The sequence below is a fragment of the Flavobacterium sp. UW10123 genome (genome assembly GCF_040538975.1).
GTDB lineage: Bacteria > Bacteroidota > Bacteroidia > Flavobacteriales > Flavobacteriaceae > Flavobacterium.
In genome coordinates this window covers 1-115,343 of sequence record NZ_JBEWQE010000017.1, presented here as the reverse complement: position 1 = coordinate 115,343, position 115,343 = coordinate 1, and the positions used below count along the sequence as shown (strand labels likewise).

93 protein-coding genes and 1 pseudogene are annotated in these 115,343 nt (G+C 34.2%); 50 read left to right on the top strand and 44 right to left on the bottom strand.

From position 1 onward, the window contains the following. Positions 1 to 279 precede the first annotated feature (279 nt). The 4 genes and pseudogenes from ABXT06_RS19010 to ABXT06_RS18995 all read right to left on the bottom strand — a co-directional run. Positions 280 to 666 (bottom strand): annotated as a pseudogene (locus tag ABXT06_RS19010) (TlpA family protein disulfide reductase); the annotation flags it as partial. 18 nt (positions 667 to 684) lie between these two features. Continuing rightward, the gene (locus ABXT06_RS19005; RefSeq protein WP_354592158.1) at positions 685 to 1,446 is read right to left on the bottom strand and encodes a DUF4369 domain-containing protein; all 762 of its coding nucleotides are present in this window, start codon (positions 1,444 to 1,446) and stop codon (positions 685 to 687) included. A 261-nt stretch (positions 1,447 to 1,707) separates the two neighbouring features. After that, entirely contained in the window at positions 1,708 to 2,148 is a 441-nt protein-coding gene (locus tag ABXT06_RS19000; RefSeq protein ID WP_095931645.1) for a KTSC domain-containing protein, read from the bottom strand. Positions 2,149 to 2,535: 387 nt separating this feature from the next. After that, entirely contained in the window at positions 2,536 to 2,781 is a 246-nt protein-coding gene (locus tag ABXT06_RS18995; protein ID WP_354592157.1) for a hypothetical protein, read from the bottom strand. Between the two features lie 85 nt (positions 2,782 to 2,866). Between ABXT06_RS18995 and ABXT06_RS18990 the strand changes: the two genes are divergently transcribed. The 9 genes from ABXT06_RS18990 (at position 2,867) to ABXT06_RS18950 (ending at position 11,220) form a co-directional block, all read left to right on the top strand. Beyond that, positions 2,867 to 3,409 carry a hypothetical protein gene (locus ABXT06_RS18990; protein ID WP_354592156.1) on the top strand — a complete coding sequence of 181 codons (543 nt, stop codon included), beginning with the start codon at positions 2,867 to 2,869 and terminating at the stop codon, positions 3,407 to 3,409. After that, positions 3,409 to 3,555, top strand: a complete 147-nt coding sequence (locus ABXT06_RS18985; RefSeq protein ID WP_354592155.1) for a hypothetical protein — start codon at positions 3,409 to 3,411, stop codon at positions 3,553 to 3,555. The genes ABXT06_RS18990 and ABXT06_RS18985 overlap by 1 nt, the downstream gene beginning before the upstream one ends. Positions 3,556 to 3,644: 89 nt before the next feature. Then, positions 3,645 to 3,878, top strand: a complete 234-nt coding sequence (locus ABXT06_RS18980; RefSeq protein WP_111289368.1) for a hypothetical protein — start codon at positions 3,645 to 3,647, stop codon at positions 3,876 to 3,878. Next, a complete protein-coding gene (locus tag ABXT06_RS18975; RefSeq protein WP_354592154.1) occupies positions 3,850 to 4,248 on the top strand; it encodes a YchJ family protein in 399 nt (132 codons plus the stop codon). The genes ABXT06_RS18980 and ABXT06_RS18975 overlap by 29 nt, the downstream gene beginning before the upstream one ends. 106 nt (positions 4,249 to 4,354) lie before the next feature. Beyond that, positions 4,355 to 5,473 (top strand): vWA domain-containing protein, encoded by a 1,119-nt coding sequence (locus tag ABXT06_RS18970; protein WP_263522824.1) that lies wholly within the window; start codon positions 4,355 to 4,357, stop codon positions 5,471 to 5,473. 229 nt (positions 5,474 to 5,702) lie between these two features. Then, positions 5,703 to 7,166 carry an AAA family ATPase gene (locus tag ABXT06_RS18965; RefSeq protein ID WP_354592153.1) on the top strand — a complete coding sequence of 488 codons (1,464 nt, stop codon included), beginning with the start codon at positions 5,703 to 5,705 and terminating at the stop codon, positions 7,164 to 7,166. A gap of 100 nt (positions 7,167 to 7,266) precedes the next feature. Next, the gene (locus ABXT06_RS18960) at positions 7,267 to 8,121 is read left to right on the top strand and encodes an EamA family transporter (protein ID WP_354592152.1); all 855 of its coding nucleotides are present in this window, start codon (positions 7,267 to 7,269) and stop codon (positions 8,119 to 8,121) included. A 457-nt stretch (positions 8,122 to 8,578) separates the two neighbouring features. After that, positions 8,579 to 9,865, top strand: coding sequence for a Glu/Leu/Phe/Val family dehydrogenase (locus tag ABXT06_RS18955; protein ID WP_354592151.1), 1,287 nt, complete (start codon positions 8,579 to 8,581; stop codon positions 9,863 to 9,865). Positions 9,866 to 9,996: 131 nt separating this feature from the next. Further along, complete coding sequence (locus tag ABXT06_RS18950) at positions 9,997 to 11,220, top strand: sterol desaturase family protein (RefSeq protein WP_354592150.1); 1,224 nt, start codon at positions 9,997 to 9,999, stop codon at positions 11,218 to 11,220. A 224-nt stretch (positions 11,221 to 11,444) separates the two neighbouring features. On the opposite strand, the gene susR is transcribed toward ABXT06_RS18950, so the two are convergent. After that, positions 11,445 to 13,043, bottom strand: a complete 1,599-nt coding sequence (gene susR, locus ABXT06_RS18945; protein ID WP_202004332.1) for a SusR family glycan utilization regulator — start codon at positions 13,041 to 13,043, stop codon at positions 11,445 to 11,447. 482 nt (positions 13,044 to 13,525) lie between these two features. Here susR and ABXT06_RS18940 point away from each other — a divergent pair, with 482 nt between their 5' ends. From ABXT06_RS18940 to ABXT06_RS18915, 6 genes are all read left to right on the top strand, one after another. Further along, positions 13,526 to 14,047, top strand: a complete 522-nt coding sequence (locus ABXT06_RS18940; protein ID WP_354592149.1) for a DUF5004 domain-containing protein — start codon at positions 13,526 to 13,528, stop codon at positions 14,045 to 14,047. An 8-nt stretch (positions 14,048 to 14,055) separates the two neighbouring features. Continuing rightward, entirely contained in the window at positions 14,056 to 15,138 is a 1,083-nt protein-coding gene (locus ABXT06_RS18935; RefSeq protein ID WP_354592148.1) for a hypothetical protein, read from the top strand. 28 nt (positions 15,139 to 15,166) lie between these two features. Beyond that, positions 15,167 to 18,184 carry a SusC/RagA family TonB-linked outer membrane protein gene (locus ABXT06_RS18930; protein WP_354592147.1) on the top strand — a complete coding sequence of 1,006 codons (3,018 nt, stop codon included), beginning with the start codon at positions 15,167 to 15,169 and terminating at the stop codon, positions 18,182 to 18,184. 28 nt (positions 18,185 to 18,212) lie between these two features. Continuing rightward, positions 18,213 to 19,724: a RagB/SusD family nutrient uptake outer membrane protein gene (locus tag ABXT06_RS18925; RefSeq protein ID WP_354592146.1), complete on the top strand. Its 1,512-nt coding sequence runs from the start codon at positions 18,213 to 18,215 to the stop codon at positions 19,722 to 19,724. A gap of 324 nt (positions 19,725 to 20,048) precedes the next feature. After that, on the top strand, positions 20,049 to 21,293 hold the full coding sequence (locus tag ABXT06_RS18920; protein ID WP_354592145.1) for a glycoside hydrolase family 99 protein: 1,245 nt from the start codon (positions 20,049 to 20,051) through the stop codon (positions 21,291 to 21,293). A 25-nt stretch (positions 21,294 to 21,318) separates the two neighbouring features. Beyond that, the gene (locus ABXT06_RS18915) at positions 21,319 to 23,337 is read left to right on the top strand and encodes a glycoside hydrolase family 97 protein (protein WP_354592144.1); all 2,019 of its coding nucleotides are present in this window, start codon (positions 21,319 to 21,321) and stop codon (positions 23,335 to 23,337) included. Between the two features lie 307 nt (positions 23,338 to 23,644). Here ABXT06_RS18915 and ABXT06_RS18910 read toward each other — a convergent pair whose 3' ends face one another. Next, on the bottom strand, positions 23,645 to 24,556 hold the full coding sequence (locus ABXT06_RS18910) for a hypothetical protein (protein WP_354592143.1): 912 nt from the start codon (positions 24,554 to 24,556) through the stop codon (positions 23,645 to 23,647). A gap of 174 nt (positions 24,557 to 24,730) precedes the next feature. On the opposite strand from ABXT06_RS18910, the gene ABXT06_RS18905 reads away from it, so the two are divergent. From ABXT06_RS18905 to ABXT06_RS18895, 3 genes are all read left to right on the top strand, one after another. Next, positions 24,731 to 25,207, top strand: a complete 477-nt coding sequence (locus tag ABXT06_RS18905) for a MarR family winged helix-turn-helix transcriptional regulator (protein WP_354592142.1) — start codon at positions 24,731 to 24,733, stop codon at positions 25,205 to 25,207. Positions 25,208 to 25,267: 60 nt separating this feature from the next. After that, positions 25,268 to 26,689, top strand: coding sequence for an MATE family efflux transporter (locus ABXT06_RS18900; RefSeq protein ID WP_354592141.1), 1,422 nt, complete (start codon positions 25,268 to 25,270; stop codon positions 26,687 to 26,689). 425 nt (positions 26,690 to 27,114) lie between these two features. Next, positions 27,115 to 28,281 carry a hypothetical protein gene (locus tag ABXT06_RS18895; RefSeq protein ID WP_354592140.1) on the top strand — a complete coding sequence of 389 codons (1,167 nt, stop codon included), beginning with the start codon at positions 27,115 to 27,117 and terminating at the stop codon, positions 28,279 to 28,281. Positions 28,282 to 28,347: 66 nt separating this feature from the next. On the opposite strand, the gene ABXT06_RS18890 is transcribed toward ABXT06_RS18895, so the two are convergent. Continuing rightward, positions 28,348 to 28,782 carry a DUF6526 family protein gene (locus tag ABXT06_RS18890; RefSeq protein ID WP_354592139.1) on the bottom strand — a complete coding sequence of 145 codons (435 nt, stop codon included), beginning with the start codon at positions 28,780 to 28,782 and terminating at the stop codon, positions 28,348 to 28,350. Positions 28,783 to 29,082: 300 nt separating this feature from the next. Further along, the gene (locus ABXT06_RS18885) at positions 29,083 to 29,568 is read right to left on the bottom strand and encodes a DNA-deoxyinosine glycosylase (protein ID WP_354592138.1); all 486 of its coding nucleotides are present in this window, start codon (positions 29,566 to 29,568) and stop codon (positions 29,083 to 29,085) included. Between the two features lie 170 nt (positions 29,569 to 29,738). Here ABXT06_RS18885 and ABXT06_RS18880 point away from each other — a divergent pair, with 170 nt between their 5' ends. Next, positions 29,739 to 30,764 carry a helix-turn-helix domain-containing protein gene (locus tag ABXT06_RS18880; protein ID WP_354592137.1) on the top strand — a complete coding sequence of 342 codons (1,026 nt, stop codon included), beginning with the start codon at positions 29,739 to 29,741 and terminating at the stop codon, positions 30,762 to 30,764. Between the two features lie 224 nt (positions 30,765 to 30,988). Further along, positions 30,989 to 31,939, top strand: coding sequence for a bifunctional helix-turn-helix transcriptional regulator/GNAT family N-acetyltransferase (locus ABXT06_RS18875; protein WP_354592136.1), 951 nt, complete (start codon positions 30,989 to 30,991; stop codon positions 31,937 to 31,939). A 141-nt stretch (positions 31,940 to 32,080) separates the two neighbouring features. Here ABXT06_RS18875 and ABXT06_RS18870 read toward each other — a convergent pair whose 3' ends face one another. The 20 genes from ABXT06_RS18870 to ABXT06_RS18775 all read right to left on the bottom strand — a co-directional run bounded on the left by ABXT06_RS18870 (position 32,081) and on the right by ABXT06_RS18775 (position 54,878). Beyond that, complete coding sequence (locus tag ABXT06_RS18870) at positions 32,081 to 33,280, bottom strand: NAD(P)/FAD-dependent oxidoreductase (RefSeq protein WP_354592135.1); 1,200 nt, start codon at positions 33,278 to 33,280, stop codon at positions 32,081 to 32,083. After that, positions 33,277 to 33,792: a low affinity iron permease family protein gene (locus ABXT06_RS18865; RefSeq protein ID WP_354592134.1), complete on the bottom strand. Its 516-nt coding sequence runs from the start codon at positions 33,790 to 33,792 to the stop codon at positions 33,277 to 33,279. The genes ABXT06_RS18870 and ABXT06_RS18865 overlap by 4 nt, the downstream gene beginning before the upstream one ends. After that, on the bottom strand, positions 33,792 to 36,614 hold the full coding sequence (locus ABXT06_RS18860) for an AsmA family protein (RefSeq protein ID WP_354592133.1): 2,823 nt from the start codon (positions 36,612 to 36,614) through the stop codon (positions 33,792 to 33,794). Before ABXT06_RS18860 ends, ABXT06_RS18865 begins: the two co-directional genes overlap by 1 nt. A gap of 168 nt (positions 36,615 to 36,782) precedes the next feature. Further along, entirely contained in the window at positions 36,783 to 37,610 is an 828-nt protein-coding gene (locus ABXT06_RS18855) for an MlaD family protein (protein ID WP_354592132.1), read from the bottom strand. A 177-nt stretch (positions 37,611 to 37,787) separates the two neighbouring features. Next, the gene (locus ABXT06_RS18850; protein ID WP_354592131.1) at positions 37,788 to 38,567 is read right to left on the bottom strand and encodes an ABC transporter ATP-binding protein; all 780 of its coding nucleotides are present in this window, start codon (positions 38,565 to 38,567) and stop codon (positions 37,788 to 37,790) included. A gap of 1 nt (position 38,568) precedes the next feature. Continuing rightward, positions 38,569 to 39,327, bottom strand: a complete 759-nt coding sequence (locus tag ABXT06_RS18845) for an MlaE family ABC transporter permease (RefSeq protein WP_306159480.1) — start codon at positions 39,325 to 39,327, stop codon at positions 38,569 to 38,571. Positions 39,328 to 39,591: 264 nt separating this feature from the next. Next, a complete protein-coding gene (locus tag ABXT06_RS18840) occupies positions 39,592 to 41,862 on the bottom strand; it encodes a glycosyltransferase (RefSeq protein WP_354592130.1) in 2,271 nt (756 codons plus the stop codon). Between the two features lie 362 nt (positions 41,863 to 42,224). Further along, complete coding sequence (locus ABXT06_RS18835; RefSeq protein ID WP_354592129.1) at positions 42,225 to 42,692, bottom strand: DUF1440 domain-containing protein; 468 nt, start codon at positions 42,690 to 42,692, stop codon at positions 42,225 to 42,227. A 27-nt stretch (positions 42,693 to 42,719) separates the two neighbouring features. Further along, on the bottom strand, positions 42,720 to 43,229 hold the full coding sequence (locus ABXT06_RS18830; protein ID WP_354592128.1) for a DinB family protein: 510 nt from the start codon (positions 43,227 to 43,229) through the stop codon (positions 42,720 to 42,722). A 181-nt stretch (positions 43,230 to 43,410) separates the two neighbouring features. Beyond that, positions 43,411 to 43,623, bottom strand: a complete 213-nt coding sequence (locus ABXT06_RS18825) for a hypothetical protein (RefSeq protein WP_354592127.1) — start codon at positions 43,621 to 43,623, stop codon at positions 43,411 to 43,413. Between the two features lie 13 nt (positions 43,624 to 43,636). Next, positions 43,637 to 44,017, bottom strand: coding sequence for a DoxX family protein (locus ABXT06_RS18820; RefSeq protein WP_354592126.1), 381 nt, complete (start codon positions 44,015 to 44,017; stop codon positions 43,637 to 43,639). Positions 44,018 to 44,352: 335 nt separating this feature from the next. Beyond that, positions 44,353 to 45,084 (bottom strand): GNAT family N-acetyltransferase, encoded by a 732-nt coding sequence (locus ABXT06_RS18815; protein ID WP_354592125.1) that lies wholly within the window; start codon positions 45,082 to 45,084, stop codon positions 44,353 to 44,355. Positions 45,085 to 45,154: 70 nt separating this feature from the next. After that, complete coding sequence (locus tag ABXT06_RS18810) at positions 45,155 to 45,760, bottom strand: Crp/Fnr family transcriptional regulator (protein WP_354592124.1); 606 nt, start codon at positions 45,758 to 45,760, stop codon at positions 45,155 to 45,157. 8 nt (positions 45,761 to 45,768) lie between these two features. Then, on the bottom strand, positions 45,769 to 46,596 hold the full coding sequence (locus ABXT06_RS18805; RefSeq protein ID WP_354592123.1) for a hypothetical protein: 828 nt from the start codon (positions 46,594 to 46,596) through the stop codon (positions 45,769 to 45,771). A 325-nt stretch (positions 46,597 to 46,921) separates the two neighbouring features. Beyond that, positions 46,922 to 48,340 (bottom strand): TolC family protein, encoded by a 1,419-nt coding sequence (locus tag ABXT06_RS18800; protein ID WP_354592122.1) that lies wholly within the window; start codon positions 48,338 to 48,340, stop codon positions 46,922 to 46,924. Between the two features lie 128 nt (positions 48,341 to 48,468). Further along, positions 48,469 to 51,633, bottom strand: a complete 3,165-nt coding sequence (locus tag ABXT06_RS18795; protein WP_354592121.1) for an efflux RND transporter permease subunit — start codon at positions 51,631 to 51,633, stop codon at positions 48,469 to 48,471. A 12-nt stretch (positions 51,634 to 51,645) separates the two neighbouring features. Next, positions 51,646 to 52,863, bottom strand: a complete 1,218-nt coding sequence (locus ABXT06_RS18790; RefSeq protein WP_354592120.1) for an efflux RND transporter periplasmic adaptor subunit — start codon at positions 52,861 to 52,863, stop codon at positions 51,646 to 51,648. Positions 52,864 to 53,110: 247 nt separating this feature from the next. Beyond that, a complete protein-coding gene (locus ABXT06_RS18785; RefSeq protein ID WP_354592119.1) occupies positions 53,111 to 53,704 on the bottom strand; it encodes a TetR/AcrR family transcriptional regulator in 594 nt (197 codons plus the stop codon). 657 nt (positions 53,705 to 54,361) lie between these two features. Next, positions 54,362 to 54,661, bottom strand: a complete 300-nt coding sequence (locus ABXT06_RS18780; protein WP_354592118.1) for a type II toxin-antitoxin system RelE/ParE family toxin — start codon at positions 54,659 to 54,661, stop codon at positions 54,362 to 54,364. After that, positions 54,651 to 54,878, bottom strand: coding sequence for a DUF2683 family protein (locus ABXT06_RS18775; RefSeq protein ID WP_354592117.1), 228 nt, complete (start codon positions 54,876 to 54,878; stop codon positions 54,651 to 54,653). The genes ABXT06_RS18780 and ABXT06_RS18775 overlap by 11 nt, the downstream gene beginning before the upstream one ends. 127 nt (positions 54,879 to 55,005) lie before the next feature. Between ABXT06_RS18775 and ABXT06_RS18770 the strand changes: the two genes are divergently transcribed. Beyond that, the gene (locus ABXT06_RS18770; protein WP_354592116.1) at positions 55,006 to 55,434 is read left to right on the top strand and encodes a cupin domain-containing protein; all 429 of its coding nucleotides are present in this window, start codon (positions 55,006 to 55,008) and stop codon (positions 55,432 to 55,434) included. Positions 55,435 to 55,504: 70 nt separating this feature from the next. Here ABXT06_RS18770 and ABXT06_RS18765 read toward each other — a convergent pair whose 3' ends face one another. Both ABXT06_RS18765 and ABXT06_RS18760 read right to left on the bottom strand, forming a co-directional pair. Continuing rightward, a complete protein-coding gene (locus ABXT06_RS18765; protein ID WP_354592115.1) occupies positions 55,505 to 55,840 on the bottom strand; it encodes a hypothetical protein in 336 nt (111 codons plus the stop codon). A gap of 234 nt (positions 55,841 to 56,074) precedes the next feature. Beyond that, complete coding sequence (locus tag ABXT06_RS18760) at positions 56,075 to 56,692, bottom strand: hypothetical protein (RefSeq protein ID WP_354592114.1); 618 nt, start codon at positions 56,690 to 56,692, stop codon at positions 56,075 to 56,077. A 324-nt stretch (positions 56,693 to 57,016) separates the two neighbouring features. Here ABXT06_RS18760 and ABXT06_RS18755 point away from each other — a divergent pair, with 324 nt between their 5' ends. Further along, complete coding sequence (locus ABXT06_RS18755; protein ID WP_354592113.1) at positions 57,017 to 57,565, top strand: type 1 glutamine amidotransferase domain-containing protein; 549 nt, start codon at positions 57,017 to 57,019, stop codon at positions 57,563 to 57,565. 673 nt (positions 57,566 to 58,238) lie between these two features. Beyond that, complete coding sequence (locus tag ABXT06_RS18750; RefSeq protein WP_119791785.1) at positions 58,239 to 58,472, top strand: hypothetical protein; 234 nt, start codon at positions 58,239 to 58,241, stop codon at positions 58,470 to 58,472. A gap of 57 nt (positions 58,473 to 58,529) precedes the next feature. Here the strand turns inward: ABXT06_RS18750 and ABXT06_RS18745 are convergent, their stop codons facing one another. The 6 genes from ABXT06_RS18745 to ABXT06_RS18720 all read right to left on the bottom strand — a co-directional run bounded on the left by ABXT06_RS18745 (position 58,530) and on the right by ABXT06_RS18720 (position 66,877). After that, positions 58,530 to 58,799, bottom strand: coding sequence for a hypothetical protein (locus ABXT06_RS18745; protein WP_354592112.1), 270 nt, complete (start codon positions 58,797 to 58,799; stop codon positions 58,530 to 58,532). 103 nt (positions 58,800 to 58,902) lie between these two features. Continuing rightward, positions 58,903 to 59,892: a hypothetical protein gene (locus ABXT06_RS18740; protein ID WP_354592111.1), complete on the bottom strand. Its 990-nt coding sequence runs from the start codon at positions 59,890 to 59,892 to the stop codon at positions 58,903 to 58,905. Further along, positions 59,892 to 60,914, bottom strand: coding sequence for a hypothetical protein (locus tag ABXT06_RS18735; RefSeq protein WP_354592110.1), 1,023 nt, complete (start codon positions 60,912 to 60,914; stop codon positions 59,892 to 59,894). Before ABXT06_RS18735 ends, ABXT06_RS18740 begins: the two co-directional genes overlap by 1 nt. Before the next feature lie 202 nt (positions 60,915 to 61,116). Continuing rightward, positions 61,117 to 62,205 (bottom strand): efflux RND transporter periplasmic adaptor subunit, encoded by a 1,089-nt coding sequence (locus ABXT06_RS18730; protein WP_354592109.1) that lies wholly within the window; start codon positions 62,203 to 62,205, stop codon positions 61,117 to 61,119. Continuing rightward, positions 62,195 to 65,479: an efflux RND transporter permease subunit gene (locus tag ABXT06_RS18725; RefSeq protein WP_354592108.1), complete on the bottom strand. Its 3,285-nt coding sequence runs from the start codon at positions 65,477 to 65,479 to the stop codon at positions 62,195 to 62,197. The genes ABXT06_RS18730 and ABXT06_RS18725 overlap by 11 nt, the downstream gene beginning before the upstream one ends. Before the next feature lie 12 nt (positions 65,480 to 65,491). After that, a complete protein-coding gene (locus ABXT06_RS18720; RefSeq protein WP_354592107.1) occupies positions 65,492 to 66,877 on the bottom strand; it encodes a TolC family protein in 1,386 nt (461 codons plus the stop codon). 175 nt (positions 66,878 to 67,052) lie between these two features. Here ABXT06_RS18720 and ABXT06_RS18715 point away from each other — a divergent pair, with 175 nt between their 5' ends. The 4 genes from ABXT06_RS18715 to ABXT06_RS18700 all read left to right on the top strand — a co-directional run bounded on the left by ABXT06_RS18715 (position 67,053) and on the right by ABXT06_RS18700 (position 69,918). Further along, the gene (locus ABXT06_RS18715) at positions 67,053 to 68,090 is read left to right on the top strand and encodes a sensor histidine kinase (protein ID WP_354592106.1); all 1,038 of its coding nucleotides are present in this window, start codon (positions 67,053 to 67,055) and stop codon (positions 68,088 to 68,090) included. Next, entirely contained in the window at positions 68,087 to 68,791 is a 705-nt protein-coding gene (locus ABXT06_RS18710; protein ID WP_354592105.1) for a LytR/AlgR family response regulator transcription factor, read from the top strand. The genes ABXT06_RS18715 and ABXT06_RS18710 overlap by 4 nt, the downstream gene beginning before the upstream one ends. A gap of 194 nt (positions 68,792 to 68,985) precedes the next feature. Then, positions 68,986 to 69,390, top strand: a complete 405-nt coding sequence (locus tag ABXT06_RS18705) for a hypothetical protein (protein ID WP_354592104.1) — start codon at positions 68,986 to 68,988, stop codon at positions 69,388 to 69,390. A 72-nt stretch (positions 69,391 to 69,462) separates the two neighbouring features. Next, a complete protein-coding gene (locus ABXT06_RS18700) occupies positions 69,463 to 69,918 on the top strand; it encodes a PepSY-like domain-containing protein (RefSeq protein WP_354592103.1) in 456 nt (151 codons plus the stop codon). A gap of 273 nt (positions 69,919 to 70,191) precedes the next feature. Here ABXT06_RS18700 and ABXT06_RS18695 read toward each other — a convergent pair whose 3' ends face one another. The 6 genes from ABXT06_RS18695 to ABXT06_RS18670 form a co-directional block, all read right to left on the bottom strand. Then, positions 70,192 to 70,956: an SDR family NAD(P)-dependent oxidoreductase gene (locus ABXT06_RS18695; RefSeq protein ID WP_354592102.1), complete on the bottom strand. Its 765-nt coding sequence runs from the start codon at positions 70,954 to 70,956 to the stop codon at positions 70,192 to 70,194. Between the two features lie 87 nt (positions 70,957 to 71,043). After that, on the bottom strand, positions 71,044 to 71,766 hold the full coding sequence (locus ABXT06_RS18690) for an SDR family oxidoreductase (protein ID WP_354592101.1): 723 nt from the start codon (positions 71,764 to 71,766) through the stop codon (positions 71,044 to 71,046). A gap of 236 nt (positions 71,767 to 72,002) precedes the next feature. Then, the gene (locus tag ABXT06_RS18685) at positions 72,003 to 72,926 is read right to left on the bottom strand and encodes a helix-turn-helix domain-containing protein (RefSeq protein WP_354592100.1); all 924 of its coding nucleotides are present in this window, start codon (positions 72,924 to 72,926) and stop codon (positions 72,003 to 72,005) included. A 191-nt stretch (positions 72,927 to 73,117) separates the two neighbouring features. Next, the gene (locus tag ABXT06_RS18680; protein ID WP_354592099.1) at positions 73,118 to 73,675 is read right to left on the bottom strand and encodes a 2'-5' RNA ligase family protein; all 558 of its coding nucleotides are present in this window, start codon (positions 73,673 to 73,675) and stop codon (positions 73,118 to 73,120) included. A gap of 23 nt (positions 73,676 to 73,698) precedes the next feature. After that, positions 73,699 to 74,013 (bottom strand): hypothetical protein, encoded by a 315-nt coding sequence (locus ABXT06_RS18675; RefSeq protein WP_354592098.1) that lies wholly within the window; start codon positions 74,011 to 74,013, stop codon positions 73,699 to 73,701. Between the two features lie 555 nt (positions 74,014 to 74,568). After that, entirely contained in the window at positions 74,569 to 75,600 is a 1,032-nt protein-coding gene (locus ABXT06_RS18670) for a helix-turn-helix domain-containing protein (RefSeq protein ID WP_354592097.1), read from the bottom strand. Positions 75,601 to 75,707: 107 nt separating this feature from the next. On the opposite strand from ABXT06_RS18670, the gene ABXT06_RS18665 reads away from it, so the two are divergent. The 3 genes from ABXT06_RS18665 (at position 75,708) to ABXT06_RS18655 (ending at position 80,879) form a co-directional block, all read left to right on the top strand. After that, on the top strand, positions 75,708 to 78,101 hold the full coding sequence (locus ABXT06_RS18665; protein WP_354592096.1) for a TonB-dependent receptor: 2,394 nt from the start codon (positions 75,708 to 75,710) through the stop codon (positions 78,099 to 78,101). Between the two features lie 26 nt (positions 78,102 to 78,127). Further along, positions 78,128 to 79,369 carry a DUF4374 domain-containing protein gene (locus tag ABXT06_RS18660; protein WP_354592095.1) on the top strand — a complete coding sequence of 414 codons (1,242 nt, stop codon included), beginning with the start codon at positions 78,128 to 78,130 and terminating at the stop codon, positions 79,367 to 79,369. A gap of 73 nt (positions 79,370 to 79,442) precedes the next feature. Next, a complete protein-coding gene (locus ABXT06_RS18655; protein ID WP_354592094.1) occupies positions 79,443 to 80,879 on the top strand; it encodes a PepSY-associated TM helix domain-containing protein in 1,437 nt (478 codons plus the stop codon). An 87-nt stretch (positions 80,880 to 80,966) separates the two neighbouring features. Here ABXT06_RS18655 and ABXT06_RS18650 read toward each other — a convergent pair whose 3' ends face one another. Further along, positions 80,967 to 81,905, bottom strand: a complete 939-nt coding sequence (locus tag ABXT06_RS18650; RefSeq protein ID WP_354592093.1) for an alpha/beta hydrolase — start codon at positions 81,903 to 81,905, stop codon at positions 80,967 to 80,969. A gap of 407 nt (positions 81,906 to 82,312) precedes the next feature. On the opposite strand from ABXT06_RS18650, the gene ABXT06_RS18645 reads away from it, so the two are divergent. The 8 genes from ABXT06_RS18645 (at position 82,313) to ABXT06_RS18610 (ending at position 92,158) form a co-directional block, all read left to right on the top strand. Then, positions 82,313 to 83,779: an MFS transporter gene (locus tag ABXT06_RS18645; protein ID WP_354592092.1), complete on the top strand. Its 1,467-nt coding sequence runs from the start codon at positions 82,313 to 82,315 to the stop codon at positions 83,777 to 83,779. 98 nt (positions 83,780 to 83,877) lie between these two features. Next, on the top strand, positions 83,878 to 84,717 hold the full coding sequence (gene kduI, locus ABXT06_RS18640) for a 5-dehydro-4-deoxy-D-glucuronate isomerase (protein ID WP_111367100.1): 840 nt from the start codon (positions 83,878 to 83,880) through the stop codon (positions 84,715 to 84,717). 1 nt (position 84,718) lies between these two features. After that, a complete protein-coding gene (locus tag ABXT06_RS18635) occupies positions 84,719 to 85,510 on the top strand; it encodes a gluconate 5-dehydrogenase (protein ID WP_202004517.1) in 792 nt (263 codons plus the stop codon). 24 nt (positions 85,511 to 85,534) lie between these two features. Then, positions 85,535 to 86,935 carry a glucuronate isomerase gene (gene uxaC / locus ABXT06_RS18630; protein ID WP_354592091.1) on the top strand — a complete coding sequence of 467 codons (1,401 nt, stop codon included), beginning with the start codon at positions 85,535 to 85,537 and terminating at the stop codon, positions 86,933 to 86,935. Positions 86,936 to 87,130: 195 nt separating this feature from the next. Further along, the gene (locus ABXT06_RS18625) at positions 87,131 to 88,150 is read left to right on the top strand and encodes a PfkB family carbohydrate kinase (protein WP_354592090.1); all 1,020 of its coding nucleotides are present in this window, start codon (positions 87,131 to 87,133) and stop codon (positions 88,148 to 88,150) included. A gap of 13 nt (positions 88,151 to 88,163) precedes the next feature. Further along, positions 88,164 to 88,832, top strand: a complete 669-nt coding sequence (locus tag ABXT06_RS18620; protein ID WP_354592089.1) for a bifunctional 4-hydroxy-2-oxoglutarate aldolase/2-dehydro-3-deoxy-phosphogluconate aldolase — start codon at positions 88,164 to 88,166, stop codon at positions 88,830 to 88,832. A 220-nt stretch (positions 88,833 to 89,052) separates the two neighbouring features. After that, positions 89,053 to 90,498 carry a tagaturonate reductase gene (locus ABXT06_RS18615; RefSeq protein ID WP_354592088.1) on the top strand — a complete coding sequence of 482 codons (1,446 nt, stop codon included), beginning with the start codon at positions 89,053 to 89,055 and terminating at the stop codon, positions 90,496 to 90,498. A gap of 37 nt (positions 90,499 to 90,535) precedes the next feature. Further along, positions 90,536 to 92,158, top strand: a complete 1,623-nt coding sequence (locus tag ABXT06_RS18610; protein WP_111377120.1) for a UxaA family hydrolase — start codon at positions 90,536 to 90,538, stop codon at positions 92,156 to 92,158. A gap of 358 nt (positions 92,159 to 92,516) precedes the next feature. On the opposite strand, the gene ABXT06_RS18605 is transcribed toward ABXT06_RS18610, so the two are convergent. Continuing rightward, positions 92,517 to 93,545 carry a LacI family DNA-binding transcriptional regulator gene (locus ABXT06_RS18605; protein WP_111367115.1) on the bottom strand — a complete coding sequence of 343 codons (1,029 nt, stop codon included), beginning with the start codon at positions 93,543 to 93,545 and terminating at the stop codon, positions 92,517 to 92,519. Positions 93,546 to 93,833: 288 nt separating this feature from the next. On the opposite strand from ABXT06_RS18605, the gene ABXT06_RS18600 reads away from it, so the two are divergent. The 12 genes from ABXT06_RS18600 to ABXT06_RS18545 form a co-directional block, all read left to right on the top strand. Further along, on the top strand, positions 93,834 to 95,273 hold the full coding sequence (locus ABXT06_RS18600; RefSeq protein ID WP_354592087.1) for a glycoside hydrolase family 28 protein: 1,440 nt from the start codon (positions 93,834 to 93,836) through the stop codon (positions 95,271 to 95,273). Positions 95,274 to 95,303: 30 nt separating this feature from the next. Continuing rightward, on the top strand, positions 95,304 to 98,432 hold the full coding sequence (locus ABXT06_RS18595) for a SusC/RagA family TonB-linked outer membrane protein (RefSeq protein WP_354592086.1): 3,129 nt from the start codon (positions 95,304 to 95,306) through the stop codon (positions 98,430 to 98,432). 13 nt (positions 98,433 to 98,445) lie between these two features. Then, positions 98,446 to 100,119 (top strand): RagB/SusD family nutrient uptake outer membrane protein, encoded by a 1,674-nt coding sequence (locus ABXT06_RS18590; protein ID WP_354592085.1) that lies wholly within the window; start codon positions 98,446 to 98,448, stop codon positions 100,117 to 100,119. Positions 100,120 to 100,219: 100 nt separating this feature from the next. Beyond that, entirely contained in the window at positions 100,220 to 101,158 is a 939-nt protein-coding gene (locus ABXT06_RS18585) for an alpha/beta hydrolase fold domain-containing protein (RefSeq protein ID WP_354592084.1), read from the top strand. A 12-nt stretch (positions 101,159 to 101,170) separates the two neighbouring features. Then, on the top strand, positions 101,171 to 102,136 hold the full coding sequence (locus ABXT06_RS18580) for a DUF4861 family protein (RefSeq protein ID WP_354592083.1): 966 nt from the start codon (positions 101,171 to 101,173) through the stop codon (positions 102,134 to 102,136). Between the two features lie 117 nt (positions 102,137 to 102,253). Further along, positions 102,254 to 103,453: a glycoside hydrolase family 88/105 protein gene (locus ABXT06_RS18575; RefSeq protein ID WP_354592082.1), complete on the top strand. Its 1,200-nt coding sequence runs from the start codon at positions 102,254 to 102,256 to the stop codon at positions 103,451 to 103,453. A gap of 22 nt (positions 103,454 to 103,475) precedes the next feature. Continuing rightward, the gene (locus tag ABXT06_RS18570; protein WP_354592081.1) at positions 103,476 to 104,699 is read left to right on the top strand and encodes a glycoside hydrolase family 88/105 protein; all 1,224 of its coding nucleotides are present in this window, start codon (positions 103,476 to 103,478) and stop codon (positions 104,697 to 104,699) included. Positions 104,700 to 104,861: 162 nt separating this feature from the next. Beyond that, entirely contained in the window at positions 104,862 to 106,451 is a 1,590-nt protein-coding gene (locus tag ABXT06_RS18565) for a glycoside hydrolase family 43 protein (protein WP_354592080.1), read from the top strand. A gap of 7 nt (positions 106,452 to 106,458) precedes the next feature. Next, positions 106,459 to 108,456, top strand: a complete 1,998-nt coding sequence (gene pelA / locus ABXT06_RS18560) for a pectate lyase (RefSeq protein WP_354592079.1) — start codon at positions 106,459 to 106,461, stop codon at positions 108,454 to 108,456. A 538-nt stretch (positions 108,457 to 108,994) separates the two neighbouring features. Further along, positions 108,995 to 110,350 carry a glycoside hydrolase family 28 protein gene (locus tag ABXT06_RS18555; RefSeq protein WP_354592078.1) on the top strand — a complete coding sequence of 452 codons (1,356 nt, stop codon included), beginning with the start codon at positions 108,995 to 108,997 and terminating at the stop codon, positions 110,348 to 110,350. Between the two features lie 190 nt (positions 110,351 to 110,540). Continuing rightward, positions 110,541 to 111,284: a rhamnogalacturonan acetylesterase gene (locus ABXT06_RS18550; protein ID WP_354592077.1), complete on the top strand. Its 744-nt coding sequence runs from the start codon at positions 110,541 to 110,543 to the stop codon at positions 111,282 to 111,284. A 495-nt stretch (positions 111,285 to 111,779) separates the two neighbouring features. Further along, positions 111,780 to 115,343, top strand: a 3,564-nt coding sequence (locus tag ABXT06_RS18545; RefSeq protein ID WP_354592076.1) for a beta strand repeat-containing protein, incomplete at its 3' end; no start/stop codon positions are given.

The window sequence follows — 115,343 nt, the reverse complement described above, 5'->3', positions numbered from 1 at the left end:
AGAATATTCTTAAGTGTTACCTGTTGTTTTTACTTTGGATTTTTTCTTCAATAAAGTTGTCAGGCATTACTTTTATTGATGTATTAGACGGAATATCGAGAATAGAATTTCTAATTTAATCTTGATTTGTAATTGTCTTTTTCTAATCGAAAAAGCAGGCAGTTTGAAAACTGTCATTGTAAATAATCTTTTTTAAGACGAGCTTCTGTTTTTAAGGCAATATATCATAAAACAAAAAAATCTCCACGAGGGAGATTTTTTATTATTTTAAATAGAAGATTATTTTGCTAGCAATTCTTGAATTTTAGCTTTCAATTCATTGCCTCTTAAATCTTGTGCTACTACTTTTCCAGATGCGTCAAGGATAAAAGTTGCAGGAATAGATTCAACATTGTATTGTCTTGCAATTGGCTCGTCCCAAAATTTTAAATTAGAAACATGAGTCCAAGTTAAGCCATCTTTTGCAATAGCTTCTTTCCATTTTGCTGCATCTTTATCCAAAGATACTCCAACAATATTTAATCCTTTTGAATGGAACTCTTTATATAGCGCCACAACATGAGGATTTTCTTGTCGGCAAGGTCCGCACCATGAAGCCCAGAAATCTACGATAGTTACTTTGCCTAAACTTTCTTTAAGCGAGACAACTTTTCCTTCTGGATTAGGAGCAGAAAAATCAGCTCTTCATTTAGCGCTGCCTACTGGTGCAGCTGTAGCTCCAACAGATGGCATTTTTGCTTGACCAAATCTAGTTTTGATTTCTTTACCAGGAGCAGTGTTTTTTAAAGACTCATCTAGACCATTGTAAAGACCTTCTAATTTTTTCATGTCAGCTGTTGGGTCATTCAATAAACTTTGAATAATTAAAGCTGTAATGAAAGATTTTGGGTGACCTTCAGCATAAGTCAAATATTTCTTTTTGCTTCCTTCTTGAACTTCTTTTTGAATTTCCATGTATTGTTTCATCAAGCCATTGATAGTCGCTGTATCTTGAGCTTGTTGAGCTTGTTTCATTTTATCGTTGTTCTTTTTCTGGAAATCAATTAAACTTTTTTGAGTTTTGTTCATATCTTCCATGAAAGCGAAGTACTCGTCGTTGTTGTAAGTTCCAGAGATTTTAGATTTGTGGATGCTATCTTTGTCAATAGCTACATTTATTTCTCCAGTTTCAAGGATGAATGGGATAGGACCGTTAGCACCTTGTAAAATTAATGTATGGAAAGCTGGTTCTGTAACTTTTCCTTTTATTTCAAATTTTCCGTTTTCAACTTTTACTGTATCAAGAGAAACTGGCATTCTCGTAGCAGGGTCTTGACCTTGTAAGATGATAGTTTTTCCATTTTCAATTCCTGTAGCTGTACCTGTAATAAGGTATTCTCCATCTTTAACTTTGCTGCAAGAAATGATAGCTGCAGAAGCTGTAAGTACAAAAAGTATTTTTTTCATTATAAAAAATTAATTAGTTAATTGATTTGTGTGACAAAAGTATCTAAAATTATAAAACATACAGAATTTTGTAACCTAAAATTTTGTTATAGTTTTTTTTGATTTAAAACACATAAAATCAGCGTGTTTACTAGCTTAATCTGATCAAAAACTCTTAATGTGGAACATATTTCAGAGATCCCTATTCAAATTTTTAAATTTTAGACATAAAAAAAGCACTCGTTTAACAGAGTGCTTTTTCGTAAAATATAATGCTATAAACTATTCTTGATTTGTTTTCTTTCTCCAAGTAAAAGAGTTTAAAATATGTCTTTTAGCAAATCTTGCAGGAGAATCAGCATTTACCATTTTCACGTAAGTTGCTTTAGGAACACTAATGTATTCGTAAACACTTCCGTTAGAAAAATCAATAATTAAACGACCTTCTACAAATTTATAATCTGTGATAGAACAAGTTGAAATTGTTTCTGTATACTCAGGTAAATTTAGTTTGATAGTATCAGGGTGAATACTTACTAAGAAGTGGTAAGCTTCGATAATCGTTTTACTTTTTTCTTCTGCTTCTTTTAAACCAGCTTCATTTCCCACAAATTTATCAGGATGAGATTCTTTCATCGCATTACGATAAATTGTCTTTAAATCTTTTAACTCTGCAGTTTTTTCTACGTTTAGTAACTTGCGGTATTCAACTATTTTTTTCATAAATAAAAGGTAACTACTTGTCTATTAGTTTGAAATCGTTTTGTTTTAGTTCAAATCGACAAATTTTTTGCAAAGGTACACTTTTTTTTAACTTTTCAGTTTTGATCGAAAAAATATTGAAAAAAGTTAACGGTATGTTTATTTAACCTTAAAAAGCGCAGGGATTTTTTTTAACCGCAAAGTGCACAAAAAATTACGCAAAGAACGCTAAGAATTTTTTTGAGATTTATTAAAATGAAAAGTTCGCAAAGCGATGTCTACACAAAGCTTTGCGAACTTAAATATTCTCAATTTGCAACACTCAGAAAAAAATAAACTTAGCGTTCTTTGAGTTAAAAAATAGCGTTCCAACAAAACATGAAACCTGAAACTTGAAACAAAATAAATCTATTCCGGCTTATGATTGGCCTTATCAAAGTTTCTAGATTTCTTAGGATATTGTTTGTAGCTCATGTCGCTAGGGTTTTCAATAACCGATTTTATGGTAATCCAATCGCCAACATTAAACTTCGCTTGAACCATTTTGTAGTCTAAAAGATATTCACCACAGAAATAATTATTGTTTTCATCTTTTTCGATAATACCTGTGAAAACTCCTTTTTGAGGCATTTTTTGTTCTGAATCTTTAGACATGATTTTTTGTTTTGAATTAAAGAGCAAAGATAAGCAATTTAGGTTTGCTTTAGGGAGTTCGCCGTAATCTGAGTATATTTGCAGCATGCAGAAAAATTTTAAGCCACATCCTAATTCTTTTAAAAATACTTTTTGTGCATTTAATGAAGTGCTTCCTGAAGCCATTAAAGGTTTAAAGAAACAATTTGAAAGTAAAGCAGGAAGTTCCTATTATTATACTGAAGAAGGAATGTATCGCGTTTCAAATCATTGGGGAAGGCTTGCAAATAGTAAATGGCGCTTAATTGCCCGCAATCCAGAAACCGAATCTAAAACAAAAATAGGTTTTGCAAAATGGACAGAATTTTATCCCGATAATGCCGAAGAAAAGCTCTACTATATAAAAGCTGATTTTGAAAACAATCTCGCTAATTATGAGCATAAGAATAATCCAGAATATGAAGGAAAGGCAATATTACGAACAAGTTCTGAAACAACGAAAAGGCTAAAGCAAATTAGAAATCTGCAGCAGCTAACCAATTGGGCCAAACATTTCGATTATGATGATATTGATGATTTAAGAAAAGAAATTATCAACGAATTAATTTTTACTGAGAAAACTTTAGAACAAATTAAAAGAGAAGTATAATGGGACGCAATAACGAAAAGAACATCAAAAAGCACAACGACAAATTGCACAAAGCCCTGGCAAAAGCAAAACAAGCTGAAATTTCCCGAAAAGAAAAATTAAAAGAAATCATTAAGAAATTCAACGAAAGCAAAAACAAAGAGTAAATAAATAGTTTCAAGTTTCAGGCTTCATGTTACAAGTTAATGCAACGAACTTGAAACCTGAAACTTGAAACAAAACAAACAGCAAACAAATGAATTCAAAATTTGAAACACTAAAAGCAAACGTACAGGAAATCATTGATTTGATTGCTGCGAAAAACGATAGAGAAGCAAACAACAAATTATTGGAAGTAAGCGAAACATTAGATGAAATGATTGATTTTGCTGAAGAAGACGAAGAAGTGCGAGAAATTACTCGTTATCAGGTTTTGTTAAATCAGCTTCATGTAAAAATTAATGGAGAAGAACCAGTTGATGGAGAATAAAAAATGTTTCTGTGATACAGGATTGCTTTTTGATGATTGCTGTGGATTATATTTGAATGGCAGCAAAAAGGCACCTTCAGCATTGGTCTTAATGCGTTCCAGATATTCAGCTTATGCAACTCATAATGCTGATTACCTAATGGAAACCACTGAAGTTTCAGAGAGAAAATATTATTCGAAACCTGAAATTTTAAGATGGGCAGTTTCTAATAAATGGCAGAAACTTGAAATATTAAGTTTTGCAGAAAACACAGTAGAATTCAAAGCTTACTTTCTAGATTCAAATAATCAACCACAAATACACTACGAATTTTCTACTTTTAAATTCGAAAATGGTGCTTGGTATTATTTGGACGGAAAGTTTGAATAATTATTATATCTAACACTGTTAGTCTCTGTTTTTGGTTAAATATTTTAACTAAAAATTAATAAACGATTCGTTTTTCATAATTCCAAAAAGATGTAATTTTAGATTTATGAAAAACGAATTTAAAAAAGGCTTTTATTTTAAGACTTACGAAGCTCCTTTTCAGTCTCCGTTTGACAAACTTTTTACGATTTTTAAAGAGTTGATCACCCATACTTCGGGTGATTTTGATGAAGCTATAAATTGGCTTCGGGAACTGGATAAAGAATATAAACTTACCGACGAGAATTATACCATTGACGATTTTATCGAAGACCTTAAGAAAAAAGGATATATAAAAGATGAAGTTAAAGGGGATGGAAGTTCTGGTTTTGGCATTACAGCAAAAACCGAAAGAGCAATCAGACAGCAAGCTCTAGATCAGATTTTTGGAAACTTGAAAAAATCAGGAAGCGGAAATCATAAAACAAAATATGCCGGAAGCGGCGATGAGCACACAGGAGAATTCCGTGAGTATAATTTTGGCGACAGTTTAGAGAGAATCTCGTTAACCGAAAGTCTTCGAAATGCTCAGGTAAATAACGGTGTCGAAAGTTTTATGCTGACCGAAAACGATTTGATCGTAGAAGATGCGCAGTACAAAGCGCAAATGAGTACTGTTTTAATGATCGATATCAGTCACAGTATGATTTTGTATGGCGAAGACCGAATTACACCAGCCAAAAAAGTTGCCATGGCTTTAGCTGAATTAATCACAACTCGATACCCAAAAGATACATTAGATATTTTGGTTTTTGGTAATGATGCTTGGACAATTCCAATTAAAGATTTGCCGTATTTGCAAGTGGGTCCGTATCATACTAATACCGTTGCTGGTCTGCAATTGGCAATGGATATTCTACGCAGAAAGCGTAATACCAACAAACAGATTTTTATGATTACCGATGGAAAACCAAGCTGCGTTCGCGAGCGAGACGGTTCTTATTATATGAATAGTAATGGTTTAGACGAATATATTGTCGATAAATGCTATACTCAAGCACAACAGGCAAGAAAACTCCATATTCCGATTACGACTTTCATGATTGCTAGAGATCCGTATTTGCAACGTTTCGTAAATCAGTTTACAGAAGCCAATCAAGGGAAAGCATTTTATACTGGAATTAAAGGTCTGGGTGAAATGATTTTTGAAGATTATGAAGCGAATAGGAAGAAGAGGATTAAATAGATAGGTACAAAGGTACAGAGTGACAAAGGTTTAAAGGTTTTTCTGTGGAGACGCACTGCAGTGCGTCTAATTAGGTTCAAAGGCTCAGAGTAGCAAAGGTGCAAAGGTTTCGTTAGCAATAATATAAAGGTTCCGTATATCGTAGAGACGCACTGCAGTGCGTCTACACACAGTAATGACACAATACATTGTCATAAAAAATAAATAACAAAATCTATATTTCAACACAATGGAAATAAATACTATAAAGACATTAGGTCAATTAAAAGCCGCTGGATATAAAAGTACAAGCATTAAAGACGAATTGCGAAATAATCTTCGTGAAAAAATCAAATCGGGAAAACCTGTTTTTGAAGGTGTTCACGGATTTGAAAATACTGTTATTCCTGAATTGGAAAGAGCAATTTTATCTCGCCATAATATCAATTTATTGGGACTTCGCGGACAGGCAAAAACGCGTTTGGCTCGCAAAATGGTCGAATTGTTAGATGAATATATTCCATTTGTGGAAGGTTCAGAAATTAATGACGATCCGTTAAATCCGATTTCTCGTTTTGCAAAGGATTTAATTGCAGAGAAAGGAGAGGAGACTCCAATTGCATGGCTGCACAGAAACGAACGTTTCTTCGAAAAATTAGCAACTCCAGACGTAACGGTTGCCGATTTAATTGGTGATGTTGATCCAATCAAAGCGGCAAATTTAAAATTATCATATGCAGACGACCGCGTAATACACTTCGGAATGATTCCGAGAGCGAATCGCTGTATTTTTGTAATTAACGAATTGCCAGATTTGCAAGCAAGAATTCAAGTAGCGTTGTTTAATATTTTGCAAGAAGGCGATATTCAGATTAGAGGATTCAAATTAAGAATGCCATTAGATATGCAGTTTGTTTTCACCGCAAATCCAGAAGATTATACGAATAGAGGAAGTATTGTAACGCCTTTAAAAGATAGAATTGGTTCGCAGATTTTAACACATTATCCAGAAAGTATCGAAATTGCAAGAGCGATTACAGAACAAGAATCTAAATTGGATCAGAACCAGACCGATGTTGTTTATGTACCGAGTTTGGCTAGAGATATTTTAGAGCAAATCAGTTTTGAAGCGCGTGAAAGCGAATATATCGATAATAAAAGTGGTGTAAGTGCCAGAATGAGCATTACAGCTTTCGAGAATTTAATCAGTACAGCAGAACGACGAGCTTTAATTTCTGGAGCAGATAAAACAACTTTACGTTTATCTGATTTCATCGGAATCATTCCTGCCATTACTGGAAAAGTAGAATTAGTTTACGAAGGAGAACAGGAGGGAGCTAATGTTGTTGCTGAAAGTCTGATTGGTTCTGCCATTCGAACATTATTTCCAGAATATTTCCCTAAAATTGAAAAATTAGAAAAACCAGACGAAAAAACGCCATATTCAGATATTGTTGAATGGTTTTTCGCAGAAAGCGGTTTCGAATTATTGGATGATGCTTCAGACAAAGAATACAAAAGTATTTTAGATGAAGTAACGCCATTAGATGACTTATTAAAAAAATACCAACCTCAATTGGCAAAGGAAGATGTTTATTTTATGAAAGAATTTATTCTTTGGGGATTGGTTGAATACAAAAAACTGAGTAAAGATCGTTTTGCAAAAGGAAATCAGTTTAGAGATATTTACGGAAGTTATATTAGTAAATTTTAAAAACATAATATTAAAATATAATCTGGTCTAGCTGGTTTTTTAAAACCGGCTGGACTTTTTTATTTTACAATAGCTACTTTTACAATCCAAAAATAAATTTATGTTATTCCTTATATTAAGTATTCTTTGCAGTGTTATTGTAGGTGTTATATTCAAAATTTCTAGAAAATATAATGCTAATCCATCACAAATTATTTCGTTCAATTACATCGCCGCGATTACGCTTTGTTACTTTACATTTGCGCCAGATCTAAATGCATTAGATCATAATGCGCCATTAGAAATTTATACTTCTGTTGGAATTTTACTCCCAATATTATTTCTGTTTTTAGCACTTTCTATAAAATATATGGGAATTGCAAAAACAGATGCTGCACAAAGATTGTCTTTATTTATTCCGATTTTGGCGGCTTGGCTGTTATTTAATGAAGGATTTAATACTTATAAAGTTATTGGAGTTTTAGTTGGTTTTGCGGCACTTTTATTCATCTTAAAAAAGCCATCAGACAACGCAGAAAACAAATGGATTTATCCAGCAACGGTTTTACTTGGTTTTGGAGTTGTCGATATTCTTTTTAAGAAAATAGCTTTATATACTGTCGTTCCTTATACAACGTCTTTATTTTTTGTTTTTCTAATTGCTTTTGCTGTTTCTGTTTTAATAGTGATCTATAAGTTATTTATAACAAAAGAAAATTTTACAATAAAAAGCATCCCGTTCGGAATATTGGTTGGAGTTTTTAATTTCTGCAATATTTTATTCTATTTAAAAGCCCATAAAGCATTTGCCGAAAATCCATCTACGGTTTTTGCTGGAATGAATATGGGAGTAATTATTTTAGGAACTCTTATTGGCGCTTTTTTCTTCAAAGAAAAACTATCCAAAATCAATATTTTAGGACTGTTTTTAGCTCTTATGGCAGTTGTTTTCATATTTTTATCGCAATTGCAGTAATTTTTTTTAGTTCATAATCCTTTAGTTTACAGTTGTTTTTGTAAGTAAATAGAAAATATTTAAAATTAACTCTACTAATTCTATAGAATTTGTAAATATATTTTTGTAGCTTTGCTTCAACAATGAAAAACTATAGCCGAAATATTAAGACGTCTTTTAAATGCAGCTTTGCGATGTGCTGTATGATGAATCACGTTTTGAAATGGCGTTAATAGAGAAAGTACTTGTTAGTTATTTTTTTTTTTTAGCCTTTCATTGCACCATGAAAGGCTTTTTTTTGAATCATTAAAAAATCAAGATATGAGAACCAACAGAAATATGAAAATTTTGATGCGTCGCTGCCTAATCAAGATTCCGTGTTGCATCAAATTTGAAGAATAAAAAAGAGAAATAATCTTCAAAAGAAAAGAAGATTAGTAAACATAAAAAGATAACCCAAACCTAAAAACTATATATTATGAGTTCAGAAATTATAAAACATAATCCGTTTCAATCTATGATTGATCGTTTTAATATCGCTGCAGACATTTTGAATTTAGATGATTCAATTAAGCAAAAACTACAGCGCCCTGAAAAACAAATTACCGTAAACTTCGCTATTACTTTAGATAACGGAAACGTTCAGAATTTTGAAGGATACCGCGTAATTCACAACACCGCTTTGGGACCTTCAAAAGGCGGAATTCGTTATGATACTGCTGTAAATTTGGATGAAGTAAAAGCACTTGCCGCCTGGATGACTTGGAAATCTGCTGTAACTGGAATTCCATTTGGTGGAGCAAAAGGCGGCATTATTTGCGATCCGAGAAACCACTCTAAAACAGAATTAGAAAAAATCACACGAGCTTACACCAAAGCTTTATCCGATATTTTCGGACCAGAAAAAGATGTTCCTGCTCCAGATATGGGAACTGGTCCAGATGAAATGGGTTGGTTAATGGATGAATTTTCGTTATTGCACGGAAGACCAATTCATGCAGTGGTAACAGGAAAACATCTTCATTCGGGAGGATCTTTAGGCAGAGTAGAAGCGACAGGAAGAGGAGTAAGCATTATTACGCTTTTGGCACTTCAAAAACTAAAAATCAGACCTGCAAGAGCTACGGCTGCAATTCAAGGATTTGGAAATGTTGGTTTACATTCTGCTTTATTCTTGCATGAAAAAGGAGTGAAAATTGTTGCGGTAAGTGATGTTTCAGAAGCATTTTACAATCCGAACGGAATTAATATTCCTGAACTGATTTTGTATTACAATCTGAATAACAAAACCATAAAAGGATATCCTAATTCGGTAGCAATTAAACATGAAGATTTATTGCTTTTAGATGTCGATGTGTTGATTCCTGCTGCAAAAGAAGATGTGATTACACAGAAAAATGCTGGAGATATTCAAGCCAGAATTATCGTTGAAGGTGCCAATGGACCAGTTGCTTCAGATGCGGATCAAATTTTACATGATAAAAATATATTAGTTGTTCCTGATATTTTAGCAAATGCGGGTGGAGTTACAGTTTCTTACTTCGAATGGCTTCAGAATTCGCTTTTGGAGTCTTGGAGAATTCACCAGATTAATACCCGTTTGGAGGATATTTTAGAGAAAGGTTTTGAGACTGTTTTTAGAGTTGCAGCAAAACACAATGTAACACCTCGAATTGCGGCTTATATTATTGCTTTGAAAAAAGTAGCCGAAACACAATCGGTTAAAGAAGTGGCTTTAGAAGCTCCTTTGTTTAAGCAGAATTAAATCAGGTTTACTTCGTAAAAGATCATTTTCGTTGATTGCGTTTTTTGTCTGCTAAAAACGCAATTGATGGAAGTGTCTTTTTCGTTTGAACTATTAATTATAATTTTTTAGAATCGAAAAGCATCACATAAATGAAAAATATCAATTTTCTAGCCTTTGCCATGCCGGCCTTTTTTCTTTTTTTATTTTTAGAATATAAGCTTGCTCAACGCAGAAAAAAGCCTGAAATTTTTAATTATGAAAGTTCCGTCTCCAATATCTCGATCGGAATTGCAGAGCGTTTGATAAACTTATTTATTGCCGCCAGTTTTTATCAGCTGTATTATCTGATTTATGATGATTATAGACTATTTGAGATTCCGAGTAATGCTTTAGTTTGGTTTGCACTGATTCTTGCTACAGATTTCGTTTGGTATTGGTACCATCGATTAGGGCATGAAGTTAATTTTTTCTGGGCAGCGCATATTGTACATCATCATAGCGAAGAATTTAATTTTACAGCCGCAGCCAGAATTACTACTTTTCAAGCTATAATTAGAACTGGATTTTGGTGTGTTCTGCCTTTAATTGGTTTTCATCCAAGTATGGTTATTACGATGCTAATTGTTCATGGTGCTTATTCTTTCTTTACGCACACACAGCTTATCGGTAAAATAAAATGGTTGGAGTATGTTTTTGTGACGCCTTCAGTTCATGGAGTTCATCATGCTTCTGACGAGAAATATCTAGATAAAAATTACGGAGATATGTTTACTTTTTGGGATCGTCTTTTTGGAACTTTCCAAACCGAAGAAGAAAAACCGAAATATGGATTAACGCATCCGCTGAAAAGCTACAGTTTTTTGTGGCAGCATTTTCATTATTACTTCGAAATCTACGAATTATGGAAGCGCTCCAGCGGATTTAAAGCCAGATGGAATGCTGTCTTCGGAAGTCCAGCTGATATGGATCAAGATATTCGCCCGATTCTAGAAAAGCGTTTTCTGCAAGATAAAGCAGCACCAAATCAGAGACTTCGATTTAAAAATTATCTTTATATCCAGTTAGGAATCTGCACACTCATTCTAACTGTTTTTACGTATTATTTTGATTATTTAGAATTGTATGATAAAGTGTTCGTACTTTCTTTAGTAATCATCACTTTAATCAATTGCGGAGCTTTATTGGAACAGCGCAAATGGATTTATTATCTCGAATATACCCGTTTAGCTATGATCTCGACTTATTTTCTATATGAAGAAGATTTAATCGCATTTTTCTTTGTTCCAATTGCTGTTATGATTTTTGCTGAGCAGTTATTTTCGCTAAGTAAGATTTATCAAAATACCATTTTGCAATTGGAAACAACACAATAAGATAGTCCCAGAGGGACGAAATATTTATAGAAAAGATATTTACAGATGTAGAGAAACCCCAGCGGGGTGACATATTTATATTTTATATGTCACCCCGCTGGGGCTTTTTATGGTCGTTTGAATTGCATTCTATAAATATGCCGCTCCTCTGGAGCAGTAATATTAGTTATCGTTTGCACGCAGCAAAAACCTTAGCATCTTAGAACCTTAGAATCTCAGAAACTTTAAATAGTCTTTATCTCCATAATCTTCTGTTCAAAAGTATCTTTAAAGTCGGATTTACTTTTAATTCTCGTTTTGTATGTATAGATTGTAGCTACAGAAAGTTCTAAGAATTCTGCCATTTGGTTGCTGTCTTGAATTCCTAATCTGTATAAAGCAAAAATTCGCAATTCGGTATTTAAAAGTTCGCCTTTTTTGACAATACATTTATGATCGTTTGGGAATAATTTATTGAAATCGGTTACGAAAGTTGGAAATAATTTCAAGAAGATTTCATCAAACTGATGAAACAGATTTTCGCGTTCTTCCTTTACATTATAGCGCTTTAAGCTTGCAATAACTTCATCTGTTTTTTTGGTGATAATTTTATGCAGCGTACTTTTCTGGATATGATCTATTTTATTAATGAAAGCTGAAGTTGCTTTGATAAAATAGGTAATATATTCTTCTTTAATAGCATTAGCTTCACTCAAGCTCACATTCATTTCCTGTAATTGCAAATACGAATCGGCCATGATTTTTCTCGCTTTATTTTTCTCTTTCAATTGTTTGAAAATGATGCCTAGAAAGACGAAAATAATAACCGTAAGAATTGTCAAAAGAATAATAATCTTCTCCAATTTATCATTCTTATCTTTTACATTATTCAGTTGCGCTTTTTCTATAATTGGAAGAATGGACGAAATCTCAATTTTTCGATGTCTTGCATTATAAAAAGTAGCATCATCCATTGCGATATTGATGTATTCGTTTGCTTTATCCAAATAGCCCATTTTAAAAAGTTCATTGGCTAAATTTCGAAGCGCAACGGTTTCTTTCGTAGCATTTTTAACATCGGCGATGGCAGCGAGAGCCAGATATTGAATGGCTTTTTTCGTATAACCTCTTTCTGAATAAATATAACCAAGGCTTGAAGTGGCGATTCCGTAATAATCTGGAGGTAAATTATAATTGTTAATCCAATAGCTGAAAGCAAATTCGGCGCCTCGCCAATCCTGCTGTTTTAGGCGTTTCAAACTTTCTGCGGCCCAATATTCATTGGTGTTTGTTCCAATTAATTCTAAAGCTTTCTTCAAGAAATGATTTCCCTGTTGTACATAATGAATATTAAAACGCTGATCACGGTTATAATCGGCTAAATCATAGTAAGCGCGAGCTTTGATGTTGTAATATTCAAACTTGTTTTTGAGATCTAGTTTGGTATCGTCAATAACATTTAGGGTATCAATGGCTTCTTTAAAAAGTCCAGAAGATAAAAGCACAAAACCTTCTTTTATTCGGCTTTTGGATAAATATTTTGGGTCTTTTAAAATTTTTGCCTTGATTTTGGATTGCTCTAAATAATAATAAGCCGAGTCGTATTTAAAAGATTTGTATTCATCAAATAATGCCATATAACAGTTATACAACTCTTCGTTATTCTGGTTAAGGGTAAACTTTGATACATTTTTCTTTAAAGACTCGATTTTTCGATATTTCTGTTTCAGATAAATCTCTTTTTTCAAGAGTACCTGATCTAATTCTTCTAAATAAGGATTTGTCTCTTTCGCAGTAAGAGAAAAACCTGCCAGGAAGAAAAGCAGCATCAATATTCTTTGCATGATTTTGTTTTGGTTTAGGGAAAAGTTGGTTGATAGATATAGTTAGTTAATTCGTTTTAAAATTAAGAATAAGTTTGAGATTAAGCTAAACCTGTTTTTCAAGAATCTTGTAAAATGTTTAATAACATAGCTTTAAAAGGTGATTTTCAGAGTGAAAATAAGCTGTAAATGTTAAAAACAGGTAATTTATTTGCAATTATACAATAAAAAGTAATTAAATATATGCATAGTGAAAAAAATATCCTTATTATTTTACATATTGTCATTTTTACCATTTGAAAATACCCGTTTTTTATCTAAACAGCATCTTGATTTTTTACTTATTAGTAAAATTTTAATAAATTGACTATCAGTTGTTTGTGTTTTTTATCGTTTGAATTTCATCTTGATTTTTCTCAGATTTTTTTTTTAAGATTTATTTAACGGGTAGTTTCGCTGTATCCTTTTGAAGGGGATAACAAACTAACAAAAACCAAAAATTTATGAAATGTAAAAGTCTTTATTGGCTAGCTTTTATGATGTGTTTTTTTGCAATCGGATGCGATAACACAGATGACGGAAGCTACGTAGAACCGATTACCCTTTATGAAAAAGTAAACGGGAATTGGGGATTAACAAATCTGAAAATGGTTGATGAAGTTGCGAAAGCAAATAAGATCGAACCAAACGAAGAAAATTTGAGTACTTACTTTAACTACGAAGATTTTAAAATCAAATTTAACGTAGATGAAAAGAACAATCCAACAAGTTATGAAGTAACTGGAGATGTCCCTCCGTTATTTGCTCCTAAAGGATATTGGGCATTGAGCTCAGATTTTCAGCAGACCAACGGTGTTGGAACAAAAATCTACTTGTACAGCGATGCGCAAAAAACGCAAAAAACTGATGAATTGAGATTGGTTGGGGTTCCAGGTAAAACTAAAGAGCTGCAGATTCAATTAACGCATGCTTCTGGAGGTGTAGATTTTGTGTCTTATGTGTTTAAATTATATGCTATTAATTAAAAAGTAATATGAAAAAGTTTATATATACAATTTTACTTGCCTTGTTGATGGCTCCTAATTTTATTCAGGCGCAAGAAGCCGCTGGAGCTGTAGGGCCAATATCATCATTTCCTGTTGTGTACAAATATGATGAACAAGTTACTTGGTACTTTGATATGTCGGCATCGACATTTGCTGAAACTGAAGATTTGTACATCTGGATCTGGTCTCCATCTGAACCAGATGCTGGACACTGGGAAAATTCTTCAGATTTTGCAAAATTGAAATATGAGGGAAATAAAATCTGGAGTTTTACTTTAACTCCAACAGTTTATTTTTCTAAAACTCCAGAACAAATTGCTGCAAGCGATGGATTTTGGTTTCGTTTAAAAAACAAAAACGGATCTAAACAAAGTGATGTTGCTAATGTGGCTTATACTGATTTTTCATCTTTCTATACTTCTGGTGAATTATTTAGATCATATCCATCAAAACCATTAATCGATAAACCGATAAGTATTTTATTTAATGCAAATCTTAATCCAGCATTTGCGGGTACTCCAAGTGTGCATATGCATGGTGGTTTGAATGATTGGGCTATTCAGCAAATGTATGAAGCCGCAAAACCAGATATTGCTGCAAAAACAAAATTAAAAGACTTAGGGAATGGATTTTATAAGATGGATTTTGTTCCTAAGCAGTACTTCAATGCTCCAGATGATTTCGTAATGGAAAAGATAAATTTCCTGATGGTAGCAGAGAATTGGACAGCAAATTCTGGCGATCAGGTTATTTACGCAGGAGAATTTGTTCCGCCACCACCGCCAAGTTTTGCTTTCTTTCCATCACAAATCAGCCAAAAGGATTTTCTTGGAATGTCAAGAAAAAATAATGAGGCAGGTGTAAACAAATTAATCTACACGATTACAGCTGGGCCAAAAACAATTTCAGGTGAGTTTACTGGAGGAACTGCAGAAATTAAAGGTTTTGTCAATTTAGTTTCGGAGCTAAACGGAGTTCCAAGTTTAAGTGAGATCCATGTTCTGGTAAAGGACAATAAAGACAAAACGATTTCGGATACGACGATTCCGCTTAAAACTTTAGATAAATAATCACTATTAAATTAAAACACCAATTCTAATGAATAGTAAAAATACAAAAAGCGTCCTGCATCAAATGTGGACTGCTAAAGGAGCGGTATTGATGATTTTTATGCTTTTTCTTTCTGCCAGCACTTTCGCGCAGACGAAAAAACAAATCTCAGGAACCGTTTATGACAATACGGGTACGGTATTGCCGGGAGCTTCTATCATTGAAGTAGGAACAAAAAACGGAACTACAACAGATTTTGATGGTAAATTTAGTCTTCAGGTAGCCGTAGGAGGTGCAATCGAAGTTTCGTTTATCGGATCGACAACACAAAAAGTTCAAATTACAGGAAGCACTTCTAATGTTGAGGTGCGCCTGCAAAACGATGGATATACTTTAGCAGAAGTTCAAGTAGTTTCTGTAGGTTACGGAAAAGTGAAAAAATCAGATTTAACTGGAGCAATTTCGACAGTTGGAGCAGATGATTTAGTAAAAGGAACTATTTCTTCTACAGAACAAGTATTGCAAGGAAAAGTTGCGGGATTGAATATTATTCGTCCTTCTGGGGATCCTGCAGCGGGTTCTACAATCCGTCTTCGTGGAGGAACTTCTTTAACAGCTAGCAACAGCCCATTAATTGTGGTAGATGGTATTGCAGGAGTAGATATCAATATAGTACAGCCTTCAGATATCAAATCGGTTGACGTTCTTAAAGATGCTTCGGCAACTGCAATTTACGGTTCTCGTGGAGCAAACGGGGTAATCATGATTACAACAAAATCTGGAACAAAAGGTGTTTCTGTTGTATACAGCGGATTAACAAGCGTTGGATATGTAAATGATAATTTAGATTTATTATCTGGAAATCAATGGAGAGGTTATGTGCGTCAGAACGGTATTGCCGATGCAGTAGATTACGGTGCAAATACAAACTGGCAAAAAGCAATCGAGCAGACAGCAATTTCTCAGTCTCATACTTTAAGCATCAATTCTGGAAAAGCAGACAGCGGTTTTAGAACTTCGCTTTCGTATTTAAACAATGAAGGAGTTATTAAAAAATCTGGTTTAGAGAGATTAAGCGGAAATGTTAGCGCTTACCAATTTTTGGGAGATAACAAAGAAGTAAAATTTGATATGGGATTATTTGCAAACATTGACAAATGGCACCCAATTGATTACAGAATTTTTGAAAGAGCTTACAATCTAAATCCAACAATTCCAGTTTACGATGCCAATGGAAATTTTAGTTTGGTAACAGGAAATATTTATGATAACCCAGTTGAGATTTTAACTAACAGAACTTTTGACAATGAAAGACACAGACTTTTGGGTTATTTTAAAACAGATGTAAAATTCTTGAATGATTTTACTGCTACAGCAAATATTTCGTTAGAGCACAATGCTGTAAAAGGAGGAACTTACAAACCATCTTATGCGGTTATGGAAGGACAGACTGAAGGCGGTTTTGCACAAAGAACGTATGCAGAATATACCAATGCTCAAGGTGAACTTTATGTAAATTACAGTAAAGTTATCGACAAACATAATATTAGCGCTTTAGCCGGTTATTCTTATCTTGAAAATATTTACGAAGGTTTCGGAGCGCAAAGAGGTGGATTTGTAACAGATGCTTTCAGCTACAATAATTTAGGAGCTGGTTACAATTATCGTTTAAGTGATGTGTATTCATATAAAGGAAAATCAAATTTGGTTTCTTTTTATGCTCGTGCGAACTATGGTTACGATGGTAAATATTTATTGACAGCAACTGTAAGACGTGATGGATCAAGCCGTTTTGGAGAAAACAATAAATGGGGAACTTTCCCATCTGCTTCTGCAGCTTGGAGAGTTTCTAACGAAGAATTTATGGAATCTTCAAAAGGATGGTTAGACAATTTAAAACTTAGAGTAGGTTGGGGGATTACAGGAAACCAAGATGGAATCGGTGAATACAAATCGCTTTCTATTTTAGGAGTTGGAAGTGATAGTTACTATGATCCAGTTACCAAAACTTGGAGTTTGGCTTATTCTCCAAAGCAAAATCCAAATCCTGATTTGAAATGGGAATCTACAGAACAAGTCAACATCGGTTTTGATTTCGGTCTTTTCAATAGAATTACAGGATCTTTTGAATGGTATTCTAAAACAACAAAAGATTTACTATATACTTACGAAGTGCCTCAGCCTCCATATTTAGTGGGAACAATGTTGGCAAACGTTGGTGAAATGTCAAACAAAGGAGTAGAGTTAACTTTGAATGCAGATATCATCAGAGGAGATAAATTCAATTGGAATGCAAATTTGACTCTTGGACATAACGTTCAGAAAATAGAAAAACTTTCTAACCCAACTTATAAAACAGATGTTATCTACAGCGGATCTCTTCACGGTTTAGCAGGGATGTCTGGACAATATTCTCAAATTATTGCCGAAGGATATCCTGTTGGAACTTTCTGGGGATTCAAAAACGCAGGCTTAGATTCTAACGGAAAAATCCAGTATTACAATGCAGCGGGACAAGTAGTAGATGAAAGCGCTTTGGTTGATGCTGACAAAACAGATTTAGGAAATATTCAGCCAGATTTGACTTTAGGTATCGGAATGAATTTTACTTATGGAAATTTTGATCTTGGACTTTCAGGTTACGGAATGTTTGGACAAAAAGCTTTAAATGCAACAAACATGATGTTAAACGATCCGAACAGATTGCCAGCTTTTAATGTGCCAGATTCTTTTTTAAGCAGCGGTATTACTTCTGCTCCAAAGTATTCTGATTACTGGATTGAAGATGCTTCTTTCTTTAGACTTCAGACCTTAACTTTTGGTTACACTTTGCCATTAAAATACAAAAAATCGAAAGTTAGAATGTATGTAATGGGAGAAAACTTATTTGTAATTACAGGTTACAAAGGTGTAGATCCGGAGATTGGTTTAAATGCTCAGGATGGCGTTGGTCAGACTGGCGTAATGGATCAAACTGGTTTGGCAGCTCCTGGAATTGATAAATACAACAATTATCCTCGTCCAACTACTATTTCTGTTGGATTAAATTTTACGCTGAATAACTAAGCGAATTGATAACCATAAAATATTAACAATGAAAATCAAAATAACAGCAGCAATACTTTTAAGCATGCTTTTTACGGTATCATGTACTGATTTGAACGAGCAGCTGTATGATCAGGTAGAAGATGGAAATTTCGGAAATACAACCAAAGAGGTTGATGCGCTGGTAGGTGGAGCATACTCTTCATTGAGAGGATTCAAAGATGATATCTCAAATAATTACCCAACCTCCGAATATGTTTTCTTTTTGAGTGAAGTCGTTTCTGACGAAGCTACAATTCCGACAAGAGGTACAAACTGGTACGATGGAGGACAATACCAAGATGCGCAAAAGCATACTTGGAAAGCAGACAATAGAATGATTCTTACTGCTTGGCGTTACAATTATACAGGAGTTGCTAAGATCAATGCAATTATTTATCAAATCGATAAATCATCACTTAGCGATAAAGCAAAAGAACCGATTTATGCTGAGTTGAAAGCACTTAGAGCATATTACTACTATAATCTTTTAGATTTATTTGGAAATGTGCCAATAGTAACCAATTTTGAAGACACATCTCTTCCAACCAATTCAACAAGAAAAGAAGTTTATGATTTTGTTGAAAAAGAATTGACAGACGCTCTTCCGTATTTAAATCCAAATGTGGTGTATTCTAAAATGACTAGAAATGTTGCGTATTCTATTTTGGCAAGACTGTATCTTAATTCAGAAGCGTTTATCGGTCAGCCTCGTTGGCAAGACTGTATCAATATGTGCCAAAAGGTTACAGGATACAGTTTAACACCAGATTTCTTTTCGAATTTTGTGACAGAAAACCAGACTTCTCCAGAAATTATTTTTGCTATTCCTTACGATTCAAAAGCAGGAACACTTGGAAATTATATGAGCTCAATGTCTTGTCACTACAATCAAAAATTAGCAATTTCTGCAATTCCAAATAACTATCCTTGGAGTGCAAACGGAATGTGCGCGCAGCCAGGAGTTTATTCTTCTTTTGCTGATACAGACAAAAGAAAGAAATGTATGCTAGAAGGCGATCAGATCAATCTTGCTACAGGTTCTGTAATCATGATGGACAACGGAGAACCGTTAACATATACAGAAAACTTGACAAGCTTAGAAGATGCAAAAGAAAATGAAGGTGTTCGTTTGCATAAATACGAAATGAAAGCAGGAGAGCAATGGGAACGTGACCACGATTTTGTGTTAATTCGTTATGCAGAAATCTTAATGATGCAAGCAGAATGTTACGTTCGTTTAGGTTCTCCAGATTTAGCTAGACCATTTGTACAGCAAGTAGCGTCTCGTGCAGGTGAAGAATTGCCAACAACAATTGACCTTAAATTTATTGATCAAGAGTTATTGAAAGAATTCACATTCGAAGGAAGAAGAAGAACAGACAACATTCGTTTTGGAACATTCTTCGAGCCATGGTGGTCAAAAGGCACAACGGAAAAATACAGAGCAATTTTCCCAATTCCGAGTACTGTTTTAACTACCAATAAAAATCTTAAACAAAATCCTGGGTATCCAAATTAGGTTACTAGAATGTCAGTCTTCCATGTTGGTTAGTCGTGGAAGGCTGACATGTTTTTAATTTTTTTAGTCGCAAATCCTAAAGATTATAAACTGAATTATAGGATTTAAAAAAGGATTTTGTTTCACGCAGATTCTACAGATTAAAGCAGATTTAGTTTTAAATCTTGAAAAAAAATAATCTGCGCGTATCTGCCTAAATCTTTTTAAATCTGCGTGAAATAAATTAATCAAGAATAAAATCCTTTTATTTCTTTTATCCCGATGGCTATCGGGAGTGGCAGAAAAAAAAAGTAATCATGAGTTCTAAATAAATATTATCTCAATATGAAAAGATATATCACATCGTTGGCTTTTGGTTTAATAAGTATTGTGATGGTTGCCGGTTGCAGCAGCGATGACAAAGGCTCAGACAAGCCAGTAGAACCAGAAATAACAAAACCTGTTGCGATTGAGAAAACCAACAGCACCAAGATTTATATGCATTATATGCCGTGGTTTGAAACCAACGAAAGCAGTGCCGATAAAAAATGGGGATATCATTGGACAATGGCAAACAAAAATCCGAACAACGTAGGAGCAAACGGCCGAAGAGAAATTGCATCGTACTATTATCCGCTGATTGGGCCTTATCACTCAGGCGATAAAAATGTGATTGAGAATCATTTATTATTGATGAAATATTCAGGAATTGACGGAATTCTAATCGATTGGTACGGCACTTACGACGTAAATGATTACGGAATGATTAAAGAAAATACAGATCAGCTTATTGAAATGCTGGATAAAGTAGGTTTAGAATATGCCATTGTATACGAAGATCGATTCTTGACAAATGTTGTGAATGCAGGAAAAGCAATTTCGGTAACAGGCGCAGCAAAAACAGATTTGGCTTATGTAGAAAAGAATTATTTTTCGGATGCTAATTATATTAAGATTAATGGTAAACCGCTGTTAATGAATTTTGGACCAATTGTTCTACAGACCCCCGCTGAATGGACAAATGTCTTTAATACTTTAACAGCAAAACCAACTTTCTTGACACTTTGGGATCACTCTTCGATGGCAGGAGAAAATGCTTCTGGAGAATATGCTTGGGTATACAAAGACAACAGTTATCTCACAAACTTTTATACCAACACAAAACCAAAATTGAGTGTTGCAATGGGAAGTGCTTATCCAGGTTTTAAAGATTTTTATGCCGCAGGCGGAGGTGGAGCAGCGATTGGATGGACGATCGAACATAACAACGGAGCGACACTTGACGAAACTTTGACTTTGGCAAAAAATGCAAATGTAAATTACTTGCAGCTGATTACGTGGAATGATTTCGGAGAAGGAACGATGATCGAACCAACAGTTGAATTCGGTTATTCTTTTATCGAAAAAATAAAAACTTTCTCTGGAGTAAAAAATACAGAAAGCGTATTTCCAGATATCAGCAAATTGTATGATTTACGCGTACAGAAAAAAGGAAATGTCGAGGCCCAGAAAAAACTCGATCTAGCTTTTAATTATTTTGTTTCTATGCAACCTGCTAAAGCAAAACAAGTGATGAGCGAAATTAAATAGAGCTGTAATTAATACAATTTAAATAATGAAAAACAGAAAATATAGATACTGCCTAATAGCTTTTGCATCAATGCTTGTTATGGCTTGCAGTACTAAAAAAACGTATAAAATCAGTTCTCCGGAAAAAGTCTCTGAATTAACTTTTGAATTGACTCCTTCAGGACAGCCTCAGTATAGTTTTTCTTCTAACGGAAAATCGGTTATTGAACCGTCACTTATGGGATTTGAATTTCAAGGTTTAGCTAAAATGACAGATGGATTTGAAGTCGTTTCGACAGAAGAAAAATCGGCAGATGAAACTTGGGAACAGCCTTGGGGCGAATTCAAAAAAGTTAGAGATCATCATAACGAACTGATTGTTCATTTAAAAGAAGCAAAAGGTGAGGAGCGTTTGGTGGATATCATTTTTAGAGTTTTTGATGATGGAGTTGGATTTCGCTATGAATTTCCAAAACAGCCTCATTTAGGAAAAGTGAAAATCTCTAACGAAGTGACGCAATTTACTTTTAAAGATAATAACGAAGTTTGGTGGATTCCAGTTCATCGCGAAAACAGCTATTACGAAAGTGAGTACCGCAAAACGTTGATGAGCAAAACAGATACGATTAATACACCCGCGACTTTTGAAACCAAAGACAAATTGTACGTAGCCATTCACGAAGCCAACCTAACAGATTTTGCTTCAATGACGCTTTTAAAAACTACAGACAAACAATATAAAAGCGATTTGGTGCCATGGGCAGATGGTGTAAAAGTATATGCAGAAACACCTTTTAAAACGCCTTGGAGAACTATTGTGGTTGGTAAAACTCCTGGAGATGTAGCAACTTCTACGATTATGCTGAATTTAAATGAACCTTCAAAAATTGAAGATTTATCTTGGATTACTCCATCAAAATATATTGGAATCTGGTGGGGAATGCACCTAGAGAAATACACTTGGGGACAAGGTCCAAAACATGGAGCAACAACCAAAAACACAAAAGAATATATTGATTTTGCTGCGAAAAATGGTTTTGACGGAGTTTTAGTTGAAGGATGGAATGAAGGCTGGGACGGCGATTGGACTGCTGACGGTTCTGCGTTTAGTTTTGTAAAAGCCTATCCAGATTTTAATTTGGAAGAAATTACGAAATACGCAGCCATTAAAAATGTTCGTTTAATCGGGCATCATGAAACGGCTGGAGCAACCAAAAACTACGAAAACCAGTTGGAAGATGCATTCAAGTTGTATCAGAAAATGGGAGTGAATTCGGTTAAAACGGGTTACGTAAACAAATATTTGGACAAAAAAGAATGGCACGACAGCCAGTACGGAGCACGTCATTACAGAAAAGTAATCGAAACTGCAGCCAAATATCATATCATGATTGACAACCACGAACCAATGAAAGGAACTGGTTTACAGCGTACATATCCAAACTTTATGTCTCAAGAAGGTGGACGGGGACAAGAATATAATGCATGGTCTGTAGATGGAGGAAATACGCCAGAGCATTTAACTACTTTGCCTTTTACAAGAATGCTTTCTGGTCCATTCGATTACACACCCGGAAACTTCAATTTTGATTACAAAACTCCATCTGGAGCAAAAGTGCAGACTACTTTGGCAAATCAATTGGCATTGTATGTTATTATTTTCAGTCCGTTGCAAATGGCATCTGACTTGCCTGAAAATTATGAAGGAAAGCCAGAATTTCAATTCGTGAAAGATGTGCCGTGCACTTGGTCTGATACTAAAGTTTTAGATTCTAAAATTGGAGAATACACTACAATTGCCCGCAAAGATTGGGATGAGAAAAATTGGTACTTAGGATCAATAACAAATAGAAATGCAAGAGATTTAAAAGTAGCCTTATCATTTTTAGACAAGGATAAAGAATACGAAGCAGAAATCTATGCAGACGGAGCTGGAGCAAATTATAAAACAAACCCATATCCGGTTACGATCTCTAAACAAAAAGTAAACAGCAAATCTGTTTTAGATATCAAATTGGCAGCTGGTGGAGGAACAGCAGTAAAATTCTCTCCAATCGAAAAATAAATATTAGTTAAGTTTTATTTTGAGTTAAGTTAAGTTTAAGTTTGGCAATAAACCCGATAGCTGGAGAGTTATCGGGTTTATTTTTTTGTTTCAAGTTTCAGGTTTCAAGTTGGAGTAACTTTGAGTGTAATTTTTACCGCAAAGTGCGCAAAGATTTACGCAAAGTTCACAAAGCTTTTTGATGAAATTTTAATCTCGCAAAGACGCAAAGTCGCAAAGTTTTATATATATACTTTGCGACTTTGCGAGATTATTTCGTTAAGCTAAAAAAAACTTAGAGCCTTAGCATCTCAGCACCTCAGAACCTTTATTTAGTTACTTTAACATGCTTTCCAAAAGTGTAAACCGCTGTAATTGTTGGTCCGTTATAACCCCATTTTAAGAAGCCATTTAAACGTTCTTGAACCGTATCTATTCTAAAATTCAAACCAGTATAACCTGCAGTAAGGCTAAAATTGTCTACAACATTATACAAAACCGATAAATTGTAACTTATGATTCGCCCATCGGTTTCATCAATTTTTACTGCAAGATAATTTACGTTAGCATATAAACCCCAGCGTTTTCCAAGAACAAATTCTCCCCAAATTCCAACATCTGGCAATGGAGCAGTAAAGTCAAAAGTATCATGATATTCAACACTTTGTGTATTCGCATTTAATTTTAGACCTAAGTCTGCAAAAAGAACATGCGCACCAATTAATAAACCAGCTTGATATTTAGGTTTCGATAAAATAGCGTAGCCATAAGCAATTCTAGCGATCTGAACATTAAAAGTACCACGAACACTTCCATTCAATGGATAAGTATGGTCTCCGAAATTTATATCTCTTTGCAGTGTTTTTGTTGCAGTTCTATCTAGCACAAAATACTCAAAACCTAATCTTGATCTTTTGGATATACGCCAATCAAATGTTCCTAAAAATGATACGGTCGATTTAGAAAATCCTAAATCACTTTCCAGATCAATTTCAGTTCCTATATTTCCGTTGTTGCCTTCAACTTTAACTTGGGTGTTATTTACAGGAAAAAAACCGCCAGCAGTTACTTTAAATTTTCTATTGTGCCAGGGCAGATCATCTACAGTATTATCTTGGAAATCGTCAGTTTCAGTTTTGAGAATTGTTAAGCCTTCGTCTTTACTGTTGTCTGCAACAGTTTGAGCGTTTAGCGGAATCCAAAGGAGCATCATTACCAAAAAAATAAATAATTGTTTCATCAGAGTAATTTTTAAGTTTTTATTAGGCAATATTTAACATTTAAAGTTAGTAAAAATAATCGTTCATTTTTCTTTTTATAGCTGAATTATTTTTTGAAATGAATTGTATATCAGTAAAATAAGAATTTGTTTGAAAAATAGTTGACATGTCACTCTTTTTTGTAATTTTGACACATGGAAAAAAAACATACCGATAAAGACAGTTTTTCAAATTTTTGGAAAGAAGAAATATCAGATAGTTTCTTCTTTCAGATCCATCGTATAAAACGAGCAATTTTTAGACGCACAAACGCGTTAATGACTGAAGCAGGAATCACATTACAATTAGAACAACTGCCACTGCTTATGATTTTGCATCATAAAAGTTTTTCGCAGAGAGAATTGTCAGACAAAACAATGCGTGATAAGTCGTCTATTTTAAGAAGCATTTCAGCACTAGAAAAAAAGAATTTGGTTGAGGTGGTGAAAGATAAAATGGACAAGCGAAAAAACATTGTAAGTCTTACAAATGAAGGGATCGCATTGGCTAAAAGCATTCGATCTCTAATGAAAAGAGCGGAAGAGGAGGTAATGTCTGTTTTTTCTCCAAAAGAAAGAATCGAGGCTTTGAATGCAGTAAGATCTTATGCAGATAAGCTAGAAACGCTTTAATTTTTTTTGAACTTTAAAAGTTGATATGTCAACTTATTTTTAAATTATTATTTTGAATAAATGAAAAAAAATGAATTGTTAGAAGGGCCAATCCTTTCTTCATTATTAAAATTAGCCATTCCTATTATGATTGCTAATTTATTACAAGCGGCATATCAGTTAGTTGACGCTTTTTGGGTTGGACGTTTGGGCGGCGATGCTGTTGCGGCGGTTTCAATAAGTACGCCTGTAATATTTTTAACTATAGCTTTAGGAACTGGATTGGCAATTGCCGGTTCTATTTTGATTGCGCAATATTTTGGAGCAGGAAACCAGAAAATGGTCAATCACGTGGCGGCGCAGACTTTGTCGATGGTAATTATTGTTTCTGTTTTCTTGTCGATTATCGGATATATTTTAAGTCCCTATTTTTTATATCTGCTAAAGGTAGAGCCAACGGTTTATGTTGATGCGTTAGGATTTATGCGTGTTGCATTTGTCGGTTTGGTTTTTAGTTTCGGATTTATGATTTTCCAATCGATTATGCGTGGTGTTGGACGTGTAACTTTACCTGTTTATATAGTTTTAGGTACTGTTATTTTAAATTTTGCATTAGACCCTTTATTCATTTATGGATGGAATTTTATTCCAGCATTAGGAGTAAAAGGTGCTGCTTTAGCAACTTTATCTACACAGCTTTTGGCGATTATTATCGGATTTGCAATTTTGTTTAGAGGAAAGCACGGAATACATCTTCGCATTGCCGATTTCAAACCTGATTATAAACATATTAAAAGAGCTTTCGAAATTGGTTTTCCGTCTTCAATCGAACAATCCATGCGTGCTTTGGGAATGATGGCGATTACATTTTTGATTGTTCGTTTCGGTACATTGACCGTTGCTTCTTATGGAGCGGGTTCCAATTTGATTCAGCTGATTTTAATTCCAGCTTTAGGTTTGTCCATGGCGATTGCCACTCTTGTTGGACAAAATATTGGTGCAGGAAATATTGATCGTGCCGCTCAAATATCAAAATTAGGAGCCTATCTAGGCTTCGGATTATTGACAGGTTTAGGAGTTATAGCTTTTATATTTGCTCCTTATTTAATAGCCTTTTTCGTTCCAAATGATCAAGCGGTTATTGATGGGGGAACAGAATTGTTGAGAATTACGTGTCTATCCTGGGGATTTTTAGGTTTGCAGCTTTGTTTGACTGGAGTGTTTCGTGCTGTTGGAAATACCAAACTGCCTATGATTCTTACGCTGGTTTCGCAATGGGTAATTCAGTTTCCGCTTGCTTACATTTTGTCTCATAATACTTCGTTAGGTAAAATCGGAATTTGGTGGGCTTTCCCAATAGCTTCTGTTGTAACGGCTTTAATCACAGTTGCAGTTTATGCAAAAGGCGATTGGAAAAAAGAAAGGTTAACAGGCAAAACCAATAAATTGATCGATAAGGTCGAAAGCGAAATTGTGAAGGAAGGATTTGATATTTCTAAGTAAAGGTTCTGAGGTGCTGAGATACTAAGGGTCTAAGTTTTTTTTGTAGAGATGCACTGCAGTGCATCTAACGAAAGATTGGCAGATCACGGATATCCTGCATTTGAGACGCACTGCAGTGCGTCTCTACAGAAATTCTTTGTCGATTAGTTGTATTGAATGGCTAAATGTTTCAGAAACTTGTTTTGAAATCGTAATTGCGTGAGGGATGGGAATAAGCTGCCGAAGCAGCATGGACAGCCCGACACCATTATAAAAAAGGGCGAATAAGCGGTTGCTATTGTTTGCCCTTTTTTTATAATGGTGGCACGCCCAGATTATTTTACTTTTTAATTTTCTAAATATATTTTTATGAAAGGCAAAATAAATTTTAAGTATATTAGAACCTTAGTATCTTAGCATCTCAGAACCTTAGCACCTTTAAAAAAATGACAAAAACTTTAAAACGTTATTTTATAAAATCTTTCATTGTATTAGCCTTAATCCATTTAGCCTATTTTTTATACGGTTTTTTTACTTTTAAAGGAATCGCTAAAATTAACATCTACACCGAGTTTTATCGTTTTAAATTTTATGATGACGTTTCGATTTCGCACTTTTTTGTAAGCGGATTGTTTTTGTTCTTCTTTTTAATTTTTCTGGTTCGCAACCATTCAAGAGAAAATTATAAAGGAAGCAGTCTTTTTAAAATTGCTGTTTGTTTACTGTTGATTTCATTCCTGACTTTTTCATTTTTTATCAGCTTCAGTTTTGGAATGAATGCGAAACTGAAAACAGAATTGTCTGAAAATGATTTTAATAAGGATAAAAAACTGCTGAATGTCTTAAATCCGTTTTTGTATGGATATACCTCTTATAGTTCTGAAAAGCTGTTCAATTACGAGAATATTCTATATCCAAAACCTTATCCTGTAATTAAACAAGAAGATACAATTGTGCCAGGCGAATATGCTATTACAGAAACAAGCTATTACAGTATTGATACTATCAAGGCTTTAACCAGCACTTTTGACAAAACGACAAATAAAGCAGACAGTATTTTTGATATTTTGGGTTTCGATAAAGAAGAATTGTATAAAAGAGTACTATCAAAAACGGTTATTGGAGATAGCACAAAGATTATTTTTAAGAGTGTTCAAGTGCATCCCGAGCATGATGATGACATTTGTATTTTTATAGAAAATAAATCTCTATTTAGTACCGTTCAAGGAGATTCTATTGATAAACAAAAATATCAGGCAGCGGTAGATCGTTACAAATTGCTCTATAATTCTAAAAAAGATTCGCTAACATATACTTTTCAGCAACTAGACACACTTTTAAGAAAATACAATATAGAAACAAGTCTGATTCCGAAGCAGCTTTCTCAAGATGTCTATCATTACAAAGCCAATCGAGACGAACCGCTTAACGGAATTAGAAATACGTTTGATAGAAAAGCTTTAACAGAAAGATTTACAACTTTAGATAAATTATTCTACGAACCTAATTACTTGCATCCGAATATTATTGCAATCTATTTTACTGTAATTGTTGTAGTTTGGGCTGTATTGTTTTTGTTTTATATCCTTTTCAATAAGAAAAAAGTTCAATAACAATGACAATTTCAAAAATCAAAAAATAATTTAAAAATGTTATTGGAATTTGGAATTTGATTTTTACTAAACCCTATGATAGTCTGCTTTCCAATGCACAATGGCTTTTTTGATCGCGTCGCCAGTCAAGCTGTTTTTTAAAACATCTTCTACGAGCGGAATCAATTCGTCATCTGGAGCAAAGCGCAATGCAAATATTTGATCGTCTGTAAGTTTGTATTCAAATTCTTCAAATCTTTTGCCTGTAAGGGTAAAATAGCGGTAGCGCATTTCTAAACGCACAATTCTGTTTTGCAGCGTTAATGCATAATGCTGGCGCAACATATAAGCCAGTACAAATAGAAAAATAAAAACAGCGCTTATAAATGCCCATATTAAATGATCTTCTGTCGTAATGCTCAAATAAATGCTTGCAATTAAGAATAAAATTAAAACAGGGTAATATATAAAATGGTGTGGTGTATAAAACCGTATATGATTATAATATGTCTGGATTTTCATGTTTTTATCTTTAAATGGTAGCCTATAAAAACAAAACTACTCTATATTTCTATAGAGTAGCTTTTTCCCAAAAATAAACTAACATAACCAATGTTCTCTTTATAGACTAAACTTTTTACAGTTTGCTTTGTAAATTTTAATAAGAAGAAAGCCTTTTAATTTCATCAATCAAACTTCTAATATGGCTTACTTTTCTTTGATGTAAAATTAGATAGAGAGCAGTTGTTTTTTGTTATACTTTAAACGAAAAAAGTTACATGATTCCAATATTTGCATTTTAATTATATAAAATCAGAGAGTTTATAATAAGGTTTTAATGACGCTCCATTCCTCTAATTTACTTTGGAAACCCTTGCTAGCATTGGCAGGACTTGTTGACGGAAGCGTAAACGTTTTATATTCTTTAGTTAAATGGACATATTTTTTAAAAAACGTCGCGGCTTTTTGTCCGTTAAAAAGAATGCTTTCTATTTGACTGTGCGTTTCTAAGAAATTTTCAAAATCATTGGCGATTTCATTTTTGATAGCGCTGTCTAAGCTTCCAACGCGCTCGCAAAATTGTAAGACATCCCAGAGAGCAATGTCATTTTTTATTAATAAGTTTTTTCGTATTTCATAATCGGTAGAAAAATCTTCTCCCAAAATCTGAAACATAAATTTCCAAAAGTTATTCTGATTATGACCATAATATTGATTGAGTTCTAAAGATTTTGTTCCAGGCATGGTGCCTAAAATCAGAATTTTAGAAGTAAGAGAACTAATAGGAGCAAATGAAAAACTTTCCATATTTATTTCTTAAAGAATTGTAATGTATGGTAAAATAGGCATTTATAGGGAATTATAAAACAAAACCAAAAAATTATATAACATTTTTGGTCTGTCTTTGGGCGAACTTTGGTATTCAGATTTTTAGAAAGTAATCTGTTGAGCAAATTATAATTTTAAATCCGACAAACATGAAAATAGTTACTATAAATACAGAGAAAACTCAAAATATATTTGATGAACTTCAGACAAGTTTTGGCGGTGAAGTTACTTTTGATTTAGACGAATATACACTTGAAGTAGACAATAGTCTTGCAGTAGGCTCGATTATCGGAGCTTCTTTTGCCGATAATATTTCGTATGTTCAGTTTGATATGACGTTTTCAGCAGATCTTAGACTTGATATTCTGAATGTAAAATCTGCGCCAATTTATTTTGCTTATTGTTCTAAAGGTAATCTTTCGCACAGTTTCGGATTAAATGGAGAAGAGCGAAAACTAAAAACTTTTCAGACCGCAATTGTTACATCAAAACAAAATCAGGACAATGTTTTATTCTTCGAAAAAGGGAAAAAAACAAAGCTGACTTTAATTATTGTGGGAACTCAGATTGATCACGCAAATCAAGCTCATTCTTTAAATCAACAGGTGAAAGATACATTTTTTGAAAACAATCAAGTTTCAGATTTCTTTTATATTGGATCTTACAATCTGCAGATTGCAGAAAAAATTGAACAGCTCAATTCGATTACTCAAACCGGAATTGTTAGAAATTTATTGAAAGAAGGCATCATGAGAATTATTCTTGCTATGGAAATCCAACAGCATTCAGACGATCTACATGCTTTTGGAAACGATTCAAACGGATTAACATTGAGAGAATTGGAAGGAGTAAAAGAACTTTCGGAGTTTATAAAATCAAATCCAGAAGAAGCGTTTTCAATTAAATCGTTGAGCAAAAAATCGGGTCTTTCTCCAAACAAACTTCAAGAAGGTTTTAAAATGATCCACAATCGCACTGTCAATGATTATATTACTCATATGAGAGTGCTTAAAGCAGAAATTCTAATCAGAACCTCTGATCTGAATATTTCAGAAATCGTATACTGCATTGGTTTCACCAGCAGAAGCTATTTCTCTAAAATATTCAAACAAAAATTCAACTGCAGCCCAAAAGAGTATAAGTTTAATTTGAATTCTTTGGCAATTACTGCGTAATTGAGGTGCAAAGGTTCATAGGTGCAAAGGCACAAAGTTTTTATCGTAAATAATGTAGTTAGCTATTAAGCAATATATATAGAGAGTCTAAGATTAAATCTTAGACTTTTTTTGTGAAAAAACTTTGCACCTCTGAACCCCTGAACCTTTGTACCTAAAAAAAATCTTTACAAAAGATTTTTTTTATACATTTGCATAACTAGTTATATAATTAATTATTTGTTATGGAGTTTTTTGATAAAGTTGGAAAATCGGCACTTGGAAGCCGTTTACGTTTAATGACAGCTGTTGTGACAGACGATGCTGCTAAAATATATGAGTTGTATGGAGTTGATTTTGTGCCGAAATGGTTTCCTGTATTTTATACATTGGCAGAGGAACGTGAAATTACCATTACCGAAATTGCCAATGAAATAGGACATTCTCAGCCTTCTGTAAGTAAAATTATTCAAGAAATGATTTCAGCAGGATTAATTCAGGAAAGTGCAAAAACAGATGATAAACGCAAGAATAATGTTGTGCTGACTGAAAAAGGAATTTTAATTTCGAAGAAAATCAAACAGCAGTTGGAAGATATTGATCTTGCCATTGAAGAAATAATAGCAGAAAGCAAACATAATCTTTGGGCAGCGCTAGAAGAATGGGAGTTTTTGCTAGAACAAAAATCTCTGATTAAAAGAGTTAGCGAACAAAAGAAAAAGAGAGAAAGTAAAGACGTAAAAATAGTCGATTACAAGCCAGAATATCAGGAAGCTTTTAGAGCGTTGAATGTAGAATGGATTTCAACTTATTTCGAAATGGAAGAAGCGGATTATAAAGCGCTAGATAATCCCGATGATTATATTCTTAAAAAAGGAGGGAAAATTCTTGTGGCTTTATATGAAAACGAACCTGTTGGAGTTTGTGCGCTGATTAAAATGAATAATTCGGAATACGATTTTGAAATGGCAAAAATGGCTGTTTCACCCAAAGCACAAGGAAAAAGCATTGGATGGCTTTTAGGAAAAGCAATTGCCGAAAAAGCAAAAGAACTCGGTGCCAAGAAAATATATTTAGAAAGCAATACAATCTTAAAACCAGCCATAAATCTGTATTACAAATTAGGTTTCGAAAAAGTTTTTGGACTTGAAACGCCTTATAAGAGATGTAATATTCAGATGGAGTTGGTTCTTTAGGAAAGGTTCAAAGGTTCAGAGGCTCAAAGGTTCAAAGGTGCCATGCCTTAAAGTTTATTAGTTTGTAAAGGTTCAAAGCAAATACGACAAAGATTGAAAACTTTGTAACTATGTCCCTTTGAACCTTTGCAACTAAAAAAATCACCTTCCAAATCGATAATAATCTAAATCTGTATTTTTTTTGTTGTTCAATGAATCTAGGATAGAATTCATTCCGATTACGCTGAAGGTGATTCCATTTCCACCAAAGCCTAAAACGTAATGTTCATTTTTTCTCGGATTTGGTTTTCCGAAGTAGGGAAGACCATCTTTAGTTTCTCCAAAAGTACCCGCCCAGGAATAATCAATTTTAAAGTCTAAATCTGGGAATCGTTTAAAAAATTGTTTTAAAAGATATTGTTCTTTTTTAGGAAGCAGTTTATCGCGTTTGTTGGTGTCTTTAAAATCTTCATCGCCTCCACCCATTATGATGCGATTGTCTTCTGTTGTTCTAATGTAATGATAAGGCGAAGCGGTGTCCCAAAATATCGTGTTTCTAAAATTTTCAGGAAGATCAGAATGACTTTCTGAAGCAATCACATAAGTGCTTTTTAAATCAACCACTTTTTCTTTTAGCGTTTCCGTGCTTTCGTAACCTGTACAATGTATAATGTGATCGGCTGTGATAACCTGTTTTGTGCCTGTCGTGGCAATAATTTTTCCCTTTTGATGCTGAATGGTTGCTATATTGGTTCGGTCAAAAATTTGCATTCCTTTTTCATGGCAATGAAACAAAAGATCGCTTGCAAGTTTGAAAGGATCCATAACCGCTGCAGTTTTAGATTCTATTCCTGCAATAGCGTTCAAACCCATTTTTTGCAATTCTGATCTGCCAAGCCAGCTAATTTCAAATCCATGCTGTTTTCTGGCTTTGTACTCATTTTTTAAATAAGGGACATCTTTTTTTAAAGTCGTGAAATAAATGCTTTTTTTGAATTCGAAACCACAATCACAGCCCACTTCATCAATAATATTTCGCAGGTCAAAAATGGCTTTTTTCCCATTCTGATAACTTTCTACGGCGCATCTGGTACCGCGAAGTTTAATGAGCTGATGCAGCGGAACATCAATTTCATATTGGAGAAGTGCCGTGCTTCCCGAAGTGCTCCCTCCGCAGACATCACGACGGTCGACAAGAACAATTTTTTTTCCTTCGTTTAATAATTTATAAGCAATTAAAGCTCCTGTAATACCGCCGCCCATTATTAAAATGTCGGTTGTAATATCGGAATCTATTGAAGGATAACTTTGTTTTATGGCGTTTTTTAAAGGCCAATAGGTTTCAGTAGAGCTCAATTTCATTTTTTGGTTATTTTTTTAGAGGTATTCTTGGTAGTTTTTTTTGCGTTATCTGGTTTTATATTTTTTTCTTTTTTACGATTATGAAGTTCATTTGCTTCGGCAATAGAATGAGAAGTTCTTATTGATTGGTCTTTTTTTGCCAATTGGCTTAAATGATGGTAATATTTTTGAATAATGATCATCTCTTCTTCGGTCATATTTTCAATGTCCACAAGGCTATTGCTGGATAATTCATTTGATGCCACGAGTTCGTTTAGTTTTAATTGAATGGCAAGCGAATCTTTATTTTGTGCCTTTTGAATTAAAAAAACCATTAAAAAAGTAATTATTGTAGTTCCTGTATTGATTACCAATTGCCAAGTTTCAGAATAATCGAAGATTGGTCCAGAAGCAGCCCAGGCTACAACAAGGGCGAAGGCTCCAATAAAAGCTGGAGTACTTCCTGCAGCTTTTGAAACTTTTGTAGCAAACTTTTCGAATGCACTGCTTTTATGTTGAGATTTAGAGTTCATTATTTTTTTGTTTTGGGTTTGCTAACTTTTTCTTCTCGAATAACTTTATTGTTTTTTTCATCATAAACAGCAGGATTGATTTCTTGTCCTGTTTTGCTGAATATTTTAATTTTTGGAGCTTCATGAGTTCCAGTAATGACGATTGGAAAACCAATGATTCCGAAAAGCGGAAGACCTAAACGCATTCTTAGATCCAAAAGTCCGTCAAAGCTTGTAGTTCCTTTTATTGTTGGCCTGAAACTGGCAACACTAAAGGTAAATGGCTCAATATTGATAAGATTTTTATCTATCGTCGATTTAATTTCAATTCCTTTCATATCAGGATTGTTCAAACCGCTTTGTCCAGTTTTAGAACTAATTCCGTCAAAAAGTTTCAGTCCTTTAATTTTTACATCACGCAAATTAATGGTTCCGCCACCTTGCATAGATTCATAGATTGGTCCCATATTTCCGTTCAAATCTCCTTTTACTTTATAGTCAACAGAAATGATTCCGTGCGCTTTTTCGGCAGCTGTAACCATATCATGAAACATCGGAATTTCTTTGTAAGCTCTCTGAACATCAAAGTCTTTTGCCGTAAAATGAGCATCAAAATGCGCAGAGGTTGGAGACTCGTCTTTATACAACGCATTAACACCTAAAACACAGTCAATAATACTAAAGGTAATATTTTCTAAGTAAAATCCTTCTTTTTTTATTCCTATTTTTCCGTTTAATTTGTTAAAAATCAATTTATTGTATTCTATTTTGTCTGCATTGGCATTTAAACTGACGTTTAAGTTTTTCGGAATAATGACTACGCCACTCATTTTAGGATGATCTTCTTTGGCATATTCGACTTCAATATTTCGGTCTTTGTTTTCTCCTTCTTCTAGCGCCATAAATTCATCAACATTAATCAGTTTTGATTTTAAGTTGAAATTACCGCTCAAAGTTCCTTTTGATTCTAAGAAATAATTGATGGTATTCAGCAGATAGCCATTGATGTCAAAATCTGATTTTCCATACGAAGCATTGAATTTTTCAAACCACATTTTTTCGTTTTGAAAACGGAAATTCCCTTGTTTGATAAAGAAAGCTTTCGGAAACAATTCAGAAGTTGCTTTTATATTTTTCAGTAATAATGTTCCTTTATTATCCAGTTTATCATATTGCCCGGTTGTGGCATAACTTTGTTTTCCTTTTAATGAAAGATCGGCTTTTGCATAGCCCGTTAAATCCAAGCCTTTTTGCGAGAATACCTGATAAATTCTGCCCACATTCAGTTCACCTTTAATTTTAGCATTATAAGCCAAATCACTAAAATCTGATAAAGTAGCATTAACATAAACCGGATTTCCCTCAAAATCAAAAGAAAAAGGAGCTACCGCCACAATTAAATCTTGATACGTTCCGGCTTTATTGAGCATATTGGCTATGAAAGTGATGTTGGTAATAGGGTTTGGATAATACTTTGTTTTAAGCCATCCGTCACGCAAAGAAATGCCGCCAATAGTTTTTGGAAATAATTTTTTAGAAGTGCTAAAGAGTCCGCGTGCCTGAATATCGGTTTTCAAAATTCCTTTCAGATCAATATTTTCCAATCCTAAAGCAGCATCTACTACAGCAAGGTCTAATGCACCTTTCACACTTGCATTAATCGACATTTCGCTTAAACCTTTGCTGTGCAGATAAGCTTTAAAATAATCTTTTTCGCCAACTTTAAATTTTAAAGTTCTCAGATTAACCAGTAATTGTTCGGTATCTAAGGACGGAAGCATGGCATTCAAATCCATTTGAAAATCGGTCAAAGGAACAGGCGCATTTTTATAATTTACCGAACCCTCATTAATTTTTAAGTTGAAAGCTAAGTTTGGCTTTTGCTTTTTCGGAACATTATAATCGCCTTTAAATGTGAGCAATAAATCACTTCTTCCTGAGATTTCTGTTTTCTCAAGCCATGTTAAATATTCGGGAGGCATTACAGAAAGCAAATCTTTTACAGTTGTATTTTCTGAAGCGGCTTTAATATTGATTTTATATCCGTCTCTTAAAATGGAAAACAAACCAGTAAACTTTAAAGGCAGTTTATTGATATGAAGTTCATTTTTTTGAAGAATAAAGGTAAGCGCATGCGTATTGATTCGGGTAATTAAATCGGCGCTCACTTTTTTTCGTCTCAAATAGCCTGTTCGATCGTAAAAGAAATCCAGATTATCAATTTTGGCATCGGTTGCGAGATCAAAAATATCTTCACTCAAATTTCCTTTTCCAATATAATTAAAGCCTTTTGCATCGACTAAAATCTTTGCTGAACGATCGTTATATTTTACATGACAGTTTTGTAAATCAATACGTTCCAATCGAATTGCCGTTCCTTCTTCTGGAGCGTTCATATCTTCTTTTTTGTCTCTATCTTCTGGAGCAACATAAATATTATAATTGGCTTGACCTTTCTCGTTGACCATTACATTTATTAAAGCATCAGAAACATAAAGTTTATTGATTTTAACTTCGTTGTCAAAAAGAAGCCTTTTAATATCAATTCCAAAAGCAACCTGATCTGCTTTTAATAATGTATCATTACTGAAAGGTTTAGAACCTGTCAAAGACAAATCATCTAAGGAAACAGTCAATGAAGGAAAATGTGTGAAAAACGAAAGCTTAGATTTGGTAAACTCCAATTTGGTATCCAGACGTTCGTTTGCAATTTTCTTCACTTCCGAAGCAATTTTTCCAGGAAAAAGCAACGGAATAATAAATAGTAAAAACAAAATTACCGCAATCGTAATTCCAGTAATTTTTAAAACTTTTAAGGCGGTATGTTTGATTGAACTAGGCATATAATTTTAATTGTGAATTGTGAGTTGTGAATTGTAAATTGTGATATGCTGGATTTGAATTTTTCTTCGTGCCTGTCCTTGGACTTCGCTCAGGAAGACATAAAATGAGATTTGGAATTTGGACTCGAGCGATAGCGAACAGGCGAAGCAATTTTAAAAATTTGGAATTTAATTTTTAGTTTCTGCTTTTTTAGCGTCTTCCTGTTTTTGTTTTTCTTCTGCTTTTTTAGCCTCTTCTTGTTTCTCTTGTCTTGCTTCTTGCTTCTCAAGCTTCTCTTTTTTAGCTTCCTCTTGTTTCTCTTTTCTTTCTTCTTGTTTTTCCTTTTTCTCTTTCTCTTTTTTCTTGAAGTAGCCTCTGAAAAGGAAATTGCTTTTTGCGGCTTCCATGTTTTCGCTAAAACCTTTTGTTCCGGTTTCTAGATTAGAAAGCGTATTCGATACGCTGTTTGCCATTTTATCATCTTTTACCAATCTTGCTAGAGCACCGTTTCCGTTATTCATGCTATGGCTGAAAATGGCTATTTCGTCTGAGATCACACCAATATTGTCCACGCTTTTCTTCACGCTTTTCATGATGTCGTGCATTTCAATTCCGTCAACAGAAGCAAGCTGTCCGTTGTCTTCAATTTCTTTTTTGGATTTTTGGCCTGGCGAAATAGTTAGTACTTTATCGCCCATTAATCCGTCAGAACCAATACTTGCTGTTGCATCGGTTTTAATGAATTTTCGAACTTCTTCTTTCATTACTAAAACCACCACTACGGTTGAGTCATTTTTTAGCTGAATTTGTTCTACTGTTCCAACATTAATTCCGGAGAAACGAACATTGTTTCCGACTTCTAAACCGCTAACTGTTTTAAATTGAGAAGTAATATGAAAGGTTGAACCGAAAAGGTTTTGCTGTTTTCCGATAAAATACACTGCCAGTATAAAAAGCAGTAAACCTATCGTTACAAACATTCCCAATTTCCAAGTATATCCAGATTGCTTTTCCATGATTTCTAATTAATTATGAATTATGAGTTATGAGTTTTGTGTTATTGGTTAATTGTTTATGGTTAATTGTTTATGGTTAGTTGTTTATGGTTAGTTGTTGATTATGAGTTTAATTATATTTTATTGTTAGAGTTTACAGCGTATAATTCATAACTTATAATTCATAACTCAAATCGTTTATTCAAAAAATGAGCGTACCCATTCGTCTTCGTCTTTTTCTAATTCTTCGTAGGTGCCTTCGGCATGAATTACCCCATCTTTTAAAACTACAATTCGATCGGCAGTCATTTTTGCGCAGGCCATATCGTGGGTGATAATGATCGAAGAGGTTTTTTGTTTGTGTTTAATGTCCAAAATCAATTCGCTAATTTCTCTGGATGTTATCGTATCCAAACCCGTTGTAGGTTCGTCGTATAAAATAATTTCTGGCTTCAAGATTAAAGTACGGGCCAGACCGATTCTTTTTCTCATACCGCCCGAAAGTTCAGAAGGCATTTTGTCTACGGCATCGGCCAATCCTACATTTTCTAAAGCTTCCATTACTTCGTTATCAACTTCTTCACGGCTTAAATCGCGTTTGTGTTTGGTCAATGTAAAAGCGAGATTTTCTCTAACGGACATCGAATCGTATAGTGCTCCGCTTTGGAACAAAAATCCGATTCGGACTCTAATTTCATTCAGCTCGCTTTTTGAAATATTCAAAACGTTTTCATCAAAAACTGTAATTTCGCCTTTATCAGGTTCAATCAATCCAACTATACATTTAATGGTTACCGATTTTCCAGATCCTGAACGTCCTAAAACCACCAAATCTTCACCTTTGTTCAAAGTCAGATTTACGCCTTTTAAAACAGCATTGTCTTTACCAAAAGTTTTATGCAGATCTTTAATCACGATAATCGGAGCTTGATCTTTCCCTTTTGTTTTGGGTTCTTTATGTAATTTTTCCTTTTCCATTTTAAAAGAATAAATCGGTTATTTGAACAGCAACCATATCTATAATAAAAATGCTTAACGATGCGGTTACAACAGCAGAATTAGCGGCTTGCCCCACACTTTCTGTTCCGTTAGAAGCATTAAAGCCTTTATAACAGCCAATGATTCCGATAAAAAATCCAAAAAAGAATGTTTTGAGAGTGGCCGGAAGCAGATCTAAATACTCTAAAGACTGAACGATCTGTGTTAAAAATCTATAAAAGTTCACATCGCCATGAATATTTATGCCCACATAACCGCCAATGATTCCGATGGCATCTGCAAAAAAGACTAAAATTGGAACCATTAGAGTACAGGCTAAAACTCTTGTTACCACCAAATAGTTATACGGATTCACGGCTGAAACTTCCATGGCATCAATCTGCTCGGTTACTTTCATAGATCCTAATTCGGCTCCAATTCCAGATGAAATTTTTCCCGCGCAGATTAAAGCGGTAATTACAGGTGCAATTTCTCTTATTAGCGAAAGCGCAACCATTCCGGGAAGCCAAGATTCTGCTCCAAATTTTACCAACGTTGGGCGTGATTGTAGTGTAAGCACCAAGCCCATAATAAAACCTGTTATTGCAACCAAAGGCAGAGATTTATATCCGATAACATAACATTGTTTCAGAAATTCTCTAGTCTCATAAGGCGGAATAAAAACCTCCTTAAAAAACCTTTTGGCGAATATGGTGGTTTCTCCAATTTCGGCGAATGTATTTTTAATATCGAGAATCAAAATGTTTTGTTTTTAGTGTGAATTATGTAATTTGAAAATCAATTATTTAACAGTTTTTACCAACTCATTAAATTCTATATGAAAGTTAGCCCAATACTTGTTAAAATATATTACACAACTTTTTTTGAGCCTTATATAATTTTCATAAAAGCACAATAATCAAAACAAGTTGACGTTATGTGGTGCAAACAAAAAATCCCTTTCATTGAGAAAGGGATTTTCAGGGTTTAAAAGTGAAGTATTTGGTTAGCTTCAATTTCTTTCTTATAAATTTATAGCAATTCCGCTTCGAGATTTCATTAAAGGGATTACTCGCGATTGCGATAAAGCTAATTTTTCCATCAGCAATCTTGCCGTTAAATAGCAAACTGTTGATTCTGCACCTTGATTTAGATTGACGTTATTTTTTTCAAGTCCGTCGTAACCGCCGCCACTTACAGGATTATACATAATCTGATTCAAATGATTTTTGCCTAAAAACCAGTTAAAAGCAGCTTTCATTTTCTTTTTGTATTCAGGAGTTTTAAAGGCATTATAGAATGCATTTAAAGTCTGAATCGTGTAGGTGACATCTATTGGCTGTTCTCCATATTCATGTGGCTCTGAGCCTTTATGATGCCAGCTCTGATTTGAAATGGCTTTAAAATTCCCTTTTATAAATGTTTTTGAAATTAGGAAGTCTAATGAATCTAGCGCTACTTTTTTGTAAACCGGTTTATCGGTAATTAAGTACGCATAAAGCATTGATTCTGGCAAAATACTATTTCCGTAAGTTAGATAATTTTCAAACCATTGCCAATCTTCTGTTGCTGTATCTTCGTAATTAGCCAGCAGTTTTGCATTCAGCTTATTGATGATTGCAGCAACGTACAAATTAGGAATGGTAGAATGATATAAGTACAGACCTTTTGTAGCAAAACCAATTGAACGAGGCGACTGGATATTTTCGGCCCATTTTAAGGAGTTTAACAAACATTTTGTCGCTTTTTTTGTAATCGCTTCTGGAAGAATATCAGACATAGAAACCACGGTTCCTAAAGCCCAAATAGCTCTTGCATTAGAATCTTCCAAATTTACTTCGGCATTTTGTTCTATGTGTTCGCGGTTTTCCTGATCGACATAATTGATAAAATCTCCTTTTGGTTTCTGACAGCGTTGAATAAAGTCTAAGTATATTAAAATATACGCCAAATCATCTTTATCCTGACTTAGTTTGTAATGCATACAGAATGCTATTAAGGCTCTCGCATTATCATCTAAAGTATATCCTGAATCTAAATCTGGAATAGAAATTTTACTGAATTGAATAATTCCTAATTCTGTAGTTAGTTTTTTGATATGTTTTAACTGAATAGGAGGATAGCTGTATTTGATTTCTGATGGATTTTTGATCAGGTTTTTATACGTATTCATTTGAGTGATTCCGACATTTTCCCAAGATGAAGCTCTCATTTTGGTAAATGAATTGATTTCCATTTCGTGTCTTAAATTTTCATCTTCAATCAATTTAATTGCCGCTGCAGCGAATTGATCAGACTCTCCAATATCGCACAGAATTCCAGAATCTGCAGTTAAAACTTCTTTGGTATGCGGAATCTTTGAAGCCACAATCGGACACGCACAACTCATAGCATAAGCAAAAGTGCCACTTACTGCCTGATTAGGGTCTTTTGAAGTGAACATGTAAATGTCTGTAGCTTTCAAATATTCTAAAAGTTCCTCTGTGTCTAAATATTGGTTTATAAAACGAACATTATCGTGAAGGTTTAATTCTTTAACCAAACCTTCTAATTTATCTCGATAAGCATCAACGCCGTCTCTAATTAAATTCGGGTGTGTTTTTCCGATAATTAGATAAAGGGCATTTGGCGCTTTTTCGACGATTTTTGGTAAAGCCTGTAAACCCGTTTCTATATTTTTTCCTTCGCCCAAAAGTCCGAAAGTAGAGAGAACCAATCTGTCTTGAATATTTAATTTTTCTTTTGCCTGTTGTGGAGTTTCATATATTACAATGTGAGTTCCATGAGGTACGCAAGTAATTATTTCTTCATTGATGTCGTAGTCGTTAATTAGAATTTCTTTAGATTTATTAGTCATTACAAAAACCGAATTGCTGTAGCTTAAAAGCAGCCTTACAAATGTTCTCAATTCATCATTCGGATTCGGAATTACACTGTGAAAAGTAAAAGTAACAGGCGCTTTAATGACATTTAAAAAATCTAAAAGATGGTCTCCGTAATTTCCTGAAAACAAACCAAATTCATGCTGGATATGAATCAATTTCACATTTTCATCCTGATTAATTTCCTCGGCGACTTTGGCATATTCTTCTCGGTTTTTTGTGTTTAAAGTAAATGCTTGTGTTGGTTGGTCTTTGGGTTTATCAACAAGTTCACATATTTCGCATTTGATAGATTTACCATAAACATCTGTGATTCCTTTAATGGTATCTTGAGTATAGGTTGCTATGCCGCATTGCGTAGGCGGAAAAGTGGATAAAAAAACGATTTTTGATTTATTTGATATTGTTTTCATTTGGATTCATTTTAAGTTCGGTTAATAACTCGTTAAGGTTCAGGATGCCACCACAATCATATCATTGGCAGCGCCATAATAAATAGATAATAGGTCATCAAAAACGGCTTTTCTAATCTTGAAAAAACCATTATTGACATTGTCTGTCTTATATAAAATTATTGTAAAGAAATTCTATCTAAAATTACATTGGGATAGAAGCGATGATTAATTCAATCCATTAAAAAATTAACTCAAATGCTTAAACGTGGTAATTCTGTAAGGCTTGTAGAGAATGGTGAAAGAGGCGTTTAATAAAGGTGCAAAGGTTCAGAGTAGCAAAGGCTCAAAGGTTTTAAACCTCTGAATCTTTGTACCTATTTCTAATACCATTTTGCATAATATTTCCGTGTTATGAAAGCAATCGGAATTCCGACACAGCAAACCACAATAAGTATAGAAAGCAAAAGCGGAAAATCTAAATTCTTCTCTGGTAAAACCGGAAATACAATTGGCAGAACGATTAAATTCATTACAATCCAAATAAATACTCCATAAGAGACTCCAGAGAGTAAAGTGTTTATTTTAAAAAATGGGATGTAGGGAAAAATTTTAAAATAAAACCAAGCAAAAATAAAAGCAATTAAGAAATGAAGTCCCAAACCCACAAATGTCATTTCTGTTCCTGCTGTGTATGCCTCTTTTTTGAAGATACCGCTTGCAATAGACTGTAAAATTTTTTCTGCTGTTGTTTTATGTAATATTCCTGCATAAATCAAAATAGCGGCAGTAATATCTAATGTTCCCGCAACTAAACCAGATGAAACAATGGTTCTAACTTTTGATCTCATAAAAATTGTTTTGAGTTAAATACTGCTCTAATGTTTTTTGATATGTTCATAAATCGATTTTAACTGGTGTGTATGTCTCTGCGTATGCACAATGGCAAAATGCAGCCATTCGTAAATAGTGAAATTTTCAAATCCAGGTATTTTAGCGTCTAGGCACGTCAGCGTCAAATCGTAAGTTTCTGCGGCTTCAAATAAATCTTTTTGGATTTTTTGGACAGAAGCCAGCAGAGTGTTTTTTTCATAATCAATAGCAGGAGGTTTTATATTTTCGGGAGATTGGTATTTGGTAGTAAAGTCTAAAAAGATAGAATCGAGTCCTTTTACATTTTCGTCAGGTTCTCTGGTCGTTTTTTCAGTTTTTCCTGCAAATAGCATCGTAAGACCTGAGCAGGCTAGAATAATATGCTGTACGGTTTGTCCAGCGGTCCAGCTCCCTTCAAAAGGAACTATATTGATTTCTTCTTTTGAAAAAGAGGAAATTAAATCGCCTAATTTAGTGTAGGTTTCCAGTATGGTATTTTGAATAGCACTTTTCATTTTTTTTAATTTTAGAAATTGAAAATTCGAAAGCAGATGTATACCGATTGGTTTGAAAAAAACCTCAGTGTATTAATCTGTGAAATTAAATTTATAGAATTAGGGGAAATGATACTCTTTCAAATATACGATAAAAAATATTAAAATATTGTAAATCAGATATTTGCAAAGTGTTAATTTTTTAAGGAAGCGCTTCGCAGAAGTAACCGTGCGAATTTAAAATGGCAATAATTTTTGTATTCGAAATGGTAGGAGCATGAATACGAAGAATTTTGTCGCAATCTTCTAAGTCGAAGTTGATTGAACTATTTGGAAAATGCTCAAGAAGTTTCTCAATGATCGCTTGACATTGAGATTCTTCCTGAACATTTGTTTTAAAAACTTCAATAATCATAAAGTTTTGATTTTTAGAGCGCTATATTTTTATAACGCTGTATTCTGTGATATGTTACATACGAAATAATTAATATTGCAAAAACAATTAAAGGAAAGAAGCCTTGAAACCCGATTCCGTCAACTGCAAAGTGGCTTATAGATGCAAAAATGAAATCGAAAGCAAATCCTGCGTATGCCCATTCTTTAATTCGTCCGGGAACTTGTGGAATGATTAAAGCTAAAACTCCTAAGATTTTAAAAACTACTAATGCATTCCCGAAATATTCAGGATAGCCTAGATGTCTGATTCCTTCTTTTGCTAATTCAGTTTGAGAAGTTAAAGCCGGCATAACGCCTTCAAATAAAAAAATAAGGATAGTAGTAGTCCAGAAAATGATTTTGGTTGTCTTCATTGGGTATTTGTTTTAAATAGTTATTAGTTAATGTATTACAAATGTACTATTCTTATTTTTCTGCAAAATACCTATTTATGACTATTTTGGGGGCATTTGGGACAAGATTGTTTTTTAAGAGGTGCAAAGATGCAAAGTGACAAAGGCTCAGAGGTTTTTTTCTGTGTTTAGATTTACTCGTGTTTGTTATGTCATCCTGACGAAGGAAGGATCACATAAGAGACTCGACAAAGATTGGTAGGAATTACTTTGTGGAATTTCTAGTGTGATCCTTCCTTCGTCAGGATGACATAAAATGAGGAAGTTTGGAATTTGGAATTTTTTAAACTTGGAATTTACTTCAGTTGATAATTCGTAATCGTAAACAAATCTTCAAAACCTAATCTCGTATATATGCCTTTTCCTAAAGCAGAAGCTTGAAGTTGTGCATATTCACAATTGGCATCAATAGCTTCGTTGATCGCAAATTTCATGATTTCTTCCGCGAAACCTCTTTTTCGCATTTCTGGAATTACGCCAACGCCGTGAATTCCCATTATATTGTCGGTTTGAAAAAGAGTCAAAGTGCCAAGTGCTTTTCCTTCAAAATGAACTAAATAAAACTTTGCATTTTCGTAATTAGCAACTAGTGTTTCTTTACTGATTACATAACTAAAAGACAGCGGATAAATATCTGACCAAGTTTTAGCATCTTCTTCATTTAAAACTCTTTTGAAAGTAAGATTGTTTTGAAGTGGAAATTTTTCTCCCAGTTTTAAAGCCATTGCTACAAGCTGAATTCGGATATGAAAGCCATTTTTTTCGAAAATTTCTTTAGAATTGCTTCCGAAAATATCCCAATATGGAATAACCAAACCAGGGTTTTTTCCCATGGTTTCCCGAATCTGCAGAAAATTTTCTTCGGTAATATCTTCTCTAGACCATAATCTATTTGGCCAGCCTGAGTTTTTGATTTGAGAAAATTCAAAAGGATCGTTTTTATGATAAGATAGGAGAGGAGTGGCTACGGTTTTCCACAGCGTTGTAAGATTGTCAATATTGTCTTTGATGAGGTTTATATGGTCCATTTTTATGACGAGTTTAATTATACAGCAAAGATAAATTGGTTCTTTTAGAAAAGCCTTTACATATGTTGATTTACAAATCTTTTTCCAGACTTTTTCTAATTCGGCTTAACTGTGTAGGCGTAATACCTAAATGTGAGGCAATATGCAGTAACGGAACGCGATCGGCAATAGTAGGATGCGTCTCAAGAAGATTAAGGTATCTTTCTGTTGCATTCTGCATGACTAAAGCCACTTCTCTTTGTTCTTTTTCGATAATCCAGTTTTTTTCTAAATAGGCAATATAGAAGGTTTTAAGATCATCATTTTCGGCAATCAATTGGGTGTATTTTTTGTAATCAAGACTGATTAAAATACAATCTTCTAAAGCTTCGATCGTAAAGTTGGAAGGAGTCTGCAGTATTGATGAAACTTTAGAACATGCGAGTTTGTTCTCGAGAAAAAGGTTTTTGTTATAGAAATTTCCTTGTTCGTCTGTAATAAAAGTTCGTAGAATTCCTTTTGCAATAAAATAAAGGTTTTTGCAAATTTCCCCATTTTCTAGTAGTATTTCTCCTTTTTTGATTGTCTGGAAATGCGTCAGGTTTTCAATCGATTTCCATGACTTTTCAGAGATGGGGGCGTAACTTTCGAAATATGATTTTAGATTGTTGAGGTATGTTTCTTTATTGAAAGTCATTTTATTTTTTATTCGAAGCTAATTCTTAAGGTATTTTCTACTCTGGCTTTTGTTCCTTTGTAAGTCCCCGGTTTCCAATTGTTATAATCTCTTTGAAGAGTATTTATAGCAAGATTAACTAAATCTTGTTTGTATTTTTCATCAATTCCTTTTTCATTTACCCAATTAGTTTCTTTTAAATTGCTTATTGTACCATCTTTTTCTACGATAAAATTTATATCAGTAAATAAAGAATGCATACTCTTTCTGTTTATTGGTAAGTCAGTTTTTATGGTTGTATAGTAATCATTTTCTATAGCAATTTTTGGATCTACTATTTTTGGTTTTTCATTTTGCTCTAAATCGTATATGCTTATAATTTTATTATTGAGACTAATATTTTTTATTAAAATTTTTGTAGCGTCATTTTCTATATCTGATTTATAGTTTTCTCCATATTTCTCTTTCATTTTCAAGTTAATATATGCACTATAACAGCCTACAGTTTGCCCTTCATATCTTACACATCCAATATCCTGAATTCCGAGTTTAAATTTTCTTTTTCTGAGAACTTCTTTAATTTCTTCTTCATATGGTTTAAAATCACATCCAAAGCATATAGTTTGGACATAAACTCCATCGTATTTTGACAAATCTTTTTTAGCTCTTTCAATTTCTCCATTACACAAACTATCGGTTTTAGGAACGTTTTTCAGATATTGTTCATAATCTAATGGAGGAAGAGGTTTAACAATCTTGGTTGTATCTAACGTTGATACATTAGATACCTCTATATTTTTTTTGCAACTAATTATCAAAAAGAAAAATACAAATAGGGTGAAGTAATATTTTTTCATAGAATGATTAATAATCTAGAAGTAAATATATGAAATTATGGAGATGCATTATTATGGTATTTTCTTTGTGGAGCTACTTGTGGAGATCTCTCCTTCGTCGAGATGACAAAAAAATGAGAATAAGTCCGTTCCATTCAGCTAAATCTACGTGAAAAACAAAACTTTGTGACTTCGCGTCTTTGCGAGAAACTCAAAAAAGCTTTTGCGTTCTTTGCGTAAATCCTTGCGCTCTTTGCGGTTAAAAAAACTAAAAAACGCCATGAAACCTAAGTCCCACAGCGTTTCATCTCAAAAAATAAATAATTAACGGGTAATGTAACGGGTATTATTTCCAGCCGCCGCCAAGAGCACGGTACAAATCTGTATTGGCCGTAAGCTGCTGTCTTTTAATATCGGCAAGTTCCAATTCGCTTTGCAAAAGATTTGCCTGAGCCGTTAAAACTTCCAGATATTCTGCTAAACCATTTTGAAATAAAAGGTTAGCATTTTTAATAGCTTGCTGTAATGTTTTTACTTTTTCTTTTAAGAACGTTTCCTGTTGCTGTAATTTCTCTACTTTAACCAAAGCATCCGAAACTTCGCTAACGGCAACCAAAACCGATTGTCTAAAAGCTAAAACAGATTTTTCTCTTTCCGCAACAGCGATATTATATTGCGTTTTAAGTCTTTTGTTATTCAAAAGTGGTTGTGTTAAACCACCTGCAACGGTTCCGAATAAAGAAGCCGGAATGTTGAACCAATTGCTAGTTTCAAAAGAGTTAACGCCGCCTTGAGCCGTAATTCTGAGAGCTGGGTATAAATCCGCTTTCGTGATACCGACATTTGCGTTGGCAGCTTTAAGAGCCAGTTCGGCACTTTTTACATCGGGTCTTCTGCTTACTAGGGCAGAAGGAACGCCGATTGCTGTATTGTGTTTTACTTCAAGTGCGCTTAAACGAACAGATCTTTCTTTTGAATTCGGAAAAGAACCTGTTAAAACACTCAAAGCATTTTCCTGAATCGCAATATTCTGTTCCAATAACGGAATCAATTGTGCTGAGTTTAATTTCTGTGCTTCCGATTGTTGAATCGCTAAATTAGTAACCTGACCCGCATCGTATTTTAATTTGATAATATTTGTTGTACTATCATTTAAACGAAGATTTTGTCTGGCAATATCCAATTGTGCATCCAGCATCAAAAGATTATAATATCCTCTAGAAACATTAGCAACAATATTAGTCTGCAATGCTTTTTTTACTTCTTCAGATTGAAGATATCCTGCGTAAGCCCCTTTCTTTTGGTTTCTGATCTTTCCCCAAATATCAGCTTCCCAAGAAAGAGAAGCTCCAGCAGAATAGTCGTCAATATGTTTGGTACCAATGGCCTGATTTAAGTTCAATCCCGTAAAACTATTGTCTGACGGATTGCTTGTGCTTGCGTTTACAAATAAATTAACCTGAGGCACATTTCCCCATTTTGACTGCGTAAAACGGTATTGTGCAATTTCGATATTCTTTTCCGCAATCTGAAGGTCGTTGTTTCTCGCAACGGCGCTGTCGATTAATTTTATAATATCTTTTTCTGTAAAGAAGTTTTTCCACTCCACATCGGCAATACTCGTTGTATCACTCGAAACCGATGCATTCCTGAAATTCTCAGGAAATGCATCTTTTGGAGTTTCAATATCCTTAGAGACTTTACAGGATATTAAAGTCGTGATCAGAATGGCGAAGGTCACGATTTTGGTTATATGATTTTTCATTAGTCTTTTTATTAAATTTCTGTACAAGTATCTTTTCTGGTTTCAAGATCTCTTGAGATTCTGTACGATATATATCCGATGCCAAATATGATGGCTACGAGAATGATTGTGATATAGTTTTCCATTTATTATTTTTCTTCGTTATGAATTACAGCGATTGGTTTCCCGCTCACTTTTTCTTGTAAATGCTGGAAGATGATGAATAAAACAGGAATGATAAACAAACCTAGAATTACTCCTGAAAGCATACCTCCAGCTGCCCCAATACTAATAGAGTGGTTACCTTGTGCTGATGGACCTTTGGCACTCATCATTGGTATTAAACCAACAACAAAGGCAAGAGACGTCATGATAATTGGTCGCAAACGTAATTTTGCTGCCATAATAGAAGCTGCTACTAAACCTTGTCCAGATCTTCTTCGCTGTGCCGCAAACTCCACAATCAAAATGGCATTTTTGGCGAGAAGTCCGATCAGCATGACAAGTGCAACTTGTACGTAAATGTTGTTTTCAATTCCAGTTAAACCAATAGCAACGAATACTCCAAAAATACCTGCAGGGATTGATAAAATAACCGCTAGAGGAAGGATATAACTCTCATACTGTGCAGCAAGTAGGAAATAAATGAATATCAAACACAGTAAGAAAATTGTAGCCGACTGACCTCCGGAAGAAATCTCCTCACGAGTTTGGCCCGAGAATTCAAACCCGTAACCTGCAGGTAATTGTTGTGCTGCTACTTCTTCAATGGCTTTAATGGCATCTCCAGAACTAAATCCAGGTTTCGGAATGGCATTAATAGAAATTGAATTAAATAAATTGTATCTAGAAGCGGTTTCAGAACCATAAATACGAGTTAGTTTCACTAAAGTATTTATTGGCACCATTTCGCCTGTTTTGTTTTTTACAAAGACTCTGTCAATTGCTGTTGGATCGGCTCTGTCATCAATATCGGCTTGAACTACAACTCGGTAATATTTACCAAATCGGTTAAAGTCTGATGCTTGAGCACTACCAAAATAAGCCTGCATGGTTTGTAAAATGTCTTTTACATTCACGCCTAATTGATTTGCTTTTTCATCATTAACCTCCAATTGCAATTGAGGATAATCAGCTTTGAAAGAAGTAAAGGCAACTGCAATCTCTGGACGTTTCATTAATTCGCCGATAAAATTCTGAGAGATTCCACTGAATTTATCCAGTTTTCCTCCCGTTTTATCTTGCAACACTAAATCTAAAGCCTCAACGTTACTAAATCCAGGAACAGTTGGGAAACTGAATACGAAGAAACTTCCGCCAGAAATTCCGCCCAGTTTACCGCGAACCTGATTCATGATTTCGTCAATGTTTTTTATTTCTCCACGATCTTCGTTTGGTTTAAGCAATACGAAAATTACTGCAGAAGATGGGCTAGTAGAGTTCGTCAATAAGTTGAAACCTGAAATTGCGGTTACAAATCGTGAAGCGTCTAATGCTTTTAAAGTATTCTCAGCTTCAGTCATTACTTTTTGAGTTCCGTCTAAAGATGTTCCAGATGGCGTATTTACCGCAATTGCAATAAATCCTTGATCTTCTGTTGGAATAAATCCTGCAGGAGTAGTTTTAACCATAATAACTGTTGCAACAGTAATTAAAACCAATCCGCCTAAACTTAACCATTTTCTTCTGATTAAGAATTTAAGTCCGCCAACGTAACGATTTGTCAACGATTCAAAACTGCTATTGAAAGCACTAAAGAATTTTTCTTTAAAACCTTTTTTCTCGTAAGGTGTAACATGATCGTGAGATCCGTGATTATCTTTTAAGAATAATGCAGCAAGAGCTGGACTTAAAGTCAAGGCATTTACAGCCGAAATTACAATTGCGATTGCCATCGTAAAGGCAAACTGACGATAGAAAACTCCTGTTGAGCCTTCCATAAAACCAACCGGCAGGAATACAGCAGCCATTACCAGCGTAATCGAGATAATAGCACCCGTTATTTCGTGCATTGCTTCATGGGTTGCGATTTTTGGAGACAAACGTTTATGCTCCATTTTCGCATGCACCGCTTCGACTACCACAATGGCATCATCGACCACAATACCAATCGCCAGAATTAATGCGAAAAGCGTTAAAAGGTTGATCGAGAATCCGAATAACTGCATGAAGAAGAACGTTCCTAAAATTGCTACAGGTACAGCAATAGCCGGGATTAAAGTTGATCTAAAATCCTGAAGGAAAATAAATACCACAATAAATACAAGAATAAAAGCTTCGATCAAAGTATGTTCAACTTGTTCGATAGATTGATCAAGAGAAACTTTTGTACTGTAAAATATATTGTGTTTAATGCCTTTTGGAAAATCTTTAGAAGCCTTTTCCATCATTTTATTTATTGCAATCTGAATATCATTCGAGTTAGAACCCGCTAACTGAATCACCCCAATTACAATTCCTTTTTTACCATTTAAACGAGTTAAACTGTTGTAAGAGTAAGCACCCAATTCAACTCTTGCTACATCTTTTAAACGAAGAACAGAACCGTCTGCATTGGAACGAATTGCGATATTTTGATAATCTTCTGGTTTGGTAAGTTTTCCTTTGTATTTAATAACGTATTCAAAAACTTCTTTGCTTCGCTCTCCAAATTTTCCTGGAGCAGCTTCCAAACTTTTGTCCTGAATCGCACCCATAACTTCGCTTGGCGTAACGTTATGAGTTGCCATTTGTGTCGGGTTTAACCAAACACGCATAGAGTAATCTTTTACACCACCAAAAATACTGGCAGAACCTACACCCGGAATACGTTTTAATTCGGGAATAATATTAATTTGTGCATAATTGGCAACAAAAGTCTGATCGTATTTTGCTTCATCATCGGTATACATACCAATTGCCATGATGAAAGAGTTTTGTTGTTTTGCCGTGATAACACCTTGCTGAACCACCTCTGCAGGCAATTGGCTTGTTGCTTGTGCCACACGGTTTTGAACGTTTACCGCAGCCTGATCGGCATCTGTTCCTAATTTAAAGAAAACAGTAATCGCCAAAGTACCATCGTTGCTGGCAGTAGAACTCATATAAGTCATGTTTTCTACACCATTTATAGACTCTTCCAGAGAAGGTGCCACAGAACGTAAAACCGTTTCTGCGTTGGCTCCCGGATATACCGCCGTTACCAAAACCGATGGTGGCGCAATATCAGGAAACTGTTGTAAAGGCAGTTTAGTTAAACCTAATACCCCCAGAATAACCAATAAAATGGAAATTACGGTTGCCAGTACAGGTCTTTGTATAAATATTTTGAACATTGTGTTTTAGAATTATTTTTGATTAGTTACTTCGGCAACTTTAGTTGATTTTTCAGGCTGAATCGCTTGTCCGTCCTGAAGTTTGTCAATACCGCTTAATACGATTTGGTCGCCTGTTTTTACACCTTCTTTAATTAAATAATTAGTTCCGCTTTTACCCACAACCGTAATAGGCATTTTGGTTACTTTGTTGTCTTTGCCAACAGTAAATACAAATACTTTGTCCTGCATTTCAACTGTAGCCGACTGTGGAACCAAAATCGCATCGTCGTGATTTAATCCTAAACGGATTCTTCCTGTGTTTCCAGAACGAAGCGTTCCGTTTGTGTTTGGGAAAGTTGCTCTAAGCGTGATTGCGCCTGTAGTTTTATCAAACTGACCGTCAACCATATCGATTTTTCCGGTTTTTGGATAATCAGTATTGTCAGCTAAAATCAAGTTAACCGGAGGCAGTTTTTTGATTTTATCTCCTAAAGAATTTCCAGCGTATTTCGATTTAAAGTTGATGAAATCTGTTTCGCTTAAAGAGAAATAAGCAAAAACTTCATGCACATCTGAAAGTGTAGTTAAAGGCTCAACATCTGAAGCAGAAACTAAGCTTCCTTGTTTTTTAGGCAGTCTTCCAATATAACCGCTTACAGGAGCAGTAACATTTGTATATCCTAAGTTGATTTTAGCAGAACCAACCATTGCTTTTGCTTGTTCAATATTTGCAGCAGCAATTTTTTGAGAAGCTTTAGCCGTTTTTAACTGATAATCAGAAACAACTTTGTTTTGTACAAGCGGAGTCAGTTTATCTACTTCTAAGTTGGCGTTGATTAAAGCAGCTTCAGCAACATGAAGACTTGCCAAAGCATTGTTTAACTGCTCGCGGAACGGACGCTCATTAATTTTGAATAAAGTCTGTCCTTTGCTTACATAAGCACCTTCGTCAACAAAAATTCTGTCAAGGTTTCCGCTTACTTGCGGACGAATCTCAACGTCAACAGTTCCTTGTATAGAAGCAGGATATTCATTGTCTGTAGTAGTGTTAGCACTCGTGATAGCCAATACAGGTAAAACCGGTGGAGGCGGAGCAGTAGGTGCCTGATTTTTATCAGCACAGCTGCTTAAAACTAAGGCCAGAATAAAACTGGTTATAATTACATTTTTCATTTTCATTGTGGTTTTAATTGGTTGAACATTTTCTCGGATTAATTCTTTGGGCATTCTGGCATTCTCGGGATTCATATTTAATTGAATTAAATTATCTAACGTTGTTAAGTAAAAGTGCACAAACTTCCAAACTTTAATCATTTTCAATTCTGTTCTTAAATCAGTATTAAAATATTTAACGGTGTTAAGTAAAAGTCTAAAAAAAGAGTTTTATTACTTCGATTAAATTTTCTAACAGTGTTAAGTGAAAGTTATAAAAAAAAGGATTCTATGTTATCCCGTTTAAATCATTTTACACTGTTAAGTAAAATTGAAAATTTTTTTATTGTATGGATTTGATGATACCACCAATGGCATCTTTCAAAATTTGAGCATTAATTGTTTCTAAAATATCACTTTTGTTAATGATGTTGATGGCGATTAAACCATGAATAACAGAAAAGAAAGTGAAGTACTTTTGTTTTATGATATCTTGACTCGGATTGCTGTCTTTCATTACTTCAGCAATTACCTGAGTAAATAATTTGTAAGGTCCCTCTTGAGCCGAACATCGTTGTGCACAGCAGGTCATTTGAACACCAAACATTAGTTGATACATTTCAGTATTAGTAAAAGCGAAGTCCCAATAAGTCATCCACATGGCTTCCAATTGATCTTCGGGTTTTTCAAACTTGTCTATTGCAGTCTGTAACTCTTTAGTCAGTTTAACAAAACCTTTGCCGGTCAGTTCTTCTAAAATTGCTTCTTTATTCGAGAAATATTCATAAATAATAGGAGCAGTATATTCGATTCTGTCGGCAATTTTACGCATACTCAAACCATTCCAGCCTTCATCTTTTACGATATCATAAGCAGCGTCAAGAATATTATTTCTTGTCTCTTCTTTTTGTCTTAAAATTCGATCTTTGCTAGCCATTGTATTCAAGTATTAAATCGTTTAACACTGTTAGGCAAATGTATGGCGGATTTTCGGATTTCAAAATATTTTTATCATAATATTTTCTTATCGTGTCATAGATGGCTTGAAAAAGCTTGATTTTATTGATGTTTTTGCTTTTAAATATTTTTCAGGAGCAGAACATTTTTCGTTTTTAAGAACGTTTTGTCCCGCTCTACATTATATTTTTTGTGGTGAACCCCACCACAAAAAGATGCCATTTCGATCGGGGCTAGGAGAGAACGTGTTTTTTTCATAAGAACTTTGTCAAATTTTAAAACGAACAATTTCCTCTCAGAAAAATTCCGGAGGAATGAAATATTTATAGATTGGGGATACGCAATTTGCAAAAAGCTCCAGCGGAGCGACATATTAATTATGATACATTTAAAGAATATTTCACCCCGCTGGGGCTCTTGCAAAACGGAATTACTATTTCTATAAATATTTCGTCCCGCTGGGACTTGTTATAGAATACAATTTTAGCGTTTAGTTTGTCATCCTGAGGAACGAAGGATCACACTCGCAAATCGACAAAGATTGGATTTCGCAACTAAATAATACGTAAAAAGAAATTGCAAAATCCATATCAGACTAAACGAAGTCGAAGCTCTCAATAATAATAATCGATGATTCTTATCTTACAGGATATTTTTCTGGATTTTGAGAAGTATGAAAAATAGCATTTAGAAATACAGTTTTTGATAATTCATCGACTATGAAAAATGCTACGTATGGAAATTTTTTAAATGGAAGATAACGATAATTAGTATCGTGAATTTGATAGAAAGGATTTAATTGTAATGCTTTATAAACTTTTTTATAATCATTAAGAAAGTCTAAAGCTACTTTTTTGCTGACTTTTAAGATATAATATTCTAAAGCTTCTTCAATATTTTTTAATGCAATTGGAGAAACTATAACTTTATAATTCATACTTCTTTTTTAAATCGGTATAAACAGAGTCAGCATCACTGTAAAGGCTTTTATCTGAAATAATTTGATCGTTCAATATATGCTGTTGTTCTTCAGATAACTCATATGGTTTTACAGTAGCTATTTCAAATTTAATCTTTAGTGCTTTCATAAAAGCTTTTACAGCTTCTATTTGAGAAGCGTCTTCTGTATATGCTGTGATGTTAATTGCTTGCATGATATTAATTTACTAAAGTTGATTTACAAAGTTAAGACAAAAGTCTAATTTTCATGTTAATCTCTATGATTTATTTGTATGCTTCGTTAGTGCGAATTGCATTTTTTCGTAACATTACAATAAAAAAATGAAAACGCTAACTATCCTAAAAACCACAATCGCTGTTTTATTTTTCCAACAGACCTTTTCTCAGGAAACCAAAAAAGAAACTCCGCAATACACCATCGAAAACTGTGTCAACCATTTTGATATAAACAAAGCTACCAAGACCAAAGTCGGATACCAATATTGGTTTGCCAATAAAGATTTTACTCAAGAAAACACTTTAAAAATGAGTATTGTCGAGCCTGGAAAATCGACACACGTGCCACATCATCATCCTGAAGAAGAATTTTTCTATATCTTAGAAGGAACCGCCGAATTCTTCCTCGACGGAAAAACCGTTACAGCAGGTCCAAATACTAGTTTCTATTGTCCGCCAAATGCCGAACACGGAATTAGCAATGCTGGAAAAACTGACTTGAAATATTTGGTTATTAAAAAGGATTTGAGATAGTTTATTTTCTTGTGTTTTGGAATCTTTTGGTTGTGTTTTCAAAAGAATTAAATTGGCATTTAGGACAACATCAATCAGCATGTTTTTCAAAGTAATTAGAAGCCATTTCTACGATCGCCTCTTTGGTTGTAAAACTGTATTGCACTCCGTGATTGAGCGTATAAGAATCTCCAAGCTCGGGAAAATGCTGTTTTCCATCTATATGAAACGGATCCAGAACCGACAGCCAGAGATTGCGATGCCGATCTTTAAAATAAAACTGATCTTTATCTGAAACGACTAGGATTGTTCCATTATCATTATCGAGAATCGAAGTATGGTTGCTGCCTTCAAAATCACCCATAATGGTAATATTGGTGGCGTATTTTTTGGACGTTAGTTCTGCAATTTTCTTTTTTAATGGCATAAGAAGTGGTATTTAATTTGTCTTGAGGCCAGTAAATTTAAAACTGCATATTTTATCGATATTACCCCTAAAAGTTTTTTTTGTATTAAAATAAGGTTTTTTTCTTGTTCGAGAATTCAAGTGAAGTCTTCAATTCTCGTTTAGACTAGAAGCATAGATTTCAATAAAATATCAAAACCTCGATCTTATGGATCAAGGTTTTGATTTAAAATTTTTGTTTTTTCGATACGTTATCTATAATTCTAATGTGATCAAATAAAGAATGAAAGCAAGCAGTATTGATCCAATTCCGACTAGTAGTATCGGATCGACTTTATCAAAAAGCTTAGGTTTTTTAGGAAGAGCATATACAATGGCTGTCAAAATAGAGATCGAAAACAAAATCAGAAAAATTCTTTTTCCTCCTCCAGTGTCTTCTTCATTTCGGCATCTAAGATTGAGGTATTCTTTATCATTTTTTACTAGCGAATGAATTTCACAAGTATTTTGCGTATTGAAATCATCCAATTCATTTTTTAAAATAGCAACTGAGATGGTATCTCCTGTTTTTATTTCATTTATTACTTCCTCGTCATTAACACAACTATAGTCATAACTAGCAATCTCAAAAGTACTTTGATTGTCAGTGCAATTAAATTCAATCCATTTTCTGCTTCTTTTTCCTTTTCTTTCTTTGAATTTAGGAGCGTTCGAAATAATCAGGCTTTCATAAACTTCAAGGTCTGATTGTTCTATGGCATAACTTCCACTAATAACTTTAATAAAAAAATAAGTTCCGAAAATGAGACACAATACAGATACAACTAAATAGCCTTTTTGTTTTTCGTTCCAATCATTGATGTTGTTACTCATACTAAAGTTTGTGATATTTTGTACTCAAAAATAGGAATATTTTTGTAGAGATTTTGGGTGCAGAATTGTTTGTGTTTTTTTGCAATCTTGTTATTGCGGAGCGGCATAATTTAAACAGTCACTTCTTCAAATTTCATGGTATAAAATAGTAAACCAAATTGACATCAATCTTATATAATTTTAGCTTAATTTTTAATAAATATTTGATTGTCAATTAATTAACTTTTATTAAAGAAAGCTTTAACACGGTCTATTTTTTCTGGCTTTCTCAAATAACTAATTTTAGGTAAATCAAAATTAATAACGTTTTAAATATTTGAAATTATGAAAAAGAATATCGCCATATTAGCCACAAACGGTTTCGAAGAATCAGAATTAGCATCGGCTAAAGCCTATCTGGAAGAGCAGGGCTGGAATGCAGATATCGTTAGTTTGAAATCTGGAACCATCAAATCTTGGAAAGACGGAAATTGGAGCAAAGAATATAATGTTGATGTCGTATTAGATCAGGCAAATGAAGCCGATTACGATGCTTTGGTTCTGCCTGGAGGAGTTATAAATCCTGATTTATTAAGAAGGGAAGAAGCTGCAGTAGATTTTGTACGTTCCTTTTTTGAAAGTAAAAAGCCAGTAGCCGCTATTTGTCATGGACCTCAAATTCTGGTTGATGCTGATGTTTTAGAAGGTCGAAAAGTAACTTCGTTCTTTTCTGTTAAAAAAGATTTGAAAAATGCCGGAGCGCAATGGGAAGACTCAGAAGTAGTCGTAGACAACGGATTAGTAACCAGCCGAAACCCAAATGATTTACCCGCTTTTAATAAAAAGATGGTCGAAGAAATTAAAGAAGGAATACATGAACGCCAGAGAGCGTAAAAAGTCGTTTTCTTTTAGATTTATAAAAATTATAGAAAATGCAAGATCAATTTTGGTCTTGCATTTTTTTATTGCGTAGCCCCTAGTTTTAACTAGGGGATTAAAAGATTAAATAGTAACAAGGCTTTAGCCAAAACACTCATTTTGGCTAAAGCCTTACTGTGTTTTTTATTTAAACCTCCAGCTGAAGCTGGAGGCAATTGATTCTTTTAATTAAAATGTGTTTTTTAAATCTGCAAAAGAAAATTCCGGAGGAATGAAATATTTATAGATTCAAAAAACGCACCGACCAAAAGCTCCAGCGGAGCGGCATATTGTAGACAAGATTTCACCCCGCTGGGGCTCTTTTGAAATGGGAAAAATTATTTTCTATAAATATTTCGTCCCGCTGGGACTTTCTCAAGACAATTCATATAATTTTAAAAATGATTATTTCTACTAATGATTTTATACATTTGGTATATTATAAAGTCGATAAATATAGAAATTGTATTGAAAGAAAAATCTTTCTTTTTAAAATAGTTTTCTTACATTTGAAGTTCTTAAATCTTCACATTAAGACAACATAAAATTTGCCTTCGTGCTATGTAGTAAAGCTCCGAAAGGACTTTGACGCCGTGAAGAAGCGTAAGACTGCTAAGGTATGAGGGCTTTTTCTTAAATTCTTCACTTTATGAAAAACAACACCCTTTCCAAAGAAGCCGAAACAAGGCTAATTGATTTTTTTAACCATATTATAGATCCAGAAGATATGGCTAAAATCTTAAGACAAGTAAATTGCATTTTAGCTCTCGGCGTAATGCGACAACATGAGACCCTCCAAATTGGACTAACCAATTTTGAAGACAATTATTATTGGCTCAATGAATTGGCAGAGATTTTGAATCCTTATTTGAGTGAGGAGTAAGGTTTATGAAATGGAAAAACCTCGACTTTTTTATGATCGAGGTTTTTTGTTTTTTAATTAAAGTCCAACAAATTCAGAGGCGTTAACTGTAACAGCTTTTTCAAGCTTAACTTGTAAGTTTCTGCAAACAGTTTTTAGGTCATCCATAGCTTGATTTGAAGATTTTCTTGGATGCCACATTGTTGTATTTGGTAGTAAATAAGTTTTTGGATCATTAGGATTTTTAAAACGATCCAAATAACCTAGTTTTTCTAATGCATCCTTAACTGATGAATGTAATTTGTCAATATCATAAGATATTAAGACGTTTGCAACTGTTGTTCCCATAAGATTTAATATTTAAAATTTATGGGAATTTAATATGTTCTTAAATCTATTTTTTATGGTTTTCCATAAATAATTAGAAAATCTATTTATTTTATTCTATATCTCATTTTTGTAAGTGAGATTTAGATATAATTAAAACAGTTACTAAACTTAAAAAATATGCACACTTTCGATTTATGATATTGAAGAAAAAATCTGAATCGACAATATCAATGCTACGAATATTATTATCTTGAGAATTTTTTAAATGAAAAAAACGGTTTCTTATAGTTATAATAAAACTAGAAAACTCAGAAAATTTTATTGCTAATCTTTTATTTTGTATATCTTTAAAATCATCAAAAATTGATTTATCACATATGGATTTTAAAGTTTTATAAATTCTTTCATTGTAATCCTCAAATTCAGATGTAATGTTTATGTCAATAGTTAAAACATCATAATTTTTCTCAATACTCATAACTTTTTGAATAAAAAATTTAAAAACTTTTAATTCACCTTGGTCTTTATCTCCGCTGAATAAACCCTTTAAAGAGTCGAACGATTTAGAAAAATCCTTTGTGCTTGCAGCATACATAACAGGAAAGGAATAAGATACGTATTCTAAGATTCTGTATAAATGTAAAAATGCAATTGTATGGTTTTCTTTATGAGTGTAGTAATAAAAGTTGCAAAATTCATTGTTTAGAGCTTCAAAGAAATCTTTGTTTCTTCTTTTTAAATGTATATTAGAAACTGCTTCCGAAATATCTTTGAGAGCAAATGAATCTGAAATATATTGTGGTAAAATTTCTAAGTTTGATTTACATTTTTTTCTTAATTCTGAAAACAGTATTTGCATTGCTTCGGGAAATCCCTCCTCAATTTCTTTTTTCTCAACTTCATTGACACTTTTTAATTCATATGTTTGATCTAAATAATTAATAGATTGTTCAAAAGTTTCATCTCGGAATACTTGCTTAATTTTTAATGAACCTATCAATCCTCTTAATATTAAATAGAAATCTGGACTTTTATTTATTCTTAGTTCAGGATATTTTTGCAGAATTGAATCATTTCCACTTTCTTCATAAAATTCAAAAAGGTCGTTCATTAATCAGTTGCTGTTAAATCAAAGAATATATCATTAAGTTCATCTTGACTAGAATTTTGGTACTTATCGATATTTTGAATAAACTCTCTTGAAAGTTCTCTCCTAAACTTACCTAGATTAATTTTAGAAGGATTTAAAAATTTAAAACTTTCTTCAAACTTATGTAATTGTTCTTCTAATTGTTCAGAACTAAATTCAAATAATACCTTATATGAATTTGCAAAACCAACACTTAAGCCGATAAAATTGTTAACAGTTTGAAACCAATTAAGGCAGAATAAATTAGTAGAATTTTTATCAACAAATTTTATTAAATCTTCAAATTCAATTTCATTATCTTCAAGATCATTATCTAAAATTCTTCCAACTAAAATCTCGTCCATTTTTTCTTCAATAATTTTCGAGTTCTCATTGTTAACATTCTTAGTAAGAAACGCCATATATCCTTTTGCAATATCTCCAAGACTGAATGAAAATTTCTCAGGTTTTCTAGCTTTTTCTTTTTCAGTTTGGACTTTGATATTTAGTTTTGAAAAATCGAATAATTCATGAGTTAAAATTTCAATTTGATGTCGCGGTGTCATTCCTCTTTGACCGTTGTTTAAAGTAATCATTCTATACAACAACTTATCTTTATTTTCAGCAATTATTATATTAAAAAAGATCTCTTTTTCAGAATTAAATTCTGGTTTTTCTGAAGCCCTTTTTAAAGTTGTTAAACGTTGAATACCATCAAGTATAAATCCATGCTCAATATTTTTATTTACATATTCTTCGAAATTACTTAATGATTTTATGCTATAATCTTTATTAATAAAAGCTAAAGTTAGGGGAGGCATTAAACATCCCAATAAAATGTCACGTTCAAGTCTTTTATAGAATTTTGTATCTAAAAACTTACGTTGTTCCTCTAACTTATTAATTAGAGGAAATATTTTGTCTAAAGTGTAATTATAATCTGTTTGGGCTAGACCACAAATACCACTAATAACATTATCATTTGCAATGTTATAAATTTTCATAAATATTTAATTTTATTCGAATATACAAATTATACCAGCAAGATTTAAACAATATTGAAATATCATAATAATTAAAGATGTAAGTTTAAAAAAAAAACAGCTCTCAAATTAATAAGAGCTGTCTTTAGGCAAATTTTTAAATTTGCATTCCTAAGAATGCGTACAGTTTTTGGTAATCACTAAATTGAAGACTAAACGCAGGTTATTCGTTTATGACATCGCCTTCCTTAGTTTCTTCGCTGGCAATTTTTACCAGTTTATCGTTTGGAGTTAAGTCGCCGAAAATTTCGATTTTATCTTCGATTTCTCTTCCTTTTTTAATGTCCACTCTTGTCGCTTTGTGGTTTACTACTTTTACGACATATAAACCTTCCGCAGAATTCACTACCGCAGATTTTGGCACTACAAATGTGCTGTCTTTCGCGTTAAGTGGTAACAAAACTTCGGCAACCATTCCAGGCAATAAATTTCCTTTGGTGTTGTGAACGTCCATTTCAACTCTTTCAGAACGTAATTTTAAATCTAAAGCGCCAGACATTCTGGTAATTTTAGCGGTAAAAGTTTCTGGCAGCGATTTTACATTAAAACTCATTTCATCGCCTGGGTGTAAATATCCTGTGTATAGTTCTGGAACAGAAACCGCCAAACGTAATTTACTTTGCTCTTGAATCGTCAATAAAGGCAAATCTGAACCTTTTCCTGCTGGACCAACAAATGTACCTAAATTGACATTTCTTGCCGCTACAACGCCGTCAAAAGGAGCACGAATTTCAAGATATCCTCTCATAATCGAAATTTCTTTATGAGCTGCAATTGCTGCTTGGTATTGTGCGTAATCAGAATTCTTTTTTCCGCTTGCCATTTCTAAATCGTTTTTAGAAATCGTTCCTTCAACCTTGCTCGTTTCGTACAAACGGTTGTACGTGCTTTTGCTTGTGGCATAAATCGCTTCCATCGATTTCAATCTAGATTCGGCCGCTGCTACTTGCGAACTTATTTCTGGCGCTTCTAAAACGATTAAAAGCTGTCCTTTTTTTACTTTCGTTCCAATATCAACTTTTAAGGTTTTTACGAAACTGCTCACTTTTGCATATAAATCAACTTGTTGAAAACCCGTTAATTCGGCAGGCAAACGCAATTCTGTTGTTAGTTTTTCTTTCGCTAAAAGGAAAGTTTCAACTTTAGGTTCAATTTCTGCTTTAACAGGTTCTTCTTTTTTAGAATTACAGCTGTTAAGGAAAAATACTGCTGCTAGAAACAGCGGGCTATATTTTATAATTTTAGTGTTCATTTTTTGGTTTTAATGATGAGATATAATGGATGCTTTCTTCGTCTTCAGGATCTAAAGAAACCGATTGTGTCGATGTTTTTTCTTGTGCCCACGCAAATATCTGCGGAAGGATTAATAATACGGCAAAAGTAGAAAATAATAATCCACCGATAACCGCTCTTCCTAACGGAGAAACCTGATCGCCTCCTTCGCCGTGTCCAATTGCCATTGGCAACATACCCATAATCATGGCAACAGAAGTCATGATAATCGGACGAAGACGCAACGCTGCTGCTTCTCTCGCAGATTCTAAGGCATTTCCGTTTATTTTTCGAAGCTGTTCGGCATTCGTAACCAAAAGAACGGCGTTGGCAATAGAAACTCCAACCGACATGATGATTCCCATATACGATTGTAAGTTAAGCGTAGAGCCTGTAATGGTCAGCATTAATAAAGCTCCTAAAACTACGGCAGGAACCGTTGTTAAGATTACCAGCGAAACTTTGAACGATTGGAAATTAGCGGCCAGCATTAAGAAGATTACAAACACAGCGACCAATAATCCTGTTTGCAAGCTGCTTAATGTCTCTGTCAATACAGTACTTAATCCGATTGGCGTGATAAACAAACCACGAGGTAATTCGCCCAATGAACTAATTGTTTTGCTCACATCTTTTGATGCCGTCCCCAAATCGGTTTTATAGATGTTTGCTGTCACGGTAATGTATGGCATGGCCCCCAAATTGTCATTTTCTCCACTCACAAAACCTGGTGTAATTTTGGCAACGTCACTTAAAACAGGACGAAGCGAATTTTTTAATACCGGAATTTCTCCAATATCGGTTTTGCTTTTCATTTTGTTTAAAGGAACTTGAACCTGAACAGAATACGATAATCCTGCTTTTTCGTCGACCCAGTTATTTTTTTCTGTATAACGTGAAGATGAAGTCGAAGCGACAAGCGAACGCGAAATATCATTCATATCAACTCCCAATTCAGCTGCACGGGTTCTGTCAATATCAATATTCATTGCTGGATAATGAATTGGCTGTCCGATTTGCACGTCTCTGAAATACGAAATCGCTTTTAACTTGTCTACAATTTGAGTAGCGTATAATTCGTTTTTCTTTTTGTCTTTTCCGGCAACTCGAATCTCAATTGGAGTAGGAGAACCTTGGCTTAAAACTTTATCTGTCAATTCGATTGGCTCAAAAGAAAGTTTAGTGTCTGGCAATACTTTTTTAAGTCTTGCTCTAAACTCATCTTTAAAATCGTCCATATCTTCCTCGTAATCTTTTAAACTCACTTGGAAAACAGCTTCGTGAGAACCAGCCATGAACAGATAAATCGGGTTGATCGAGAATAGAGAAGGGTGCTGGCCGACATATACAGATGTAATTCCGATATGATCTTTTCCGACCATTTTTTCTAATTCTTTTAAAACAATTCTGGCTTGTTCTTCGGTTCTTTCTAGACGCGTTCCGTCAACGGCACGCATTCTTAATTGAAATTGGCTTGAATTGGTTCTCGGGAAAACGTCTTTTCCGATGAAATTAATGAACAGAATTGCTAAAAGTGTTGCTCCAACTAAATAGGTTACCGTTGTTATTTTTTTATGAACAAACAAACGATCTAAAAGGCGCATGAAACGATTTCTGAATCTTTCGAAACCGCTTACTTTTCCATCATTGTTGAAATCTTCTCTTTCAACCAAATCCCTTTTCTGACCAATTAAATTTTGTTCAGATTCAGGCGTTAATCCGCAAGCATTAAACTCTGCTTCGTCGTCTGTAATATTTGGTTCGTGTTCGTGTTTAACATGGTCTTTCATCATCCAGTTGGCCATTACAGGGACAAAAGTTTGAGATAATAAGAAAGAAATAACCATTGAGAAACCAATTGCTAAAGCCAAAGGCAAGAACAACGCTCCTGGAATACCAACCATGGTAAATGCTGGCGCAAATACGGCTAGAATACAAAGAAGAATCAATAATTTAGGTAAAGCAATTTCCTGACAGGCATCCCAAATGGCGAGTGCTTTTGGTTTGCCCATGTCGAGATGCTGGTGAATATTTTCGATTGTTACCGTACTTTCATCCACCAAAATACCAATTGCAAGAGCCAATCCTGATAATGACATTAAGTTGATCGTCTGCCCGAATAATTTCAGGAATAAAACCCCTGAGATAATCGAAATTGGAATCGTCATAATTACAATTAAAGCTGCACGACGGTCACCTAAGAATAATAAAACCATTAATCCCGTTAGAACCGCACCGATAATACCTTCAGTAATCAAACTTTTAACCGAGTTGATTACATAAACCGATTGGTCAAATTCATACGTAATGTTTACATCTTCAGGAAGCGTGCTTTGAATTTTTGGAAGTTCTTTTTTCAATTTCTGAACCACATCCCAAGTCGAAGCGTCTCCCGCTTTTGCGATACTAATGTAAACCGAACGTTTTCCGTTTACTAAAGCATAACCTGCTGTAATATCGGCACCGTCTTTTACAGAGGCAACATCGCCTAATTTTAAGTTTTGAACACCGCCTTTAAATAACGGAATCTGCTCAAAATCTTTAACTTCTTTAATGGTATTATTAGTTGGCGTAATATAGTTTTTGTCGCCCATACGCACGTTTCCAGATGGAGCCGTTTGGTTGTTTAAACGAATTGCGTCAACAATCTGGTCTGGCGTCATATTATGAGAACGTAATAAATCTGGATCTACGTTTACCTCAATAGTTCTTGGACTTCCTCCAAAAGGTGCTGGCGATAATAAACCAGGAATTGCAGTAAAGGAAGCACGAACATAAACGTTGGCTAAATCCTGCAGTTCGTTGTTTGAACGTATTTTACTGCTCAAAACCAATTGACCAATTGGAAGTGAAGAGGCATCAAAACGAATGATAAACGGTGGCTGTGTTCCCGGAGGAAAAGCCGCTTGAATTCTGTTTGAAAGCGCACTTAACTCGGCAGCAGCCTGAGCCATGTTGGTTCCTTCATAATAGGTTAATTTCATAATCATTAACCCCTGAATATTTTTGGTTTCTACCGATTTGATACCGTTCGAGAAAGGTAAAACGTTTACGTAGTTTTTGGCAAAATAAGCTTCCATCTGGTCTGGCGTATAACCTCCAAACGGGTGCGCGATGTAGATAACCGGCAAATTCATTTTTGGTAAAATATCTACCTTAATGTCTCTGATGGCACCAATTCCGAAGAAAAATAGACCCGCAACCAGTACTAAAATGGAAATGGGTTTGCGGAGTGCAAAACGTATTAAATTCATTAGGATTTATAATTAAAATTCATTTATAAATAAGTCAAAATTTCCTGTTGCAGCGACTTTCAATAAGTACGACTGCCATACATTATTATTGACAATATCTCGATCGATTTCAGCGCGATTTAGCGTAAACATGGTTTGAGTTAAATCAGTTAAATCAGTTAAACCATTTTTGTACAAGGTCGATTTCTGAATGTAAGCTCTTTGCGCGGCATCAACCTGAATTGGCGCTTCGGCATAATTTTCCAAAGTAATTTTGATTTTATCTTCGGCAAAAGTCAACTGCGATTTCAATTCTCTATCAGCCTGATTGTATTCTTCCTGCAAAGCTTGAGAAACAAATTTCTGAGCGCTTACTTGTTTGCTTGATCTGAAAGGTGTGGTTAAATTCCACGTAATTCCAACTCCAACCAAATAATTGGTACGATCTGGATTTACGCCATCCCAATAATTTCTTGTAAAAGCATTTTGATTGGTTGCATACGAATTGTCAAATCCCGACGCTCTGGTTTGTAAAACCCCAAAAGCGCTCATTGTTGGATAATAGAAACGTTTGTACAATTTAACCTGCTGATTGCTGTAATCGATTTTAGTTTTATAGAATTGTAATAAAGGGTGAAGACTGTCTGTAGCAGTTTCTTTGGTTACCAATTCTTTCGGAATCTGAGTTACAAATAAAGTATCAGTAACAAAATCCTGCGGCGCAACGCCCATTAAATCGACTAATTTGTTGTTTTGTTCCTTAACAAAGTTTCTGGCTAAGTTTAAAGCAATTTTAGCTTTAGAAACTTCAGCTGTAGCCAATGTAGAATCAACTCCTGCCAATAATCCGTTTTTAACTCTCGCAACGGCAGTCTTTTTGAAAACTTCTGCGCGAGAAAGGTTTTTTTCTTGTGAAATCAGTAATCTTTGGCTTGCCAATAAATTCAGATAAGCAGCTGAGATTTTGATTTCCTGCTGAAATTTTTCCTGCTCTAAATCTTTTTCTTTAGCCTGAACATCAATTTTAGATAAATTGATTTTCTCCTGTGTTTTTCCGAAAGTGAAAAAATCCCAGTTCATGTTGACTAAATAAAGTGCACCAAATGCCGAATTCCAGTTTTGTTCTGGTAACGGAAGACCTGATGAAGCAACTCCTAAACCTCCAAAACCATAAAGCGGTCCGTTTTGTCCGTTTACAGTTCCGTAATCCTGCTGTGCCGATAAATTCAGGTTGGGCAGATAATCACGGCGAGATTGTTTTAGAGTCTCTTTTGATGCATTGGTGTAATTGTTTTTTGCTCGAATAGAACCGTAGTTTTCAAGACCTATCTTTACAGCTTCTTTTAAAGACAGGGTTTGAGCATAGCCGGCTGAGGCAAAAATCAATAAAAATAAAAAGGTAATTTTTTTGAAATACATAAACTCAATGTGTGAATAGAAATGTTTTTTGATGAAACAAATTTATTTCTCTTACACTGATAAAAGTCAGGTTAAGTGATGTACTGCACTAGTAAATGACGAATTGAATTGGTCATTTTTTGAAAAAAATAATTAAATATTTGTTCGTACTTTGTAAACTATTTCACAATTAAGAATGAACAAAAGAATTGATAACATATTGGATAACAAATGGTGGCAGGAGGTTGCCGTTGTCCTTTTCTCCTTTACAATCTATACCCTAAAAAATGACTGGATGCTGTTTAGCTCTTTCATTTCTATTGCAATGGGTGTATTTTTTTATTGCATTTTATACATGCATGCTCAATTTAATCGCTTTTTTATCCTTCCGATTTTATTCAAAGCAAACAAACCTTTTACCTATATCATTTTAACGCTTTTTGGAGTTTTTGTATTTTCGGTCATTTTGTATGAAATTACAAGGATGGATATGTTTGCCAAATGCCATTTGTACCAAAACTCGCATCAGAGAAGTTATGCGTACCAACTGGCGAGTGTTTTAGGAACTTTGGTCTGCATTCTGAGTCCGATTATTGTTTTTAAGTTTTATCGTATTCACAGAAAACAAACCGATGCGGCTTTATTGTTCAATCAAATGCAATTGAATTCATTGAAAGGACAATTAAATCCGCATTTTTTGTTCAATACTTTTAATACGCTTTACGGAATAAGCCTTCAGTTTCCAGACAGAACGCCCGATTTAATTATGAAGGTTTCGCAGTTAATGCGTTATCAGTTGGAAAGCAACAGCAAACAATGCGTATCTTTAGAAGATGAACTGGAGTTTATAAACAGTTATGTACAGCTAGAAAAAGAGCGCGTAGGCTATAGATGCGAAATTGATTTTGAAAGTAAAGTAGATATCGAATACACGTATAAAATTTCTCCGATGCTTTTAATTGCATTTATCGAAAATGCCTTTAAACATGGAACTTGCGCTATTGAAAATTGCTTCGTAAAAATTACTATTACGGTCGAAAACGGATTATTGCATCTTCATGTTGCCAATTCAATTCCGAAGAAAAATGATGTGATTTCTACCAAAATAGGTTTGAAAAATACCATTGAACGTCTGAATTTAATTTATGGGAAAGACTATAAATTAGACGTTCAAGACGATAAACAGACTTATATTGTAGATTTAGAAATACAGCTTAAAAAGTTTGTAGGATGAGAGAAACAAAGAAATGCATTATTGTAGATGATGAACCCGCTGCGCATTATGTTTTGGCTAATTATATAAAACAGAATCCGCAGTTAGAATTGGTTTTTCAAGGCTATAATGGCATTGAAGCGATGAATTATCTTAGAGAAAATCCAGTCGATTTAATGTTTCTTGATATCAATATGCCTGAAATTTCAGGGATGGAACTGCTTAAAATTCTCCCAACACATCCTAAAACTATTTTAACTACAGCATATTCTGAATTTGCGCTTGAAAGTTACGATTACGGTGTAATTGATTATTTGCTGAAGCCGATTTATTTTCCAAGATTTCTAAAGGCAATTGACCGTTTTTTTGCGACCGAAAGCGTGAAGCAAAAAACCGAAGAGACTGTAAATTCGGTTAGCGTAAAAGTAGATGGTTATTTGATGGATATTGAATTGGATCAGCTTTTATACGCACAGAGTTTTGGCAATTATGTAAAACTTCACACGACAAAAAGAACGTATCTGGCATCCATTACCACAACAGAATTTGAGAAGTGTCTTCCAGAAAAGAGTTTTATGCGTATTCATAAATCATATATCGTGGCGCTGGACAAAATTGATGCTACTGAAAAAGATTTTGTAGTGATTAAAAACGAAAGAATCCCAATTGGAATTACGTATAAAAGAGAGCTAACCGACCGATTAAAAAAACTAGAATTATAACTGAATACTTGATTTTAAAGGGAGTTTTTTCTGCGGATAAAAAATGTTAATTTCTTCATGTTATCGTAAGAGAAAAAGTATTAATTTTAATACGTTGCTAAAGTTTAATTTTAAAAAATGAAACTATGAAAAACGTGTTTTTGTCTTTTACTTTTTTGTGCAGTAGTTTTTTAATAGCTCAAGAGGGAACCAATATGAAAAAGGAAATCACACCTCCAGAAAAGGTTCGGTTTGCTTTTGAAAGAGAATATCCGGGAAAAGTGCCGATCTGGTCTGAGGAATATGTTGGCGATGATGCAGATGAAGTTAGATTTGAAGCGAGATACAATGTAGATGAAAGAACAAAAGCGGTAGCGGTTTATGATAATCTTGGAAACATGAAAGCGTATGAGCTACAGATTCCGTTTAAACAGCTTCCGATAAAAGCGCAGTCTTATTTAAAAAAGAATTATAAGGCAAAAGCCATTCAGGAAATTGCAATGGTTGTAGACGATAAGAAAAAAACAACATACGAAGTTGGAGTAACAAAGGATACTAAATTTTATGATATTGTTTTTGATGCAGAAGGAGGCTTTGATGTTTCAATTGATAAAAATTAATGTGAAATAAGTTTATTTTTGTAGGAAAAATACTTTGTTTTATTATATTTACTTTTTTAAAATAAATGTAATATGAGAAAGATTTTTTTACTAGTTTTCTTAATTTCAATGAGCTTTGTGAAAGCTCAAAATGGAACTTTAGTACCACCTGACAATGTGTTGAAAGCATTTGAAAACCAATATCCTAAGAAAAAGGCAATATGGGATCTTGAATACAGTGGTGCTGGTGATGATGTTACTTTTGAAGCAAAATTTAATGCAGCTCCAAAAACAATCGCACTTGCAAGATATGATAAAAATGGAGCTTTTAAAGCTTATAAATTGCAGGTACCAATAACAAAATTACCAAAGAAGGTTCAAACTTATTTGAAGACTAATTATTCTGTTAAGTCCTATAAACAGTTTTTTTCTGTTACGGATAATACGGATATAAAGACATACGAAGCAGGAGTAACTAAAGATTCAAAGTTTTATAACTTAATTTTTGATCAGGATGGTGAGTTTTCTAAAAAAGTTCAAATTCGATAAAACGGCTTACTAATTCAAATATTATTTGAAATGACAAACCCGATAAGTTTTTAATGCTTATTGGGTTTTGTTTTTTTGTTTCAGGTTTCAAGTTTCAGGTTGATATTCTTTGTCTATTTTAACCGCAAAGTACGCAAGGTTTTTTCTAAGCTTTATGTTATATAAACGCGAAGTTCGCAAAGCTTTACGAAAAAAAACTTTGCGAACCTTGCGTAATCCCTAGCGTTCTTTGCGGTTAAACTTGAAACTTCAAACCTGAAACCTGAAACTTCCTTACAACATCATTCCACCAGAAACTTCAATTCGTTGTGCATTTACCCATCTTGCATCTTCGGTGCATAAAAAGGCAACAACACCTCCAATATCGTCAGGAAGACCAACTCTACCTAAAGCGGTCACAGAAGCAATTTGCTGGTTCATTTGTTCATTGTCGCGAACTACGCCACCTCCGAAATCAGTTTCTATGGCTCCAGGAGCAACTATATTGGCTCTAATTTTTCTTGCGCCCAATTCTTTTGCCTGATATTTGGTTAAAGTTTCCATTGCGCCTTTCATAGAAGCATACGCTGTATAACCAGGGAAAGAAAATCTTGCCAAACCAGTTGAAATATTTACAATTCCACCGCCATCGTTCATTACGTTTAATCCTTTTTGAGTTAAGAAAAATGGGCCTTTGAATTGAATATTAGTCAATTGATCGAATTCAGCTTCAGTTGTTCCAATGAAAGAATTGTGAATTCCGATTCCGGCGTTGTTTACTAAGAAGTCAAATTTATCTGTTTTAAAAGTGCTTTTTAAAACCGATTTTACTTCTTCAAAGAAAGCATCAAAAGTTCCTGATTCTGCTACGTTTAATTGTAATGCAGCTGCTTTTTGACCTAAGTTTTCAATTTCCGAAACTACTGCGTCAGCTTCTTCTTTTTTGCTGTTGTATGTAATAATTACATCCAATCCTTTTTTTGCAATCGCAATTGCCATATTTTTTCCTAAACCTCTGCTACCGCCTGTAACTAGAGCTATTTTTGTGTTTGCTGCCATGTTTTTAATTGTTAATTGTTAATTATTAGTTGTGAATGATGAAATGTTAAATGTTTTAATTTACAATTCACCATTAATCATTTACCATTAATTATGCATTGCATTAAAATGATTTCTTAATTCTTCTGCGCTTGCGTTTAATCTTGTTTCGCTGGTTCCGAAAGTTAGTTCTTGTCGGCCTTCTTTTAATTGTTCGAAAATAGCTTCGATAAAACTGCTTACGCTTGGATGTGCGTCGTGAAGTCCGATTCCGCCTAAATCAGTATTTAATGCTGGCGGAATAATTTCTATCACTTCAATATTTTTCTCTTTTAATAAGTGACGAAGCGAAAGTGTAAACGATCTAAAAAAAGCTTTTGTAGCCGAATAAACCGGAACTTTTGCAAAAGGAGAAAATGCTAATCCAGAAGTTACATTCATCACGGTTTTAAGTGATGGCAGCTGAATAAATAATGAAGTTAAATGTAAAGGCGCTTCAATATTGGTATCGATTTCAGCTTTCATACTTTCGTAAAAATCAGCATCTGTTATTGATTTCCAGTTTTGAATTCCTGCGTTATTGATTAAAACGTTTAAATCAGGATGGTTTGTTGTAATCCATTCGTAAAGTGCCACGCGTTCTGCTTCTACAGATAAGTCGCAAACTTTTGTAATTACAGACGGAAACTTTGCTTTAACGTCGTTTAAAACCGATTCTCTTCTTCCGCAGATAATCACGGTATTGTTTTCCTGAATAAATCGTTCGGTAAGTCCAAGTCCGATACCGGTTGCACCTCCAGTTATTAAAATTTTGTTGTCTGATAAATTCATCTTTTCGTTCTTTAAATTTGATGAGACAAAGGTAGGAGCGAAGTAGAGTTGGGAAGTTGTAAATATCAAACCGATGTTTGCGAAATTCAAATCACAAGTAATAAATTCCAATTTTTAGAAATTCCAAATTCCAAAGCGTTGCTTTAAACTTTGTCAAAGTTCGAAACTTTGACAAAGTTCTCGAACCTGAAACCTAAAACCTGAAATCTAAAACCTAAAACCTGAAACAAAACAACTTAACTCCTAAAGGCAATCGGCGTAAAGGACGTTTGTTTTTTAAAGAAATTTGAAAAATGAGCTAATTCTTCAAAACCAAGTGAATAGGCTATTTCAGATATATTCCAATCGGTTTGTTTTAAAAGTATTTTTGCTTCGTTTGTTAATCGGTTACTGATTAATTCGGTTGTGGTTTTTCCGGTATTTTCCTTTAAAACCTTATTTAAATGATTCACATGAACGGATAATCTTTCCGCAAAATCTTTTGCTGTTCTCAATTCCAACCTTTGATTTGGAGATTCAATAGGGAATTGTCTTTCTAATAATTCAGCAAATAAAGAAGAAACTCTCGCTGCCGAATTGTGCTTAGAATACAAAGCGGTTATAGGTTGTAACTTTTGTCCAAAGTGAATTAATTCAGCAACATAATTTCGAATTAAATCGTATTTATAAATATAATCAGAATTAATTTCTTTTTGTATTTTATTGAAAATCAAAGAAACTTCTTCTACTTCTTCATCTGATAATTGAAAAATTGGATAGCCGTCTGAAGCAAAAATTGGAAGTTCGTCCAGATCGATTCCGCTTTTGCTTTTAGATAAAAATTCGCTTGTAAATACACAAAACTGTCCACCTTGATTGGTGTCTTGTGGTAAATAGTTGTACGGAATTTTTGGCGTTGCAAATAGCAATCCTTGTTTTTCGATTTCGATTACTTTATCGGCGTATTCTGCTTTGTTGTGACCTCTAATTAAACTTATTTTGTAATAAGCTCTTCTGTCATAAGGCATTCCGGGTTTTCCTTTCATGCGTTCCAAAAGTTCCTTAATATCGAAAACATTAAAATGTCCGATTTCTTTCTGGATGTCGTTTGGCAATAATGAAGTGGGATCAACTGTAAAACCTTCGGTAATATCTTGGTAAAATGAATCTAGGGATTTCATATCGTGATGAATTGCGAAATTCAAATATACGAAAAAATGTTTTTTGCCACGAAGACGCTAACGCACGAAGTTTTTTTATATTGTTTTGCAATTTTATTTGTATTTCGCTTCAATCTTTGACTAAGTTTTTTTGCATTTTAAGGAATTACTTAAAAAACCTTTGCGCCTTAGCGTCTTTGCGGCTAAAAAAATTAAAACAAACTTCCTTGTACAAACTCAGGCTCGGGATTGCTTCCGAAAGGAAAAGCATCAATCACAAAAAACTGTTTTACATTGGGATCAAATTCTCTTAAAACAATTTCATTGCATTCAAATTGAAGATCAATTGTGGTAAAAAGTTCAGAAGCTATTTTAAGGTTTTCGTGAGTTAATCTTCTTCCGATTGACAGGTGTGGATTATCGCTTTTATGCTTTAAAGATTTAAACGTTTCATGAGTCTTTTTCATGATGGGCACCAAATTATTCTTCGATTCTTCGGTTGCACCAATAAAAAAAGCGCCACTAGTCGGAAAAGAATCAAAGTGATTTAAGAACACTTCGAAAGGTGTAAAAGTATCTGCAATTTTAGTAAGCCTTTGTTTGACAGAATCAAGTTGAGATTCTTCAATTACAAATTCACAAATTGTAATATGAGCTTCAGAATTGCAGCTATTGTACCAATTGATTTTACTTTTTAAAAAGTCTTTCAGTTTTTTAACGGGTTCAACCAGTGCTTTAGAATAAAATACAACCGAATATGTTTTTTCCATTTTTTAGGCTTTGAATGACAAATTTAAAGTTTTCCCTTTAAATGTAATCGATGCAGAATCTCAGATTTTAATAATCCGCTTCCGCCTCCAAAATGTTCAATGACTTCAACATCTGGATTATTTTTTAAGCAGAAAGAAGTAAATTCTTTCTCCACATGATCTTCGATTGCAGAACTTAAAAGCACAATGTCGATTTTATTGTTTTGAAAGTATTCTTGGGCTTCTTTTTCGTTATTAAAAGCAACACCATTCCAGTTTTCATCAGCATTAACAAGACGAAGTAAAATAGCTAAAATGGCTTCATTTTTTCCGAGTAATAAAAATTGCAGTTGTTTCATTTTTTCAAGCTTCTAAAGGTTCTGAGGTTGTAAGATACTAAATTTCTTAGCTCTTCATTTATTCTCTAATTGTCCAAATTATCTCATTCTCTATTTTAAATCACTCACAAATGTAGGGAGGGTTTTGAGAAATATGGCTTAATCTAGGACAAGAAATGTCTTTTTTTGCAAAGATTCCGTTTAGAATCTAGTATTTTCTTTCACAAATTTGCGTTAAAGAGGATTTTTACAATGTTTTGCGATACAAAGACTTAAGCTTTTAAGTTAAAGTTAAGAATGTTAATTTTTTCACACAATGAGGAAAACCGTAAGGTTATCTATCTTGTGAATTCTAATTTTGGCCTGTAGAAATTTGAAAACGATGATGCCTTTACCTTTTTGGGATCATTTAGAATTTCTACAGAAAACTGTTTTTGGAGAAACGTTTTTACATTGAATTTTGACATATTCATTTGATCGTGGGTAATTGTATATAAGTTTGCAATATACATTAATGTCTAATTTTTTTAAGGGTTTTAAGATTAAGTCGACGGACGTAATTTTAAAACCCTTTTTTTACCACAATAATGAAAAACCAATTAGCCAAAACTGAATAATATCGGTGTTGATTTTAAACTTTTGAGGCGAGAATCCGTAATAGTTTTTAAATGCTGCAGAAAAATGTGAGACATCTTTGTAGCCACATTTATAAGCCGCTTCGCTTACTGTAGCTTTTTTGTTTTGAAACAATTCTTTGGCATGTTCCATTCTCAGTTTTATGATATAGCTTTTTACAGTGGTGCCAAAACAAGCTTTAAAACCTTTTTTTAATTTGAATTCATTTAACGAAATAAGTCTCGAAAGTTCAGGAAGAGTAGGTGTGTTTCTATAATCGTCTTCTAATATTTTTTTAGCTTCTAAAAGTTTATCATAATCTTCTTGATTAATTTTATTTGTTTCTAAAGGTTTGATAATTAATGTTTCGAGCTGATGAATAAGAAGTTCTTTAATTTTACTTTCAATGTAAATTCTCTTTAGAACTCCTTCTCGCGTACAATTTTTTATTTCAGAAGTCACCCACTGAATTGCTGGTGTAAAAGGAAGATATTTTGAAGTTAAATAACTGGATTGTTTTTGAAGGATTTTTTTTGAAAATTTTTCGTGTAACTGCCAGTCTTCATTGATTATATTAAAATAAAACTCTGTGGAAAGAATAATCGACAGGTAGTTGATTTCTGTAAAAGGCGGAATGTTAAACGTTGCTTTAAAATTGTTCGTATAAAAAATATTATGTGTGTTTTTCCTTGAATATTTTTCGCTTTCCAATTGGTCAATGTAGGTTTCGACATTGCTGCTATAAATAAAATTCATCACAACCGATTCTTCATCAATTTCAAAACTTACAGTTCTTGGTGTTGAATAATACATCTGAGTATCAAGAAGAACCAATCCTTCAGTTATAAGATGACGGCTTATAATTTTTTCAGAATCTCCATTTTGAATGTTTACATTCTCTTCGGTTAAAATGCTCTTTGGATAATATTTATCTCCAATTTGAATTTTAATTATAGGCGTTTCTGACGTTAAAAGTGTGGCGTTGATTTTCAAAATTTAATCCGTTTTTACAAAATAATAATCCGTTTTTCCCTATCTTTTTTAAAGACGTTGATGGTACTTTTGCAGCAAAGTTATTTATAATTAGTCTAATTAAATATATGTCAACGCCAAAAAAAATATTTTTTATTTCATTTTTCTTCTTTTCGTTCTTTTCATTTGCCCAGCAAAATCATGGGGTTACAGTGATCGGGCAAGTGGTTGAAAAATATGGTCAAACAGTGCCATTTGCAACAGTAGTGATAGAAAAAACTGACTTAAGTATGATTTCCGATGAAAATGGAAAGTTTATTTTCAGAAATGTTAAACCAGGAAAACATACTATCAAAGTTTCTGCAATGGGTTTTTCAGTCTTTAAAAAAAGCATAGAGGTTTCTGGAACTTCTGTAAATATTCCGGTTCACTTGGATAACGAATTGCAGGAATTAGAAAGTGTAACGGTTTTAGGGCGTTCGTCAGTTGATAAGGTCAATAAGCAAGCTTATAACGTAACAGCTGTCGATGCAAAAAAACTACATAACTCTACTCTGGATCTGGCACATGCCTTAGATAGAGTATCAGGCGTGCGTTTTCGTGAAGCCGGAGGGGTAGGATCCCGATCTGAATTATCAATTAATGGATTTTCTGGGAATCAAATTAAAATTTTTATTGACGGTGTGCCAATGGATAATTTTGGTTCGTCTTTTCAAATCAATAATATCCCAATTAATCTGGCTGATCGTGTAGAGGTTTATAAAGGTGTTGTGCCTATTTGGCTGGGTGGAGATGCTTTGGGAGGAGCTGTTAATATTGTAACGAATAGTAAACCTAGAACTTATGTGGATGCTTCTTATTCCTTTGGGTCATTCAATACATTTAAAACTGCCATAAACGCAGGTTATACTTCAAAAAGTGGTTTTACTACGGAGATTAATGCATTTCAAAATTATTCAGATAACAATTACTGGGTAAATGTTGAAGCTCAAAATTTAGAAACTAATCAATATTATAAAGAAACACGAGTAAGAAGATTTCATGATAATTACCATAATGAAACTGTAATTTTTAATATTGGAATTACAGGTAAAAAATATGCCGATAAATTAATGTTTGGTTTTACAGCTGGGCAAAATAAGGCTGATATTCAAACTGGCGCCAGAATGGAAGCAGTATTTGGCGAAAGGTATAGACGCGGGAATACTTTGATGCCTACTTTAAAATATCAGGTAAAAGATTTGTTTACAAAAGGGTTGAATGTGAATGTAACGGGAAATTTTAATTTTGGTTATGAACAAACTGTAGATACTGTAAATAGACGATACAATTGGTTTGGACAATATGTACCAAGGCCAGGTCTGGGTGGAGAAGCTGAAAGATCTCTATATAAATTTAAAAACAACAATGGAATAGCTACTTTAAATGCGACTTATGCCATAGGAGAACGTCATTCTTTATTGCTAAACAATACATTTAACATGTTTGACCGTAAAGGAAGTGATGAACTTTATCCTGAGTCCATAGCTTATCAGCAGCCTCAAAAGCTACAAAAGAATATTTTGGCTGCGGCTTATAAATTTGACTACAATCAAAAATGGAGCACGTCATTATTTGTGAAAAATTATGATTTAAATACTACTCTCACCAGAAGTTATAATCCTTCTGGAAACTGGGGAGATGTTGCTTATGTGGTGTTAAATGATAAATCATCTAATTTAGGTTATGGAGGAGCAAGTAGCTACTATTTAAAGCAAAATTTACAGTTGAAAGCCTCTTATGAAAAATCATATAGATTACCTACTTCGGATGAAATTTTTGGTAATCCTAATGATAATGTGCAGGGTAATAATAATTTAAAACCAGAATCGAGTAACAATATTAATTTAGGATTTAGTTATCAAACTAGTTTTAATAACGTTAATGCTTTAACATTTGATATAAATGGTATCTATCGTAATAGTACTGATTTTATCCGTTCGGAATTTAATAATAATCAGAACAAAACTGTAACCGTTAATCTAGGTGGTGTAAGAACTAAAGGTATTGATGGAGAGATTCGATACTCTTACAAAAAGCGATTTACATCTGGTCTTAATATGACTTATCAGGATATACGAAATATGACCAAATATGAGCCAGAGCAAAATTTTGTTTCCTATTACTATAAGGACAGACTGCCTAATATTCCTTATTTATTTGGTAATCTGGACGCGACACTTTTCTTTGATGATGTAATAAAAAAAGGAAATAATTTGTCTGTTGGTTATAATCTTCTTTATGTGCATTCTTATTATTTGTATTGGCCAAGCAGTGGAACATCGAGCGGAAAACATGATATCCCTGTACAGTTTAAAAATGATTTAAATTTAGTTTACACTATGGCTAACGGAAAATATAACGTGGCATTGGAGTGTCAAAATTTAATGGATAACGAACTTGTTGATAATTTTTCGCTTCAAAAGCCAAGTCGTGCCTTTTATGTGAAATTTAGATATTTCTTTAATAAATCGAATAAATAATTTTAATATATAAAACAATTAATACTATGAAAACAATTAGCAAATTACCTTTACTATTAACAGCATTGGTTTTGTCATTTTCCTCTTGTGAAAGTTCTGACGATGGGAAGCAAGAAGACGTTAGTGGAGATACATCAAAAACAAAATATATAGTTACTGTTACTACAGGTGCACAAGGTGTAGCGGATTATCTATTAACAGCTAGTGATATTTCAACTGGGTCAATAACAACACAAGGAAACGGATTAGAACAAGATGGTACTTATCGTTATTATTTAACAACGCAAAACAAATTTTTTAGTTTCCTATACGGTCAGGGAAATCCAGGAGCTGTTACTACTTATGGCTTAACTGCGAATGGAGACTTAACTAAGACTTCAAATTTCCAGTCGGAGACAGTACAGGTTTTTGCACCTGTTAACAAAGATATCTTAATGGTAAAAGTGCCTAGAAGCGGCGCTTCAATTTCTTATATGTATAAAGTTGATGCAGAAAAATCTGTACTTACAGAAACAGTAGCACAGGATACGAGACTTTTAATTGGAAATAAAAATCCAGATTTAGCAGAAAGAGCTCATTTTACTTGGGCAACTCAGGTGGGAGATAAAGTATTTATGCCTTATATGAAAATTAATGGTATTGCTCCGGATACTTTTGGGACAAGACATGCTGATAGTACTTGGGTAGCTGTATATAGTTATCCGGATCTAAAATTAGAAAAAGTAATTAAAGATAACCGTACAAGTTACTTAGGAGCTTATTTTACTAATGGATTGTTTAAGGATGAAAAAGGAGATGCATATGGATTTTCCGGAGCTATTGGAACAGCTAATGGTGTAGTTACTTCTACAAAACCTTCGGCTGTTGTTAAAATTGCTAAAGGAACCACAGAATTTGACAAATCTTATTTCTTTAATGTTCAGGAAAAATCAGGAGGATACAAAATTTCTTCTACAAGTTATATCTCAAATGGTAAGTTCCTATTGTTAATGTACGGAAACGTTGGAACTAATTCTGGATCTGTTAAGTTAGCTCTTGCTGATGTATACAACCAAACTTTTAAATGGGTTACTGGAATGCCAGCTGTATTGTCAAATGCTACTACTCGTTATAATATTACAACAGAAGATGGTAATTCAGCTGTTCTTGGTGTAAATACTCCTGATGGAAACTGGATTTACTCAATCAATGGTACAACTGCTGTTGCAACAAAAGGTATGAAAGTTGAAGGCGGACAAATTACTGCAATTCAAAAATTAAAATACTAATATTTTTTTGCCGTAAGTCCTCATTTTTTGAGGACTTGCGGTTTTTTTATTTATCCTATTTATCTATCCCAATATGTTTTCTTCTTCAAAACCAAATAATAAGAAAAAAAGTAAAAAGTCGCTTTTTAAGCGTATCATGGCCTGGCTGCATTTGTGGCTTGGTTTAGCATCTGGAATTATTGTCGTCATTGTCAGTCTTACGGGCTGTATTTATGTTTTTGAAAATGAAATAAAAGATTTTATTGAAGACTGGCGTTTTGTAAAACCTCAGAAAGAAGCATTTTTATTGCCGTCGCAATTGGTTTCGATTGCAGATAAAAAAATGAAAGACAAAAAAGCAACTAGCGTAACTTTTGGAGCAAAAGATGAAGCGGCTATTGTTGGTTATTTTGTGGAGAAAAAAGAAGACGGTGAAAGAGGCGGACGTGGTGAAAAAGGAGAGCATAAAAGAAGAAGAAAAGATTTTGCTAAAAATGAAAATGCAAAAGGAAAATCTGAATTAAAAGCTCAACCAAATGAAAAAGGCAAAGAAAAAGGAAAGGGTGAAAAACGTAAAGGAGGAAGAAGACAAGGAACTTTTATAAGCGTTTATATGAATCCATATACGGGAGAGGTATTAAATGTAAAAACTTTCTCAAGAGGAGATTCTCCAGATTTTTTTAGATGGATTTTAAACGGACATCGCGCATTATGGCTTCCGTATGATATAGGAAGACCAATTGTTGGAGTTGCAGTTCTAATTTTTGTTATGTTATTAATTTCGGGCATCGTTTTATGGTGGCCAACAAAATGGATTAAATCTATTATTGATAAAAGTTTTAAAATAAAATGGGACGCGAGTTTTAAACGTGTCAATTATGACATGCACAATGTATTTGGTTTCTATAGCTGCATTTTCCTGTTTTTTATTGCCGTAACAGGCTTAGTATGGAGTTTTGGATGGTGGAGCAAATCTTTGTATTGGGTGACTTCTGGAGGAAAACCATTGGTTGAAAACCGCGAATCTCCAAAATCTGATACAATTAATGTGAAGGAATTTAATATCACAACAGCCGATAAAGTTTTATTGAATTTAAGAAAAGAAAATCCTCAAGCATCTGGAATTATGATTAGTATTCCAGGAAAACCTGCAGATCCGATTGGTGCTTTTGTTTACAAGCAAAGACACACTTTTTATAATATGGATCGATATAGTTTTGATCAGCAGAGCTTGAAAGAAATTTCGATTAAAACCCCTTTTTCAGGAAAGTATATCGAAGCTAATATTCCAGACAAAATCAGACGTATGAATTATGATATTCATGTTGGAAGTGTTCTTGGACTTACAGGTAAAATTATTGCATTTTTGGCCAGTTTAATTTCTGCAAGTCTACCCATTACGGGGTTTATTATCTGGTGGGGAAAACAGAAATTTGGTAAAAAGAAACCTACCGCAAAACCAAAAGTGGCGACTAAAGCAATTCCTGTTTCTAAATTGAAAAATACAGCAGAGCAAGAAGTTACTGCTTAAACATATAAAATTGGTTTTTATAATTCCTTTTTGTTTTTTTTTTTTGATAAAAGGCAAAACTTGTAAAAGTTTTGCCTTTCTTTTTTTCTAGTTATAACCGTTTGATTTAAGCCATTCTTCACAATCTCTTGTCCAATATTTACTGGTGTCATCAATACCTAATCCAAATCCGTGACCTCCTTTTTCATATATATGTAACTCAGCAGAAACTCCATTTTTCTTTAAAGCCAAATAGTAATTAATGCTGTTTTCTGGAATAACCACAGTATCATCTGTAGCATGAATTAAGAAAGTAGGTGGTGTTTTTGAAGTTACTTTCTTTTCATTCGAAAAAGATTCAATTAATTGTTTTGACGGATTGTTTCCAAGCAAATTGGTTTGAGAGCCTTTATGAGTAATTTCGTTTTCCATTGAAATTACAGGATAAATCAATAATGAAAAATCTGGGCGTGCACTCACTTTGTATGCCGATTCATAAACTATATCATCATAGTGTGTTGAAGCAGTTGAAGCTAAATGACCGCCGGCAGAAAAGCCTAAAATTCCAATTTTGTTAGGATCAATATTCCATTTCGAAGCATTTTGTCTTACGTAACGAATAGCTTCTTGAGCATCTTGCAATGGCCCAACGTTTTTGTTTTTCATGGTTAAATCGGTTGGCATTCGATACTTTAAGACGAATACTGCGATTCCAAGGCTATTAAACCATTCTGCCACTTTTGTTCCTTCTTTTTCGAATGCTAAATGGGTGTAGCCGCCGCCCGGACAAATTACAACAGCGGTTTGATTTGGTTTTGCTTCTTTAGGAATAAAAATGCTTAAAGTGGGTAAAGAAACCTGGCTTGTGCTCTCCATTCTTCCATTTTTAATAACTTCTTTTTCTTTATAATCGGCAGCTTTTATTTCATCTGGAATTTTGTCCCATAACGGGATTACTTGATTTTGTGCATTCATAGAAAATAGCCCTGAGAAAAGAAGAAAACTCAACGTAATGCCTCTTGAGAATTGTGTTTTAGTAGTTTTCAATTTAATTTATAATTATTTGGTTTGTAGATGTTTATGTTTTTGTATTCGTAAATGCAAGCGAATAGCAAAAGAATCTAAAAATACATAAAATTGGTTTGCCAAAAGTTGGCTTTTGGGACAATTTTACCCCAACAAAAGGATAAATTTCACCCGCTGCCTTTTAACAAATATATTGTTTAATGTGTAATTTTGTATTCCTTTTTTTATATAATATGTTTATTTTAACGAACTAAATTATTTTTTTACACAATATTATTTGGATTGTACAGATTAAAAACTATATTTGTGCAATCGATTACATTATTTCTCTCCAAAGGTATTAATTTATTGATTATACTATTCTTAGAAAGCAGTAATGAGAATCTGTAAGATTGCCAAAAATTACAAAACTATAATACCCACTTACTATGAATCAAACCGAAACTGTTGCAGTAAATCAGAGTGTCAAAACCACAGGAAAATACCGTTGGAGTATTTGTGCATTGTTATTTTTTGCAACTACCATCAATTACCTAGATCGACAAGTCCTTTCTTTAACTTGGAGCGATTTTATTGCGCCAGAATTTCATTGGACTAATAATGACTACGGAAATATTACCGCTTTATTTTCAATCTTTTATGCAGTTTCATTGTTGTTTGCCGGACGATTTGTAGATTGGATGGATACTAAAAAAGGATTTCTTTGGGCAATCGGAATTTGGTCTGTAGGAGCTTGTCTTCATGCCTTCTGCGGAATCGCTACTTCAGGAATTATAGCAGGAGAATGGTTTGTGAGTTTTCATGGTTCAAAAGAAATAATCAGTACAATAAGCGATACAGCATTGGTAATCAATGTGAGTGTGGCTTTATTTATTTTTGCACGTTTCGTTTTAGCAGTTGGAGAAGCAGGAAACTTCCCTGCGGCAATTAAAACAACAGCAGAATATTTCCCTAAAAAAGACAGAGCTTTTGCAACTAGTATTTTTAATGCAGGAGCAACTGTAGGAGCTTTAGCTGCGCCAATTACAATTCCATTCATAGCAAAATCTTTTGGATGGGAAATGTCATTTATCATTATTGGAGCTTTAGGTTTTGTTTGGATGGGATTCTGGATGTTTATGTACGATAAGCCAGAAAAACATTCGAAAGTTACACCAGAAGAATTGGCTTATATTCAGCAAGATGATATTGAAGACAGTAAAATCGGTTTTAAACCAGAAGCTGGAGGAAAAGTGTCTTTGGCAGATTGTTTTAAATACAAACAAACTTGGGCTTTTGCATTTGGTAAGTTCATGACAGACGGTGTTTGGTGGTTTTTCTTATTCTGGACGCCAGCGTATTTGAGTTCGGTTTATGGAATGGATTCTACAGAAGCGGCATTGCCATTGTTTGTGCTTTACATGATTACTTTATTGTCAATTATTGGTGGTTGGCTTCCGACTTATTTCGTTGAGAAAAAAGGAATGAATCCGTATGAAGGAAGAATGAGAGCAATGTTGATTTTTGCATTTTTTCCATTATTAGCCTTGATCGCACAGCCATTAGGATATATTAGTTATTGGGTTCCAGTAATTATTATCGGAATTGCAGGAGCAGCACACCAATCTTGGTCGGCAAATATTTTTACTACAGTAGGAGATATGTTTCCTAAAAAAGCAATTGCAACTATCACAGGTATTGGAGGTTTAGCAGGAGGGTTAGGATCTACTTTGATTAATAAAGGGTCTGGGGTCTTGTTTGATTACGCCAAAGACACTAATATGGTTTTTATGGGGTTTAAAGGAATTGAGGCTGGATATTTTATTATTTTCTCGATCTGTGCAGTTTGCTATTTAATAGGTTGGACTGTAATGAAGTCTTTAGTTCCTAAATACCGTCCAATTACTGATTTGTAAAAGAAATTTTCTTCCAAACAAAAATAATTTTTGGTTAGAATTATGGTTATTCCATTAAAAAAATTAATTTTGTGCAATCGATTACATTTATTTAAATTATGACAAAATATAGTTCAAGATACGCGTCAAGCCCAGAAGCTGTAAAAAAATATGATACACAGCAATTGAGAGAAGAATTCTTAATTGATGATTTAATGCAGGAAGATGAAGTAGTTTTGGTTTATTCACACTACGACAGATATATTGCAGGATCTGCAGTTCCTGTAAAAGGAGATTTACCGCTTGAAACAATCGATCCGTTAAAGGCGCCTTACTTTTTAGAAAGAAGAGAACTTGGAATTATTAATGTAGGAGGAAGCGGCTCTGTTGTAGTAGAAGGAACAACTTATGAGTTAGGTTTTAAGGATGCTCTATACATTGGAGCAGGAAATAAAGAAGTAGTTTTTAAAAGTGATGACAAAAACAATCCTGCTAAATTCTATTTAAACTCTGCACCAGCACATACCACTTATCCTACTAAGAAAGTAAGCTTAGCTGAGGCTAATAAATTACAATTAGGAACTATGGAAACGGCAAATCACCGTACCGTAAACCAAATGATTATTGGAAGTGTGGTAACAACATGCCAATTGCAAATGGGAATGACTGAACTAAAGCCTGGAAGTGTTTGGAATACAATGCCAGCTCACGTTCACGATCGTAGAATGGAAGTGTATTTTTATTTAGATATTCCACAAGATCAGGCAGTTTGCCATTTTATGGGACAACCACAGGAAACAAGACATATCTGGATGAACAATCATCAGGCAGTAATTTCTCCGCCTTGGTCTATTCACTCGGGAGCAGGAACTAGTAATTATACTTTTATCTGGGGAATGGCTGGAGAAAACTTAGATTACGGAGATATGGATGTTTGTAAAATCACTGATTTAAGATAAGATGACAAATTTATTTGATATAAAAGGAAAAGTTGCCCTTATTACAGGAAGTACACACGGACTTGGAATGGCAATGGCAAAAGGATTAGGTCAGGCGGGTGCTACAATTGTAGTAAACGGAAATTCTTCTCAAGAAAAAATTGATCATGCTGTAGCAGAATTAAAAAGCGAAGGAATTAATGCAGTTGGTTACAAATTTAATGTAACAGAAGAACAGGAAGTAAAAGCTGCTGTTGCGAAAATTGAAAGTGAAGTTGGACCAATCGATATCTTAATCAATAACGCTGGAATTATTAAAAGAATTCCGCTTCTGGATATGGAAGTTTCAGATTTCAGAGAAGTAGTGGATATTGATCTTGTAAGTCCGTTTATCGTTTCTAAGCATGTTGCAAAAGGAATGATTGAAAGACGTCAAGGAAAAATCATCAACATTTGTTCTATGATGAGCGAATTAGGAAGAAATACCGTTTCGGCTTACGCTGCTGCAAAAGGAGGCTTGAAAATGCTGACTAAAAACATGGCAACAGAATGGGCAAAATACAATGTTCAAATTAACGGAATCGGTCCTGGATATTTTGCTACAGAACAAACCAAACCAATTAGAGTAGACGGACATCCGTTTAATGATTTTATCATTAGTAGAACTCCGGCAGCAAAATGGGGAGATCCAAGCGATTTGGCTGGAGCGGCAATATTTTTATCATCTAAAGCAAGTGATTTTGTAAACGGTCACATTTTATATGTAGATGGTGGAATCTTAGCTACAATCGGAAAACCTTCAAACGAAGAATAATTCTCAAATTATATTTAAAAAGACATGAGCCAGAAATTCATACACGATAATTTTTTATTAGAAAATAAATATGCTGAAGAGTTGTATCATAATTACTCTAAAAATCAGCCGATTATTGACTATCACAATCACTTAAATCCGCAGTTTATTGCCGAAGATAAAATCTTTGAAAATATTACTCAAGTTTGGATTAATGGTGATCACTACAAGTGGCGTGCAATGCGTACTTTGGGAATCAACGAGCAGTTTGTAACAGGAAATGGTTCAGATAAAGATAAATTCTTAAACTGGGGAAAAACTGTTCCGTACACTATGCGTAATCCGTTGTACCACTGGACACATTTAGAATTGGCTCGTTATTTTGATATATATGATTTATTGAATGAAAAGTCGGCTGAGAAAATTTATATCGAAACTTCTGAGAAAATAAATTCTCAGGCGTACAGCACGCAAAACCTTCTTAAAAAAGTAAACGCTGAATTAGTTTGTACTACAGAAGATCCAATCGATTCTTTAGAATTTCACCAAAAATTCGCAAATAATTCGACTGGAATCAAAATGAGTACGGCTTTCAGACCTGATAAAGCCATCTTAATTGCTAATGATGGATATAATGCATATCTGGACACATTAGGGGATGTGTCCGGTATTGCAATTAACACGTATGCTGATTTACAGTCTGCTTTAAGAAAAAGAATCGAATTCTTTAATGCAAACGGATGTAAATTAAGTGATCATGGATTGAATCAAATTGATTTTGAAAACTTTACAGAAAGTGAAGTAAATGCTATTTTCAAAAAGAAAAGAGAAAACGGAGAGTTGTCTCCAGAAGAAGTTTTAAAATTCCATAGTGCTATTTTAGTTTTCTTGTCAGAAACTTATCATGAGTTTGGATGGGTACAGCAATTTCACTTAGGTGCATTGCGTAACAACAATGCTCGTATGCACAGAATCTTAGGCCCAGATACAGGATGGGATTCTATTGGAGATTATCCTCAAGCACAAAAATTATCTGCTTTCTTAAATGCTTTAGACAGTAAAGATAAATTGACTAAAACGATTATCTATAACCTAAATCCTGCTGATAACGAAGTTATGGCAACAATGATTGGAAACTTCAACGACGGAAGCGTTCGCGGAAAAGTACAATTTGGTTCAGGATGGTGGTTCTTAGATCAGAAAGATGGAATGACAAAACAATTGAACGCGCTTTCAAATATGGGCTTAATCAGCTGTTTTGTTGGAATGCTGACAGATTCTAGAAGTTTCTTATCGTTCCCAAGACACGAATATTTCAGACGTATTTTATGTAATCTTTTGGGAGATGAAATCAAAAAAGGAGAATTGCCAAACGACATGGAATGGATTGGAAAATTAGTTGCTGATATTTCATACAACAACGCAAAAGAGTATTTCAAATTTTAATTTTTTTTAACCATAAGTATTTTTGAACCATTAAGAGATTAAGAAAATTAAGTTTTTGGGTTAATAAATTAGTCACTTAAATAAAGATTATTAAGCAAGCAGGCTTAATAATCTTAACCTTTACTGTCAAAGAAAACATGTAGTAGGGCTTAATTTTCTTAATGCCTTAATGGTAAAAATAAATATAAAAATAGTATGAGTAGAGTAGTTGCATTTGGAGAAATTATGCTTCGTCTTTCGACAGAGAGACACTTACGTTTTTCACAATCTACAGCATTTGGCGCTACATACGGCGGCGGCGAATTTAACGTATGTGTTTCTTTGGCCAATTATGGTGTAAATGCTGAATTTGTTACCAGACTGCCTGAAAATGAAATTGGTTTTTCTGCATTAAAAGAAATCAGAAAAATGAATGTCGAGTCTAAAAACATTGTTTACGGAGGAGAACGTCTGGGAATCTATTTCTTAGAAACTGGAGCAGGAACTCGTGGCAGTAATGTAGTTTACGATCGTGCGCACAGTGCGATGTCAACAATAGAAAAAGGACAGGTAGATTGGGAGAAAGTTCTGGAAGGAGCCGAATGGTTTCACTGGAGCGGTATTACGCCTGCCATTTCTCAAACTGCGGCAGAAGCTTGTTTAGAGGCAATTAAAGTGGCTCACAAAAAAGGAATTAAAATTTCATGCGACTTAAATTATAGATCAAAACTTTGGCAGTACGGAAAAACTCCGAGCGAGGTTATGCCAGAAATGCTGAAATATAGTAATGTGATTTTAGGAGATATTGATACGGCGTATTTCATGTTAGGAATTCCGAAAGTAAATCCGAATTATCAGGACGAAAAATCACTTCCAGCAGTATATGATAAATTGTTTGAATTGATTCCGAGCTTGAAAATTGCGGCAACGACATTGCGCTATTCCGTTAGTGCTTCACACCAGAGAATTGGCGGAATTTTATACGACGGAAAAGCAATTTATAGTGCAGCCGTAAAAGAAGTTACTCCGGTTGTAGACCGTGTAGGAAGCGGTGATGCTTTCATGGGCGGATTAATCTACGGTTTATTGGAATATAATAACAACCAGAGAGCTTTAGATTTTGCAGTTGCAGCTTGTTGTTTAAAGCATACAATTGCAGGAGATTATAACTTGGTTACTTTAAAAGAAGTTGAAAATATGATTGATGGTGATGGTTCTGCATTAGTATCAAGATAATTTTAAAAGAAAAATGGCAAAATATTCAAGAATTGAAGTAGCTCAGACAATGAAAGAAAATGGTATGGTTCCGTTATTCTTTCACTCTGATATTGAGCTAAGTAAAAAAGTTTTAAAAGCATGTTATGATGGAGGTTCCAGATTAATGGAATTTACGAGCAGAGGCGATTTTGCACATGAAGTTTTTGGAGCTTTAAATAAATATGCTCTGGCAGAACTGCCAGGGATGATCTTGGGAGTTGGTTCTATTACAGATGCGGCTTCGGCTTCTTTGTACATGAGTTTAGGAGCAAATTTTATTGTAACACCAGTATTTAGAGAAGATATAGCTATAGCTTGTAATCGCAGAAAAGTACTTTGGTCGCCAGGCTGCGGTACTTTGACAGAAATTGCAAAAGCAGAAGAATTAGGTTGCGAAATTGTAAAATTATTTCCAGCTGATACTTACGGGCCAGAGTTTATTAAAGCCATAAAAGGCCCATGTCCGTGGACAAACATTATGCCGACAGGCGGTGTTTATCCGACAAAAGAAAGTTTAAGTTCGTGGTTGAATGCTGGAGCAACTTGTGTTGGTTTAGGTTCGCAATTAATTTCAAAAGATATATTAGACAATAAAGACTTCGAGGGACTTACTTCAAAAGTGAAACAGGTTCTTGACATTATAAAAGATATTAGAAAATAAGATTAAGGGGTAATCATGCCAACTCCTTATTTTATAAGTTTTTTTTAGATTTTTAGAGATTGTAATTGAACATTACGCTTGAAAAATTGAGCTAGCCATTCCTCACAGCCGGCTTTATTTTACTCAATCGGGTGTAATGTTTCATTTACAATTTTAAAGGCAGAAATAATGAAATAGGGTTTATAAATGGTTATTTATAACGCATTAAAGAAAATTCAAAATGAAAAAATTAAATAGAGTAAATACAGGATTAGAAAAGTTACAGCCAATTAAGGTAGTTCAGTTTGGAGAAGGTAATTTTTTAAGAGCCTTTGTTGATTATGCTTTTGATAAACTAAATAAAGAAGTTGATTTTAATGCCGGTATTGCAGTAGTTCAGCCTTTGAAAGACGGTATGGTAAACATGATTAATGATCAGGATGGTCTTTATACCTTGTTTATGAACGGAATTAAAAAGGGTGAAAAGATACAAGATATTGTGTTGATTAATAATATTGTAAAAACGATAAACCCATATACTGAATTTGCAAATTATTTGGCTTTAGCCAAAGAAGAAGAACTTCAGTTTATCGTTTCTAATACTACAGAAGCTGGAATTGAATTTATTGAAAGTGATGCTCCAGACATGCAACCACCAGTGTCATTTCCTGCAAAATTGACGGTTTTATTATACGAAAGATTTAAGCATTTTAACGGAGATGCTTCTAAAGGAGTTACAATAATTCCTTGTGAATTAATTGATTATAACTCTGAGACGCTTAAAAAATATATTTTACAATATGTTGATTTATGGAAATTAGAAGATGCATTTAAAACTTGGGTATCAGATGCTTGTACCTATCATAGCACTTTGGTTGACAGAATTGTTCCTGGATATCCAAGAGCTGAAATTGAAGAATACAATAACAAATTAGATTATCAGGACAATTTAATTGTTGCGGCTGAACCTTTTTTCCTTTGGGCTATTGAAGGTGGAGATGATCTAAAAGCAAAATTGCCTTTTCATAAAACAGATTTGAATGTAAAAATCGTTGATGATATACGTCCTTTTAAAATGATTAAAGTTCGTATTTTAAACGGTGCGCATACAGCAATGGTTCCTTTTTCACTTTTGCATGGCAATAAACTGGTAATGGAAACTGTTAACGGAGATTTTACTGGAAAATTTGTAAATAGCGTTATTAGTGAAATTAGTGAAACTCTTGATATGGACAAAAATGAAATTACGGCCTATTCGGAGGAAGTAATGGATAGATTTAAAAATCCATTTATCAAACATGCACTTGCTGATATTGCATTAAATTCTGTATCGAAATTCAAAGTAAGAGTTTTGCCTAGTTTATTAGGATATTATATTACAAACAAAAAATTGCCTGTTAATTTGACTTTTTCATTAGCGAGCTTAATTCGTTTCTACAAAGGAACTTGGAATGGTGAAAATTTACCGGTTAAAGATGGTGAAGATATTACAACTTTCTTCAACGGACTTTGGAAATCTGATGATTACGAGAAAATTGCTCGTCTAACATTACAAAACAAAGGTTTCTGGGATCAGGATTTAACTGAAATTCCTGGATTAACAAAAGCAATTACAATTGCTTTAGAAGAAGTAGATTCAAACGGAATTGAAGCTGGTTTTGCTAAGTTTCAAGAAAGAATAAAATAAGAAAAAACAAATAGAACAAAAAGAACAAAGGTTAATTATGGCAACGCAGAAAAAATTAATAAAAGTACACCCAACCGACAATGTTGCGGTTGCTTTGGTGGATCTTACTGCAGGCGAAGTGATTGATTTTGAAGGACAATCAATTACAGTAGAGTCTGATGTAAAAATGAAACATAAGATTGCAATGGTTCCTTTTAATGTAGGGGACAGAATCATTATGTATGGTGTTTTGGTTGGAAAAGCAAGCGCTAGAATCGAAAAAGGCGGACTGCTTTCTACAGCAAATGTAAAACACGAAAGTGATAAAGTTACTGGTAAAACAGAAACTATTGGCTGGAACGCTCCAAATGTTGATAAATGGAAAGACAGAACGTGGCAGGGCTATCATAGAGAAGATGGACAGGTTGGAACAGAAAATGTGTGGTTGTTTTTTCCATTAGTTTTTTGTGAAAACAGAAACATCGAAATCTTAAAAGATATTTTTGAGAAAGAATTGATGAAACCAAAAGAGAACGATTATCAGTTATTGTTGCGTTCTTTGGTAAAATCAGAAACGGGTGGAGCAGGAAATCAAGAAGCTTCAAACGATGCTAATTTATTCAATAATATTGAAGTAAAATTCATCACTCACCAAGGTGGTTGCGGTGGAATTCGTCAGGATTCTCACAGTTTAGCAAAACTTTTGGCGGGATATGTAAACAATCCAAACGTAGCTGGAGCAACGGTTTTAAGTTTAGGATGCCAGAATCTTCAAATTTCAATTTTCAAAGAAGCTTTAGATGCGATTAATCCAAACAGTAAAAAGCCTGTTTTAATTTACGATCAGCAGTCTATCGGAACAATTGAAACCATGTTGAGTAGTGTGGTAAAAGATACTTTTGAAGCAATTAAAAAAGCAAATGAAATCAAAAGAGAACCAGCTCCATTGTCTAAACTAAGAATTGGTTTAGAATGCGGTGGATCTGACGGATTCTCAGGAATTTCTGCTAACCCAACTTTAGGAGTTTTATCTGATCATTTAGTTGCTTTGGGAGGAACTACAATTCTTTCTGAATTCCCTGAATTATGTGGAGTAGAACAGGAATTAGTAAATCGTTGTATAGATGATAAAGATGGAAAACGTTTCTTAGACTTGATGAAATGGTACGAGAAAACAGTTGTTGATGCAGGTTCAGGATTTGATATGAATCCGTCTCCAGGTAATATCAAAGACGGTTTGATTACAGATGCTATGAAATCGGCTGGTGCTGCTAAAAAAGGAGGAACATCTCCAATTACAGGTGTTTATGATTATGGAGAATATATTAGCGAACCAGGCTTTACGTTGTTATGTACGCCAGGAAATGACGTAGAATGTACAACAGCAATGGTTGGTTCGGGAGCAAATATGGTATTGTTTACCACAGGTTTAGGAACTCCAACAGGAAACCCAATCGCGCCAGTTGTAAAAATTTCATCAAACACACAATTAGCAAACAAAATGTCTGACATTATCGATATTGATACTGGAGGAATTATTACAGGCGAAAAATCTATTGATGAAATGGCAGACGAAATGCTTGAGTTTATTATTGATGTTGCTAGCGGTAACATTAAGACAAAAGCTGCTATTTTAAATCAGAACGATTTTATTCCTTGGAAAAGAGGGGTGTCATTGTGATTTTTTAGGTACAAAGTTGCAGAGATGCAAAGTGACAAAGGTTTATAGAGAAGACGCACAATATGGTGCGTCTTTTTTTTGTGTTAGGTTTATCTATAGAGACGTACAGTAGTGTGTCTCTTGTTTTTAGAGAAAGCTCCAGCGGAGCAAAATATTTATAGAATTGAAATAATAGATACAAACAAAATCTCCGGAGGAGCGACATATATTTAGGTTGCAGAAAAAATATGCCGCTCCTCCGGAGCTTTATATTGTTATCATTAATCTTTTTGCTATAAATATTTCGCTTCTCTGAAGCTTGCATAAAAAAAAGCCCATTCTAAAATGAGCTTATATGACTTATATGGTGAAAAAAAAATTAAAAATTAGTCCTTGTAGAAGATTTACGAATATGTAGTTCTGGTGCAAGAACAACCTTTTTTTCAATTTTAATCGTATCTGTTTTATCGACTTGTTCTAAGAAAACACGAGCAGACATTCTTCCCATTTCAAGTGGTGACTGATCTACAGAAGTGATTGATAATTCCATGAATTTAGTAAAAGGTTCGTTACTGAAACCCGCAACACAAAACTCACTTGGAATGCTGATATTACGTTCTTTCAGTTCCTGAATTGCACCCAATGCGGCAAAATCACTTGACGAAAATATCGCGTCAGGAGGAGTTTCTAATTGTAGGAGTTTGTCAACAGCGTCTTTACCAGCTTCTACGCTACTTTTTGTGAAAATAACATATTCTTCATTAAAAGTAAGTCCGTTGTCTAATAAAGCTTGTTTATATCCTAAAAACCTGTTTTTAAAGATGTCTAATGATTGATCTCCAGAGAAATGAGCAATATTTCTGCAGCCTTCATCAATTAAATGTTTTGTAGCTAGATAACCGCCTTTGAAGTCATTTATGGTTACAGAACTTACACCGTCAATATGTTTGCTTCTATCAAAAAAGATTAGCGGTACATTTTTCTCCAATACATTTCTGAAAGCGCTGTCGTTCTCATCTGAAATACCAGTTACAGACATCATAATACCGTCAACTTGAGCATCTACAAGTGTATGAAGGTTTTCATTCTCCCTTTTTATGCTTTCGTGAGTCTGACAGATAATAACCTGATAACCGTGAGGATAAAGCTCTTCTTCGATTCCTCGAATGACTGAGGCGAAAAAGTTGCTATCAATACGCGGAACAATAACTCCGATATTATTACTTCGGCCACTCTTTAAAGCCAGCGCCAGTTTATTTTGCTTGTAGTTCATCGCAGCGGCGGTCTTGATAACCAACTCACGCGTCGCTTCCTTTATTTTAGGATTATTGTTTAACGCTCTGGAAACTGTTGCAGCTGTGATGTTTAATTTTTCAGCAATATCGTAAATAGTTACTTTTTCACTCATTCAAAAAAAGTTTATCGAATTATTTTTAAACAAAAGTACATTTTTTTTCATTATGCAATGAATATTGTTATCGATTACCATAATTTAAAACTCAAACGTTTTAGATTCTACAATGATAATAAATTATCTAAATTTTTGCATTAAATGTAATTAAAATTTGTAATAAAAATTAAATATATAATTTTTTTTCAAATTAATTTGGTCTCTTAGAACTATTTTTCTATTTTCGTGTAATCGATTACATAAAACTTAATGTTTTTGATATTCAAACAAGAAAAATCTGAGCAAATGATTACAAATAAGATAGTCACATTAAAAAAGATTCTTTTTTTAGCCGTTTTAGGGCTTTTAATACTATCATGCTCAAGACATTCTTCTTCAGTTTCTTCACAGAATCCATGGAAAACAATGGACTTGGTTATAAAAAGCATTCCACAGGTACATTTTTCAGATAAAGTTTATAACATAAATGATTTTGGCGCTGTTGCTGACGGAAAAACGTTAAACACTTTAGCATTCCAAAAAGCCATTCAAGAATGTGCAGCAAACGGCGGTGGTCAAGTTCTAGTTCCAAACGGAAAATATTTGACAGGAGCCATTCATTTAGAAAGCAATGTCAATCTGCACTTAGAAGATCATGCTGAGATTCTTTTTAGTTTAAACCCAAAAGATTATCCTATTGTTCATACTTCTTGGGAAGGCACAGAAGTGATGAATTATTCGCCACTTATTTATGCAAAAAACAAAACCAATATCGCTGTAACTGGAAAAGGAACCTTAAATGGTCAAGCAGACAGCACAAACTGGTGGATTTGGTCTGGCGGAAAAAATTATGGCTGGAAAAAAGGAATTCCGTCTCAAAATGATCCAACAAATCGTGAAGTATTGGTTGACATGGCAGAAAAAGGAATTCCTGTTTCAGAAAGAGTTTTTGGAGACGGACGTTACTTAAGACCAAATTTTATTGAATTTTTTGAATGCAATACTGCTTTAGTAAAAGATGTAAAAATCATCAATTCTCCATTTTGGATTTTACATCCAATAAAAACAAGCAACATGATTATTGACGGCGTAACGGCTAACAGCCATGGACCAAATAATGATGGTTGTGATCCAGAATATTCGCAAAATATTGTAATCAGAAACTGCACTTTCAATACAGGCGATGATTGTATTGCAATTAAAGCAGGGCGCGATGGTGACGGAAGAAGAGTAGCCATACCAAGTAAAAACATTATCGTGCAAAATTGTAAAATGATTGACGGTCACGGTGGAGTTGTAATTGGAAGCGAAATTTCGGCAGGAGTAAATAATGTTTTTGTAGAAAATTGTGTCATGGATAGTCCAAATTTGGATCGTGCCATTCGCATCAAAACCAATTCAAAAAGAGGCGGAATCATTGAGGATATCTACGTAAGAAACCTTGAAGTGGGAACCGTAAAAGAATGCGTCTTGAAATTAAATATGTTCTACAATGTTTACGGATCGCAGACAGGAAATTTTATTCCGACCATCAGAAATGTAAGCTTAGAGAATGTAACGGTAAAAAACGGTGGAAAATACAGCGTTTGGGCAGAAGGCTATAAGGAATCTCCTGTTGAGAATATCACCCTTAAAAATGTAAAAATCCAAAAAGTAGATTCGCTCTACTTATTAAAAAATGTAAAAAACATAAACTTTATAAATACCTATATCAATGAGAAAAAAGTAGAATCTATTACTAACTAAACATTATCAATTAACCAAACTTTAAACCACATGAGTATTAAACAATTATCTGAGAAAAAAGATAAGTACTTTGTATTTTTCTTTTTCCTGAATTTTTTACTGTGCAGTTCTATATACGCACAGTCAACCACAATCGAGGGGAAGATTACCGACGCAACTGGTATGTCATTGCCAGGGGTAAACATTAATGAAAAGGGAACTAAAAACGGAACTTCAACAGATTTTGAAGGAAGTTTTAAAATTAATGTATCAAACAGTAAAGCAACTTTAATAATTAGCTATTTAGGATTTCAGACACAAGAAGTAAGTGTTGCGGGAAAATCTAAAATCAACGTGACTCTTGCAGAACAATCCAATTCATTGAATGAAGTTGTTGTTGTAGGATATGGCTCTGTAAAAAAGACAGATCTTACTGGATCTGTTAGTACAATTAGTGCTGCAACTATTACAGAAAGAAATACAATTAATCCGTTAGAAGCTATTCAGGGGAGTACTCCGGGAGTTCAGATTTCATCTTCATCAGGGCGTGCTGGAGACGGATTTAAAGTAGTAATTAGAGGAAATAATTCCCTAATTGCAGATTCAAATAATCCAAGTGTAGTAGGATCTTCACCTCTATACGTTGTAGATGGTGTACCAATGGATGGAATCGATTTTTTAAATCCGCAGGATATTGCCAGAATGGATGTCTTAAAAGATGCTTCTTCTGCAGCTATTTATGGTTCTAGAGGATCAAATGGTGTTATTATCGTAACAACAAAAAGCGGAACTAGTGCAAAAGCAGGAATCAGTGTAACTTTTGACACTTCTTACGGAAATAAAACTGCGACTAGATTACCAAAAATGATGTCTGGGGAAGAGTGGTGGAAGTTTCACCAAGTAGCTTACATGAGTGCAAAACCTCTAACTCAAACTCCAGCTCAATTAGCGGCTTTAGCAGGAAACCAGAGCCCATTATTGGTTTCTCGTGCCAACAGCGGTTATAATTTTGACTGGTACGATGCTGTGCTTCAATCAGGGATGACAGAGAATAATTATTTGAATATTTCTGGACGTTCAGATTCTGGTTTAAGCTATAATTTAGGATTCGGAATCCAAAGCGATCGTGGTCTTATTGAAAACGATGCGACAGATAAATACTCTTTTAAATTAGGATTAAATCATAAAATAAACGACAAATTTTCTACTGGCGTAAACGTTACAATTGCAAGATTGGATAACCAATTAGGTAGTGATTTGGCTATGCAGGATGCATTTAGATTAAGTCCGCTAATGTCTCCGTGGGCAGTTGATGAGGAAGGAAATGAGAAAGTAGGAACTTTATTTTTCTTGCCAGGAAAATTGACGTATCCTGATGGTTCTTGGGCAATTAATAAAACGTCTACGGTCAATCCGCTGATGGAGATCGCGAATTCTTCTCAAACGGAAAAAACATGGCAAACAGTTGGTAATGCTTATTTTCAATATCAGCCTTTAAAATGGCTTTCATTTAAAACAACATTTGCTGCAGGAATTATGGATACTCAAAATTCAAAATCATATACAGCACAAACAAATGCAGGGGTAACATTAAACGGAAAAAATTCTGCTACTTTAGAGAATATAAACAACTTCAATTATACTTGGGACAATCAAATCGATTTAAAACATACCTTTAATGAAGTTCATGACGTTAGCGTATTATTATTGCAGAGTTTGTACTCAAATGTTGATGAAAGTTCATATATGTATTCTAATAATCAGCCTTTTGATGTTGGAACAGACAATATGGGATCTGGAGCACAAACGAGTTATGTGATAAAATCTGCTTATGCAAAAAACACGTTAAACTCTTACGCTGTACGTTTAAACTATGCGTTTAAAGACAAATATTTGGTTACAGCTTCTACTAGATGGGACGGTTCTTCTGTTTTGTCTGAAGGCAATAAATGGGAAAGTTTTCCATCATTGGCTTTAGGATGGAAACTTAGTAAAGAATCATTTTTAGCAAATAGCTCAGTTGTTTCAGATTTAAAATTGCGTGCGAGTATTGGATATACAGGAAATGATAACGTAGCACCATATACTTCGCAAGCATTATTAAACCAGCAGACATTTTATGCACAGGGTTCAAATGTTGTTCCAGGATGGCAATCGGAGAATTTGGCAAATCCAAATCTAACTTGGGAGAAAACGAGAGAATACAATTTAGGTGTTGATTTTGGATTCTTAAAAAATAGAATTACAGGTAGTGTAGATGTTTACGACAGATTATCAGATAATTTGATCTACAAACAGCAATTGCCAGCAGAATCTGGATGGAAAAATACATTTGCAAATGTTGGATCTGTTAGTAATAAAGGTATAGAAGCTTTATTGACTACAAAAAACATTAAGTCTGGAAAAGTGACTTGGGAAACTACTTTTACTTTTACTAAAAACGTAAATAAATTAGAATCAATTTATAACCAAGATAAAGTAAGTGATATTGGAAATAAATTGATTCTTGGCGCTCCATTAAACCCGAATTACAATTATGTTTATGATGGTGTTTGGCAAGAAAGCGAAGCATCACAGGCAGCATCTTACGGAATGGCTCCAGGACAAGCAAGACCAAAAGATTTGAATGGAGACGGTAAATTTAATCAAGATGACAGAACAGTAATCGGAAATCCAAATCCAGAGTGGCAAGGAAGTTTATATTCTAAATTAGTTGTGGGACAATTTGATTTTAATTTTTCAGTTTTAACAAGTCAAGGGCAAACGGTTTTAAGTACTTTCCACCAAAACTTTGCTGATGTTAGTGATAGAGGCCGCCAGAAATTAGCAATGGATTACTTTATTCCAACCAACGGTACAGGAATTGAGGCTAATGCCAATAATACCAACCCAAGACCAGGACCTGTAGCAACAGGTGCAGGAGCATATTGGACTTCTCTATTTGGGTATTACAGAGACGTTTCTTACGTGAAAATCAAAAATATATCTTTAGGTTACACTTTAGATTCTGAACTATTGAAAAAACTAAAAATTTCTAATTTCAGAATTTACGTGAACGTTTTAGATCCATTTGTGTTTACAGATTTTGATGGTTATGATCCAGAATGGGCAGCTTCTTCTTTTGGAGTAAACCGTCCAGCGGCAGTAACTACACAATTGGGATTAAGTGTTAAATTTTAATAAAGATATTCAAATGAAAAAAATATTAGTAATGATAGGAATAATCGCTGTAGCTGTAAGTTCTTGCAGTGATTATATTGAAGAAGATAGCCGCTCGTTTGTACCAGCAGATGCAACATACAAAACTGCAACAGGATTTCAGTTATTGGTGAATACAAACTATGCTTGGCTGAAAGGAATTTATGGCGGAAATCCATGGCTTTTTGAAGCTGGAACCGATATGTATGCTGAAGGAAGAACTCCAGAACCAGCTGGTTTAAGTCAGTATGCACTTTTAATTCCATCTTCAGACAATGTTGCCGATTTGTACAATTCATGCTACCAGCAGATTCAGGCAGTAAACAAAACCGTATATTATTCAACAATAACTGAACAGACAGCAAATATAAACACACTTGTAGGTGAAGCACGCTATTTAAGAGCAAATGCTTATTTCTTATTAGTTCAGACTTATGGAGGAGTTCCGATTGTTTTAGACAACATAACAAGTCCAGTTTTATCTTTTACAAGAAACAGTGCCGAAGAAGTTTATACACAAATCATAGCAGATTTAGATTTTGCTTTGGCTAATGTTGGAACTACTGCTTATGGTACAACTGGAAAAGTAAACAAAAGAGCTGTAAACGATTTATTGGCAAAAGTATATTTGACCAGAGGATACGAAAGTTTTGGAAAACCAGATGATTTTTCAAAGGCTGCTGCGTATGCAGATGCTGCAATCGGAGGTCAAACTTTAGCAATTGCTTTCGATCAGTTGTTCAAGCCAGGAAACGATTTAAATGCTGAAACGATTTTTTCTGTACAGTACGACAAAGCTTCAACAAGTACAAGTCCTACAACATTAGGAAACAACCAGTTTTACTATTTTAGTTCTTATTTGGGAGGTGCTGAAACTGGAGCCCCATTAAGAAGCTACAACTTATGTCCAACAGATTATGCTTTAGGTTTATACGAAAAAGGCGATGCAAGATGGAACGCGACTTTTATGACTGAAATTGTAGAAGGGCCAGAAACGACAAACGGAGTTACAAAAACTATTTTATACTATCCGTACTACAGAAGTACAAATCCAGCTTCTTTAAAAGTGAGACATTTTTACGCACCAAAATGGTTTACAGCAGCGGATAAAACAGCATGGATGACGGCTAATGCTTCTAGATTAGCTTCGACATTCGTTTATCATCCATGGGGAGAATATTCAGCAGCCTATACGTTAATCAAAAACTTAGACTGTTATACTATTCCAGTTAAGAAATTTGATGACCCAGATCCAACTACGCCATCAAGTACAGGACCTGTAAGTACAAGAGATATTATTGTTTCAAGACTTGGAGAAACGTATTTAATTGCGGCAGAAGCTTATTTAAAAGCAGGAAATCCAGGAACAGGATTAGCTCGTCTAAATGAGGTACGCAGAAGAGCAGGTGTAGCCAATGCCACTTTAGCTCAATTTAATATCGATTATATCCTTGACGAAAGAGGAAGAGAACTATTAGGCGAGTACAAACGCTGGTTCGACTTAAAACGTACAGGAACATTGGTCGCAAGAGCCTCTGCTCATAATTATAAAATTAAAGCAGCAAATTTTGTAGGTGTTGACGGTCAGCTTAAAATTTTAAGACCAATCCCACAAACAGTTTTGGATTTAAACCAAAACAAAGATTTTCCTCAAAATCCTGGTTATTAGTAATTTGTTAGTTTTTTGAGAACTATGTTTTTTGAAGTAGTTAAAAAGGGGTTTGACTATAGGTCAAACTCCTTTCTTAACTAAAAAGTAAAGAGTAGAAATGCGAAAATTTAAATTAATCTTAGTGTTGTTTTTTAATGTGATTGTAATGCAAAGCCAGCAATACAAAACAGATACGTCGTATACCATTAAAAGTACTTATGCTAAATTAATTAAGAAATATCCATTTATTACAATCCCAAAAGTAAAAACAAATTCAGATGTTAAAGAAACATTTGATTTAGTTTACAATAAAGAACAAGATCGCGTTTTGCATTTTGATGCTTTTGTAAGCACAAAAAAGAAAAAAAATCCTGCAGTAATTATGATTCATGGCGGAGGATGGAGATCGGGAAATAAAAACCAGATGCAGTTTTTAGGTGCAGCAATTGCAGCAAAAGGCTATTCTTGTTTTTCGATCGAATACCGATTATCATTAGAAGCAAAATACCCAACAGGAGTTATTGACGTTAAGAACGCGATAAAATTTATCAAAGACAATGCGGAGAAATTTAATGTAGATCCAAACAAAATTGCGGTTTTAGGCTGTTCTTCGGGAGGGCAAATGGCAGCTTTGATTGGTACAACAAATAATAATCCGCTTTTTGAAGATAAAAATTTTAAAAGCAGAGCATCGTCAAAAGTCAATGCGATAATTGATGTAGACGGTGTTTTGGCATTTAAACATCGAGAATCGTCAGAAGGAGATATGGCCGCATTTTGGTTAGGAGTAAAATCAGATGAGATTCCTGAAAATTGGAAAAACGCTTCAGCATTGAGTCATACAGACAAAAATACTCCACCCGTATTATACATCTGTAGCAGTATTCCGAGATTTCATGCAGGAAGAGATGATATGATTCAGATTTTGAGTAAATATAAAATCTATAATGAAGTGCAGACCATTCCAGATTCGCCACATTCATTTTGGTTTTATGAACCTTGGTTTACACAAACAATCTCGTACAGCGTACGATTTTTAGATACAATTTTTAAATAATTTAGAATACAAATGAAAGCAAAAATCACCACAGCAGTTTTATTTTTCGCAGGTCTAACAGCCATAAATGCGCAAAAATATGATATCAAAACCAATAAAACGTATGCCGAAATATCTGCAAAAACAGACGGAAAATGGGAGGGAAGAAAGTATAAAGGCGGTACGGTGTTTAAAAATGTGGACCGATTAAAGCTGGCTCCAGAGCATACTGACCATTCTTTTGACATTCGCTACGAAGGGCCAGGTTGGGAAAACAACAGAATTGGATACCGTTTGTATTTAGATTGGAGAAATGCTATTGATATCTTCGGGAAAAAAACATCTGAAAATATTCTGCCAAAAGTAGGGCAGGACGGTTTCGATTCGTACCATGAAATGAGCGATTGGGGAGCCGATATTTTAAAAGCAGGAAAAGGAATCGGAATTGGTTCTATCGATCGTTATTTAAACAACGAAAAATTACACTTCCGTGAAGTAGATTCAACCATTGCAACAGTGGCTAATAAATCGAACGAATCTACAATAAAAGTAAATTATTATGGATGGAAAACAGCTTCAGATAAAATCGATTTTATTTCAGAATTGACTATTAAACCAGATCAATTATACACGCAGCACACGATTAAAGCTTCACAAGCAATCAAAGGAATTTGTACAGGAATTGTAAAGACAAAAACGGGTGAATTGCTTAAAAAAGAAAGTAAAAACAAAAAATGGGCTTATTTGGCAACTTATGGAGAACAATCTTTGGTTCCAGATAAGTTAGGAATGGCAATTTTTTATGAAATTAGTACTATCGAAAATATTGCAGACACAGACTTAGATTACCTTTTAGTTTTTAAACCAACTACAAAAGCAGTGACTTTTTACCTTTTGGGAGCTTGGGAACAAGAGGTAAATGGCATCAAAACAAAAGAAGAATTTGCGCAATATTTAGATAAACAATTAGAAGTACTGAATAAAAAAGGCAAAATGTAAAATTGTTTTTGCCACAGATTAAAGGATTAAAATGATTAAAAAAATCTGCTCAATCTGCCGAATCTGCGTGAAAATTTATCCAAATAATCCATTAATCTGTGGCTAAAAAAAATAAATATGAAGTATAAAAAAATAGCTATACTGTTACTGTTGCTTTTCAATGTTTTTGCTATTGCGCAAAATCAGACAGCGGTATCAGATAATGTTATTCCGTACGATTTAAAATGGTCAGAACGAACAGCGCTTTCTATTTTAAGTAGGTATCCGAATGCTTGGCAGCTTGACGGAAATGAAAAACCAAAATGGGATTACAAAATGGGTTTTGTATTGTCTGGTTTTGAAAAATTATATCAGAAAACCAACAATAAAAAATACCTAAGCTATATTAAAGAGTACGTTGATGGAATGATTGACAGTACAGGAAATATCAAAAAATATGATATTAAAGAATACAATATCGATTGTTTGAATCCTGGAAAACTGCTGTTTAATCTTTATGAAGTTACAAAAGATTCGCGTTATCTACAGCTTATCGGAAAACTGAGAAATCAGTTAGAAAGCCAGCCGAGAACACCAAGCGGAGGATTCTGGCACAAACAGATTTACCCAAACCAAATGTGGATTGATGGTTTGTATATGGCAGAGCCTTTTTATGCGCAGTTTACGGTGAAGTACGAAAAAGGAAAAAGCTTAGATGATATTGCCAAACAATTTGAACTCGTTCAGAAACATATTGTAGACCCAAAAACAGGATTGGTTTATCAAGCTTGGGACGAAAGTAAAGAGATTGCTTGGGCAGATAAGCAAACAGGAACTTCGCCAACAATTTGGGGTAGGGGAATTGGCTGGTACATGGTCGCGTTGGTTGAAACATTAGATTATTTCCCAAAATCACATCCGAAGTATAAGGTTTTGGTAGGATACTTGAATCAGATTGCAAAAAGTGTGAATCAGTACAAAAGTGAAAATGGGTTATGGTATCAAGTTGCAGATAAACCAGAATTGTATGGAAATTACGTAGAACCATCAGCTTCTGGAATGATTATTTATGCTTTTGCAAAAGGAGCAAACAAAGGTTATTTAGCGTCAAGCTATAAATCGACAGCCAAAAAATCATTTGACAGTTTTGTAAAAGAATTTGTGAAAGTTGATAAAAAAGGAGAAGTCAATGTTTTGAATGTTTCATCAAACGTAGGTTTGGGCGGAAAACCATTCCGTGACGGAACAAACAATTATTATTTGTCTTCCAAAACAAAAGAAAACGGTGCAATTGGCCTTGGAGCATTTTTATTGGCATCAATAGAATTAGAAAAATAGTTGAATTTAAATATATGTTGAAATGAAAAATAGTAGAAAGCACAATTACTTCATGTCGGCTCTTATGGTCTTTGTTATGACTATTACGAGTTGTAAAGTAACCTCACAGGAACCTGCAAAAGATATCGTAATTGGAAAAAATGCAAAATGGTCTGATAAAATGGCTTTGACTTTGATGAAACGCCATCCAGAATCGTATATGATTGACGATGCTAAAAAGCCAAAGTGGGATTACGTTCATGCTTTAGTGCTGCATTCAATAGAAGAATTGTACAAAAAAAATCCTGATGCTAGATACAAAAATTACGTAAGAACTTATGTAGATCAGTTTGTGCAAACAGACGGAAGCATTACTACGTATGAGTTTGATAAATACAATATTGATTTAGTATTGCCAGGACGTCTTCTTTTTGATGTTTATGAAACTTCAAAAGATGAAAAATATTTAAAAGCATTACAGCTAATTCGCAAACAGCTTGCAGAACAGCCAAGAACGCAAAGTGGCGGATTCTGGCACAAACAAATCTATCCAAACCAAATGTGGCTAGACGGTTTGTATATGGGAGAACCATTCTATGCAGAATACACAGCAAAATTTGAAAACGGAAAAAGTTTCGACGATATCGCAAAACAATTTGAAGTGATTCAGCTGAAAGCTACAGATCCAAAAACGGGATTATTATACCACGGATGGGACGAAAGTAAACAAATGCCTTGGGCAAATAAAGAAACAGGAAACTCTCCAAACTTCTGGTCGAGATCTTTAGGCTGGTACGTAATGGCTTTGGTTGATGTTTTAGATTATATGCCAAAAGACCATCCAAAAAGAAAAGAGTTAATCAAATATTTAAACAATGCTTCTGAAGCGATACTTAAATTTCAAGATAGCAAATCTGGTTTATGGTATCAGGTTACAGATAAAGGCGGAGAAAAAGACAATTATTTAGAAGCTTCTGGATCTGCAATGTTTGCGTATGCTTATGCAAAAGGAGCAAACAAAGGATATTTGCCAGCTAAATTTAAAAAAGCAGCCAACAAAGCTTTTGACGGATTAACAACAATTTTAATCAAAAAAGTAGACGAAGACGGTGGAATCACTTTAACAAACTGCTGTCAAGTGGCAGGTTTAGGAGGAAACCCATATCGTGACGGTTCTTACGAATATTACGTAAACGAAAGAAAAAAAGACAACGATCCGAAAGCAACTGGGCCTTTTATTTTGGCTGCTATTGAATTAAACAGATAATTTTTAGAAGTTATGAGTTTGGAGTTATGAGTTATGAATGCTCTGCTTTGTCTTGCTGAGCGGAGTCGAAGCATCGCAAAGAAACTCCTCAAAGAAAAGCAAATTTTAAAGCCGACAGGTTTTTAAAAGCTGTCGGGTTTAAATAAAAAAGTATAGTTAAAAATGAAAAACATAAAAATCATCCTATTCCTCTTCTGCATCGTTTTCTTTCAGAAGAATACAGCACAAGTCTGGACGCCAGATAACGGAGACGGAACCTACACCAATCCTGTTATTCATGCCGATTATTCAGATCCAGATGTTGTTCGCGTAGGCGATGATTATTATATGACCGCTTCATCTTTTAACTGCATTCCAGGTTTGCCTATTTTACATTCAAAAGACTTAGTAAACTGGAAAATTATTGGTCATGCTTTGGTAAAACAGCCACCATTTGAAACGTATGATAGCGTACAGCACGGAAACGGAGTTTGGGCGCCAAGCATTACCTTTCATAAAAATGAGTTTTATATTTATTACCCAGATCCCGATTTCGGAATTTATATGATTAAAGCCAAAAAAGCAGAAGGGCCATGGTCTGAACCGCTTTTGGTAAAAGCTGGAAAAGGCTTAATCGATCCTAGTCCGCTTTGGGATACCGACGGGAAAGCGTATCTGACTCATGCCTTTGCAGGAAGCCGTGCACAGATTAAAAGTCTGCTTGTAGTGTGCACCATGAATCCAGAAGGAACGGTTGTAAATAATGACGAAGTAATGGTGATTGACGGACATAAAGGCGAAGAAACTATTGAAGGCCCAAAATTCTACAAGCGAAATGGATATTACTACATTTTTGCTCCAGCTGGCGGAGTTCCAACAGGATGGCAGACGGTTTTAAGATCGAAAAATGTTTTCGGACCTTATGAAAAAAAGAAGGTTCTAGAACAAGGTTCGACCGCTATAAATGGTCCCCATCAAGGTGCTTGGGTAACGACACAGACAGGAGAAGACTGGTTTTTTCATTTTCAAGATAAAGAAGCCTATGGACGAATTGTGCATCTTCAGCCAATGAAATGGGTAAACGACTGGCCGGTTATGGGAGAAGATTTTGATAAAAACGGAATCGGCGAGCCTGTAACAACTTATAGAAAGCCAAATGTCGGCAAAAAATATCCGATAGAAGTTCCAGCAACTTCAGATGAATTTAATGAGCCTAAACTGGGACTGCAATGGCAATGGCAGGCCAACAAACAAACCAATTTTGGATTCCCGACAAGTTTAGGATATCTAAATCTGTTTTGCAACACTACTACATCAAACATTTTTAATGCGCCAAATTTATTATTACAAAAATTCCCAGCAGAAGAATTTACCGCTACAGCAAAACTGACTTTTAATTCGAGACTTAAAGGCGAATCTACAGGTCTGATTGTAATGGGATTAGATTATAGTTTTCTATGTTTTAAAAATGTTGATGGTAAACTATACTTGAATCAGAAAACGGGAACTTTTGACAAAATGGTTTCAGAAACAGGAACAAAACCAATTTTAATAGAAAGCAATACGATTTACCTTAGAGTTCAAATTAAGAAAGACGGAATGTGCAGTTTCTTTTACAGCTTAAATGATAAAAATTATCAGCCAATCGGAAATGATTTCAAATCAAGAGAAGGAAAATGGATTGGTGCCAAAGTCGGACTTTTCGCTTTAGGCGAAGAAATAAAAAATGATTCTGGAAATGTTGAAGTAGATTGGTTTAGAGTAACGAAATAAGAAGGAAATGATGCAGTTTAAAAAACAAATAATATTTTTTTTGTGCTTTTGCAGTTTTGCTGTAAATGCTCAGAATACTTACAAAAGATGGCCTGATATTATCCGTAAGAACGATGCAGCTTGGTTTGCTTCGGCAGAAGCCAAAAAAATAGCCGAAAACGTATTGCTCTATCAAAGAGACATTGGAGGCTGGCCAAAGAACATCCAAATGCAGGATGAACTGACCGAAAAGCAGAAAAAAGATTTAATATCACTCAAAAAAACGGCCGTAGAAACTACTACAGACAATGGCGCAACTTGTCAAGAAATGCTTTTTATGTCTAGAATGTACGCGCAGGTAAAAGACGAACGTTATAGAGAATCTTTCTTAAAAGGATTGAATTATCTGCTTGAAGCGCAATATGCAAATGGCGGTTGGCCACAGTTTTATCCGTTAAAAAAAGGCTATTATATGCACATTACCTACAATGACGATTCGATGGTGAATATTATGAATGTCATAAAAGCTGTAGCAGACGAATCGGATTATTATAGTATTAAACCATCAAAAGAAATTGTAGAAAAATGCAAAAAAGCTTTTGATAAAGGAGTCGATTGCATCTTAAAAACGCAATACAAACAAAACGGAGTTTTAACCGCATGGTGCGCACAGCATGACGAAGTTACATTGGCTCCTGCAAATGCCAGAGCTTTTGAATTGGCTTCGTTAAGTGGGTATGAATCAACAAAAATTGTGTTGCTTTTAATGTCGATTGACAAGCCTTCAAGAGAAATTGTAACCGCTGTAAAAAGTGCTGTGGAGTGGTTCGAAAAAACAAAAATCACCAATTTAGAAGAAAAAAGAGTTTTGAATGATGCTGGAAAAATCGTAGACAAAAAAATGATTCCAACAGCAAATGCAAAACCGATTTGGGCAAGATTTATGGATTTGGAAACCAATGAACCTTTCTTTTGCGATCGTGACGGAATCAGAAAAAAATCGTTGGATCAGATTGGTTCAGAAAGGCGAAATGGCTATTCTTGGTATTCAGACGCGCCGCAGGAAGTTTTGAAAAAATTTCCCGATTGGGCAGTTAAAAACGGCACTAAAGTAGGCGCTTCAGAAAAGAAAATTATTAATTATATTACAGTAGCACAAGACGGTTCTGGAGATTATACCAAAATACAAGACGCTGTTTATGCGACTCCAGCTTTTCCGTATGAGAAAGTAACCGTTTATGTGAAAAACGGAATTTACAACGAAAAGGTGAGGATCCCAGAATGGAATACAAAAGTTGTTTTGCAAGGCGAAAGCAAAGAAAACACCATTATTACTTTTGATGATAATTTTTCGAAAATCGGACTCGGAAGAAACAGCACCTTTTATACCTATACGCTTTTGGTTGAAGGAGACGATTTTTCGGCGTCCAACTTAACCATTAAAAATACTTCAGGTGAACGTGGGCAAGCTATTGCATTGTCGGTTACAGCAAATCGCGCCAAAATAACAAACTGTAATCTTTTAGGAAATCAGGATACTTTATACCTATCAGGAAAAGATGCCAAACAATATTTTAAAGACTGTTATATCGAAGGTACAACCGATTTTATATTTGGTGGCGCAACAGCTTTATTCGAGAACTGCACCATTCACAGCATTAAAAGTTCGTATATCACAGCCGCTTCCACGCCAGAAGGAATGCCGTTTGGATTCGTTTTTAAGAACTGTAAACTCACAGCAAATCCAGAAGCAAAAGACGTTTATTTAGGAAGACCATGGCGCATTTATGCCAAAACCGTTTTTATAAACTGCGAAATGGGCTACCAAATTAAACCAGAAGGCTGGGAAAACTGGTCGAAACCAGAAGCAGAAAAAAAAGCCTTTTATGCCGAATACAATTGCACTGGTGAAGGATTTCAGCCATCAAAAAGAGTAAAATGGTCTCATCAGCTTTCTAAGAAAGAAGCGGCGCAATATTCTATTGAGAACATTCTTAAGGATAAGGCTGGAGCGTGGTATTTTTAGTATTCAGTCGCAGTCTCAGTTTACAGTGTCAGTCACAGTCTCAGTTTACAGCGCAAACTGCAATACTATGCGGTTAATTTTACCGCAAAGTGCGCTAAGGTTACGCAAAGTTCACAAAGGTTTAATATAAGGAGACAAAGTGACAAAGGTTTTTCCGTAGAGACGCACTTCAGTGCGTCTACGCAAAGTATATCGACAAAGTATTGTCCTCCTGAGCGGAGTCGAAGGATTTTCGTGACGTAAAGGTCTTCGACTCCGTTCAGACTGACAAATGAAGACAAAGCTTTGTGCTCTTTCGATAAGAAGATAAAGAAAATAAAGAAAAAAGTTAGTGAACTTTTCGTAACCCTCGGGCACTTTCCGGTATAAAAAAGGAAAAAATAAATCTGCATAATCTGCTAAATCAGCGAGCAAAAAAATTTCACGCAGATTTAAAAAGATCAAAGCAGATTAAAAAGATTTTTTTAGAATTAAATCTGCGCAGATCAGCTAAAATTAGCATAATCTGCGTGAAATCAAAAAACTCAATATAAAAAAAATGAATCTAAAATATCTTCTCTTAATACTCATCGCCAGCACATGTTTTGCACAAAACGGAGATTTTCCGTCAGCAAAAGTCGATTCTATTGTAAAGAATATAAAGCTTCCAGAAATTCCTTCTTTTCAAATCAATGTGGTGAAATTAGGAGCAAAAGGAGATTCTGTTTCAGACAATAAAAAGGCTTTTGATAAAGCAATGGCATTATGTAAAAAGAACAACGGCGGAACTATTATTGTCCCAAAAGGAACCTATAAAATTAATGGGCCAATTCATTTTGTGAGCAATGTCAATTTGAAACTCGAAAAAGGAGCAAGAATAAAATTCAGCGATAATCCAAAAGACTATTTGCCAATGGTTTTAACAAGTTGGGAAGGCACAATGCTGTACAATTACAGTCCGCTTATTTATGCTAACAACTGCACTAATATTGCCATTTCTGGCGAAGGAACTATTGATGGAGAAGGAGGAAAGGCTTGGAAAACCTTTAAAGCAAAAGAAAACGAAGGCAAAAACAGAAGCCGTGACATGAATCATAACAATACTCCATTAAGCGAAAGAAAATTTGGAGAAGGCTACTTTTTAAGACCACAGATGATTCAGTTTTTAAACTGCAAAAACATTTTAGTCGAAAATATCAGAATCGAAAATTCGCCATTCTGGTGTCTGCACCTTTTAAAATCAGAAAGCATAACCATTCGCGGCATAAGCTATAAATCACTAAATCATAACAACGACGGAATAGATCCAGAATACGCAAAAGACGTTTTAATAGAAAACGTAACTTTTGATAATGGAGACGATAATGTTGCCATAAAAGCAGGAAGAGACCACGAAGGAAGAGCTAATACAGCGACGCCAAGTCAAAATATTATCATTAGAAATTGTAATTTTCAAGGACTTCATGGAGTCGTAATCGGCAGCGAAATGTCGGCTGGAGTTCAGAATGTTTTTGTAGAAAACTGTAAAACTGTGGGTTACTTAAAAAGAGGAATTTATTTGAAAACCAACGCAGATCGCGGGGGGTATATTAAAAATATATTTGTTAGAAATATTGAATTAGACCAAGTTGAAGACTGTTTGTACATTACAGCAAACTATCATGGAGAAGGGAAAGGCTATCAGTCTGATATATCTAATGTATATTTTTCAAATATTACTTGTAACAAAGCTTCAGAATCTGGAATTGTCATCCAAGGATTTGCAGATAAAAAAATCAAAAAGATAACATTAAAAAATATAGAAATAAAAGAAGCTAAAAATGCCTTGTCGAACGAAAATGCAGAAAACGTCTTGATGACAGATGTGTTTATAGGCAAACGTGCAACAGTGCCGACAGCAGTTTCTAAACATTAGTTTTTTTCAAAGGTTCAAAGGTTCTGAGTAACAAAGGTTCAAAGTTTTTTTTACCGCAAAGCACACAAAGAGAATCGACAAAGCTTTGTGTCCTCTTTGACAAAGAATATAAAAATAAACTTAGCGACCTTTGCGTAAACCCTTGCGCACTTTGCGGTAAAAAAAAACTTCGCAGTAAAAACAAAAGAAAATGAAAAAATACATCATCCTAACATTCCTCATCACCACAGTTTGTTTCGCACAAAAAACATCCCTGTATTGCATTGGCGACTCCACAATGGCCAATAAAAAAGACCCAGAAAAAAATCCCGAACACGGCTGGGCGCAGGTATTGCAACCATTATTTAAAGATAATATTGTTGTAGTAAATAAAGCTGTGAACGGAAGAAGCACTAAAAGCTTTATTGATGAAAAGCGTTGGGATTCTATTTATAACCAATTAAAAAAAGGTGATTATGTTTTAATAGAATTTGGACATAATGATCAAAAAATAGAAGACCCAAGTCGTTATACCAATCCGCATACTGCGTACAGATATAATTTAATAAAATTTGTAAAAGAAAGTAGAGAGAAAGGAGCAATACCAATTTTACTTACTTCTATTTCTAGACGAAATTTTAATGAGAAAGGAGTTTTAGTTCCCACTCATGGTGATTATCCTTTGGAAACTCGTTTAGTTGCACAAGAGTACGACGTGCCATTTATTGATATGGAATATTATACCGAAAAGCTTGAACAATCTTATGGACCAGAAAAGTCAAAAGAGCTTCATTTGCATTTTAAAGCTGGTGAAAATACTTTTTACGATAAAGATAAAGAAGATGATACTCACTTGTCTTTAAAAGGCGCTACAGAAATAGCTCAGATTTTTGTAAATCAAATTAAACAATTAAGAGAATCCGAAATAGGAAAACTGAGAAAAGACATAAAATAGTTTTAAGAAAGTATACATTTTTTGAGAAGCACTAGTAATAGATTTTTTTATTGCTAGTGTTTTTTTATTCTTTTTTAAGTTTGTTAATGTGTTGATTTTCAGTATATTTGTGATTTGTAAAATCATACATGAAATAGGAAAATGTTTTTTAATTAAAATTGTAGCTTGATTGGTTTATTAATACTATTATGACTTTTTTACATTTCTTTATGTTAGAATAATATTAATTAGAAATCAACATTATTAGCTTCTATTTGGTTACAATCACTAAAATTTCTACTTTTTTGATTAGAAAAGCTCTATTCTGTTATTTTTTAAACTTTTAGTGGAAACTAAAAAAATGTTCTTGGAATATTTTTGCACTCGCAAAAAATGTAAAAACCTACAGCGTACGTTTAAGAAAATTAAAATATACAATTATTATTTAAAAACCGATTTGCATTTTACTAGTGAAATTGGATTTTATCTGACCATTGTTGAATAAAAAAAATGAATATGAGAACAAAAATTACTCTAATATTATTAATTCTGTCCTTTTTAAGTAATAGAACTATTGCACAGACTGTTTCTGGTGCAGCCAGTAATACAGGTTGTCAAAACAGTGGAATTGTTACCGCTAGTAGTATTGGTTTAGGAACTACGCCACAGTATCAGCTTGTTAGGGGAGGAACTGTAGTTTCTCCAGTTCCTGGAGACAACACGCAATTTACGACCAACCCTATTTTTACTGGGTTAAGTACAGGAACTTATGTGGTAAATGGGCGGGCAACATCAGCAGCAACGGTATTTTCAAGCGGAAATATAAGTGTAACAGATGGATATACTGCAATGACTGTAACAACTCCAACGAAAGTGTCTGCTTGTGTGGGAGGCACACAAATATTAACATCTACAGTTACAAATGGAAAGTCTCCATATATTTACACTATAGCGACGCAGGCCGCACCTGGTACTATTTTGCAAAACAGTGGATCTATATCTGCTAATACTTTTACTTTTAATGGTCTTACTGCAAATAGTTATATTGTAAGTGTTACGGATTCTTGTGGACAGACGGTAACAGGTGCGACTTCGGTTGCCAACCCTACGGTAACTATTAATGATATAAAAATAGCAACAATATCCTACCCTGGAAGGCCAGGACTCTCCTGTATAGAAGCGATCAGATTATATATTGAAAGAGGGTTTGTTTACACTTCTAATGGTACTTTCGTTTCTGCAGCTGATGCATCTTTATTTAGATGGAAAATAAAATATAAAGGAGACTTATATGGTGAAGATACCGATAGTGATGGATATGCCGATAAAAATGGAAATGGATTTTTATTATCAAATCTTAATCCTGTATTACCTGTTACTGCAAATAGAAGTGATGTAACGGCAGATATTTCTAATATGCGCGTTGTATTAATGGATATGTGTGGAGCAACCAAAGAATTTGCAGTTACTAATTATAATACAACTTATTCTAGTCTTTCAATTGCAAACTGTGGTGGTTCTGCACTTGTTAAATCAGTAATTGGGGTTGGACTTGATTGTTTGCCTATTAAATTAACACTGACAAATGAAACAAATGCGAGTGATGTCCACAATTTTACTGTTACAACTGGCAGTGGCCAGGTATTTAGTGAAACATTAACCGCAGGAGCTTATTATAGAGTCACTTATGAAGATGGTGATGGACAAACTACAGGATTATATACAGCGCCATCAAGCAGATTATTATTTCCTAACACATCAAATTATACAGTAGCTCAAAGCGTTTCAGGTACTTACAATGTAAGTTTAAATTATTTAGATTATGGTTATTTATATTTGGCAATAAATCCGACTCAGCCTGGAGATAATTTGACTTACACGGTTACAGCTTCCAATAATCCATTAGTTCCTGTCGGATATACAAATAGTTTTCCTTTAGTTGAAAATGTACCTCAATTGCCAAGTCCTAATCCGACTGATCCAAAACCATTTTGGCCAAAAGGAAATTATACTCTGCAAGTAAATACTAATTGCGGAAGCGCAATTGCTAATGTTGTAGTTCAAGGGCGTTCAGCCAGTTTATCTGGATATACAACTACACCTGTTTGCGGAGGGTTTAATTATGTTATGAATGGTAATTTTGATGATCCTACAGCATATCAAGTGATAATTGTTTCTGGTCCTTCAAGTGTAGGACAGACTAGGGACTTGGCTAGTTCAACTGCTTCACTGCCTTTTAATGGTTTAAGTTATGGAACTTATGTTTTCGGACTTCGAATAAAAGGTGGAACACGAAACGTTTTAACTCAAAGTGTTACTTACGATGCTAATAATGCTATAATAGTTGATAAAACAAATACAGGAGGATATGTTTGTGCGTCAGGTGCAACAAGTGGTGTTTTAACAATAACCGCAGCATCAAATTCCCCGGCTCCGAATAACGTTCTTGATTATGCGCTTAGCAGCGATGGTGGGTCAACTTTTGGATCTTATCAAAGTAGCAATACCTTTGGTGGACTAACTGATGAAACGTATTTTTTTAGAATTAAAGACGGCTGCGGAAATGTCATAACTCAATCAGTACAGATAGGAGTGGCGGCAGCACCAGAGGCAACAGCGAACGGCTTAAATACACCTGCTACAATATGTAATATGCCTTCGGGAACAATACAGCTAGACGTAGATATTTTTGGAGCTCTTTCTTATTTTTGGAGTGGTCCTGGAATTAATACATCTAATCAAAATCAAAAAGATCCTGTAATAAATTATTCAGATCTTTCAGTTGGAGCAAATAATTTCACATGTATTGTTGCTCTAGGACCTCCTTGCAGTAGTAGTCCAGTTTCAAATTTAACGATAAATGTAAACCCTAGTCCAACAATCGTAATTAATGACCCTGCCGCGGTTTGTACGCCAGCTACTGTCGATATTACTACTACAGCTATTACAGCTGGTAGCGATTCTGGACTCGCATATACTTATTTCTTAGATGAACAGGCAATTATTTCAGTGAATGACCCTTCTGCGATAAATTTAAGAGGTACTTATTATATTAAAGGAACAAACGCTAATGGCTGCTTTACGATTTCTCCAGTTGAAGTCATAATAAATGATCTTCCTACAGCGTCGATAAATTATTTAAGTGCAGCTTATTGTCAATTTGGTACGACAATTCCAGAACTAATAGGTACAACAGGAGGAACCTATACGTCTGATCCTAGTTTAGATATAGATTCTGATACGGGAGAAATAAATCTAGCCAGCTCTACAGCTGGAAATCATACTATTTCTTATACATTTACAGATGGGAGCTGTTCAAATACTGTTACAACAGATATCCTTATAAATTCATTACCAGTTGCTGCAATAAGTTATGGTTCACAGTCTTATTGTAATAGAGGTGTAGCAACTTCGGTAGAAACGGGTATTGCAAATGGTGTGTATAGCTCAGATCCAGGATTAAGCATTGATGAAGCTACAGGCGAAATAAATCTTGCCACTTCAATACCTGGAAATTATATAGTAACTTATACTTTTAACAATGGTAACTGTTTTAATACAGCAACTGCAGATATTACAATAAATGAATCAACACTACCTGGAACTTTAGCAGATGTGACTGCTGAATGTTCAATTACTCCAGTGCCACCAGTATTAACAGACCCATGCGCTGGAATAATTTCGGGAACCACATCAACCGTATTTCCGATTACGACGCAGGGGACGACAGTGGTGACATGGAGCTTTGATTATGGAAACGGTTATACACAGACAGCCGATCAGAATGTAATCCTTGCCGACCTTACCGCTCCCGCAGCTCCGGTTCTGCCGGATATTTCAGGGGAGTGCTCTGCAACGCCTCCAGTTCCGACAGCGTCTGATGCCTGCATGGGTATAATTTCGGGAACCACATCAGCAGTATTTCCTATTACTGCGCAGGGGACGACAGTGGTGACATGGAGCTTTGATGACGGAAACGGCAATGTTTCGACAGCCGATCAGAATGTAATCCTTGCCGACCTTACCGCTCCCGCAGCTCCGGTTCTGCCGGATATTTCAGGGGAGTGCTCTGCAACGCCT

What these genes read in the sequence shown, in the direction of transcription:
- ABXT06_RS18795 (WP_354592121.1), bottom strand. Translation starts at nt 51,633, where the DNA reads ATGTTCAAAATATTTATACAAAGACCTGTACTGGCAACCGTAATTTCC.
- kduI (WP_111367100.1), top strand. Translation starts at nt 83,878, where the DNA reads ATGACAAAATATAGTTCAAGATACGCGTCAAGCCCAGAAGCTGTAAAA.
- ABXT06_RS18665 (WP_354592096.1), top strand. Translation starts at nt 75,708, where the DNA reads ATGTCAACGCCAAAAAAAATATTTTTTATTTCATTTTTCTTCTTTTCG.
- ABXT06_RS18870 (WP_354592135.1), bottom strand. Translation starts at nt 33,280, where the DNA reads ATGAAATTGAGCTCTACTGAAACCTATTGGCCTTTAAAAAACGCCATA.
- ABXT06_RS18935 (WP_354592148.1), top strand. Translation starts at nt 14,056, where the DNA reads ATGAAAAAGTTTATATATACAATTTTACTTGCCTTGTTGATGGCTCCT.
- ABXT06_RS18995 (WP_354592157.1), bottom strand. Translation starts at nt 2,781, where the DNA reads ATGTCTAAAGATTCAGAACAAAAAATGCCTCAAAAAGGAGTTTTCACA.
- ABXT06_RS18745 (WP_354592112.1), bottom strand. Translation starts at nt 58,799, where the DNA reads ATGGGAACAACAGTTGCAAACGTCTTAATATCTTATGATATTGACAAA.
- ABXT06_RS18965 (WP_354592153.1), top strand. Translation starts at nt 5,703, where the DNA reads ATGGAAATAAATACTATAAAGACATTAGGTCAATTAAAAGCCGCTGGA.
- ABXT06_RS18725 (WP_354592108.1), bottom strand. Translation starts at nt 65,479, where the DNA reads ATGAATTTAATACGTTTTGCACTCCGCAAACCCATTTCCATTTTAGTA.
- ABXT06_RS18840 (WP_354592130.1), bottom strand. Translation starts at nt 41,862, where the DNA reads ATGAAAACAATATCAAATAAATCAAAAATCGTTTTTTTATCCACTTTT.
- ABXT06_RS18765 (WP_354592115.1), bottom strand. Translation starts at nt 55,840, where the DNA reads ATGCCATTAAAAAAGAAAATTGCAGAACTAACGTCCAAAAAATACGCC.
- ABXT06_RS18730 (WP_354592109.1), bottom strand. Translation starts at nt 62,205, where the DNA reads ATGAACACTAAAATTATAAAATATAGCCCGCTGTTTCTAGCAGCAGTA.
- ABXT06_RS18850 (WP_354592131.1), bottom strand. Translation starts at nt 38,567, where the DNA reads ATGGAAAAGGAAAAATTACATAAAGAACCCAAAACAAAAGGGAAAGAT.
- ABXT06_RS19005 (WP_354592158.1), bottom strand. Translation starts at nt 1,446, where the DNA reads ATGAAAAAAATACTTTTTGTACTTACAGCTTCTGCAGCTATCATTTCT.
- ABXT06_RS18790 (WP_354592120.1), bottom strand. Translation starts at nt 52,863, where the DNA reads ATGAATCCCGAGAATGCCAGAATGCCCAAAGAATTAATCCGAGAAAAT.
- ABXT06_RS18975 (WP_354592154.1), top strand. Translation starts at nt 3,850, where the DNA reads ATGGAGAAGAACCAGTTGATGGAGAATAAAAAATGTTTCTGTGATACA.
- ABXT06_RS18575 (WP_354592082.1), top strand. Translation starts at nt 102,254, where the DNA reads ATGAAGTATAAAAAAATAGCTATACTGTTACTGTTGCTTTTCAATGTT.
- ABXT06_RS18830 (WP_354592128.1), bottom strand. Translation starts at nt 43,229, where the DNA reads ATGAAAAGTGCTATTCAAAATACCATACTGGAAACCTACACTAAATTA.
- ABXT06_RS18750 (WP_119791785.1), top strand. Translation starts at nt 58,239, where the DNA reads ATGAAAAACAACACCCTTTCCAAAGAAGCCGAAACAAGGCTAATTGAT.
- ABXT06_RS18800 (WP_354592122.1), bottom strand. Translation starts at nt 48,340, where the DNA reads ATGAAAAATCATATAACCAAAATCGTGACCTTCGCCATTCTGATCACG.
- ABXT06_RS18625 (WP_354592090.1), top strand. Translation starts at nt 87,131, where the DNA reads ATGAGTAGAGTAGTTGCATTTGGAGAAATTATGCTTCGTCTTTCGACA.
- ABXT06_RS18755 (WP_354592113.1), top strand. Translation starts at nt 57,017, where the DNA reads ATGAAAAAGAATATCGCCATATTAGCCACAAACGGTTTCGAAGAATCA.
- ABXT06_RS18715 (WP_354592106.1), top strand. Translation starts at nt 67,053, where the DNA reads ATGAACAAAAGAATTGATAACATATTGGATAACAAATGGTGGCAGGAG.
- ABXT06_RS18565 (WP_354592080.1), top strand. Translation starts at nt 104,862, where the DNA reads ATGAAAAACATAAAAATCATCCTATTCCTCTTCTGCATCGTTTTCTTT.
- ABXT06_RS18600 (WP_354592087.1), top strand. Translation starts at nt 93,834, where the DNA reads ATGATTACAAATAAGATAGTCACATTAAAAAAGATTCTTTTTTTAGCC.
- ABXT06_RS18780 (WP_354592118.1), bottom strand. Translation starts at nt 54,661, where the DNA reads ATGAATTATAAAGTTATAGTTTCTCCAATTGCATTAAAAAATATTGAA.
- ABXT06_RS18570 (WP_354592081.1), top strand. Translation starts at nt 103,476, where the DNA reads ATGAAAAATAGTAGAAAGCACAATTACTTCATGTCGGCTCTTATGGTC.
- ABXT06_RS18980 (WP_111289368.1), top strand. Translation starts at nt 3,645, where the DNA reads ATGAATTCAAAATTTGAAACACTAAAAGCAAACGTACAGGAAATCATT.
- ABXT06_RS18915 (WP_354592144.1), top strand. Translation starts at nt 21,319, where the DNA reads ATGAAAAACAGAAAATATAGATACTGCCTAATAGCTTTTGCATCAATG.
- ABXT06_RS18885 (WP_354592138.1), bottom strand. Translation starts at nt 29,568, where the DNA reads ATGGAAAGTTTTTCATTTGCTCCTATTAGTTCTCTTACTTCTAAAATT.
- ABXT06_RS18705 (WP_354592104.1), top strand. Translation starts at nt 68,986, where the DNA reads ATGAAAAAGGAAATCACACCTCCAGAAAAGGTTCGGTTTGCTTTTGAA.
- ABXT06_RS18820 (WP_354592126.1), bottom strand. Translation starts at nt 44,017, where the DNA reads ATGAAGACAACCAAAATCATTTTCTGGACTACTACTATCCTTATTTTT.
- ABXT06_RS18700 (WP_354592103.1), top strand. Translation starts at nt 69,463, where the DNA reads ATGAGAAAGATTTTTTTACTAGTTTTCTTAATTTCAATGAGCTTTGTG.
- ABXT06_RS18890 (WP_354592139.1), bottom strand. Translation starts at nt 28,782, where the DNA reads ATGAAAATCCAGACATATTATAATCATATACGGTTTTATACACCACAC.
- ABXT06_RS18595 (WP_354592086.1), top strand. Translation starts at nt 95,304, where the DNA reads ATGAGTATTAAACAATTATCTGAGAAAAAAGATAAGTACTTTGTATTT.
- ABXT06_RS18605 (WP_111367115.1), bottom strand. Translation starts at nt 93,545, where the DNA reads ATGAGTGAAAAAGTAACTATTTACGATATTGCTGAAAAATTAAACATC.
- ABXT06_RS18925 (WP_354592146.1), top strand. Translation starts at nt 18,213, where the DNA reads ATGAAAATCAAAATAACAGCAGCAATACTTTTAAGCATGCTTTTTACG.
- ABXT06_RS18690 (WP_354592101.1), bottom strand. Translation starts at nt 71,766, where the DNA reads ATGAATTTATCAGACAACAAAATTTTAATAACTGGAGGTGCAACCGGT.
- ABXT06_RS18580 (WP_354592083.1), top strand. Translation starts at nt 101,171, where the DNA reads ATGAAAGCAAAAATCACCACAGCAGTTTTATTTTTCGCAGGTCTAACA.
- ABXT06_RS18760 (WP_354592114.1), bottom strand. Translation starts at nt 56,692, where the DNA reads ATGAGTAACAACATCAATGATTGGAACGAAAAACAAAAAGGCTATTTA.
- ABXT06_RS18860 (WP_354592133.1), bottom strand. Translation starts at nt 36,614, where the DNA reads ATGCCTAGTTCAATCAAACATACCGCCTTAAAAGTTTTAAAAATTACT.
- susR (WP_202004332.1), bottom strand. Translation starts at nt 13,043, where the DNA reads ATGCAAAGAATATTGATGCTGCTTTTCTTCCTGGCAGGTTTTTCTCTT.
- ABXT06_RS18775 (WP_354592117.1), bottom strand. Translation starts at nt 54,878, where the DNA reads ATGCAAGCAATTAACATCACAGCATATACAGAAGACGCTTCTCAAATA.
- ABXT06_RS18960 (WP_354592152.1), top strand. Translation starts at nt 7,267, where the DNA reads ATGTTATTCCTTATATTAAGTATTCTTTGCAGTGTTATTGTAGGTGTT.
- ABXT06_RS18785 (WP_354592119.1), bottom strand. Translation starts at nt 53,704, where the DNA reads ATGGCTAGCAAAGATCGAATTTTAAGACAAAAAGAAGAGACAAGAAAT.
- ABXT06_RS18855 (WP_354592132.1), bottom strand. Translation starts at nt 37,610, where the DNA reads ATGGAAAAGCAATCTGGATATACTTGGAAATTGGGAATGTTTGTAACG.
- ABXT06_RS18905 (WP_354592142.1), top strand. Translation starts at nt 24,731, where the DNA reads ATGGAAAAAAAACATACCGATAAAGACAGTTTTTCAAATTTTTGGAAA.
- ABXT06_RS18955 (WP_354592151.1), top strand. Translation starts at nt 8,579, where the DNA reads ATGAGTTCAGAAATTATAAAACATAATCCGTTTCAATCTATGATTGAT.
- ABXT06_RS18610 (WP_111377120.1), top strand. Translation starts at nt 90,536, where the DNA reads ATGGCAACGCAGAAAAAATTAATAAAAGTACACCCAACCGACAATGTT.
- ABXT06_RS18895 (WP_354592140.1), top strand. Translation starts at nt 27,115, where the DNA reads ATGACAAAAACTTTAAAACGTTATTTTATAAAATCTTTCATTGTATTA.
- ABXT06_RS18710 (WP_354592105.1), top strand. Translation starts at nt 68,087, where the DNA reads ATGAGAGAAACAAAGAAATGCATTATTGTAGATGATGAACCCGCTGCG.
- ABXT06_RS18825 (WP_354592127.1), bottom strand. Translation starts at nt 43,623, where the DNA reads ATGATTATTGAAGTTTTTAAAACAAATGTTCAGGAAGAATCTCAATGT.
- ABXT06_RS18740 (WP_354592111.1), bottom strand. Translation starts at nt 59,892, where the DNA reads ATGAACGACCTTTTTGAATTTTATGAAGAAAGTGGAAATGATTCAATT.
- ABXT06_RS18805 (WP_354592123.1), bottom strand. Translation starts at nt 46,596, where the DNA reads ATGAAAAAATATTACTTCACCCTATTTGTATTTTTCTTTTTGATAATT.
- ABXT06_RS18680 (WP_354592099.1), bottom strand. Translation starts at nt 73,675, where the DNA reads ATGGAAAAAACATATTCGGTTGTATTTTATTCTAAAGCACTGGTTGAA.
- ABXT06_RS18930 (WP_354592147.1), top strand. Translation starts at nt 15,167, where the DNA reads ATGAATAGTAAAAATACAAAAAGCGTCCTGCATCAAATGTGGACTGCT.
- ABXT06_RS18550 (WP_354592077.1), top strand. Translation starts at nt 110,541, where the DNA reads ATGAAAAAATACATCATCCTAACATTCCTCATCACCACAGTTTGTTTC.
- ABXT06_RS18635 (WP_202004517.1), top strand. Translation starts at nt 84,719, where the DNA reads ATGACAAATTTATTTGATATAAAAGGAAAAGTTGCCCTTATTACAGGA.
- ABXT06_RS18660 (WP_354592095.1), top strand. Translation starts at nt 78,128, where the DNA reads ATGAAAACAATTAGCAAATTACCTTTACTATTAACAGCATTGGTTTTG.
- ABXT06_RS18655 (WP_354592094.1), top strand. Translation starts at nt 79,443, where the DNA reads ATGTTTTCTTCTTCAAAACCAAATAATAAGAAAAAAAGTAAAAAGTCG.
- ABXT06_RS18950 (WP_354592150.1), top strand. Translation starts at nt 9,997, where the DNA reads ATGAAAAATATCAATTTTCTAGCCTTTGCCATGCCGGCCTTTTTTCTT.
- ABXT06_RS18875 (WP_354592136.1), top strand. Translation starts at nt 30,989, where the DNA reads ATGGAGTTTTTTGATAAAGTTGGAAAATCGGCACTTGGAAGCCGTTTA.
- ABXT06_RS18645 (WP_354592092.1), top strand. Translation starts at nt 82,313, where the DNA reads ATGAATCAAACCGAAACTGTTGCAGTAAATCAGAGTGTCAAAACCACA.
- ABXT06_RS18835 (WP_354592129.1), bottom strand. Translation starts at nt 42,692, where the DNA reads ATGAGATCAAAAGTTAGAACCATTGTTTCATCTGGTTTAGTTGCGGGA.
- ABXT06_RS18985 (WP_354592155.1), top strand. Translation starts at nt 3,409, where the DNA reads ATGGGACGCAATAACGAAAAGAACATCAAAAAGCACAACGACAAATTG.
- ABXT06_RS18815 (WP_354592125.1), bottom strand. Translation starts at nt 45,084, where the DNA reads ATGGACCATATAAACCTCATCAAAGACAATATTGACAATCTTACAACG.
- ABXT06_RS18880 (WP_354592137.1), top strand. Translation starts at nt 29,739, where the DNA reads ATGAAAATAGTTACTATAAATACAGAGAAAACTCAAAATATATTTGAT.
- ABXT06_RS18675 (WP_354592098.1), bottom strand. Translation starts at nt 74,013, where the DNA reads ATGAAACAACTGCAATTTTTATTACTCGGAAAAAATGAAGCCATTTTA.
- ABXT06_RS18810 (WP_354592124.1), bottom strand. Translation starts at nt 45,760, where the DNA reads ATGACTTTCAATAAAGAAACATACCTCAACAATCTAAAATCATATTTC.
- ABXT06_RS18900 (WP_354592141.1), top strand. Translation starts at nt 25,268, where the DNA reads ATGAAAAAAAATGAATTGTTAGAAGGGCCAATCCTTTCTTCATTATTA.
- ABXT06_RS18685 (WP_354592100.1), bottom strand. Translation starts at nt 72,926, where the DNA reads ATGAAATCCCTAGATTCATTTTACCAAGATATTACCGAAGGTTTTACA.
- ABXT06_RS18590 (WP_354592085.1), top strand. Translation starts at nt 98,446, where the DNA reads ATGAAAAAAATATTAGTAATGATAGGAATAATCGCTGTAGCTGTAAGT.
- ABXT06_RS18735 (WP_354592110.1), bottom strand. Translation starts at nt 60,914, where the DNA reads ATGAAAATTTATAACATTGCAAATGATAATGTTATTAGTGGTATTTGT.
- ABXT06_RS18555 (WP_354592078.1), top strand. Translation starts at nt 108,995, where the DNA reads ATGAATCTAAAATATCTTCTCTTAATACTCATCGCCAGCACATGTTTT.
- ABXT06_RS18770 (WP_354592116.1), top strand. Translation starts at nt 55,006, where the DNA reads ATGAAAACGCTAACTATCCTAAAAACCACAATCGCTGTTTTATTTTTC.
- ABXT06_RS18720 (WP_354592107.1), bottom strand. Translation starts at nt 66,877, where the DNA reads ATGTATTTCAAAAAAATTACCTTTTTATTTTTATTGATTTTTGCCTCA.
- ABXT06_RS18940 (WP_354592149.1), top strand. Translation starts at nt 13,526, where the DNA reads ATGAAATGTAAAAGTCTTTATTGGCTAGCTTTTATGATGTGTTTTTTT.
- ABXT06_RS18585 (WP_354592084.1), top strand. Translation starts at nt 100,220, where the DNA reads ATGCGAAAATTTAAATTAATCTTAGTGTTGTTTTTTAATGTGATTGTA.
- ABXT06_RS18865 (WP_354592134.1), bottom strand. Translation starts at nt 33,792, where the DNA reads ATGAACTCTAAATCTCAACATAAAAGCAGTGCATTCGAAAAGTTTGCT.
- ABXT06_RS18620 (WP_354592089.1), top strand. Translation starts at nt 88,164, where the DNA reads ATGGCAAAATATTCAAGAATTGAAGTAGCTCAGACAATGAAAGAAAAT.
- ABXT06_RS18695 (WP_354592102.1), bottom strand. Translation starts at nt 70,956, where the DNA reads ATGGCAGCAAACACAAAAATAGCTCTAGTTACAGGCGGTAGCAGAGGT.
- ABXT06_RS18615 (WP_354592088.1), top strand. Translation starts at nt 89,053, where the DNA reads ATGAAAAAATTAAATAGAGTAAATACAGGATTAGAAAAGTTACAGCCA.
- ABXT06_RS18970 (WP_263522824.1), top strand. Translation starts at nt 4,355, where the DNA reads ATGAAAAACGAATTTAAAAAAGGCTTTTATTTTAAGACTTACGAAGCT.
- ABXT06_RS19000 (WP_095931645.1), bottom strand. Translation starts at nt 2,148, where the DNA reads ATGAAAAAAATAGTTGAATACCGCAAGTTACTAAACGTAGAAAAAACT.
- ABXT06_RS18990 (WP_354592156.1), top strand. Translation starts at nt 2,867, where the DNA reads ATGCAGAAAAATTTTAAGCCACATCCTAATTCTTTTAAAAATACTTTT.
- uxaC (WP_354592091.1), top strand. Translation starts at nt 85,535, where the DNA reads ATGAGCCAGAAATTCATACACGATAATTTTTTATTAGAAAATAAATAT.
- pelA (WP_354592079.1), top strand. Translation starts at nt 106,459, where the DNA reads ATGATGCAGTTTAAAAAACAAATAATATTTTTTTTGTGCTTTTGCAGT.
- ABXT06_RS18920 (WP_354592145.1), top strand. Translation starts at nt 20,049, where the DNA reads ATGAAAAGATATATCACATCGTTGGCTTTTGGTTTAATAAGTATTGTG.
- ABXT06_RS18910 (WP_354592143.1), bottom strand. Translation starts at nt 24,556, where the DNA reads ATGAAACAATTATTTATTTTTTTGGTAATGATGCTCCTTTGGATTCCG.